We start from the raw sequence: 114,659 nt of genomic DNA on the forward strand, positions 1-114,659 counted from the left end.
CGGCGAGTTGTTTGATGATGGCGGTTTCGGCGGGCGTATCGCCGCGCGCCAGCGTGGACTGCCGGGCTTTTTCGTGCGGCAGCAAAACGGCGATAATATCGTCGGGACTAGTGACGGGCGTGGCGCCCTGGCGAATCAACGCATTGCAGCCGGCGCTCATCGGGCTGGTGATGTTGCCAGGGGCAACGAAAACCTCCCTACCTTGCGCGAGTGCATGTGCGGCGGTGTTGAGCGTGCCGCTGCGGGCGGCCGCTTCGGTGATGAGGATTGCGTCGGCGAGCCCGCTGACTAGACGGTTGCGCGTGAGAAAGCTCCATTTGCCGACGACGTACGGTTTAGGCTCGTCGATGCAGTGCTCGGACAAGATCGCGCCGCCTTGCGCGATGATTCTTTCGCCAAGCGCGCGGTTGGCGGCGGGGTAAATATCCGGCAGCTGATTTGCAATAACCGCGATTGTCGTGCCTTCAGCCTCCAAGCAAGCGCGGTGCGCGAGCGCATCGACGCCGAGTGCGAGTCCGCTCACAATAATAATTCCTTGCTGCGCTAAGTCGCCGGCAAATTTCGTCGTTACTTCAATGCCATAACGTGTTGGCTTGCGCGTACCAACGATTGCGAGGGTCGGCACGCGCTTTGTTGGTAATATTCCCATGCAATATAACACGTGCGGCGCGTCGTCAATATGACATAATCTCTGGAGATAGATATTATCATCTGGAGCAATTTTATTGATTTTCATACAAATTTCTTGTAAAAAGTATTGACACTTTGTCAACTGTGTGCTAATATTGGAGATGATTGATTGACTCAGAAGAGGAAAATCAAGCACCTTATACCCCCTATTCTATAACAGAATTCGCCGTCATGGCGAATCTCAAGTTAGGTAGCGCATAAAGTGCGGTCATTAGTAACCTACCCTCCACTATGATCGCCGCTACAGACAGCTTTGTGCGTTTACTAACCCCTTTGTCCAGCGGATCACCAGTATGTGTGAGGTGGATCACGTATACCCAAGACGGGTGGGACGAAGGGCAGTATGGCGCCAGGTGATGCCCACCCTTACCTGGCGCTTTTTTGTTGGTTTATTTTTTGATAATTGCAACGTAAATTGCAACAGATTTGCAGTATATATACACCCCGTTTTACAATACGAGGCTATGAGAATTGCATTTTTAGGAAAAGGCGGTAGCGGTAAAACGACGACATCATCGTTCGTGGCGCGCGTGGCTGCCGAAATGTATCGCGAATTATACGTGATTGACGCTGATATTAACGTACATATGCGTGAGGCGCTAGGATTGTCAAGTGGCGAAGCGCATGAATTTCGGCAAGTGTTTGAGTATGTTGAGACGAAAATTCGTCATGATCGTCCTGATGTCGCAGCGCTTAAAACCTTGCCGCGAACGCTGCCGCCGTGGCGGCTAGAAGATCGGTGTACGCTGAGTTTTGAAGCTGCGCCATGCAAAGATTTGCGTCGCCATGACAATATGTTGCTATTCGAGCTAGGCAGTTATACTGAAGATACGATGGGTTGGTCGTGTCATCACGGTGCGCTCGGGACGTTACAATTGGTGCTAGCACATGTGAATGATGGCGAAGATCAACTGATTATCGCCGATTTGACGGCGGGTGCGGACGTATTTGGCGTCGGTATGCTCGGATTATTTGATATAGTGTTCGTAGCGGTTGAGCCGACGATGAAAAGTACGAACATTTATAATCAGCTGACGGACTTGGCGGTAGCGGACGATGTTGCGCTGTGTCCGATTGCGAATAAAATTATCGACGAAAGCGACGTTCAGTTTATTGAAACGCGAATTGGACAGCCGGTGAAATTTGCAATCGGCATGTCGAACTTTGTCCGGCGGCTGGAACGCGGCGAGGCGGTAGGAGCAGCAGACATTGAGTCGCCAACACGCCAGGTGCTCGCCGAAATCGTTACGTATATACAAAGTGTGAAGCGCGATGAACAGAGAATGTTTCAATCGACGCTGGCGGCGCATCGGCGGGCGGCGAAGAAATGGCCGAAACAGAAATTCCCGATTGACCTTATGACATTAATTAATCCGGAGTATGAACGATGAAACCAGGTGAAATATTATTTCTGACGCGTGACGACGTGATAGCACTTGGTGGACGCGATATGGCGTTTGCGACTAACGTGATTGAAGCGATGTTTGCGGCATGGGTGCAGGGCGATGTATTGCAGCCGGTGAAAACATCGTTGAAGTTTACCGACTGCGCGGCGAATGAGTCAGTAGGCGGTGTGGTAAATGTGCTGCCAGCGGCGATTCGCGTTGGCGATGATGCGACGTATGGCGCGAAATTACTTGGTGCGATGCCGGCGAACGTGTCGCAGGGCGTGCCACGTGCTACGGGCGTGACAGTACTGTTTGACGAGGCGCACAAAATGCCCATTGCGATTATGGACGCGCAAGTTTTGAGCGCGATGCGGACGGGTGCGGTGAGCGCACTGGCGGCGCGAAAACTGTGCCGGCAAAATACAGCAGAGATCGGTTGTATCGGTGCGGGTGTTAACATGTATACGCAGTTGCTCGGTGTACTGAGCGTACTGCCGCAGGTAATGCGTGTTAAGATATATAGCCGTGGTGAAAGCAAACAGCGCTTAGTGGCGAAATTACAGCGCAAATTTCCACAGATTGAGTTTATGCCGGTTGAATCGGCGCGCGGTGCGGCGCAAACTGCTGATCTTATTGTCACTTGTGTGGCAAATACGAGCGAGCCAGTTGTGCAAATACGCGACGTACTACGACCAGGTGTGACAGTGTTCAATATCGGTTGTTTAGAGAATGATCCGGAGCTGTTAGTACATATGGATATAATCGTGTCGGATTTTTGGGAGCATACGAAACATCGCGGCGTACAAACGCATGCAGTTGCGTATGCACGCGGGCTGATTGCTGATGAAGATGTCGTGAACCTCGGCGCGATTTTACGCGGTGAACAGTGCGGACGCGTGAATGACGAACAGAAAATATTTTTCGGACCGACGGGTTTAGGTGCGGAGGATATTGCGCTTGGTCGAGCGATATACCAGCGAGCATTGAAACGCGGCGCTGGTACGAAGTTAACACTTTGGAGCGGCGAATCGTGGATCTAGCCAGACAACGCGCCTGGCGTGAGCGTTTAGAGCAGCTGACATTGTCGGAGCGATTGGATGCGCGGCATGCTATCCAGCCGATCGTGATGAATGGAGTTGAAGCGCCGCTGTTGGCCTCGCCAATTTTTTTGAAACCTGATGTAAAACGGACGCTGTGCGAGAATGCGTCGGCGTTAGTCGACGCAGCGGTTGCGCTTGAGTTTTCTCCTGATTTTCACCGCGGTATGGTGCTGTACGATCGGTTGTATGAATCGCTAAGCGAACGCGGACGGCAGCTGATCAGCCAAAATGTGCGCCCTATTTCGCGGGTCGAGGCGCAGCAGCGATTTCGCCGGCTTGATGGGTTTATCGGAACGGACGGCACGGTGCAATTTATCGAAATTAATCAATCGGCACCGTTGGCAATTAGTTTTTACGAACGGGCGCGGGCGTATTACAATCACTTGACAGGCAGCGATGCGGAGGCGAACCAGACGTCGTTATACCGGCAGTTGGCAGTGTGGTTACTTAATGCGTCGCCTGTGCCAAACCCGACAATTGCTGTCAGTGTGGAGCATGGTTATCCGGCAAAGTTCGTTGATTTGCCGGCAGCTGCGTGCGGGATTGAGGCGGCGGCACGTGCGATGGGCCGTACGCTCACGTGTATCGTTGCGGAGCCGACTGAGTTTCGCTATGGCAATGGCAACTGGACAGTGCACGGTCATCACATTGATATGCTGTGGCGTAATACAGTGTATCTTGATAACTATGACACACCAGATATCATTGACTATGCGGCGTTGCGTCGTTCTACGAATGTGCCGATGGTGAATGATTTACAGACGTGGCTGCTGCGTTCAAAGGAATTTTTGGCGATGATTTGGGATGATTCACTAATCGATGACTTTCGTCGCCTAGGTGTGAATACTATGAAGTTACGAGTATGTGTACCGTTTTCGTGTTTGCTTAGTAATATATCGCCAGCGTGCGACAAAAACCAGTATATTTTGAAGCGCTGCGACGACGGATTCGGCAAAGGTATTGTGTTTGGCGCTGACATTACTGACGCTGAATGGCGGCGCCGGTTGAGGGGTAGCTGCGGTTCGGATTGGATCGTGCAGAAATTGGTGCAGCCGATGAGTATGAAGCTGCCAGTCATTGACGACGCGGGCGCAATTATTGATACCGAAATGATCGTTGACATTAACCCGTATATGGTGTGCGGTGAAACGGGCGCGTTGCTCGTGCGGGCGCAGCCGACGACGAATAGCGGCACAATGAACATCGTGAACGGTGCATCAATTGGATTTGCGATGTAGGCGTGGCCCGCGTGGACGTGGATAATCTTAAACGGAAAGAAATCCTTTTTTTAGAGCGTATAATAAACGTATGGCAAGACGCGACAACGACTTGGAATTTAGTATCAATGCGGCGTTCGACGATGAGTGCGCGGTTAATGATACACTGCCTCTCTATTTAGTCAATGGTTCGCTGGGCGCGGGCAAGACGAGCGTCTTAGAGTTTTTGCTACGATTGGATGAGTTTGCAGGTTCGCGCGTAATTGAAAATGAGTTTGCGAACGAAAACGTCGATGGCTATCGGCTGGAAGGCTTAGCAGATGTTGTCACAACACTGGCGGGCGACTGCGTCTGTTGTTCGTCGGCGCATGCGCTTACGCGGATGCTGTATGATTTTAGCCGCTCCTCACCTGCTCCGGTCTTTATTGAGGCGACAGGTGTAGCGCGGACGATGAATCTAGTTGAGCGATTGGTGAGCGCTGGTGTGTTTAAGCGGTATGAGTTGGCGCATAGTTTTTATATTATTGACGCGCATGAGATCTTGCGTGGTATTAGCGCGGCGCAGGCGCTTGAGATGCAGGCTGCCGACACCGTACTAGTGACGAAGGAAGATTTACTGACAGAAGCGGAGGTACAAGATTATCGCAAAGAGCGTGCCACCCTGCCCTACGCGCGCGTTCTCAGTGCACCGCACGGACGATTTGACGCGAAAGGTTTATCGACGCCGTCTGGGCTACTGACGTTTTTTGATGAGTATGACGGCGAGCTGGCAATCCCAGACAACCCAACCTATAGCGTTATTGATACATCATGCCTACGAGCGGACGGTAAGACATACGAAACGTTGTGGCCTGAGCTGGTTCAAGCGTATGGACTGCGCCGGCTTAAAGGCGCGTTTGCCGACCACCGCGGTGCACATCGGCATATTGAGGCGACGCCAACCCATGTAGAGCTGCGCACGGCGCACGCTGATGAACCGTTAAAAATCGTACTCATCGGCGATCGCGCCGAAGAGATGACACACGACGTGTTTGCGTCGCAGTTGATGATGTTTGGCGAGTAATGGTAGATTTCTTCTTGTATTGTTTACGGTAGCCGGTAGCTTGTTGCGCTGATTGCGCCTGCGATAAACTGATCAATGATACGAGCGACAGTTGGCGCGGTCCACTCTGCTAGTATCTGCGCTTCGTCGCGGTTAAATTCACTCAAAACAAAATCGACGTCGCCGATTTGCCGCCGGCGCAGATTGTCGGCGCCGATACGAACGTGCCAAAACGTTTGCCCGATATGCCGATAGAGCGACTTTAATCCGTTATTGCCAGCGTCTTGCCCGCCCCGCCGAATGCGCACCTTGCCAAAATCAAGCACGATGTCATCGTGAATAACCAGCAAATCGTCGCGCGACAGCTTGTAGAAATCTATTAGTGCGCGTGCGGTGATACCGCAGTCATTGTAGTATGTCGTCGGTTTGGCAAATATGATTGTTTCACCGGCAATTGCTGTACGAGCGGCGACGGCGTGAAATTTTGCTTGTTCGCGCCATGTAATTTCTTGTGCTGCCGTGTACCGATCAAGCATCGCAAACCCAACATTATGACGCGTATTGTTATAGCGCGATCCGGGGTTACCTAAGCCGACAATTAGCTTCATAAGCCCTACTATAGCAGAATTGCGTAATTAGCGTAAGGTATATGGCTATAATATTGACTTTTAGTCACTAAAATAGTATAGTGTAAGCATGATGCAGCACGAAGATGAGTACGACCAGTTTCGCCGCCAAGAATGCAAAGAGATTACGACCGAAATGTTTCATGTTGATTTGCCGGTTGATGAGTTTTTGTGCGACGATGTCGAGACGGGCACTGGCTCGTATGCGACGCTTTTTCGCAGCGGTAAAGAGGTGTATGCGTTGCTTGTGGCGCAGCCGAGCGCGATGCAAACGATGGCTGACGTGCAACGTATTCTGAAAGGTATGGGCTTGACAGTTGATAAATATATGCCGCCGTATGCTGATCCGACGTATTTTTACCGCCAGGCGGCAGCGCTGATCAAGCGGCGTTATCCGGCTAGGCGATGTTGGACGGTTGAAGATCTGCGGTACTATAGCCGCCAAACGGCATACAGCCCGGCGCTCGTCCGCGTGGTTGCAATTGACGGTGCCGTTCGTCGTTACAATGCGGCTGGTAAATCATGGCAGGATGTGATGGAATGCTCATTCCGAAAGGTGCGGGTCGCGTATGCCTGAGTTTTGCGACGTGCACGCAGTACAACTGCGCGAGCTCGATAAGCGCGCCGAAACGCGTCCGCTTTTGTTTCGGGATGAGGCGCGACGCGCGTATGCGAATTATACGCGGCAGCAGCGTCGAATTGCTAAGCGGCTTAAGACGCCCGAAGTAACAGCGTTTGATTTTTACATGGCGTGGCGCGATCGATATATGGCGCGCATGCAGCGCATAATGTCAGCAGTCCAGGCGGGCAAGCTTGATAAGATGTTGGCGCGCGTGTTGCTTTTGCCGGATGACGCAAGCGTAAAGCAGCTTACGCAGGCGCTGATCGAAATCCGTACGGTGTGCGAGCGCCAAGCGCTGGTTGACACGGTATATAATATCCGCCGCAAGCGAGCGCGCCGCACAGCGCAAGCGTTGGTTGATATGGGCGATCAGGCGGTGGCGCATGATGTTGAGAGGTTTGTAAATTATCATTTGTACCGCACGGTGGCGCGGCAGCGGAATGTTGTCGTGGTAGATCGACACGCGAATTTGCTTGTCCGTATGATTCAGCGCGTGCGTGCGCGCCGGCAAACGCGTAAATTGGTGCGCGCGGCGCGGCGGCGGCTCGCGAGCATTGATACTGAATTGTTTGCAACCGAGCAGCTGCATAACGGCTTGGTGGCGCGCCTGTTTAGCCTCGGGATTGATTTGATTGAAGTGCTGGCGGCGCGGCATGAATACGAAAAAGCGCTTGAAAAGATGAGCGCAGCGGCGCGTAAGAGCCCGACAAAGAAACTAGAATTGTATGAGAAGAAAACGGCCAGCATCCGCAGCGCCTATCTTGATTCTGTGCCAGGATTGGCGGGGCTAAAAGATGTGCAGAAAGCGGCGAAAGAGATTGACGACGCGCTTCTGAAAGTATTTGACTTTGATATGCAGCAGTGCAATGATTTGATGCGCGCCCTGAAGCGCTACCGCACGCTGACGCGCGAGCGCAAAGAGCTAGAGTTGCGATTGTCGCGCGATTAAGTTACGGATAAGCTGAGTACAGGTGTAATAAGATTGGGCTCATGTCTTATGGTATCTATCTTTTGGTAATGAGCAAATAGTGATAGCGACGATATTCTCTACTCTATGAAAGAGTTTTTTGTGGTGTGGTATTGCGTTAGAAACCGTGTTACAATACGAGTGTTCTAAATCATTAAAACGCAGTCGCACTTCGGTCGGCAACGCATTTTATTATGCTTTTGCGCGATTAAACCTAAAAGTTAGGGCATCGCGCGAAACATCAGGGCTTAATCGCCCGAAGTGCGGACAAACGATTTAGAACACCGTCGCGGTGTCCTATTTTATTTTGGGACACTTGCAGAAGAGTGTTCTATGAATAGCAGTAACCTATCGATAAATAATTACATAAAACCGTATAACACCATTGCTATTGGTGATAACTTAAGTTATTTAAGATATTTATCGACCAATTTTGTGACCTTTGACGTAGTTTATATTGATCCACCGTACAATACAGGTAAAAACTTTTCTTATAATGATAAGCGTAGTTCGGGCGAATGGATTAGCTTCATGAAAAAACGGCTAGAATTAACAAAACAGATTCTGAAAGATGATGGAGTTATTTTTATTTCGATAGATGATAGTTCGCTCTGCGAGCTGAAGATGGTGTGTGATGATATATTTGGTAAAGATAATTTTATTGGTATTTTTATAACGAAACAAGCCGTACGAAGTAATTCTAAGCATATAAATACAATTCATGAGTATGTTGTGTCTTACGCTAGGAACAAGAAACATCTCGGCAAATTTCAAATTAAAAGAGCTGACAGTCCGAATGAAGCACCTATGATCGAGTATATTTCAAAAAGAGTTCGCAAAGAGTTTATGACTTCGGGGAAAAAGGCTGCCGAAAAATTACTTGCAAAGCTTAATTCTAATTATATGGCGAAGAAAGATATAACTTGGCTTCGTAACTATTCGCAAGTTGATGATAAGGGAGATATATTCTTTCCAAAAGACCTATCCGTGCCAGGCACACCTGCTGATCTGTTTATTGACGAGATAGATTTAAGGCTGCCGGCTTTAGAGACGAGAAAGTGGTCTTCTAAAAAGAAAATTATCCGGCTTCATGAAGAAAATAAACTTTATTTTAAAGGCGATCGTCCATACGAAATGCATTATTTAAAAGATGCTTGCGATAATGTGTTGTCCATTCTTGATTTTTACTCGCGACAAGGAACGAACGACCTGAAGAAACTTGGTTTATATAATCTATTTGATACGCCAAAACCTGTTGAGTTAATAAAATATCTTATTCGTATAGCCACCTATGAGAAAGATAATGCTTTGATTTTAGATTATTTTGCCGGTTCTGGCACTACAGGTCAGGCTGTCATGGAAATTAATACCGAGGACAAGAAAAACCATATATTTCACCTAGTTCAATTAGACGAGAAGGTTGCAAGAGGCACGGCTCAGTATAAGTTCGCTATCTCAAATAATATTACACCAAGTGTTGACCAACTTATGATACACCGCTTAAACACAGTGAAATACAGGTTGGGATATTCCTCGGACTTTAATGTTGAAAGAATCCACTAATATGAACATGCTATTGAACAGGGGAAACTTTCAGCCGATAGACGAAACATTCTTGACAAAAAGCTTAGATGTTTTTCAGAGAGTTAGTAATATTCAAGAAGAATACGACAGAGGTGACACGGATACTTTTATGAATGAAGTTCGTGATAGTATGGCTGCTAAGTACTTGCATTTTACACACATAAATGTTGATAAACACGGTTTTGATGCGCGACGAACGTTAGTGAATGGTTCTTTTGAATTTTTAGAGGTTAAGACCGCAAGTTTCGATGCAAGTACCTGGGGAGCTACTTTTAATGACACGAATCAAGAAAAAGCAAACGCTTTTAAGGAGCAGAACGTATACCTTTGTCTGTCTTTATGGCGATATGCGTCTGATCCGTTATTTTTTGCTTTTGGAAAAAATCCTGCTATTGGAAGTTTTCTTGAAGATAAAATGAAAAATCGTCCAGCAGGTTCAAGAAGTACCCAGTCGATTTCACTGCAGAATCTTATAAATCAATACGGCTTTACTATATACTCAGTAGGTAAGACGCCGTTACAATTATTTAATATCTTGCAAATGAAGAGGGGCTGTAAAAATATACCACTTTCAGCTATAAAGATGGTAAACGAGGTCTGACCATTAGATCCCTACTAAGGTTATTTTAGCAACTATGCCTTTTTGTTTCTTTCGTTCGCTTGTATGCCTTCGTGACCGGCTCTAAGCCTTTGGCGGCGCGTTCGCGGTTAGATTTGATTTGTTTTTCGTCGCGGAAGCTGAGCTTGATCGGCGTACCGGTGTAGTTGTAGGCGTCGCGCAGTTGTCGCTCTAGATAGCGTTTGTAGCTCCAGTGGACGAACTTCAGGTTACTGCCGTAAACGACAAACCACGGCGGATTGGTATCAGTATGAACAATGTAGCGTAGCTTCGGATGTGAATTTTTAAGCCCGGCGGGCGGGTGCGCTTGAATGGCGCGTTGCAGCATGTCGTTGAGAATGCGCGTTTTAGTGGATTGCTGGCGGCGCGCGTGAATGTCAAGCGCGAGGTCGAATAATTTTGTGACGTTCTGTCCTGTCGTGCTGCTTGTGAAAATCAATGGCGCCCATGGTACGAAGTCGAAAGTGTTGGCAATCTGCGGCGCAAGCGCGTCGCGCGTGTAAGCGTCCTTGCCGATAGCGGCGTCCCACTTGCTTACGACGAGCACCAAACCTTTGCCGGCATCGTTAATAAGCCCGGCAAGGCGTTGGTCAAGCTGAGTGTTGAGTTCGTTAACGTCCATTAATAGGAAGCAGATGTCGGCTTCTTCAATGGCTTGTAAACTGCGCAAAACGCTGAATTTTTCGATACCGACTGCTTGCTTACCCTGGCGGCGGATGCCTGCGGTGTCAATCAGCTCAATCTTGTGTCCGTGATAACCGAGCGTGATGCGCCCGAGGTCGCGCGTTGTGCCAGCGACATTAGCGACGATAGCCTGCTGTTTGCCGGCGAGCGTGTTGAACAAACTGGATTTGCCAACATTCGGGCGGCCGATGAGTGCAACTTTTACAATGTCGCTCGCGGGCTTGTCATGAATGATTGGAATTTCAGTACAGACGGCGTCAAGCAATTCGTGAATACCAGTATTATGCTCAGCGCTGGTGCGGATAATTGTTTTGATGCCGAGGCGGCGAAACTCGCCGTCCGGCAGGCTGCCGCGCAAGTCGGTTTTATTTAGCAATAATATGACGGGTTTGCGGCTTTTGAGGGCGGTTTTGGCGACGCGACGGTCTTCGTCGTTTGGATATTCAGTGCTGTCGGCGGCGACAAGAATGACATCGGCAGCATCGGCAGCTTCGGCGATTTGTTCTTGGATTGTGGCTTCGAACTCGTCTTCAGCGGGCTTAAGTCCGGCGGTATCAACCAGCCAAAATGTATGTTGTCCGTGGCGCGCTTTACCAATGACGTTATCGCGTGTTGTTCCCGCTTCGCGTGCAACAATTGCCTGCTGCGCGCGCATAATGCGGTTAAACAGCGAGCTTTTACCGGCATTCGCCCGCCCGATGATTGCAACTGTTGGAAGTTTCGTTGCCATAATACAGTATATTATAACAGAGGTAATGGGAATGTGCGAGCATGAATAAGTTCTCTAGAGTTGGTGGGCGAAGTTTTTTTTGAGCGGTGCCGCGAAAAAAAACAGTTCGGTGATTTGCCTGCCTATCTTGGAGATTAGTTTTTAGCTCGTTCAACTCGCGCTTGCTCCATTGTTTTGATAGACTCCCTTGCCGTTTCGCGTAAATCGTCCATATGATTCAAGAAAAATTCCCGCGTTAGTTCGTACACGTGCCACAGCTCCGCTTGTTTCTCCGGCGTGTCAGCGGCTGGCAGACAATATTTTGTGAGATGCTCGGCACTGAGCGATACGTCGTGTAATTGCTCGACCGTTAATATCGAATCATCATGCTCTAGGTAGTGTTTCATTTCATCAAGCATTGTTGGCATTACGTTGTCGTGCCACTCGGCGATCCAGTCGGTCATCGGCGGATCGTCAAGCATGAGGGCGAGGTATTCGCCGAGGTTTGTATTATATTCCGCCTCTTTTCGCGCATCATGATGCCATATACTTGTGGATGCAAACATCAATGGTCGACCACGATAGTCATATAATTCGCGCGGTTCGTCATAATAATATTTATCGGTTAAGTACTGTAGCGAGTCGACAAACGGTACGAGTTCGTGTGATTTGATCATAATACTAAATATAAATCATGTTAAATATGCTATTTATGATATATTTACCTCTCGCCATTCTCCTCGATTTATATCACTCAGCGCATAATTCCCGAAATTCGTGCGGTGTAGCCGAGTGACGGTGTAACCGAGCGCTGTAAATGTGCGGCGGATTTGCCGATTGCGTCCCTCACTCATAGTGATGTGCCATTCGCGGCGGTTGTCGTCGAGGCGCGTGAGTATGAGCTGGCTGCGCCCGTCGTCAAGATCTATGCCGAAGTCGCTGATCATTTGCTGGTGGAGCGGCTCAAGGTCGCGGTCAAGGCGGACGCGATATTGCTTTGTCTTAGCGAATTTTGGGTGCGTCATGCGGTACGCGAAGTCGCCGTCGTTGGTGAGAAGCAGTAATCCAGAACTATCTTTGTCAAGGCGTCCGACCGGTTTGAGTGCGTGAAATTCGGGCGGCAGCAGCGAATAAATTGTCGGCGTGCTGCCTTGCGCACGGCGCGAACAAACGTAGCCAACGGGTTTATTGAGTGCGATGTAGCGTAGCGCGGCAGGCTTATGGGAGACTGGCGCCCCTGCGACGTCAATGCTATCGCTCGGCGTAATACGCGCACCAAGCGTAGCGAGCGTATTATTGATTGTGACAGTTTCATTTTCGATCAAAACATCAGCCTCGCGGCGTGAGATGCCGAGCTGCCGCGCGAGGAACTTATTGAGCCGTTCCGATGACTTGTCGGTGTCGTGCGGAGTATTCATGCTGTATAATTTGCCTGCGGATTATAGCATAGTTTGCGATGCTGGCATATCTGCTCGGGCAGTTTCTTCAAATTCTAAGCCAGATCCGGATGTGTTACTGCTAGCGGTTGCGGGCGTAGGAATTGGCGGTGGCGGCGCAGAAGAAACTGGGAGTGGCGGCGTGGCGGCTAAAGGAGGCGTTGTCTGGTTTGCGGCAGGTTGCTCTGTGCTACCTCCTTGTGCGGGTGTGGCTGTCTGTGGTGTGATTGTCGCTGATTGTGCTGTGTATGATGGTGATGGTGCTGTTGGCACTGATGTCTGCTGCTGCGGAATGGGAGATTTTTGCACTTGAGGTACGGGTGACGTTAATGGCTGAGGCTGAGGCGTGCTTGGAACTGGCGATGTTATTGGCTGCGGCACATTAGCAGCTATCGCGCTTGGCAGTGCCGGCTCTTGTTTGAGCGAATCTGAGCCTAGGCGATTGGTAACAGTGGACAGATCAATAGGAGGAGTATCCGGTGCTGTGGGTGCTATAAATGTCGTTGGTATTGCTTCAGGTGTGGGACTGGCTGTGATGGTCGTTGATGGCGAAACGGGTGGTGTGATTGGTGCTGGCTGTGGAGTGGGCGTTGACACAGACACAGGTTGCGGTGCAGGAATAGCATCGATCGTCTGCGTACCGGCGAGTTCTTGGCTCATGCGTGCGGTGATGTCGACAATATCTTTTGAATTATCGTGCTCAAGCGGCTGAATAATATGTCCTGATGAACCCGGGCGCGGCGTCGAAAATGGCGCGACTGGCTGCGGTAATGTCGACGGTTGCGGTGCGGTTGTTGCGGACGCGATAGACATGGTTGAGCTAGCAGAACTCACCGGGACTGGTGCTGTGACGGGCGTTGGTGTAGCTGTAGTCGCTGGCGGAGACACGGGTGGTGTGATTGGTGCTGGTGTCGGCTGAGTAATGATGCGTGGTTGCGATGATTGCGGCGCGGCCGATGGATTTGGGCGCGCCGGCAACGTGATTGACGATGTTGTGCTAGGTCGCGGTGGCGTCATGGTGGCAGACGTTGATTCTGTCTGCTCAGGTGCACTTATATCATAGATATCGTCATCGGTGTCTTCTGAAGACACGAGTGGTGCTGGTCCGCTTGCGGTCGACGAATTATCCTCAAGCACTTCATGTACGGTACGGACGACATCTTCAATACCGACCTGTGATTTAACAAGGTAGCGGTCTGCGCCAAGTGCTAATCCGCGCCGGCGCTGCTCTTCGTTTGACAGCGCGGTCATCATGATTACTTTAACGTTTTTGGTCTCGGTAGTGCTGCGCAAAATGTCGAGCATATCAAAACCGCTAATCTTTGGCATCATCACATCGCTCACGATGAGGTCGGGGCGCTCTTTGATCGCCAGTGCAAGCGCTTCTTCGCCGTCGCCGGCAGACACGATGTCGTACCCCTCGGCGCCGAGCCGAACGTTATAGATTTCGCGCAAGCTCTTGTCGTCTTCTACTAATAATATTTTTGTCATCTTACCCCCTATTGTACCGATATTGTTGTGAAAAATCCATAGCGCTTACGGTTATTTTGGCGGATCGCGCGGCGGAACTGATAGTGAAACTTGCTGCCGCAGCTGTTTGATGTACTGTTCGGGATTAGCTTCGATTGATGATAGCGGCGTGTTGGTGTATGGAGTTTGTGCGTCCGGTGCGGCGGGCGGCGTGTCGATTGGCTGCGGCGTTGGCTCGGACGAGGATTGCGCCAGCGCCGCCTGCATTGTATCTTGGGCTGGCGGCTGGTTTTGCTGCTGTGCTCTTGTGGCGGCAATTGATGCTTTGAGCGCGGATTCTTTGATTAAACGCTGCGCGGTTGCATTATCAGCGCGCGGAATTGATACGAAGAACGTACTTCCCTTTTTATACTCGCTCTCAACCCATAAGCGCCCGCCGATCGTTTCGGCAAGCCGGCGGCATAAGTATAAACCGAGGCCGGTGCCATTGATTTCGCGCGTGTCGGTGTTGTCGACGCGGTAGAATTTTTGGAACAAGTGCGCTTGGTCTTCGCGCGGAATGCCGATGCCGGTGTCGGACACGCTGATAGTGACTTGTTTATCATTGCCAGTGATATCGACAGCGACCGAGCCGGCAGGCGTGTATTTAATAGCGTTTTCAATGAGATTTTGGACGATTTCACGCAGATGATCGTTATCGACATTAGCATAAAAGATCGGGCTGACTTGTTTGGCGCCATCCTCGTTTTGTGTCGGCCGGTAAATGAGGTCGAGTCCTTTTTCATCGGCGTGCGGCTTGAGTCCTTCGACGATGTCGCCGATGAACGGAATGACGTCAATGATGTGCGGGTCATTCTTCAGGCGGTGGTCGTCGGCTCTGCTAATATCAAGCAGGTCGGAGAATAGCCGCCCTAAATGTTGCGCCGACTCGTGTGCTTTTGTAATGTAGCCGCGCGCACGGTCGTCGACTGAAGCGGTTTGCGGGTTGAGTGCCAGCCCCAAATAGCCTTCAATGCTTGCGACGGGCGTGCGCATTTCGTGGCTGGCGGTGCTGACGAATTCAGCGCGTTGGCGCTCGTCGCGGCGTTCGGCGGTGATGTCGCGGAATACGACAATGACGCCGTCGTGCACGTCATCTGTGCCGATCGGGCTGACGGAAATGTACGCCAAAAATGATTTGCCAGACTGCGTTTGCACGCTTAATGTATCGTCTTTTGCCGGCTTGTTGTTGCTGAGCGCGATCATGACTGGATTGGTGCTGTCTGAAATGTCCGTGCCGGTTGACGTCTGTAATTTCAAAATGGTCTTGTAATTGAACCCGACGGCATCTTGCTCTCTCCAGCCGATCATTTGCTGTGCGGCGGGATTGATAAGCTTCACCGTTCCTTTGTCGTCGAGTGCGAGTACGCCGTCGCCGATTGCGTTAATGACAACCTCTGATGTACTCGCTGCCTTATCAAGTTTGGTGGCGAGCTCTTGATACGAGCGGTCTTTTGCGGCGTCGTGCGCAGCGGCGAATTGGCGCAGCCAAAACGGCAAGCCAGCGCAGAATGCGATCGCAAGCACGGCAATAACCGGCAACGACTGCGCAACGGGCGTGCTTTTCATAATAATTTGCTGCGCGGCAAATGCGACAACAAGTCCGCCGAAGAGTGCAACCATTTGCTTGCCAAGCACGCCGGCAATCGGCGCAAACATGACGAGTAAACTCATAAACGGCGAACGAACGCCGCCTGTCGTCATGACAAGCGCAACCGCCATCACGCAGCAGAGCGCATAATTCAGCCAGCACGACACGGTAAGTTTATGGTACGGTGCGGCGAAATACGACGCTACGGCGACGATGAGCACCATTGCCGCAAGAATGCCCGGTATAACCGGCACGAATAATCGTTCGCTCGCAGCATCTGATCCGGCGGCAAGAGACCACACGCATAGCCCGACGATAGCGCCGCTTATAATCATAATCGCTTCGCTCAGCCGACGATGCCAAAACCGGTTGATAAATTGAGCCGTAGCGCCCCCTAATTTCGTTAGTGCTTATGTCTGCTTAGTAGTATATCGGGTTGTCTCGGAGGATTCAAGCACTGGATGCTCGTTGGCTTTATGCGAATCCCTGCGGTATAGCATAGGCGAAATAATTTTTAGCTATTTTTAAGGTTGTCGGATATAATAAGAAATATGCGACAGATTTTCAAAACAACTCTTTTGATGACAGTGCTGACGGCGCTATTTATGGCGGTCGGCTATATGATTGGCGGGCGGTCCGGCATGCTGTTGGCGCTCGGGATTGCGGCGGTTTCAAACGTTGTGACGTATTTCTTCAGCGACTCAATTGTATTGAAGATGCAGGGTGCTCAGCCGCTTGGCGCTCGATATCCGCAGGTTGAACAGATTGTGCAGCGTCTCGCTGCTCTTGATAATTTGCCGATGCCGAAGCTGTATTATGTCGACACGCCGATTCCAAACGCTTTTGCGACGGGGCGTTCGCCGAAGCATGCGGCAGTGGCGGTGACGTCGGGCATTATGGAAATTCTAGAAGACGACGAGCTTGAGGCGGTATTAGCGCATGAGCTAGGACATGTGAAGAACCGCGATATGCTCGTGTCGACAGTTGTCGCAACGGTAGCAGGCGCAATTAGCTATTTAGCGCAATTTGCATTTTTCTTCGGCGGCTCAGACGACGAAGACGCAAACCCGCTTGCGATGGTTTTAATGGCGATACTGGCGCCGATTGCCGCGATGATGATTCAGATGGCGGTGTCGCGCAGCCGCGAGTATCTAGCGGATGAGCATAGCCACGATGTGCTTGGCACGGGCGAGCCGCTTGCACGAGCGCTCCGCAAGCTTGAAGATTGGAAATATTCGCAGCCGCCGATTGGCGCGTCGCCTGCACAGGAAGCGTCGGCGCACCTCATGTTTGCGAATATGTTCTCGATGCAAGGCCTGGCGGCACTCTTTTCGACGCATCCGCCGACCGAGGATCGCGTTGAGCGGCTGAAAGAACTTGACGAAGGCAACTAGTGGCGCGTAACGGCTGGCGGGATAGGATTGTTCACCGGTGGCTGCATATTCCCTATCGCCTATCAGTGCGGTACAAGCGGCTGCGGCGTCCGTTCGCGACGACGTACGTACTGATTCACGGGCTCGCGGATACGGGCGCGTTGTGGCAGCCGCTACTTGCGCAGTTGCCGAAGCAGAGTAACTATATCGTGGTGGATTTGCTCGGTCATGGTGAATCTCCGCAACCGCATGACGAATCAATCTATCGCGCATCGGAACAGGCGCGGCATGTGCTTACGACCTGTGTGGCAGCAGGATTATCTGGTCCTGTTGTACTGATTGGACATTCGTTCGGCGCGTTAGTGGCGACGGAGTTTTCGCATATGTACCGCGGGATTGTACGGCAGGAGGTGCTCGTGTCGCCGCCGATTTACCGCGATGAAACGGGCAGCCGGCGCGATTGGCTGCGTCAAGATAAATTACTGCGTAGCGTTTACCGCCAGGTATTGAAAACGCCCAACTTGGTAGTGGCGGGTTATGAGCTGGGCGATAAGTTGGGTGCGCTTGGATTTTCGCACATGCAGTTATCGAAAAACACGTTTGCGGGATTTGAGAATACGCTGCGAGCGGGTATTATAAGCCAGCGGACGGGGCGACTATTGCGGCACATAACGATTCCGACAACAATCATCTACGGGCGGCTTGATCCGCTGTTAGTGGCGCGCAACTTTACTGCTCTTGCGCGGGTGAATTCATGTATTACCGTGCGTCCACTCTCAACTGGACACGCGATTCGCGAGCGCACGCTGCGCGAAATTGTGGCGGTAATACAATCTCGCTAGCATACGTGCGTTTGAGAGCGATCCTCTTGGCTGAGTGGTGCTGCCGGCTTCTTCTAGCTGTTGCGGCTTACGGTAAGTAGAGCTATTGATCTCTTAATATCGCGGCGGCAATTCAATTGTGTAATCTGTAGTGATGTTGCCTGTCGTGTTGGAGATGTAGTTTGCCGCCCAGAGGTATGCGTCGGCGCGCATGTTGATAATTTCGGCAGGGTCGTTGTAACCATCAACATCTCCCGCTCCGCGCCTGTCGCTGCCGAATGTCCGTCGCAATTGAAGCTCGCGCGCAAGCACGGGACCATTAATGCGCAGCTGCTGGTTGCATGTATTGGCATTGAGCCCGTTTGCATAATTAACGCCGCGCGCACGAATCGCCGTGAGGTTTGGCGTTTCGTCGACTTCGCATGTCGAGACGATGCCATCTTGCGTGTTGTTTTTGTTTGGTGTCGCCGCAAGCCACGCATCCACCTGCGTGACATTATTCCGTATGATGATGTTGCTTGCGACTATGACGAGCTGCGTGATATCGCTTGATTTATGGTAACTTGACGGAGCGTAGGTGATATTGCCGTCAATAATAACGGTTCCTGCGCTTTTGATGATAATTGATTTGCCTGCTCCTACTTCGCCGCTGATTTTTACGACGCGCGCTGTGGCGTTATAAACGCCGGATGCCATACCGCCAAGTGAAACATTACCGGCGTGATTGCGTACATTTGAGGTAAATTGTCCGCCAATGTTTGGCTGCGCCGGAATCATTCCCCATTTTCCGTAGCCGCCGCCTGGTATGCCGGCGTTTGCAAACGATAAATTATTGCGGGTCGCTTCGGTTGAAGTGCTCGCGTTTGCTGCGCCCGCGCCGACGCCCGACAGTCCGCCAGCTGACGCCGACCGAATTACGCCGTTCTGCGGCGTCGTCATGCCGTATTCACCCCAGCTGCCGAAGAGCTGTCCGCTGTCGGCAAGAGAGCTCATTGCGGTGATGATTGATGATCGCGTGTATTGCGCGGCGGGTAGCCCGGTAACAACGCCGGAGTTTGATCCGACGCGAATACCATTACCCCAAACTTGTACGGATGGTTTTTTCGCAATACGGTAACACTTTGGATATGCGACTCGGCGGTGCGTATCGCCGCCTGCACGTGTGCCCCAATTGTAATGGCGGATAGTCATGGTTCGACACACGAGATCGCCGACTTGCGCGCCTGTCGTTTTCAGCTTTTCATTGTTCACTTGATTGCCGCCGCTACTTAATGCGGAGACAATAGCGCCTGCGAGCGTATTACAATCCGGCACATATGCGTGCAAGTCTGGATTGCCTTTCATCCATTCGCAGGCGTGAACAATTGAGCCAAAATCAACTTCGGCGTAGCGCAGCGATCCGGAGCTTGTTTTGTTAAATATTTGATTAAAAATAGCTGTTACGGCACTCTCTCCGCCGGCTGATTGGATAACCGAGTTCGGGATTTTGAAGTCGTATGTACCCCAATCTACGCCGATATTACGCAAGATGCCTCCTTCGTTTTGGATGATACTCGGCGCATCGATTTGCGTGTCTTGATTGGTGGCGCCAATTGATGTGCTGCCGTCGCCGATTTTTGGAATGAGGTCAAAGGTTGATTTGACAACGAAGCAGGCCGGAACGGAGTTGTCCCATACATGATCTATAGAAGTATTCCAATACCATGCAACTTTTTGACATACATACCAGCCTATTTTGCTGCCATCGCTTGGTATGCGCATGCCGAGGCAATCATCGTCATAGCTGTATAGACTGAGTGCATCTGGTTTAATAAAAATGGTATCCCAACTGCGGTATTTTTGCCCTGAGCACTGTGTCTTGGCGGGAGGATCTGCACCTCGCCACACAACTATTTTTGTGTCGCTGCCACAGCTGTTCCAGTTTTGGCGTTCACAATTTACAACCTCATGATAATTGCGGAAAAACGTGTTTTTGATATTTATTTTTAGCTCAAGCTCTTGTCTTCCGTATCCAGGTAATTCAACGTTGCGTAAGTTGCTCGAAAAGCGTGCGAGCTCACCTGAGCCTATTGTCGGCTGATCAGATGCATGGTTGATTGCACCCCATCCATCCGGCTGAGAATTCTTATAGTTTTTGTAAGATGTGTAACCAGAACCAGATTTGGCGACAGCATACGTTTGTCCGTTAACATCCCAGCCTTGCGGTTTGGCGCGCCGGCGCAGCCAGAAATTTGTGCCCTCAGTGTCGCAATTAATAGATTTTCCGCTATAGGTTTTTACGATATTTCCGAATTTTCGTGCCAAGCAGCTCGTCCCATTAAACCTCACTCTTTCTGCAGGACCGCCAGGTTTAGCAACGCCGTTAATATCAATTTCTAGCTCAAGCTGATCATTTGAATTAATCCACCACCATATACCGTGTCCGCTGCGGTGACCTCGATCAAAGAATATACTACCGTTAGAGTCTTTGTGTCCATTCAGATTGAGCACGCGCACATTGCGTCCGCCCCCACCGATGGAAAATAATGAGTAGATGTGGGTATCGCTTGAAAACTGCGTGTTCCACGATCCGCGGATATTTGCACGCAGCTTAGTGGCATTCCAATCTACCCAAATAGGATTATCTGGCGTTGACCCCGCCTCGCTTAAGTAGCTAGATCCTGGATTTGAGAGCCAGAACACGGCGCATGGATATGAAAGGAACCTACTGTCTCCACACGGATTGCCACCCCAGCCAGTTTCTTCTGCACGATTTCGACCTGAATTCTTTCCATTGCTGCCTCGCCATGCATTTGCTTGTTGATACATGCACGCCGTCAGTACGAATGCCACGCTTACCACCAACAAAATTGTCCGTGCAACATTTTTACCTAATGTCTGGCTAAAATATGTACGCATCACTGTGGCTTACCTTGGTTGTTTTGAGTGACACCTCCACGCAAAGCCTCCATTTGTTGTAAGCTTGTCATCGTTTGTAGCTTTGGACTTGGATAGATGCCTTTATCGGCAAGTGCGACTATTTTGTGGTATGTATTATTAAGCTCATCGGTTTGCGATCCGGTATTGATAAGTGCGAGGTAGTAATAGCGCATATACAGGCACGAGGCATCATTGTCACTGCCACTTTTTGATGTAATAGTTGAAACAAGGTCTTTTAACTTAGCGGTGTCAGATAGCGATTCATTATATTTCGCAACAAGATTATCGTTGCAGATATTTTTTGATACGACCACTCGTTCATCTAGTTGTTTTATACCGGCATATAACCACCCTATGGCGAGTGCGCCGCCGATACCGCCGATGATAATAATTACTATAGCGGCACGACTTTTTGTGCCCAGCGTAATCCCTACCTTTTTCTTGCTCATGCTTCCAGTATATCGCAAGACGAAGCTGCCGGCAATAATAAAACATCGCCGCAGTACGCGGCGTGTATTGATGAGGCTTGTCGTAATTTTCATGGTGATCGTACCGGGAATCGAACCCGGATTGCCAGGATGAGAACCTGATGTCCTAACCGTTAGACGATACGACCTAGCGTCATCTACTATATCAAAATTACTCGTTCGCGTCTACCGCTGAATTGCCGATCTGCTGTACGATTTCAAGCAGGCGCCGCGGCGTAATCTCCGCTTTCACGAAATATGCGTCGACATTACGTTCAATTTCTTGGCGCGTTTCTTCGTCTTGATCAAAATTCGTCATGACGGCAACATGCGAATGCTTTGCGACCGGATTCTTTTTGATCTCGCGCAAGATTTCTTGTCCGCGCAGTTCTGGCAGCATGATGTCAAGCAATACCAAGTCGTACGCTTTGTTGGTTGCCATCACCAGCCCGTCGCGCCCGTCGATCGCCCATTCGACGTCGTAACCTGCCTGGCGCAAACTGCGCACATACATTTCGCCGATGAACCGGTCGTCTTCAATCATTAAAATCGTTTTTATCGCCATAGTGTAGACTCCTTTACCCTGAATAGGTTGCGTGATTGGTAATTGATTCGCCATGCCGCGCGACGAGCGCCGTGTTAATATGTCCGTTTGCTTGCAAGGTTTCGGCGACGCTGGCGTAGACCGGCAGCGTGAATGAAAACGTTGAGCCGACGCCTTCGGTGCTTGATACGCTGATCGTGCCGCCGTGGCTTTCAACGATCGCTTTACAAATGTACAGCCCAATTCCTGTGCCGGCGACGGTTTCGCGCGAGCGGTGCGAGCGGTAGAATTTGTGAAATAGATTGCCGACGACGTTTGCCGGCATACCGATACCATTGTCAACAACCGAAACCTTCACGAACGCGCCCTCAACGGCGGCGTTAACGCGCACAATACCGCCGTTATTTGAATATTTGATGCCGTTGTCAATCAGGTTTGATAAAACTTCGCTAATGCTTGACGGGTCGGCGGCGACAGTCGGCAAATTATCGGGAATATCAACAACGAGTTGGCGGTGCTGTGACGAAGCGCGCAAGTTCATGTCGTCGCGGATTGTTTGGTAAATGTGCGCGAGCGACTCTTCGCTGAGATGGATTTTCAAGTGCCGCCGGTCGTATTTGCTTGTGTTCAAAATATTGTTGATATAGCCGGACAGGCGGTTGCCGCTGACGATGAGGCGCTGAAATAACTCTTTTTGCTCGGCGGTAAGTACGTCTTCAAGCTCAAGCGATAGTACATCTAAGTAGCCGCGAATGACTGTAATTGGACCGCGCAATTCGTGCGCCGCAAACGAGATGAAATCTAACCCGTCGTCTTCCGGTTGGTAAATGTCTGATTCGTCGTATGCGATTAGCACGACTTCGGCGGCGCTCCCCTGTTCAAAGCTGGCGGTTACGTTGAATATTCGCCGGTCTTCATCGCCGATGATTTTATTTGGTACGCGTAGCCAAGTTTGCTGGGCGTGTACCGTGTTGGTCTCGCAAGCGGCGAGCCAATTTGTAAAATCGTCTGGCTCATCGAATAATAACTCTAATTTGAGCGCACCCTCTTTTGTTTGCTTGACGGGCGCTGCGCGGTTGGCGAACGAAATCTCGCCGGCGGTATTCATGACGACGATGCCGGTGTTTGTTTGATTGAGCGCAGTGAGCAGTGTTTTATAGCGCTGTGAGGCATGTGAATTGTCTGCATCAGCATTGTCGGCGGAATTATTCTTGTAAATATACAGCAGCATATCGTGAAAACCGTCTTTAGCATAGCGCGGCAAATTTGGATTGCCGAGCGGCTGGTCGACAGTTTGTCCGGCGGCGCGCGCGATCGCAGTTGCTAAATCGCGCAAGGGAGCCAGCAAAAACAGTATTAAATAAATATTCAGCGCTACAGACGTTATAATTGTTGCGCCCATCGTGATGATAAACGGCAGCGCGTCGATGTGCGCGCCTGCCACGATTAACGCCCCGCCGACTACCAATACGACGAGCAGCTGCGTGAGGAGCGAAAGCAAGATCGCGTTCCGGCGGTAAATTCTCCAATAGTCGCGCATTTCGGCGACGCGCTTCGGCGCATGGCGCGTGTTTTTTCCTAATGCCACGCGACGCCTCCTCCGCTATTTGCCGCCGCGCCTATCCAGGTTTGCCCGCGATTGAGCGCGATTTCTTTGCCGTTGGCGTCGAAAAAGCGTAACGGCTCGGCGCGGCTGCCTTTGCGCCATGTTGCTTCAACGACCGTGCCGTTTTGGAAAACATGCGCCGTGCCGCTCCCGACTGTGACGATACTTTGCCGCCAGCCATCTTCGCGTACGGTGGTTTCGTCGACGCGCATGGCGATGACGACGCTCGGCGCGATGCGGCCTTCTTCGCGGTCGTTGCTGGCTGCGCCGCCAATGCTGCGCAGGTATGAGTTGCTTGCTTTATCGTAGTCGTAGTGCGTGTTGTAGAGTGGACCGCTAAAGTTGATATCAATACTCGTGGCGTTTGGCTGTTCGCTGGCTGTGCCGTCGGCGCGCGCTTGCCCGGAGAATTGCGAGTTTTTGTAGCCTTTCGCGGCGTTGAGCGCGTCGAGTTTTTCAAAGTTTGTGTAGACATTATGCGGCGCATAGCGGTCGCGAGCACGCCAATAGCTGCCGCTGTTGAAGAACTGGTCAATGTCGCGGTAGCTGCCGTTGCGGACTTCGGCGAGTGCTGCTGCGCTGCCGCCGACATGGGCAACGCTTGCTTGATACGGCGCGAGCCAATCAACGTAATACATACGCAGGCTGCGCACCGGTCCGACTAGACCCGGTTTATGTTGTTGGTATAAACACAAAAATCGCGTGATGCCTCCTTCGGCGATCGCCTCATAGACGACTTCCGCCTGTTTTAGCCCGGACTGCGGGCGCGAATCCGGCGAGTTCTCAATCATCACTGCAGTGACCGGTTTGGTGACAGCGGTTTCGTCGGCAACTTCTATTCCATTGAGCTGCGAGTAGAATTTTGTCGGTCCGGTTTTCTTCTTGCGTACAATTGGCGTGTGGTCGGTTTGCGCAACAGGCGGCTGATAGGTTAAATAAAACGCTGCCGCGCAGCCGATAAAAATGAGCAGCACGCCGCAAATCAATATCGTCGCTAAGCGGTGGCGCTCAATAAACGCGCGAAACCGTTTGATTTTGCCTGGCTGCTGTTTGGCAAGCAGCTTGCGGCTGAGCTCGGTTGATCTTTTTGTGTCCATGCTTATGGTTATTATAACAGATTGCGTACCGTACCGTGGCGTTTTGATGCGATACTTGCGGCTTAGTATCGTTATAGGTTGAAAAACAACAATACTATTGCTAATTTTATATAAATATTATATAATAAAAGGATAATGTCTACGAAAAATCATTTTGAGCATACGCTGCCTCCTCTGTCATTGGCTAATGGAACGCAGCTGAGCGCCGGGTTGTACAGTGTTGAAGGCGGAACGCGCTATCGAATGGTATTTGGCGATCATCCTGAGCGCCTGAGTTCGCCGCGCGTCACGTTTAACTCAGAGGCTGGCAGAATTGCGCATTTTGCTGGTATGCTATTTCGCGGTGCTCCGCGAGATTCCATGGCCGGCATGTCGATGATTGACTATTTTACCAAAGTGGCGCAGGGAGAATTGGGGCTGGCGATTGGCGAGACTTCAACGATGCGTAAGCCCATCATTGTTCGTTGCCTCGCAAAATACGGTTTTCTCGCGAGCCGGCTGGAGAGTACGAGCGTGCGCGCCGGGCTGCTGCCGCGCGGGATTGATGACGGCCATCATCCGAATGTTCACTTTATTTCGGGCAATCAAGCGGAATTTGAAGATTCGCGTTGGTGGCGGTTTTATCGCGTCGTGAACGAAAGAGAGCTCCCTTACCGCTACCCGCTTGAGCATCCGTCAACAGAGATAGATCTGCATACATCGTTTACACTAGAATGATGCTAGCCGCTTAAGCGTCGTCTCTTTGCCGAGTAGCGCGAGCGTGTCGTTGAGCTGCGGGCTGAATGGCGCCCACGTGATGGCGATACGGACAAGGCTGAATAAGATGCCGGGTTTTTGACTAGTTTTTTCGAGTAAATCGTTAAGGCGCTGCTGAATTGATTCCGGCGTCCAATCGGTGAGCGCGGCGAGTGAATCGTGTGCAGTGCGCATGAGGGCTTGGCGCTCACCGGGCGAAAGTTTTTTGAGCTGTTTGTTCGTCTCAATGAGCGAGTCGTCGCGCGTGGGTTCTTCAAAAAAGTAATTGGTGAGCTGGGGCAAGTCGGCAAGTGTTTTTAAGCGGTCTTGCGCCAGGGCGAGAACGCGTTTTTTGTAATCCTCGCTCGCCTGCGCTGCGGCGGGCGGCCAGTAAGTAGAAGCAGCCGCAGATTGCTTCGAAGATCTGTTGCCAGCAGGATTGCTCACCCGTGTATATAAATCGTCCAAACTCAGGCGCCGAATCCATTGCCCGCTCATCCAAAGCAGCCGCTTTTCGTCGAAGCGCGCGCCGGATTTTTGCACGCGGCTGAGGCTGAATTTCTCAATCAGCTCGTCGCGGCTGAAGATTTCTTGCTCGGTGCCGTCGTTCCAGCCCATGCTCGCGAGAAAATTCAGCATCGCTTCGGGCAAAATCCCATCGGTGCGGTAATCGGAGACGCTTTTTGCGCCGTCGCGTTTACCAAGCTTTTTCTTACCGTCGGGCGCCATGATGTGCGGCAGGCACGCTAAAACCGGCGGCGTCAACCCAAATGCTTCGTATAGGCTTAAATAGCGCGGAATCGACGAGATGTACTCCAGACCGCGGATGACATGCGTGATATGCATTTCAGCGTCGTCTACGATGTGTGCAAAATTATACGTCGGGTAGCCGTCGGCTTTGATAAGAATGAAATCATCAAGCGCTTCTGGTCCAGCAGATAACTCGCCCATTACCGGATCGTGCCAAGTGTAGCGTTTCGGATTAGCGACTTTGAATCGCAGCGGCTGCGTGCCGTCCCATGCCGGCGGATTTTCGGGGCGGTAATCGCGGTACAAAAATGCTTTTTTAGCGGCGCGCGCTTCGTCGCGGAAGGCTTGCACTTGCTCTGGGGTGTATGGATCGGCGTATGCCAGCCCCTTGTCGATTAACGTCTGCGCCCATGCGCGGTAGATTTCGAGCCGCTCGGATTGGTGATATGGACCGTACTCGCCGCCGCGCCGTGGTCCTTCGTCCCAGTCAAGTCCCAGCCATTCAAGCGTATCTAAAATTAAACCCTCTGCACCCGGCACAAAACGCGCGCGGTCGGTGTCTTCAATGCGCAAAATAAACGTGCCGCCCTGCTGCCGCGCTAAAAGCCACGGGAACAGCGCCGCGCGAACATTGCCGACATGAATATAACCCGTCGGACTCGGTGCAAATCGCGTGCGAATGGTTGTCATCATATAGTTAAATTATATAACATCAAATGGATATTTACATACTTAAATTTTGCTGAACGCCCCATTTTAACTTACTGAATTTGGCTATTCTATAATATAAACTACTGTGTTATCTCTTTGCCTTTTATATAAAGAGAAGAATTATGCATAATTACGATAATAATTATGAGCAAAATTAGCCGAGCTAAACATTATGCATTTCGGAATTATGCTAGAATGCTTATCTATGACGGCAAGATTGAACGCTATAACCACACCAGCCAAGAAGAATGCATCGACCCCAACCTGACTCTGCTATTTGAAGACGCCACCCGCTTTAACCATGAGCTAGCTAACTGGCTGTTTTATTACAATATTAAGCGCCCTCACTTTCAACCACCGAGACCCAAACTACCTAGATATCCAAACCCTACCACTTAAAGTCTACATAAACATGCTAAAATTAAGCCCAGGAGAGTCCAGAATGTGTTGGATCCCATACAAGGTATTGACATATTCTATTCTATTCTATTCTATTCTACATACTGCGACGTAGGCTGAAATACAGTCATCCTTGAGCAGCTAGGAGATGATCATGCCTAGTAGGCGCGATCTGAGTGACATTGCCAACCAGTTCGTTCCTGACGAAGGTGACGAGGCGTGGGCGGTTGATCCTAACCAGCCCGAACACATGCACCAAGGTCAGGAATCTGGCGAGCCCCACTCTGATGGGTGGTACATGTATAATGACGGCACTCCTCACTGGGAGAAGTATCACTCTGACGATGAGTGACACTCTCACCTCAGGGATTCCCCCCCTTTTTTTTCAAATTTGAAAAAGGGAAAGTTTCCATGTAATTTTAAATAAGCTAGCTAAACCGTGACCTATAAAAAATACCTTGCGCTTCAAACCAGGCTTGAATGGTTCTATGATTTTCACCCAGGTTTCTTTGATGATATTCCGGCGAGTCAAAAAGAATTGCTGCAGCGAACATTTTTGTACGACACGTCAGACGATGAATATCCTGAATCAATCCGAAAATTTTATAATGACACGATCGCAGAACGTCCGCAATTACAGCATGATATGCGTATAGCAGTCGACGCATTATATCGAGCAGCTGGCGCAGGTAAGCTGACCGACTATATTGATGATTAGAATTTATCCAGTCGCCTTGATTTATTGATTATTGTATGTGGTCGCTTTTGAGGTTTCAAATATTTCCACAAACTCATCAATGTCTTTTACGTTATCTCATGTATCTATGGTCGCTTTCTTTGGCATTAATAATGCTGCAGCGAATGCGTTCGCTTGAACTTCTTTTTGAGTTTTTGAACCTGATAATCTAGGATTAGCTTACGGTATTCAATAACCCCCAGCTTTCGTTGCGTCATCATGTAAAACACATACCCTATTCCATGTGCTAATGAAAATCTTTGTCTAAAGATAGGTTCGTTTTGCGAGATCTATATTCTATAGGGACTCTTTTCGTCGCTCTTAAACGCTCTTGTTGAAACGCTCGGTGAATTAAGTATTACCGACTAGCGTCTGTACTTAAAAACTCTACTATTTTTTATTAGCATTCTGATTGCAACACAAAACTAAGACCTTGTTTGTTGAAACTTTTGTTGCAAATCGGCAGCATTGTCTTTTATAGTGGGTGTTCTTAAGAATCTTCTATCAATCCCTAGCAAGGGCTATAGACTCGCCGCCAGCCGCTCTATTTGATCTGGTGCGAGCTGTGCGCTGCCTTGTACGGTGTATAATATGCCGCCGTTTACCCATGCAGCGTTGCTATTGTAGGTATAAATCGTTAAGCCGTTGATGGTGGCGGTGCTGTATTTGCGGCCAGCGGCCGGTTTGACGTAATTTTCGAGCACAGCGCTTGAGTCCCAGTTTGATTTAGTCTGCGCAAGCGTGAATGTCTCGCTGCTGCCGTTTGACGCGAACTTCATTGTGACGCTACCTTTATCGTACGCAACGGGTCCATTTAACGTATAGCCTGCCGGTTGATAGCCCGGGTATGTAGCATTGATTCCCGCTTGCACGGCGGCGACGCGCGTGCTGAGCGCCGGCATGTTCAAATACGTAAAATACGCGCCAAGCAGCATAACGGCGAGTGCGACGCTTGCCGTGCTGACGAATTGGCGGAATTTTGAATATTTTTTCGGCTGCTTAATTTCTTTGCGCTCGGAGCGCGGTTTCATCTGCTTGGTGGCAGACTCAATCGCTTGCTGTTTGATGACGTGGGACGGCAGTGCGACGCGCGCTTGTTCGGCGGCGTTCGCTTGGCGCTTTTGCTCAACTGCTTGTACCATCGCGTGCTGCATCGGTGCAATGTCGGGCGCTTGCTGCGCTGGCGCCCTGGTCTGTGCGCGTGCGGGTGTCGCTTTTGCAAAGTGCGCGACGCGCGGGTCTGTGATTGCTTGCGGCGTGCGTTTCACGGTGCGATGCTTCTGGATTGTCGGATGCGGCTGTATTTGCGGTTGTGTTGTTATGCGCGGTGCGACTCTGGGTGCTGTTGACGGTGTAGCGTGCGCAGCAGGTTTGGCGCACGCTTTTATGCCGTTGATTGATTTGGTTTTATTGACGTAGCGGCGCTGTAGTGTTTGCGAGCGTTGTGGGCGGGCATGAATATCAACCGCACGCCGCGACGTCGCATCCTGTACGTCCGCACTGCGTTCGGCGCGCAGGATTTTGCCGGTTTCGGCGTCGTAGATTGTTCCATTGATGCTTACTTTTTTGTTCATACCCTATCCTCTATCGCTACATGCTTATACTTATCATACCACGCGGTGCGCTATACACAAATGGCGAAATAATAATGGTATAATAAGTGAAAGCTATGTATGAGCATGATTCTAAACGCAAATTACGTCTGAGACTAACATTTACTTACGCAGTGATGATCTTGACGACGCTTGGGCTTGTCGTGGTGGCGTTGTTTATCGCGCTTGGCTATCGCTACAATCAGTTTGACGGACGATTTGAACAAGGCGGTATGATTCAGTTTAATTCGCGCCCGAGCGGCGCCGAAATCCAGCTGGATACAGTTAAACTGTCGAACCGTACGGCGACGCGGATCACCGCAACAGCTGGCAACCACGCTGTTATGGTGTCGCGCGATGGTTATAAGCCCTGGCAAAAGCAAGCTACGGTTAAGCCGGGCGCGGTGTTGTGGCTCAATTACGTACGGCTCGTGCCAACCGACCCGAAGATTGAGACTGCGGCGACATATGGTAGTATCGCGAGTGTCATGGCGAGTTTCGACCGCTCGCGTTTCGCAGTAATTGAGAACGACATGCAGCCGACCGTCACTTTCTCGCGCGTACATGATGCCAACGTTGAGCACAGCTCGGTAACAGTGCCGGCTGATAAAATCACTACGCCAAGCGCTGCCGGTTCAAGCCGCTTCTCGCTCGCCGGCTGGGATTATGCGAATAAACGCGTGCTTGTATTGCATACATACGATGATGGTAAAACTGAATATTTGCTTGTGCCAAAAGACAGCGGCGATCCTGCGCGCAATATTTCTACCGAATTTGGTATTTCGATCGCCGAATTTCAGTACGATCCGACCGACAGTAACATCGCTTACGTTCTCACGACGAATCACGATGTTCGCCGCTTGAACTTATCAACGTCCACGTTGTCTGGTCCGCTTGTAACAAATGCAAGCTCGCTCGTCGTAGCGTACAACGGCTGGATTGGCTATGCCACGCATCCTGACGCCAGCGGCATCCGCACCGTTGGCTATGTGTCGAAAGATAAGCTTACTGCCAAAACGGTGCAGACATTTACGAATATGTCCGGCCGCAGTCTTAGCTATACGATCGCGAATTATTATAATGAGCTTTACCAGCTGGTTGTGGCGGGCGACAGCGCGACCGTATATCGCGCCGAGCTGCCAGGCAGCGATTCCACAGACGCCATCAAAAGCAAGACGATTGCGAAATTATCGCTTGCAAAAGACGTCGCATTCGCTGGTTTCTCGCCGCGTGAGCAGCGGTTCGTTTACATCCAGAACGGGCGCGACATCGTGACGTATGACTTGGAGTTGTCATCGATTGCTACCGTAGCTCCGTCTGCGGCGCTCAATACTAAAATCGGCTGGCTTGACGATTTCCACCTGCTGAGTACAGCGGACGGCACGATTGAGTTTATGGATTACGACGGCACGAATATGCAAACACTTGCCCGCGGTGCAAGCCATGCCGCGACATTGCTTGCCGGCAATGATAAATTTTTCTACTATTTCACGCGCGATGAAACTGCCGGTACGGTGCGTCTAATGCGATTGTCGCTGACGACGGAATAGCAGAGACACGGAGAACAATTTGACCCCGCCTCCTTCTCTAAATGGGTAACGCTGCTAGCGCGCACCAACACCAAACAACCGTTCAATAAATGTCGGCGAGTTTGCAGGCATCTTCTTGGCAGAGTTGGTTTTAGCTGCCGGTTTGGTTGTCTCTGTGGATGCTGCCGCTTCGTCTGGACTCGGACTAATTTGCTCGCCAAACACCAGTAGCCGGTTGAGCGCCGTGCCGAGCGGTACGCACGTAATGAGCGTGATATACGGCTTGTCGCTGCCGATTTGGAGCGCGCTCACATCGGTCGGTTTGACGACCTGCGTGCGTGTGATTTTGTACGTGTAGCGTTTGCTGTTGTAATTGACATAGACGACATCGCCGGCTGCCATTCGTTCAAGCCGCGCGAAGACGAATTTATGATTGCCGCTATCAAGCCAATCGTTTGCAGAGTGCCCCGACACGACGAAATTGCCGCGCTCGCCTGGGCGGGCGTTTGCGCCTTGTATATTAAACCACACTACGCCGCGCGTCATAGCAGCATTGAGCGAGTCTTGGCTGGATGCATCAGCGTCCCAGACGATCGGTTCGTCTACAGCGATTTTTGGAATAATAAGCTTTGGGTCGGCGGATACGGGCGTCTCTGCGTTCGACGATACGATGATCGATTCTGGATCCATCGCGCCTGGCGCAACGTACGCCTCGACGTATGCAAATAAGACGCGGTTGTATTGCAAGAACAAAAATACGAGCAATACGCCGAGCGCCGCCATGATTGGCACGAAATGGCGGCTCTTGCGTACTTTTGCCGCGCGTTTTCTGATTTTTTGCCGCAGCGAACCGCGCAAGTCGTCGATTGCTTCATTCGGCGTGAGCGCCTCTGTGTTTTCGACCGCGCGGAGTTTTTCGGCGGCGGTACGGTGGACCTCTGCTTGGTCGTTGAGTGATTTTTTGGCAGCTGCTACCTGTGAAGTGTAATACCGCTCGTAGTATTGTTGATAGTACGATTGCCAAGCGGTGTGATACTTTTGCCACGAACTGTCTTGGGTTTTGAGCGGCGAATCGTGGCTGAGCGTGCGGCTGTATGGATTATCTTCGCGCGTATTGACTGCGCCTGGCCCCGGCGCGATGCGCTGCTGCGGTGTCGCCTGTGTTTGTGCGACGGTACCGGTTGACTGGGCATAACCGTAGTGTGCGGCTGTGGGCTGGTTTGCCGGCTTTGATGTCGCTGATGGTGTTGATGTACTTGGTGCGGCGCCAGTTGCGTGCGGATCATTCTGGTAGATTGTGTCAATCTGTCCGCGAACAATGTTTGCCGCCGCCTGCTTCTGTGCAGGATTGTCAGAAACACTAATATCGGCGTCCGCAGACTGCCGCGACGGCACCGATAACGAGGACCGATCATCGTTCATATATGTGTCATAGTATAGCGTATTTAAGGCGCGAACACAAAAATGCTTGTTGGTTCCTATGTGCTCTTGAATGCGCTGGGATAGGCTTTGTCTCGCCCGTTTTTAGGTAAAAATAAAAGTTTCGCTTTGAGCAAAACTTAATTTTATCACTATGCTTGTGGTACCGCGGGCCGGACTTGAACCGGCACGTCCATAAGGACATCAGATTTTGAGTCTAACGTGTCTACCAATTCCACCACCGCGGCGTAGAAATTGTTTACAATAAGTATAGCATATACTAAATTTTTTAGCGAATCTCGCCGAAAAATTTGCCGAAATGGTCTAAAAGCGCCAAAAATCCGCCGAATTCCGCTTATTTTTATATATTATTATTGACAATAAATAAAGATTGTGCTATTATGGACTCATAAGCCAATGTGAGGTACAGAGGCGTAAGAGGAGGAAGTAATGATAAATCTAAAGAAAGTTCTTATCGGAGCGGTTGCGAGCGTCGCGGTTGCTGCCGGTATCTGGTATGCGTTGCCGGCACATGCTGTCTGCGACGGATATATCAACGTTGTAAAGTGTGGTACGCCAACGCATCAGTCGTTGAAAGACACGTACTATGGTAGCAGCCACATGAAGACGCTTTACAACCGATACTATATTAATGACAGCATGATTAACGGTACTGGCATGAAAACAGGTACGGTTTATAAAGACGGTCGTGTTGTCGTTGACGGCAAGACAGTCGCAACAGGTGCGCGCACAATTCAGAGTAATACGCGTCATCCAGGTTCGTCGTATGGCACAGATACAGTTGATGGTCATACGTATTACAAATTTAATGTGCAAAATAGCTTCGTCTACGATCACTTTGAAGTGTTCGCGTGGTTTGACAGCTATGGTAAATTCATTGCTGCAGTGATTAAGGATTGTGGAAATCCAGTGTGGGCAGTAGCAGTCTTTGAATACAAGAACATCCAAGTCTGCGACCTGACGACGAACAAGATTGTTACGATTAAGGAAAACGAGTTTAATAGCAAACGCCATTCGAAAAACATCAACGACTGTAAGCAGATCCAAGTCTGCGACCTGGCGAGCTACAAAATCGTTACGATCAAAGAGAAGGAATTTAATAGCAAGAAGCACTCAAAGAACGTGAATGATTGTAAGAAAATTCAGGTCTGTGAGCTTAGCAGCAGCACGATTGTCACGATCCGCGAAAGCGAATTCGACAGTAAAAAGCATTCAAAGAACTTGTCGGACTGCGAAAAGATGCAAGTCTGTGAACTGAAAACTGGCAACATCATCACTATCAAACAAAGCGAGTTTAGCCAGGAGAAGCACTCAAAAGATTTGTCAGACTGCGAGAATGTGAAGGTTTGCCGCATCAAAGACAAATCAATCGTGACAGTCAAGAAGAGCGATTTGAACGACGAATATACGACTGATATGTCAAAGTGCGAGACGCCGACAACTCCGCCGACTACACCGAACGAATTGCCGCACACTGGTTTGGGCAGCATGGTCGCTCCGCTGGTTGGACTGGGCAGCCTAGCCGCCGTCGCTACCGCGTACGTCATGAGCCGTCGCCAACTGCAATAAACAAATCTGTACCAAACGAGATACCCGGGAGACGCTCCCCGGGTATTTTTGTTGGAATGATGTAGGCAGCAAGTGTATTTCACTTCCTTCCCTTTTATATTCGGTATATTGTTTTTAACTTGTTCTGCGGGGTGTTGCATTACGGATTATGGGCGGCGACACTTGTTGCAACAGCCTCAAGCGGCTGGCTCGGTGTCCATAGTAGATATGCGGCGGCGCGCGCTGCGGTTTTGCCCCGCCATATGCGCATCGGGTCGCGCCAATCAGTCGTCACAACTTCGCCGCCGTGCGCAATGATGAGCGTATCGCGGTGCAGTGTCGCGATCGTTAGCGGGTATGTGATGGTAAATTTATGCAGCGCTTCAACCAGCTGCATCAAGGGAACGTTAAATGTCAGAATCTTGGGATAATACAATTCGCGGAATAATTTTTGCAGCTGCGCAAAACTCAGTACGAGCACTGTGCGCGGACGTGTGGCGATTGCTTCAGCGTCGTTGCGCACGAGGTCGACTGCGTCGCGCGTGACAACGAGCGGACCGTCGTATGTGCTAAGGAGATCGCTGTAGACAATAGCAGTTTCGCTATTGCGCCCCGCATCGCCTGCGAGTAGCAGTCCTGTGCTCCAGCTGCTGAGCGCGCGCAGTTCGTTAATAGCGCCGCGGGCTAAACTGCCGCTTGGATTGCTTGGCGCAAAGATGACATCGGTCATGGCGGGCGGAATTGAGCGTTTCAGCGCGTCTGGTAGTACGACGCGAACTTCCCCTGCTCCGGTGCTTAGCGCGGTTTGGTATGCTTCGGCAATGCCCGCGAAGCCGAGTTTATTGCCGCCAACAATTCCTAGGCGCCCGCGCTGCGCTCGCTGCTCTGGTTTTGCCCATTCAATGTCGGGAAACAGCGGCTTCGCTGGGTTTTGTTTGCGCCAATAATCGTATCCCATTCATGTCTCTTTTCGTTATTAATTCTTCCTGGCTCAAGCATGTCTTTGTGTACCTATCATACCATTACTTCCTGTTTTCGTTTAGGCAGCGTATAGTGGAATTATGACGAATGATATGAAGCAGCATGAAGCAATGATAAAACAAAGACTAGAACAAACGCTATCGTCCGGTGAGCTTGTGCAGCTCGCGGCATTCCATGCGCGGCGAATCGCGGAGTTTCAGCATGAGCGGCTGGTCCATCTGTTAGTGACGATGTTCTTCGCGTGCCTGCTGTTTGCGGCGGTTGGGCTGTTTTTCGCGGTAGTTCCCGCTGGTTTGTTGCTCTCGGTGCTCATGGGTGTGCTTACGCTGATTCTATTTGTGCTAGAATTGTTTTACATCCGCCATTACTACTATCTGGAAAATGGTACACAGCGGCTATATCGGCTGACGGTGGCGATTGAAAAGCGGCGTGCAGGCGATAGGAATGATACTGTAGCTATATGAAAAAGCCCGCCCCCGAGAGTGTCCGCGCCAGCCGCTCTGGAGCGGGGGCGAGCTTTTTCGAGAAGGCGGGCACCCTACTTGTCGCGTTTCATGCGATCACGTTCAAAAATAAAGAACATGACCGCACTCACTATGAGCGCGATTGCGATGTGCCATAGACGCTGTACTGCTGCAAAAACAGCAGCACCTAGCATCCATGTCAGTATAAAAGCCATAACAAGCTCACGAACATGACGGCTCATGCGTCACCTCCTTTCATAGCGTCGACCAGGTCTCTGATAGACCTGAAGCGCGGGTGGATAGGTGCTTGTAGCTGCTTCAAACGTGCAGGGGCGACTAATCGCCCGTAAACACGAGCGAAAAGCTGTTATAATAGTAACAGATATTAGACATATAGTCAATAGTATAAGGATTTATATACCTGCGTTTGCCTAGCGGCGCCTGTATAACGCGTGCTACCCGGATAGCGTTTATATGCCGCATTTATGTTAGATAGTGCATGCCCGAAGCGGTCTATGCAAATTCAACACTCACCGGGCAGTGGTCGCTGCCCATTTGTTCGGCGTGAATTGTTGGGTTTTGCACGCGCGGCGCAATTGCGGCAGATGCCAGCCAGTAGTCAATTCGCCAGCCGACGTTGCGCGCCCGGGCGTTCGCCCAATGTGTCCACCAAGTGTAAGCGTTCGCTTCATGCGGGTGGGCGGCGCGGAAGACGTCAATAAACCTAGCGTCAAGATACGCTTGAAAACCGGCGCGCTCTTCGTTGGTGAAACCATGCTTGCCGGCGTTTGATTTTGAATTTGCAAGGTCAATATCGGCGTATGCTACATTCATATCGCCGCAGTACAAGATCGGTTTAGTGGTGCCATATTGCCCCGTCTCCAATTCTTGCAGATATGCGAGACATGCAGCGTCCCAGCGCTGGCGCAGGTTCAGCCGGCTCAAATCGCCTTTGGAATTTGGCGTATAGCACGTTACAAGCCAAAAATCGTCAAATTCTGCGGCGATAATGCGCCCTTCGTCGTTCGGATCGCCGTAGCGGTCGCCTGTTAGCTGAAATCGCTGGACGATGCCGTTCGGAAAGCCGTCGCGGTAGCAGCGCGCCGGCGTTTTTGAGAAAATCGCTGTGCCTGAATAGCCTTTTTTTGCCGCCGAGTAGAAGTGCTCAGTGTACTCAGGCAGGTCAATTTCTACTTGGCTGCGCGATGCTTTCGTCTCTTGCAAGCAGACGATGTCGGGGTCGTACGTGCTAATGAACCGTGCAAACTCGCCTTTGTTGATGACGGCGCGGATACCATTGACGTTCCAAGAGAAGAGTTTCAGCTTCATGGACCTAGTATAGCGTATGGGTATGCTATTCATACAATTTGTTCGCCGAGTATTTTTAATCAAACCGTGCGGTTTTTGCGCAAATTCATGCTATCATAGAATCTAATGGCCAATCCACTCCCCAAGCTGGTAACGTTCGACGGCGATGCGCGCAGCGGCAAAGGTACGATTGTGAGTTTGGTAAAAGATTACGTGCGCGATGAGTTATTTTTGCCTGTTATGCTGATTGATGCGGGGCAAGTCTTTCGCGTGCTCGTAGTGATGATGCAGGAATACGGCGTAGATTTGGACGATCCGGCAGCAATTGATGCATTTCTTGCCGATAAGCGTAACGAAGACGCTTGCGTGCGCCGCGTGAAATTCGTGTATCATCTGCCGCGAGCAGACCGCGATGCGTTGCTCTACACGCCGGAAATCAGCGCGAACAGCGTAAAAATTGGTGCTCGTCCGCGCAGCCAAGCGTTCAAAGATGCGCTGTTGCGCAAATGGCTGCGCGATGCGCGCGAGGAGGGCGTGGAGATCGTGCTGCTGGACGGGCGCGCGCTTGGCGAAGTCGGCGAAGAGCTTGCCCGCGCCGGATTGTGCGAGCATGTGCTTGATTTGTTTTTCGTGTGTGACCCAGTAGTAAGCGCCCAACGTACGCTTGGTATGATGCCGCGTCCGTACGCCGAGTTAAATGCCGATGATCGCGCCCGCGTTGATGACCAGGCGGCGCAAATCACCGCCCGCAACCGCGCCGATCGTACGCGCTCAGTACAGCCGGTCGTGCCGCCTGCTGGCGCACTCACCTACCCTGTGGGCGAGCTGCCAACGGTGCTCCCGCCGCGTGACCCTTGTCCTGCTGCTATTATTGATCGCAGTATAGAATTACCGCGCGAAACTATGGCGCTGCCGGTTATTAGGTTAGTAGAGACATACTGCCTGCCACCTGCGTCCTGATTCGAATAAAGATATGAAGTAGTTGAGCACTCTGTTTGGTTAACGTGTTCTCTTTCTGCACGCTTGTTTCTAAGCACTATATGCTCTGACGGCGAGCTAGGATCGCTAAAAGTTTCTCTTCTTACTTGAGAGCAGCTGTTGATATAGTTTGGTATACGCGCGCGCGGTTGCCTCTGGTGACAACTCGCGGAAGACGGACTTCGTGCCAATACTTAGGCGATGGCGGGTTGATTTATCGGCTAATTGGCGCATACCGGCGGCAAGTGTTTCGCAGGACGACTCAACGAGCAGGCTGTTGTTTGAGTGTAGCCCGACGTCAAGCCGGTCGTCGCAGTACAATACGGGTAATCCGGCAGCAAGTGCTTCTGTAATGACGATGGGCTGGTTGTCGAAGCGGTATGACGCGAGAATGAATATATCGGCATCGCGCAGATGCTGTACGATCTCTTGCTGGCTGCCAACGTGCCCGGTGAACGTAATGCGCGTATCGCCCCGGGCGTGGGCGCGCAGAGCGGCAAGCTCTGCGCCGTCCCCGATAATGACGAGTTCGCTGTCTGGAATATCTGCTTGGCGGAATGCGTCAATAACGACTGCGAGGCGCTTTTCCTTGACGATGCGGCTGACGCTTACGAACCGCAATGCATGTGATGTCCGCTTGCGCCTTGTCTTCGCGATAATCGCCTCAAACGAGCGGCTATAGCCGGTAGGAATGCTAGCATTTGGAATATGCATACTAGCGCCGGCAGCCTGAATGTAGCGCAGCATGTAGCGTGATGGTGTAGTGATGGCGTCAACACTCGTCGCCATGAGTGCTTGCGATCGCCAGTCAAACAACCCGAGCGGTGACTCTTCGTGCAGTATAGTACGATTGATTGCAGCTAGGGCTTGCGTACTGCCACGAATGCGCCGTAGTTTGTATGCGCCTAGCCGGTAACCGATGCTGCCGAGGAATGCGATAACCGGTGCTGTACTATGTGCGCCCGCCATGTTGGTATGAAAGGTGTGCACGTGCGGAATGTGTTGTATGCGTGCAATATGTGCCGCTAGCTGCACGGCACCAGTGTCGGTTTGGCTGTGAATAATATCGAATTTGTGCTCGCGTGAAATCTGCTTAGCGAGCGCACGAGTACTGACAGTAATTCGCGTGTGCTTTGGCAGCCCTGGGAAGCGATATGACGGCAGGCGAATCGTTTCAGCGTTTGCAGGTGGCACTAGCTGTACGGCAGGCGCGAGCAGCGTGACGCGGTGCCCTAAACGCACCAGCTCTTCAATTTGCATTTGTACGGAACGACTAACGCCGCTGGAATCAGGAAACATGTCTTCAAGCACGAGCGCAATATGAAGCGTTTGCATACTTGCATTATACAATATGCAGTAGCTTTTTTGCCGCATGCGCTCTATAATACGATGGCATGAAACGATCAACACGACCGCCAAGCTTAAGGCAGATCGCTGCAGCGCTCGGCTGCGAGGAGCGCCAGCGAAACGGAATCTGCTGGTTGGAGTGCAACACGAGTGCCAATAAAGTTGCGGTTGTAGTCCACGGCGTGACAGGTGGTAAAATTGACATGATGCCGCTTGCTAGGCAATATGTGCGTGCCGGTTATGCTGTGTATGCCGTTGATTTGCCGGGGCATGGCGGCTCGGAGCTGCCGGAACTGCGGTCGTACGATGATTTAGCGGCGTGGTTGGCGCGCGTGATTGATGCGATTGGACGGACGCCGGATTTGCTGAGTAGTAATTCATATGGTTCGTCTGTCGTGTATCGTTATATGGTTAACGGTTTGTTGCCGCAAAAAACGCGTGTTGTGCTTGCTTGCCCGACGCCTCATACGTCGCAGGTTTCAAATGCATTGCAGGTTGTTTCGACACACATGCCAAAAAAAGCGTTTTGGGCTGTGTATAATATCTACCTTGGACAATTGATTCGCGGTGTGGTCGGTATGAATACGTATGATCGCGACACGTGGTCGTGGTTTCTTGAGTCTGAAAAATACAAAAAAGCAACAACGACACTGCGGACATCGACTATATTATCAACGCTACTTTATAACGATAACCCATTTACAGCGTCCCCTTCCCTAGAAGTTCAGCGGCGTATTACGGTCGTGATGGGAGCAAGAGATAGGGTCGTCTCCGAGAAGGCGCGCAATGCGATGCGCCAGCTTTTACCTGAGGCGAAGATCCGTATCGTACCAAGTGCCGGTCATATTCTGCACTTTGAAGCTTGGCGCGATTTGCTGCCTGACGAGCCGGGTGCGCGCAATATGATATACTAAGGGGTAGTTATGAGAATTGGACTGTTTATCGACGATTATTTACCGTCGGTGCACGGCGTGGCAACGTCGACAGCAACATACAAGCAAGCGCTGGAGGATTTAGGGCACGAGGTGTTTGTTGTTGCTCCGAAAGTCGAAGATTATGACGATTATGACGACCACGTAATTCGTATGCCGTCGTCAAAGAATTATGTGTTTGAAAAGCGCGAAATGGCGTATATTTACCCGGGGCTTGCAAAACGCCTTGACGAATATGACTTTGATGTCGTACATAGCCAGACGCAGTTTTATTTAGGTGTGTTAGCGCACAGTGTTGCGAAGCGCCAGAATATTCCGCATGTCACGACAATCCACACGCTCTACACCGAGCTCATTGACGATTATCCGTTTATGGTGACGGCAGGGCTGATCGCAGCAACGGTAGCGTTTCCCGTGGTGCTGAGAACGAAGCCGATTATGCCGAAAATGTCGCGCGAGCAGATCCGCGAGCTTGATCGCAGTAAGATCAAAGATATGCTATCGCGTCAAGGCTGGCGGCTGACGGCAGCGTTTGCGAATAAGTGCGATGCGTGTTTATCGCCGTCGAAACATTTAGCGAAGATTCTGGTCGACGAAGGCGGCTTGACGACGCCGTATTATATTTTCCCGAATAGTATTGATACGAAAAAATATCGTCATGCGCGTGCTATAGATTCGCCAATTGCAAAAAAGCGCGGTGAAAAATTTATCATTTGCGTGGCGCGGCTCAGCCCCGAGAAACGGCAAATGGCGCTTGTCGAGGCGATGCCGCATATCGCCGATGAGACGATCAAGCTCGTGCTCGTCGGCGGCGGCCCGTACGAACGCGAACTGCGTGATCGCGTGGCGGAATTAGGGTTAGAAGACCGCGTGATATTTACGGGGATGTGCTCAAGCGCGCAGGTAGCGTCGCTGCTGAAACAGGCGGATGTGTTCGCGCTTGCGTCGTATCATTTCGATAATCAGCCGATGACGTTTCTGGAAGCAGCAGCAGCAGGTTTGCCGATTGTGTACTGCGACGAGCGCTTGACTGAGGCGCTTACGCCGAAGAACTCAATTTTGACCGGCGGTATTGAAGGTGAAGATTTTGCGCGCGTCTTGACTGATATACTCAGCGACCGCGAGAAACTTAAGCGCTTATCGGCAGGCGCATTGCGCGTCGCGAAAGCGTTCGACTCAGAAACGATGGCGAAAAAACTTGTTGGATTGTATCAGCGCCTGATTGATGCGCGGCGGGAACTTGAGGAATAACTTAAAGTTTCATAAAACCTGAACGCTTGAGTCTTAAGCGTGTTTTGTTGCCTGCTGCGCTCTTGCCATGTGAATATGGTGAATATGGTGTATCTGATCGCGATAACTTATTGACGCATTCTTAGCGCATCAGCCGCTTTGCCTCGCGGTCTTGGTCGCGGCGTTTGATAGTTTCGCGTTTATCGTAGCGCTTTTTGCCTTTACCGAGCGCGATAACGAGCTTGATAAATCGTCCCTGCGTCAGTAATTTTGTCGGCACGATTGTCATGCCTTGCGTACGGCTTGCGGTGAGCTGGTCGATTTGTTTGCGGTTTGCAAGCAGCTTGCGCGGGCTTGTATCAACCGTGCGCGCTTCGGGCTTGCCGCGCTCGTTATGGCGTAGGCTGAAACTAGCGTTATTTAGCCATAATTCTCCATTTTTTACTGTAACGAACGCACCTTTTAGCTGTACATGCCCGTCACGGGCGGCGCGAACCTCTAGGCTGGTGAGCGCTAGCCCTGCTACAATTTCGTCGTCCAGTGTATAATCAAACCGTGCCCGGCGGTTAATGATCGCGGACGAACTAGCGTGTTTTTTGCTGTGCGGGCGCTTCTTGCTCATATTACATCATTATACCATTGCAGTATAATGATATTACACACTACATATAGTGGATAACGATGTATTTTACACATTATATATAGCGTCATAATGACATGTGCGCTATACTAGAACTCATGAATTATGAGGGTAGCCAGGCGCTGCGAGTGTCTAAATGTAGTGCTGAATTTAATGAATGCGATATGTCGCAGCTACCGTTTCGCGTCAATGAGCTGCCGCAGATTCGCACAACGTACGATCCGGCGGCGCTACAAGAGCTAGCAGTCTCGCTTGATGGCGGCGCTGAACCGCCGCACTTGCGCCAGGTTAATCCGATTCAAGTTAACGAATTTGATGATGCAAGTAAATTACAGGCATACCTAGATGAATATCGCGTATTTTATAACGGTGATGGACATACGGTTGTGATTCCGGATAGTAGTGAGCTTGAGCGCCGCCCCGACGGTACGTGGCGGGTTTTGATCGCTGGGCATCGCCGCTGCCGCGCTATGCGTATAGTCGCCGATAAATATGGGTATGCGCTTCGCGAGAGCGATGTGCGCATTGACGTGTATCATAATCTGCCATTTGCCGACGCGGTGAGTTTGCAGGGGCGCGAAAACGAGCATCGTGAAGTTGATCCGGTCGAAGCGGCGAACGATATTGCGCGGCATTATTATTACTTTCAGTATAAGAATGGCGGGCGCGTGCCGACGCAAAAAGAGTTAGTATTGCTAACTGGCTACTCTGCCGACCGTGTGAGCAAAGCGTTACGTTATCATTCTCTGCCCGATGAACTAAAAGATTATTATACGAGCGGACAATTGCCGTTTAATATTGTGGCGCGATTACGTTCGCTGTACGATGCCGAATACTCGTATCGCACGCAGAAATATCCGCAGCAAGCTGCCGGATGCTCTGATGAATTGACACGCGACGCATTGCACCAAACCGCAGGCTTTGCGAATGAGCTAGCGGCGCTTAAGTCGAAAGGTTTCGGCGCTGATACGCTGCGCGAAAAGTTAAGTGCTAAGCTGAAATCACTTGAAGTCGTGCAAGATGAACTATTTATGCTAGAGGAAACGCCGGTTGAATACCGCACGCGTACGCGTCGCCGTTATGTTGATGTAATGGCGCAGCAACTTGGTGCAGAGATTGATACACCGCCCGAAACATGGTCGCCTGCATTGCGGAAATTTATCGCGAAAGCTGCTGTCCGTGCAGCAGAGATTGATCAGGCGGTAATTCAGCGCGCCGAAGATGATGCCCGCGTTGCTGCAGGTAGTATGGCGCAAGTAATGTTTGCATAAGAGTGCATTAAGATACAAAAAGAAAAGCCGCCCCAGACAGGAGCACGAACGGACAACGTATGTCCGGGGCGGCTCAACTGTGGGGCGCTGCAGGGGCGCACACGCTAGTCGCTCTCGTTAGCTATGATGATAGCGTAGCGCCGCGCCAGTGTAAAGCTGGCGACACTAGCGATAGCGAGGCTCCCCGCGCCGATGACGCCACTCACGGTGCGGCGGGTTCTAGTGATCTGCCGACTGGTGAAGCCGAGCGCGAGGGCCTGACCAGATACAAGCTCAACGAGCCCCATGAGTCCGACGGCACCAAATAACGCTGTACTCGCAAACAGCTCAGCATCTGTCAGCGTGAGCCTCACTACCGGCGTGCCGGCGAACTCGTATGTCTCCGAGCGCCGGAACGGCGCACGGTAACGGGTATCTGTCACATTAATCTTCTCGCCCTCCTGCGAGAAGTTGCTCGGTTCGGCGATAGTTGGCTGAGTCATGACCCACCCCTTTCTCTATACGAGACTCCGAGAATTATGCGTGGCTGCGCGTGGAGTCTATGTGTGATTATGCCAAATTTATATGCATAAGTCAAGAGACACCTTAGGCAATTATCCCATTGAAGCAAGTGACTAATAAATAACTTATGCTATACTAATATTAATAGCCAATTTCGAAATCCGGTAAACTTACGCGTACGGCGCGGCGAAATGGATAAGTCCATTAACATCGCCGCGTTTTTGTTTTAACAAACAATACGCCAGCGTAACTCAAAGGATAGAGCGCGTGATTGGCTTTCGCGTCGATGTCGGTTCGAGTCCGACCGCTGGCACCACTACTAACTAGTGGCATTGCTATAAAAACGTAAGAGACCCTCTAGGGTCTCCGCGTGATTGGCTGTCTGTATTTTAGCACAGTCAGTTTTGTGATGTCTATAAAGTACTTGCAAAATATAATGTTTAATTATATAATACAATTCTATAAGCTGTCTAGACTTATGAAATATACTGTAAAACAATTACAGGCGGATTTTCCTGATGATGACACATGTCTTGAATGGCTAGTTGCGTACTTATACCCAAACGGAATAATCTGCCCCAAGTGCGATACAATTACCAAGCACTACCGAGTATCTGGTAGGCGTTCGTATTGTTGCTCGAAATGCGGCAACCATCTATATCCGCTTGCTAATACGATATTTCATAGGTCACGCACGCCTCTTACTGACTGGTTTCACGCTATTTACATAATGAGTACAAATAAGGCTGGTACGAGTGCAAGGCAAATTGAGCGTGAGATTGGTGTCACCTATAAAACAGCATGGCGGATGATGCACCAAATTCGCTCAATGATGGGTAATAAAGACACTGAACTAGCCAATGACGTAGAAGTAGATGAAACATATATACACCCTAATGTATTTAAGCGTTCATCTGCTCAAAAACGGTATGGTCGTGATGCGCGGCGCACGGGCGAAATTCTATTCGGTGCCGTTGAGCGCAACGGTGAGGTGAAGATATGGCATGTTAAATCATCTGGCGTTCGTGTATTACAACCTTTGATACTTACAAACGTTAAAGATGGAGCTACAGTACATAGCGACGGTCACAAATCATATACGTCATTACCTAAATATGGATATGATCATCGTACTACTAATCACGGAATCGGTGAGTATTATACGGAGTATTCTTATACGCAAAACATTGAAAACGTATGGTCACATATTAAACGTGGCATTAAAGGTGTATATCGACATGTCGGGGCTAGGTATGTTCAGTTATACGCAAACGAGTATGCATGGCGATATAACCACCGCCAGCACAAGGTGTTGTTTTGGTACTTGCTGGCAGATATTATTTATCCGCAGTCTTGCGCTTTTTCGCGGCAGCAGCAGGTTGCTTCTTACGCGCTACCTGCTTCAGGATATCGAAAAACTGTTTCTTAGTTGGTTCTTTTTTCTTTACGTTAGCCATTATCTTTATTATACCCTATGCATGCCAATAGTGATTTGGGCTAAGTGAGTAATACGGAATAGTAAACAAACCTACGCCGACAAAACAAAGAAAAATATGTTTGATTATGCTGTGACCTTTTTGTTGTCGAGTATAAAGCGCCTTATCTTTGCCTCGTAGGTTGTCGTTATTTTGCTTTTGATTGTCCATAAGAGCCTCCATTCTTTCTATTAAAAGGACAGCCATCGCTGGCTGTCTAGACCCACAACAAGGGTTTATCCCTATTGCTTTTAGCAAATGGCTGCCCATTTTCGGGATAAAAAATGAGCCTCGCTGTGAGTCTAGACAATGTAATTATAACATATAACAAATGCACATGGTTAGACTGTCGATGTGCTGTATAATGAATATATGAAAGCAACAAAACAAACAAAGTCATTAATAAAATATTTAGTATTTAGTATGAATCTACCTACAATTACGAGCATTACAAAGATGCTTTATCTTATTGATCTGGCGTCAGTAGCTTCTACTGGAGAACAGACCACAGATTTTAAATTTATTCGATATTACTACGGTCCATACGACAAAGATATACGTATAATAATAGACGATATGACAGCAAAAAAAGAATTAGATGCTGACGTTAGGTACTTATCTAATGGGGAGCCGTTTTTAGTCTATAAAATGCCTAATGGAACTGCTAGTTTCGCTTACGAAGGTGCTAATGAACAGATTGTGAGAGACTTAGTAGATAGCTTAGGTAATTTATCCCCGAAAAGTCTTACTGAACTTGCATATAAAACAAAACCAATGACCAGATTGGGCGCTACCCTTGGCGGTAACGAACATCTAAATGAGCAGCTTGTATTAACGGAGGTGTAATGGATATACCATCTGGTATATATAGTTCTTTTAGTGATAAGTTCTTAGTGGAGAGCCTTGTTAAAAAGAAAAATATATACAACGACATCCATTCAGTAAATACTAATAATACATCTCAGCAAAAATCAAAATTTAAATTGTGTATTAGTTTATCAGAAACAGCCGACCGGATTATTGATGGAAAAATTTTTGGAATCTCTTGTTCATATTCAGACTGGCACGATAAAGTTAATCATATCAAAGTCTGCCAAAATGATTACAAAATTTGCCATTCTCCAGTATTAAAATCTGGGCAGAGTGTATATCTTCCACAGGATATGGAGGTGCTGTCATATAAAGAAATAAGAGCAAAGATAGAGGATCGGTCAAATAGATTTAAGCATAAAGCAATATTGTCGAGTAATAAATATGAGAAAATTAGAAAAATGTTTACAAATCATTTACGTTTTTGTGAGAACACGAGCGATAGCGTAAATGCAATTAAGTCCCTGATTAGTGAAACGCCAGATCTTAAGCCATTAAAATCTTACGGCGTCGAGATTAAAGAATAGCGTTGGAAATACTTGCTTAGATGGGATAATTGCCACACCTTACAACTCAGGGGCTTTTATATATTATAAAATAAAGTACACCGAAAATCAATACTGAGCTATGGTATACTATTCCGTATGATTGCCGATGTTCGCATTACTGATAAATCGTTTGGTCCTACGGTGTTGATGACCGGAGTGAAGTTTAGCGTGGATGATGGCGAGAAGGTTGGGCTCATCGGACGCAATGGCGCGGGAAAAACGACGCTATTTGGTATATTGACAGGCGCGGATAAAGATTTCACGGGTAGCGTGATTTTTCGTCGTGGTAGTGTGGTTGTGGTAACGGCGCAGGAACATCACGATGTCGGCGATATAACAGTGCTGGAGTATATCTTGAGCGGGCTGCCGGAGTATGCGCGATTGCGGCATATTCTGCATACTTATCCTGAGACGATGGGTAATGACATGGCGAAGATCGAAGAATATACGCAGGCGCTTGATCGGTTTGGGCAAAAAGGATTCTATCAAATTGAGGAGCTTGTGACCGAAGAGTTGAGGAATTTTCAGATGGATGGTATGGCGGAACGTCCCCTCGCCTCGCTGAGCGGCGGGCAGAAGCGGCTGGTCGAGGTGGTGAAAATTATGCACGCGCAGGCGGATTTAGCACTGATAGACGAGCCGACGAACCACATGGATTACGTGGCAAAGAAGCAGTTTATTGATTGGATGAAAGCGTCAAAACAAGCGATGCTGGTTATTACGCATGACCGCGACGTGCTGAAAGAAGTTGATCGAATTGTTGAACTGAAGGACGGCGTGACGGTAAATTACGAGGGCAACTACGATGCATATTTGAAGCATAATGCGTTTGCAACGAGCAATGCGATGAATGAATATGAGACGGTGGCGCGGCGGATCGCGAATCTAAAAGATAAAGTATTGCAGTTTCGGCGCATGAAAGAACGGACGCGCGACCCCGATACGATTAAACAATTCAAGCGACGCGAGAATCAAGCAGCGATAGAGCTAGCGGAGTTAGAAAAAATCGAAAAGCCAACCTTTTGGATTGACCGTGAGCATGTAGCGCAATTGGATTACAAGGTGGCGGATCGTTACCAAAAATTCAAGGCGCGTAACATCCATTTGCGTATGAAGGATGGTGCGATGCGCTCGCGGCGCAAACTCGTTGAGGCGCGCGATGTGGCACTTGGATATGGCGATGTACTGTTGTTTGAGGGCGTGAATATTGATTTGCGCGAAGGCGAAGCGGTAGAGCTGCGCGGGCGCAACGGCGCGGGTAAGACGACGTTGATTCGGGCGCTGCTAGCGGGTTCTACTCAGGATTCAAAAGCAGCCCCCGTACTTTACGGCGGTACGCTTACCCTTGACCCGCATGTACGCGTGGGCGTGTACGAGCAAGAGATTGCGCCGACGTATCTGAATATGCCGTTACACGATGCGATTGAGCAAATGTATATTGACCGCAAGCTGGCGATTGGCGAGACAAAAATCCGCCAGCTAATGGGCGATTATCTGTTTACTGATACTGATGGTATGACGCCGCTTGTTCGGTTGAGCGGCGGGCAGAAGGCGCGGTTTCAGATTATTAGCATGCTGGCAAATGATCCGCAGCTGCTAATTCTAGATGAACCAACGAATCATTTGGATTTGCCGAGTATTGAAGAGCTAGAAACGGCGCTTGAGCGCTACGCGGGTGCAATACTTTACGTTAGCCACGACGATTATTTCCGCCGAAAGATCGGCGGTGTGGTCGTACAGATTGGCGCAGTGTAGACTGATAGTTCCCCTGTCTTCTTAATCCTATAACTGGCGGCGATTGAGCCGCATACTGTTTTATCATGAGTAGCATAAGAAAATAGCCCCCGAAACGGCTCAAGCTGAGCTTTCGGACAAAAACCTGAGAGCGTTTCAAGAAAACGCTCAATCAGACTTGATGCCGAATCGGCGAGCTATTTCCAGGGGTGCTAGTCGCAGTCGCTGGTGGCGAAGCGCAGCAACCCTGCCACGGTCATAAGCAGCGCGACAACCAAGCAGGATTGGAAGAACGACAACGCTGGCACTCCATCCAGCCCGGACGCGTGAAGCGCGCCCAAGAGGATCATAATGATCCATGCCGGAATGACGATAACAATTGCCATGCAGGCGACAAATGCAACAATGAACAAAGCAACAATGAGAGCAGTCTCCATCGCCTTATCCTCTCCAAAGAGCGACCTCTCCGCGCGGGATTGCGCGAAAAGCTATTCTATATATACCATGTATGGTGTGATTGGTCAAGCGAAAAACTAAGTAAGCAGTCCTTTATTGCGCAGCGCTGCATCAATTTTAGCACGGTCAAAGCCGCGGACGATAACGCCGGCAATGTCGGTAACAGGGACACTGCTGGCGCCTCCGCCAACTTTGGCGAGCAACTCGTCCATTGCACCCTCGTCGGTTTCAATATCGCGTACGGTAAATGGTACGCCGAGGTGTTCTAGATATTGCTTTTCGGTTTTGCAAAATGCACACCAGGCGGCGCTATAAATAATGACGTGTGATTGTGCAGCTTTTGACATTATGATCCCTTTCCTCGTTAACCATAATCATTATACGCACAACATGTAGCGTGCACAAGAGCTTATTGAACGCTAGATGTGTCGCTTGTCAAGTACCAGCCGCCGTCAACAGGCGACTGATAGCAAGTAAGTTTCAAGTCTAAATGGTACTTTTGTAGTTCGCGAATAGCACGCAGAGCGTCGCTGCGGCTGGCGAAGCGCTTTTTCTCGGGCGCTCGGGCGGAATTATTACGGTAGCGCTGGTGCTTGGGGGTGCGATTACGGCGCGGCATGTTTGTAGTATACGAGGTTCGGGCTTTACAGACAATCTGGTTGCCTGATACAATTAACTGCGTATGAGTAAACTCTCTGGCGATAGCGACAGCCGTGCGGCGGGCGCCACATCCTCTGCGAGCGTGCCGGCGTCGGCGATTATGGCGACAATGGCAGATACGACGTGGCGCATGTTTACGCCGAGCGTTGGTCTGACGCTGGCTGGTGTATGGCTAGATGCGCAGTTCGGTACGAAACCGTGGCTGATGTTTGGTGGTATTGTATTAGGGTTTGTTGGCGCGTTTGTGCTTGTGAAGCGGCAAATCGCGGGCGGTACGCGGCGAAAGGCGGCACAGCGATGATAGCGGCTGGATTCGGGCTAGGCGCAGCAATAAGCGGCGCAGGTACGATGATTTCTGATGGCGCGGCGTTGGCATTTGGCGCGGCGGCTAGTGGTGCTGTGGCAACGTTTGCGGCGGCTGGTCCGCATATCTCAGTGAAAGCCGATACAGTCGCGACGATCGGCGGATTTGCGGTAACGAATTCGCAGGTGCTCGGCGCGTTTGGGCTGATCGTGCTCGTGTGGCTGATGTTTCGGATGCGCTTGGCAGTGCTGGGGCGCAGAAAACATACATTCGCGACGCGTTTGATGCAGTGGACATTTGAAGGATTGTACAACACGGTTAAACAGGTAGTCCAAGATGAGGCGTGGGCGCGGCGAGTTGCACCGCTAACGATCACGATATTCTTTTTTGTAGTGGCGCAGTATTGGCTGGGGCTATTACCTGTCGTTGGTCCGATCACGGTTGGCGAGCACGGTACTCCCCTGTTGCGTGGTGGCGTAGCGGACTTAAACATGACATTTGGATTGGCGATTGTGACCATTGTCGCGGCGCAGGTGTATGCGTTTAAGTATATGGGTTTCCGCGGCAATATGGGGCGCTACTTTGTAAACCCGCTGCGCGATCCGATTATGTCATTTGTCGGTATCTTAGAGCTGGTGGCGGAGTTCTCGCGCATGCTGGGCCTGAGTTTCCGCTTGTTTGGCAACGTGCTAGCAGGTGAGGTACTGTTAATCATGATTGCGTATTTGACGCAGGTGATTTCGCCGATGGCGCTTCAACCGTTTTACTTTTTTGAGCTGTTTATTGGTGGCATTCAAGCGTACATTTTCTTTATGTTGTCAACCGTATTTATTTCCCTAGGTCTCGTGCCGCATGGCGACCATGGCGAGCCGTACGCTTCAGTTGATCATTCCCCTGTTGATAGTCCGAAACTAGCGGCGGAGAATGAGTCATAAATCGATAACAATAATATAAGGAGAATTATCAAATTATGGAAGCATTATCATTTGCTCTCACTTATGCAATTCCGGCAGCGTTTGCCGCGATCGGGTGCGGTATGGTCGGTACGGCTGCGATGAATGCGGCTGGGCGTAATCCAGAAAAAATTAACGATTTGCGCACGATGATGATTCTTGGGATTTCATTTATCGACGCCTTGGCAATTATTGGTTTCGTGGCGGCAATCGTCGGAAAGGTTATGTAAGTAGCAGGGGTCATCGTGATAGAAAGTGTGACACAATTTGCGGCGGCGCACGCGGAAAAGGCGGATATGTTTACGTCGCTCGGTCTCGACTGGAAAGCGCTTGGTTTGCAAACGGTTGCGTTTTTAGTGCTGCTTGTCTTGCTTCGCAAGTTTGTGTATCCGCCGCTTGTTGAAACGCTGGATAAACGCGATGCTGAAGTTAGAGCGGGCGCTAAAGCAGCGCGCCAGGCGCAGAAAGCGGCCGACGAAAGCGAAGCGCGCACGGCAGCGATGCTCAAAAATGCGCAGCGCGAGTCGCGGGCGATTGTGTCGTCGGCAAAGCAAGAAGCGGCAGATATGATAGCCGATGCTGAGGCGAAAGCGTCGTTGCAAGCGAAACGGATTATCGAGAATGGGCGGCGCGACGTGGCGGCAGAATTAGTAGCAGCAAAGAAAAATTTGCGCAGCGAAATGATTGACTTAGTAGTCGAAGCGACTGCCGGCGTGACGCGCCACACCGTTGATGCGAGTAAAGATACGCAGCTGATTGAAAAAAACCTTGGGGAGCTGCAATAAATGGCGCAGGTAATTTCGCGGCGACGAATTGCGAGCTACGCGGCTGACGTATTGGCGGCGGGTGGCGACCGTGGTTTATTGTTGCGCGAAATCGCGGCATATTTGATCGAAATGAAAGCGACGCGTACGGCGAATTTGGTCGTTGCAGCGATTGAAGAGGAGTTGCAAGCACGCGGCATCGTCATCGTTGAGACGCTTTCGGCGCACCGGCTAAGCAATGAGCTGCGCGTGCGTATACGTACACTCGTTGGCGGGCGCGAGACGCATTTTCGCGAGCGCATCAATCCGGATGTTATTGGCGGCGTGAAAATTACCTTGCCCGATAGCGAGTTTGACGACACGATTCAACGTAAATTAATCGCCCTCAAGGGCGCGAAGTAAAGGAGCAATATGGCTGATAACGCAGTGGCGGAATTGTCTGAGAGCCTGCGGCGGGCGATCGCGGGACTTGAGGCGAAAGAAGGATTGGAAAAAGTTGGTATCGTGACGCGCGTCGGCGACGGCGTAGTTTGGGTACATGGGTTGCGCCAAGCGGGCTATTCGGAAGTGCTGGAAGTGCAAACAGCTGACGGTATTGTTGAAGCATTCGTGCTGAATTTGATGGAAGACGAAATCGGCGCAGTGCTGCTAGGCAGCGACCAGGGTGTAGCGGCTGGCGATAGAGTCAAGCTGAAGGGCGAAGTGCTTAGCGTGCCGGTTGGCGAAGAGTTGCTTGGACGAGTGGTTAATCCGCTTGGCCAACCGCTTGATGGCGGTTCGGAGATCAAGGCGAAGCATCGTTTACCAGTGGAGCGCGAAGCGATTGGTGTGATGGGGCGCAAAAGCGTGCACGAGCCGCTGATGACCGGTATTATGTCAATTGATGCTATGTTCCCGATCGGGCGCGGACAGCGCGAGCTAATTATCGGCGATCGCCAGACGGGCAAGACCGCCATCGCGCTTGATACGATGATTAACCAGGCGCGCCAAAAGACCGGTGTTGTTAACGTGTATGTAGCGATTGGTCAGAAATTATCGAAAATTGCCCGGCTTGTTGAACGCCTGAAATCTGAAGGCGTAATGGATCAAACGATTGTTGTGGCGACGAGTCCGAGCGACCCAGCTTCCCTGCTCTATTTGGCGCCATACGCCGGTACGTCGATGGGCGAATACTTCCGCGATAGCGGTAAGCATGCGCTAATGATTTACGACGACTTAACGAAGCATGCTGTGGCATACCGCCAGATGTCGCTGCTATTGCGCCGTCCGCCGGGTCGCGAAGCATTTCCGGGCGACGTATTTTACCTGCACTCGCGCTTGTTGGAGCGCTCGGCAAAATTATCAGATGAATTAGGTGCTGGGTCGTTAACTGCCCTTCCAATTATCGAAACGCAGGCAGGCGACATTTCCGCGTATATTCCAACCAATGTGATTTCTATTACCGACGGCCAGATTTTCATGGAGACAGATCTGTTTTATCAAGGCATCCGCCCGGCAATCTCAGCGGGCTTAAGCGTGTCGCGTGTCGGCGGCGCTGCCCAGACGAAAGCAGTGAAATCGGTCAGCGGCAACCTGAAGCTTGGTCTCAGTCAATTTCGCGAGCTTGCGAGTTTTGCGCAGTTTGGCTCGGATTTGGACGACGCGACAAAATCGCAAATTGAGCGCGGTCAGCGCTTAACAGAACTGCTCAAACAGCCGCAGTATCAGCCGATGAGCGTTTGGGAGCAAGTTGCATCAATCGCGGCAGTGAGCGAAGGGCTATTTGATGATGTGCCGGCAGCAAAGATTAAAGAGGCGCAGCAAGCACTATTGGAACGCTTGTGGGCTGAGCACAAAGATGATATGCGCGCGCTTACAAAAGGCGATAAGAAATTCGGCGAAGATGAAAAAATTGCAAAAATCGTGAGAAATACTGCTAAAGCGATCGCGAAAGGATACGAGGAATAAATGGCGTCAACTCAGCAACTAAAATCGCGCATTCGCTCGGTGAAAAGCACGAAGCAGATCACGAAAGCGATGCAGATGGTGGCGGCGAGCAAAATGCGCCGAGCGCAAGAGGCGACAAAGAGCTCGCAGGCGTATACGATGGCGGCGCGCGAACTGCTTACGTATCTAGCGGCGCAAGGTGCGACGAATGGGCATAAATGGTTCACGGTGCGTCCAGTGAAGTCCCGCTTGCTTATCGTCATTGCGAGCGATAAGGGTTTGGCGGGCGCGTATAATGCAAATATTCTGAAGTCTTACGTGCACGAGCTGAAGTCCGACGATGCGGCAAATATTGCAAATAAAACGATTGCAGTAGGGCGTAAAATTGCTCAGGCGACAACGCGCATCAAAGACACGGAAATAGTCGGTACCTATGAGGATCTGCCGGATCATTTTTCGGGTGCCGAGTTTCATGCGATTCTGAACACTGCGAAAGACATGTTTGAAGCCAATCAGGTTGATGCGGTGGACGTCATTTTTACGCGGTTTGTTAGTAGTCTAACGCAGCGGGCAGACGTAGTACGCCTGTTCCCTGCCGGTTTTACGCCAACCGATGATGTGCAGTCTGATATTGCCGAAGCAAAATTTGAACCGAGCCCGAAGCAGATTATCGACGATATCGCCTACCGGCTAATTAGCGCACGCTTATTTCAAGCGCTGACGGATTCGCGCGCCAGCGAACATAGCATGCGCATGCTCGCTATGAAAAATGCTACCGATAACGCGACTGATCTTGTTGATGCGTTGACACTTGAAATGAACAAGGCGCGCCAAGCGGCGATTACGCAAGAGCTGACGGAGATTAGCGCTGGCGTGGAGGCGATGCAATGATGAGAATCGCACAGCTGGTGAATCAGTACAATCCGGATTTGGTTGATGTTACGATCTGCGGGTCAATGGCGCATCAAGAGAAATTCACGGCAGCCGCCCGAACGCTTGAGGCGGCTGGACTGCGTGTTCGCGTTCCTGCTGCTGAGGATAATGTTGACTGGTCGTCGCTCGCTAAGGAACAGGTGCTTGCAAAGAAAAAAGATTATATGGACCGGCATTTTGCGAATATTGCGCGCTCTCGTGCGGTACTGGTGTGTAATTATGAGAAAAATAACGAACCTGGTTATATCGGCGCAAATACGCTGATGGAGATGGCGGTGGCGTATGTAAGCGGCGTGCCAATATATTTGCTCGAGAAGCCTGATGGCGGCATAAATTCGAAAGCGCTTGAAGTTGCGGCGCTTGGCGGAATTGTACTGCCCGATGGTGATGTCGCAGGATTGATTGACGTATTGAAACAAGGAGAAGGTCATGAGTAAAAAAGTAGGAAAAATTATCCAAATCATGGGCGTAGTAGTTGACGTCGAGTTTAACGACACAGAGTTGCCGGCGATTTACGACGCGCTAACGGTTACCCGTGGCGAGCAAATAGTCACGTTAGAGGTGGCACAGCATCTAGACAGGCATACGGTGCGGACAATTAGCTTACAAAGCACTGACGGCTTGCGGCGCGGGCAGGACGTAACGGCAACGGGTGCGCCGATTAGCGTACCGGTTGGTGAAGCGACTCAGGGGCGAATGTTCAATGTGGTTGGTGAACCGATTGACGGTGAAAAAATCGCAAAGGATGTACGTCGCGCGCCGATTCACCGCCAACCGCCTAAGCTGACTGAACAATCAAACAAGACGGAGATTTTAGAAACAGGCATCAAGGTGATTGATCTTATTGCGCCGCTTACCAAGGGCGGTAAGGCTGGTTTGTTTGCGGGTGCAGGTGTCGGCAAGACGGTGCTGATTCAGGAGCTGATTAATAATATTGCAAAGTTCCATGACGGCAATTCAGTATTTGCCGGTGTCGGCGAGCGTACGCGCGAGGGTAACGATCTCTATTACGAGATGAAAGACGCCGGCGTGCTCGACAAAACATCGCTTGTCTTTGGGCAGATGAATGAACCGCCAGGAGCGCGTCTACGCGTGGCGTTGAGCGGACTGGCGATTGCTGAAGCGTTTCGTGATGAAGGTAAGGACGTGCTATTGTTTGTTGACAACATTTTTCGCTTTACGCAGGCGGGAGCCGAAGTGTCTGCCCTGCTTGGTCGTTTGCCGAGTGCTGTGGGTTATCAGCCGAACTTGCAGCAAGAAATGGGCGCGCTGCAGGAGCGTATTACCAGCACGAAAAAAGGCTCGATTACTTCAGTGCAAGCAGTGTATGTGCCGGCCGACGACCTAACCGACCCGGCGCCGGCGACGACATTCGCCCACCTGGACGCGACGATCGTGATGAACCGCGCGCTGACGGAAATTGGTATTTATCCGGCGGTAGACGTGCTTGATTCCAGCTCAAATTCGCTTGATCCGGAAATTGTTGGCGACGAGCATTATGCCGTGGCGCGCGAAGTGCAGCGCGTGTTGCAGCAATACAAAGAGTTGCAGGATATTATTGCAATTCTCGGTATGGAAGAGCTGTCGGACGATCAAAAACAGACTGTGGCGCGCGCCCGCCGCTTGCAGCGCTTCTTAGCGCAGCCATTCCATGTCGCCGAGCAGTTTACCGGCAATCCGGGCAGCTACTTCAAGCTTGAGGACACAATTCGCGACGCTAAAGATATCTTGTCTGGCAAATATGACGACAAGCCAGAGAACTGGTTCTACATGTCGCCTGTACCGTTAAGCGAGAAAAAGGACTAGCCAATGCAGTTTCAGCTGGTGACATTGGCTGGCGTCAAGCTTGACGAAGCAGTTTACGAAGTGATTTTGCCGACTACCGAAGGCGTGATTTCGGTTTTTCCAAGCCACGAGGCGCTCGTAACAGTGGCGGTGCCGGGCGTGGTAACAGTGCGCCGCCGCAAAGAAGATAGCGATGATGAGCTGGAATATTTTGCGATTTCGGGCGGCGTAGTTGAGATCAATCAAGAGCGCGTGCGTATTTTGGTTGACGAAGCAGAACACGGCGACGACATTATTGAAGCGGAAAGCCAAGCTGCGCTAGAGCGCGCGCTGAAGCTGCAAGAAGAATCAAACGACCAGGTTGAGCTCGAAAAAGCCCACCAGCTGGTTGACCGCCATGCGGTACGGTTGAAAGTTGCCGAGCTGCATCGGCGCCGGCGACGACATTAGCGGCCAGATATCTTTTCGTTTTCTTATAGCCTTTAGTAGTGCGCGTGTACTTTCGGGGCGTTATAATAGCTTTGATGACGACTCGCAAGAACCAAACCGTACCACTGTTCGGCAATATACAAACATTCTCGGATGCAAAGAGATTTTTATTTGACGATTTGCCGTCACTTGGCGGTGCGGTGTTTCGTGGCGCAGCGGGACTTGAGCGAGCGCGAGCGTGGTTTGCGCTGCTAAATGATCCGCAAGAATCGTTCCCGATTATTCACGTTGCCGGTACGAGCGGCAAAGGTTCGACAAGCTATTTTATTGCCAATCTTTTGAAAGCGCATGGCAAAACGAATGGATTGCATGTTTCGCCGCATGTCTTTGACGTTCGCGAGCGCGCGCAGATAAATATGGAGCTGCCGAGCGAAGCCGAGTTTACCAAAGCTACTGCCGACCTCATTCCCTACGTGCGGTCAATGCAATATATGCCAGATGGCCGCCCGACATATTTTGAAGTAACAAATGCGCTTGCGCTGAGATTATTCGAGACTCATCGTGTTGACTACGGCGTGATTGAGACGGGACTAGGCGGCCGTTATGACTCTACAAATACAGTGCGCCGATCGGATAAATTAGCGGTTATTACGCGTCTCGGACTTGATCATACCGAGATTTTAGGTGACACGCTTGAGGAAATCGCCTGGCAAAAAGCCGGTATTATTCCCTATGGCGGCACGGTTGTTGCATTGAGGCCGGAGCAAGATTCAGTGCGCGCAGTGCTTGAAGAAGTTGCGCACGGACGCCAGTCGCAAATCATTTGGAGCGAGCCGTTGAAATATGCATCGTTGCAATCTCGAACAGAGACGGGCGTTGAATTTTCGTATAATGGCGAGCCGCTAGCGACGCATACACCGGGTGATTACCAGATGGAAAATGCAGCGGTTGCGCTGGACGCGGTGCGTTTTTTGGCGGCGCGCGACGGCTGGGATTTTTCGTTTGACGTGGCACGCCAAGCGCTCGCAGAGACGGAGCTGCCAGGCCGTGCAAACGTGTGGCATGTTGACGGGCGCGACGTGATGGTAGACGGCGCGCATAATCCGCAGAAGATTGCGGCGTTTTTGGGCGAGCTTGCGTATCGTCCAGAGGCGCCGTCCGTCGGTCATTTTTGCAGCAAAGCGCGGCAAAGACTGGATGGGGTCGCTTGAGGCAATTAGCCGTTTAGCAGGCAAGGTGTATATTACACAGTTCTTTCGCGGCACGGCATCGCCTCATTTGCAAAATTATAGCGTGAAGCCGGAAGAGTTTGCGGCAGTTATTGATGCATGCGGTATGAGAAACGCCAAGCAATTCGGCGCGCCGATCGACGCGTTTAACGCCGCGCTCCAATATAACCATCCTATCGTCGTTGTCGGGTCAATGTATATGCTCGGCGAGCTGCATGAGCAGCTGTGCGCAAGGGGACGGTTATGAGAAAATCATCCATAGCGATTTTTACGCAGAATACCATCCAAAGTGAATACTGTCCGCACGAGGAATTCTTGCACGCCAGATTGCATAGAGTGTGAAAATATGTCTTTAATAGCGTCGTTATATGGTGCTAAAAAATATTCGTAAATCTGCTCATTTGCGGGATGAAGTCCTTGTTGGTCAATTTTGTTGAGCGAAGTAAGATAGCACGAGGTATCGCGGCTGAAGCTTGCAATTGATTCGGGTTTCAGCGATGGTACCTGACGGTTGTTATATCAATAACTCTCGGAGACAGTGCTGCGTCATACGCAGTTATTTTTGACTTGAAGATCGCCGTGGGTGCAGTGATTATTGTAAAGGAAAATTACGCTATACGTCGCACAGACTGTCGTCGCGTCCATCCGCTAAATCGGGGCGGGGTGTGAAGTGCCCGTTACTTCAAGTTGACTGTCGCTTTCGCTGGTAAGAATAATTTCGTCTGGCGATAGAGATTGTACTGTGCGGGTAAAACCAGTGCCTTTTTTAGTTTCTTCGGAGTGAACGGTATGGAGCTGCCGACATTCAGGCATGCTGCTATTTTAGCATAAACTATATGCTTTTGCAAGTATACTCTGCGCCTGCTGTCGTCTAGCGATGTATGCGGAGCTAAAAAACAACAACAAACGCTACATGATAATCCTGCGCACCTCATCGGTTGACGCTGCGTGCATCAGTTGGTCGCGCAGTTCTTTTGCGCCGTCGAAGCCTTTAACGTAGATTTTGAAGAAGCGTTTGAGTGTTTCGAACGGGCGTCCGGTTTGCGGCTGGTAGCGATCAAAGAGGTCAAGGTGGTAGTTGAGAAGGTCAAATAATTCTGTGTATCGAGCTGTTACGCTATCGTCATCTATTGAAATAGCTTTGTTCTGCTCCAGATTGTTCTGAGAGTGTAGATATCCGGTGTCGCCTGCGGCGAAACAAAACGGGTTCGCAAACACGCCCCGTCCGATCATAATACCGTTGACGCCAGGGTGCGCGGCTGCGAGCGCTAATCCATGCTCTCGGTCGCGTATGTCGCCGTTAATCGTTAGCAGCGTATGCGGCGCTACTGTGTCGCGCAGCATGACGATATCGCCAATCAGTTCATAATGCGCCGGCGCTTTGCTCATTTCCTTTTTCGTTCGCAGGTGAATGGTTAAATTAGCAATGTCTTGCTCTAGTAGTGTTCGTAGCCACTCGCGCCATTCGTCAACATACGTATAGCCGAGTCGCGTTTTGACGCTGACGGGCAATCCGGCGGTCTTAGCGGCGTGAATAGCAGCAATCGCGACGTCTGGGCGGCGAATCAGCGCTGCTCCGCCGGATTTTATGGCGCTCTTCGCCGGGCAGCCCATGTTAATGTCAATACCGTCAAAGCCAAGCCGCGCGCAATGTGCCGCGAATTGCTCCATATCGCCTGGCTCACCACCCCAGATTTGTGCCACTAGCGGGTGCTCGTCGTCGGTTTTGAGCAGTCGTCCGGCAATCGCTTTATCGCCGGCGTGCACCCAGCCTGTTGCATTGGCAAACTCGGTGAAAAATATGTCTGGCGCGCCTGCCCGCTGCACGACATGACGAAACACAACGTCCGTCACTGCTTCCATCGGTGCGAGCGCAAAAAACGGTTGCGGCAGGTTATTCCAAAATGATTTCATCTTTGCCATTGTACCATGGAAATAAATAAGCCCCTACCTCGTTCTTGAGGTAGGGGGAGGCTCGACGGCAATGGTGCCGGAGCTATAGAGAGGGGGCGGAGTGGAGAGGTAGGGGGAGAACAACCCTTCTCCACTCCGGGCGGGAGCATATGCTCGGGAGTACGGTGCTATTTGCCGCGCTCCAGCTGACCGCCACCATTCGTCACGCCCGAAGAGACGAACGGCCCCAGTGGGCGCGGCGGGAATTGAACCCGCCACAGCTTGCATACAGGGATTTGCCTCCATGCAAGCTGGTTGCCATACGCGCCCGGCGATTCCTTTTGCTGTTCCGCGCATTAACTGCGCAGACAGCCGGGGAGAAATCGCAAACCCGACCCGTTTTACGTCCGGGTAGGACGAGCGGACGAAGCTCGGGGCGAACTCCGTGTTCTCGGGCGCTGTACGGGACGCCCGACCGCTGTTCAGCGAGACAGTAGCCTACCAGCGGCTACTGTCTCGCTCGCTCTTCAGCCGCCCCTGCTCGGCAGCACGAGCCTTGTTACCCATGCTGCCGGCCGTCTTGGCGGCCTTGGCGTTCATCTCGCGCTGTTCGCGAGACGCGGTGCCGTTCTGCACGGCGTGTGCAGCACGGTCGTAGGCGTCCTTCGACCGGTCCTCAAAAAAACCCATGAGGCATACACCTCCTTTCCGCCGAAGTATCGGCAGAAATTGTCGGCGAACCCCGCACGAAACGCTCCCGTACCAGAGCGTTTCGGGTGTGCTCATCGGGAACACTGCCAGGACCCGCTCGGTTGGAACATTTGTATCGTACCATGCTATGCAATGTTAGTCAAGTACATTCTATTCGTTTGCTTTGTTTATGTAATCACCTGTTTGACCTATGTGGTGATATTAGTGCGATGTAAATTATTATCTGACTCGTGCATGAAAAAAGCCCGCCCCGATAAAGCGTCGCGCCAGCCGCTTGAATTGCGGAGGCGGGCTTTTCAAAGGGACGGGTTAGCGCCTAGAGATGAAGCGGTCAACGACCGTATTCAGCAAATAGTCGATCCGGACGACATAGTAGCGTCGCTGCAACGATGCGAACCAGCTGTTGCCTCTGACCTCAATGAGCTTCGCACCAAGCTCATTAAACTTTCGACGCTCGTCGGTGTCCATAATAGTGACAATTTTTGCAGCCTCTTTGAAAGAGAACATAGTGCTCCTCCTTCTGTCGTTGGCGCGGTGGATAGTGCCTACTTTTCATCTCGCTATAGGGCGGCTCCTCGCCCTAAATACGAGCGAAAAGCTAATTATATATATATCGATTATTGGGCAAAAAGTCAAGTTTATTGCTATAATTTGGGTTGATTAGGATATTTTTAATGATTGCTGCGCGCTGGGTCGGGGCGTGTCTTAGGCTCGTTTCGTGCGGGTGGATCAGCGTAATTCGTGCGGGCAGCTAGTTCTGTGCACCTACTTCGTTTCCTGCAATCAAATCTTTCTCAAATTGCAATATACCCTTATAGTCGGCAGAGTAACTGCTCGCGTTCGGTAGTTCAAGCGTGATGATACAGCGCCAGACTGCGGCGATGAGCGTAGTGAATTGTGCGAGCTCTTCAGTGCTGAATGCTTGGTCAAGGCTGTGAATATCGCCACGCGAATCCGGCTCAACGAACTGCAGGATCGCGCCGTCAAACTCATAGCTGGCGTAATCGCGCGAGTGCTGGCAGAGCAATTGGTAAAACATAAGCTGTTGGCGGTATTTGTGCAGCTTGATTTTTTCGTAATCGCCCCGCCCTGTCCAGCTTGTGCTTGGCTTGCCGGTTTTGTAGTCTGTCACGAAGATATGGTTGCCGTTGATATCGACGAGGTCAAGCGAGCCGGTCAAGCGGGCGCCGCCCAGCGTGACCCCTTGCGATGCGAAGCTAAGCTCAGCTTTTTGCGTAGGCGTGAAGCTGTCGTATTCGGCGTGCAAGAATTTACTAAGCGCATCGGTGCCGCGCTTAGCGTAGTGGTTGAACTCGTCTATACTGAGGCGCTGGTCGTGCAGTTCGCGGACAAAATCACCGATGACGTCTTCGGCCGGGCGACGTTCGCCGGTGGCGCTCAAGTGAGTGTGGGCGCGCTGCAATGCGGCGTGAATAGCAGTACCGAAACTGGCGTCCGCGCTTTTCGCTTGTGGAAAGTGCAGTAAATTATTCATCAGGAATCCTTGCGGTCCGCCGCGCGAAACGTCGATGAAATTGTTGAGGTGCGTAGCAGAAAGCTTGTACTGTTCCAACATTGGCGCGAGCAATGCTTTCATGCTAGCGGTCGGCTTACGGATAATGCGGTCATGCCACGCGGTTTGCGCTTGTGCGGTTAACTGCGCGACTGTTTCTGGCGTGCGGTGTACGATTGGCTGCAAATTCACGCCAGTCAGGAAACCGGCGACGAGCGTATCTTTGCTGTTTAGATCGGCGCGCGAGTACGTTAAAAACAGTTGGCGTTTCGCGCGCGTCATAGCAACGAAATAGAGGCGCAGGCGCTCATCGTAGGTGTCGGCGTTCGGCGCAATGGTGATATTTTCCGGGTAGCTGATGTTGCGGCTGCGCCCGCGGACGCGCTCGCCCCATTGCGCGTCGATGGAATTAATGACGTAAACAGTGTCGAACTCAAGCCCTTTAGACTTGTGGGCGGTCATCAGGTTGATAGCGTCGTCAATTGTATCGCTGCGGCGGCGGACGCTAGTGATCGGCGTATCAAGCTGGCGGTAGTCGTCAATGAAGTCGACAAAATCGGCGATGGTGAGATGATCGCCGCGATAGTCGCGCAGTTTGCTGCGGATTGTGCGCAGGGCTTCAAGCGCTTCAAGGTACGCTTCGGGATTTTTTGCGAGTATGTCTGCGCTGAAGTAATGTTCATAGAGCGGCGATGTAAATTGCCGCTTTTTACCATTTGGTACGCCGATGAGCTCGTCGATAAACTCTTCGACCGATTCGTGCGCGGCTGCCCTTGCCCGCTCCAGCAACCATGCTGCAAATGGCGCAAGCGCAGGCGTTGCAAGCATGGTATTAATCCATGATGTGTGGTTGCGGTAGGCGTTAACGCTTAGTTTCCAGATTGTTTCAGGCGAGAAATCGTACATTGGATGCGACACAAGTTCGGGCAGTAAGCTGTCGGCTTCGCTGTGCTGCCCGCTGGCGATGGCAGTGACGGTGCGCGCGAGCAGCTCAATTGCCGCGATGCGTTCGTCGTCCAGCACATTGTCGCGCCGTTCGTAGTTGACCGCAATGCCGCGCTCATGGAGATATGGCAGTAGCTCGACCAAATCGCGGTGCCATCGGCTAATTACAGCGATGTCGCTTGGGCGAGTGCCACGCGCAATCTGTTCGGCGATATGTTTTGCGATCCAGGCACGTTCGTCTGCGGGCGTAGTATGTTCGTGCAACTCAACCATCTTGCTTTCTGCTGTATGCGACGTCAATTGCTTGTTAATCTCCATCGTTGTCTCTAAGCGTCCGTTTGCTTGCGTGATAACGGCGCGTGCGTCATCAAGGATCGTTTGCGCTGAGCGGTAGTTTTCGGTGAGTACGACATGGCGGTAATTTGGATAGCGTTCGCGGAACCGGTGAATATTGCCAACGTCCGCACCTTGAAAGCTGTAAATTGCCTGGTCGTCGTCGCCAACCGCCATAATATTCGGCGCGTCGCCTGCCGGGTTATCGGTGAGATTAAACAGAATACGCAATTGTGCTAGATTCGTGTCCTGAAATTCGTCGACGAGAATATAATGATAGCGTTCTTGCAGATTGAATTTGAGTTCGGGCGATTGCTCAATTGCTTGCACAACATTTAGAATCATGTCGTCGTAATCGTATAACGCTGCTTTTTGCATCAGCTCGCGGTAGCGGTTGTATACTGGCGCCATAGCGCGCAATTTAGCGTGGCGTTTACGATCCTTAAACACAAATGCGCCGGTTGAGTCTTTCTCCATCCAGGCGTTGCGCCAGGCAGTGATTGGCGTGGTTTTGCCGGATTCAACCGCAGCGTCGAAGGCATGCGCCAGGCTAAGCGCCAGATTGTTTGCAAGCGGCGTAATTGCGGGCGGTAATTTCGGCAGCGGCAGCTCGGCGGCTGTTTTTGCGATGGGCGCGATGAGCGTGATTGTTGTTTTGCTGATTCTGTTTGCAAAAATTGACGCTAAATTCGCTTCGACTGCGTTAAGCGTCTCGTCGTTATTATCAATAATTTGCAGCAGCTCCCCGCTCGTTAGGCCTGCCTGCTTCAGCTCGCTGATCACTTGCATCGCGTCGCGCAAATGCGTGTATTCGCCATTCATTTTGCTTGCGAGCGGATTGTCGTGCTGCAGCTCGTCGAAAATTTGCATCATAAATGCGTGCATCGTTAAATCGTCGGCTGGTTTGAATGCTGCGCCATGGTAAAAATATTCGCTGTTGTGATTGATCGTTTCCGTGCCAAAACTGTGGAATGTTTGAATCGCTACTTTGTAGGCATCAGGCCCGATAATACTTGCGAGGCGCGCCCGCATCGCTGTCGCGCCGCTGTCGGTAAACGTGAGGCATAAAATGTTTTCGGGCAGCGTGTCGGTTTTATGTAAAATGTTTGCGACGCGCATGCTCAGCAGCTCGGTCTTGCCGGTGCCTGGCCCCGCCACTACGAGCAGCGGTCCGTCGATCGTATCAACCGCCTTGCGCTGGGCGGCGTTAAGTTTATTGTAGCGCGTGTGAAAAGTCGTCATTGCATTTATTGTACCGCATATCAAGTATCGCAGGCTACTTGTTGGTGAGAGTTTTGCGGCGTCTCGTACTTCTCGCTCTTGAAGCGCGTAAACGCTCTGAGTTTACGCCTCGGCGATTATGCTATAATTATCCTATGGAATCCGACCAGTTGGTTGATAGTTTGGCGCTGGAGCGGGCGGCAAACGAGTTGTTTGGCATGCCGATTGAAGTCGACGCGATAGTCGCGCAGCGCCTTGATTGCGGGCAGAACGCGCAGGCGACGTTTTTTCTGTCGAAAAAACGCCAATTGTATTGCTATATTGAAGGTCCGGCGCATTTAACGCTCGGCGATATCAAAAAAATGGCGACGCGCATGGGCGTACGCGTGGAAATGTTTGTGCCGCCGCGAGGCCGCCCGATGTACTTTGACGATGTTGCGCGGCGCAAATTCGTCGCTATCTATCCAGGTCGCCGCGATATTCAGCCGGATGACTTGCGGTATTACCGTACGCTTGCGCCGTATTGCCCGGCGCTTCTCATCATCAACGAGGTGAAAGACGATATGATTTATTGCGCCGATCATGACGCGCGTACTGGTTGGCGTCCGGCGGTGAAGCTAGCATACCGGAGGATCCTGACCAGCTGATGCGTGATTACGCAGAAATCATAAAGCGGAATGTGCTTTCGCCCGTCGTACTGGCGGTTTTTGTATTGGCGGGCGCGTTGCTCTACGTGCGCGAGTATCGCGATGCATGGTTTATGTCGGTGGTGATTTCTATTAACACGGTAATTGGTGTCGTGCAGGAAATCCGCGCCAAACGCGTACTGAAAAAGCTGGAACTAATGAATGCGCCGGTTGCGCGCGTGGAGCGTAAGGGCAAAATCGTTGAGATCTCGTATGATAAATTGCGGCTCGGCGACATACTACACATTCGTGCGGGCGATGAACTGCCGGCAGACGGCGACGTAACACGGTCGCACGGGCTAGAACTAGATGAGAGCATGCTGACCGGTGAATCGGCGGCCGTTGAGAAATCAGCGCATGACCGCGTATACGCTGCAACTGTTGTGACGGCGGGCGACGGCGTGGTCGCTGTGCGGGCGCTTGGGGCAGATACGCGCGCTGGTGCGATTAGCGCGGTGCTGAAGCGCTACACGCCGGCGCTTACGCCGCTGCAGCGCGCGATCCAGACGGCGATTACTTTTTTGACATACGGTGCAATTGTACTATCGCTGCTAATTTTCGTGAGCTATTATTTTTCTGGATTTGATTCGATACAGATTTTGAAAACAATTACCGTTGCGTCGGTGACAGTGATCCCTGAGGGTCTATTGCTCGCAAGTTCCCTGCTGCTAGCGTTTGGGTCGCTGCATTTGGCGCAGGCAAAAGTGCTGCCGCAAAAGTTATCGGCGATTGAGGCGATGGCGCTCCTTGGCGTGCTCTGCGTAGATAAAACTGGTACGCTAACGAGCGATGAAGTAACGCTAGAATCGTGCGAATCGTTTGACGCGCGCACTGATGTTGCTCGCCTAGCAGCACTGGTGGCGCGTGAAACAGGCGGCGGTAATATTACGGCGGCAGCAATTCTGGCGGCGGCTAATCCGCCGCTTGATGCGAATATTACCGGCGTACTCGCCTTCTCGTCGGCGCGCAAACTAGCAGGTGTCCGCGCGGTAATAAGCGGCAAGACGCGTACGTTCGTTATGGGGGCGCCGGAATTTGTAGCGAAACTTGCGCCATTGAACGATGTGCAGTCTAAACAAATTGACTCGTGGGTGTCGCGCGGTATGCGCGTGCTACTGCTTGCTGGGTTCTCTGACGCAAAAACGCCGCTTAAAAACCTTGCGTGCGGTTCGGGCAGACCGCTTGGAATCGTTATACTGCGCAATAGCTTACGCGATGGCGTACAGGATACGGTGCGTTTTTTGCAAGGGCATGGCGTGTCGATCCGTGTGATCAGCGGTGATAATCCGCGCACAGTGCAGTATATTGCGCGGGCAGCGGGCATTCATAACCCCGAAAAGTCAATTACGGGCGCCGAGCTGGCAAAATTAAGCGACGAAGCCTTTATGCGTGCTGCCGACGAGCACACGATCTTTGCGCGTGTCTTACCGGAGCAGAAAGAGCGCCTGATTGCCCATTTTCGCAATCAAGGTAAATTCACTGGTATGGTTGGCGATGGCGTGAATGATGCGCTTGCGCTTAAGCAAGCCGATCTTGGCGTCGCTATGCGTGCTGGTGCGCCTGCTAGCCGCCGCGTTGCCGACCTGATTTTACTGAACAACTCGTTCACGTCGCTGCCGGCTGGTATGCAGCTCGGCAATCGGATTATTCAGGCGATTGAAATTATCGCGATTCTTTTCTTCCATAAGATTATCTACGGCGTTGTGCTATTATTTTCGACGATTATGCTTGGCGTTGTCTATCCATATGCGCCGCGCCACGTGACGTTTTTGAATATCTTTCTCGTGACGATGCCGACAATTATGTGGACGCTGTTTCCGCCTTCGCCCGAGCACCGTGTGGATCCGCGTGGTTTTTGGCGCGATACGCTGCGGGCGGTTGCGCCGATCGCGATCCTCACAGGCTTGACGATTGCAGCTGTATATTGGATTATGTTGAAAACGCCTGGCGTCCAGCCGCCGCAGGCCGCCACGATGACGGTGCTCATCGCGACGTTTTTTGGCGTGTATCTCGTGTTTTTGGCGGGAATTATGCTCGGTGTTACGCTTGATAATCGCGCAAAGTTGGCGCGAGCGCTGTACCTGGCGGCAGTTGCGGTGGTGGCAATTGCCGGTTTCGCAATTGTTCCGCTGCGCCGCTTTTTTGACTTCACTGCGCCAAATGTGGCGTTACTGTGGCCTGGCGCGGCGATTGTAGCGGCTGTAGCGGTTGTGCAGTATATCATCGCTGGGCGCGCCGGCTTGAGGATTGAGCGCGGTATGGACGGGGTATCGCGCACGTCAGATACTACATCCAATCCAGATCTCAAAAAGAAATAACCCCACACGAGTAACCCGTGCGGGGACGCCTGGACTTCAGACGGTTTTACTGGTTAATTTATTTTGCACCCACCAGTTGGGTGCGAAGGGCATCTAGTTCTCTTCCTCCTCTCCTATACCCTGAAAGGTAATTAGGTTGAAAGCTAGTGTGGTACCGGCAATCAGCAGCGCTGCTACTGAGCGTGTGTGTTCGATGACGCACACTTGTATCGACAACGCGACAGCGAATGCTGCCGTTGCCGCTCATTCGCGAGCCATTTTGTTATACTTAGATGAAGCAGTCGCTTCGTTTACGGTATACATCACTAGCCCGGGGAGAGGTAGGGAGAAAACGAACAAAAAGACAACAAGAACGGTAAACATTACCGATCTCCTTTCTATTATCTCTATGAGGTGCCGTGATAGCTGGTGCTATCAAAAAGGCTAATATATATATCATATAAAGACGACAAAGTCAATACTTTTTACAAAAATTATGTCATAATATCAAAAAATCAGCTTCCGGAAGCTGATTTCCCTAGCCTCGCGGCGAAATGTGCGCTACAGTGGGCAGTGAAATGGCGAAAATAGAGAAAGCAATAGCGCGCGGAGCAGGACTCCACCCGGCGCAGACCAAGATTTTGCGGGAGCTGTTATTTATGCCGGCAGCACGCTTCGCCGAGCTGCAAAAAGCCAGCGGATTAGAAAGCGATCATGTGAAATTTCATATCAAACGGCTGGTCGAGCTGGGTTATGTCGACAAAATCGGCAGCGTGTACCAGCTCAGTGTTGCGGGCAAGGAGTACGCTAATAAGCTCGACACCGACGCCGGTGTGATTGAACGGCAGCCGAAAGTCGCTGTGCTGCTCGTCGTTGAACGGTATAATTCCAAAACGCATATGATGGAATATTTACTGCAGAAACGGCTGAAACACCCCTACTTCGGCTTTTGGGGCGCACCGACCGGCAAGGTTCGTTGGGGCGAAACGCTGCGAGACGCTGCCGTACGCGAGCTAAAAGAAGAAACCGGACTAACCGGTGTATTTGAATATCGCGGCATATACCATGAGCGCGTGCGGCGCCAAGCGGCGGGCGAAATCATTGAGGACAAATTGTTCCAACTGATGTTTTGCGATCGGTTTAGCGGCGAACTGCAAGTGGAATTTGACGGCGGGCGTAATACATGGCGTACGCTTGAAGATATGGCGTTAGAGTCGAAAAAGTATAAAGGTTTTGAAACCGAAATAGCGGCGTGTTTAGACAGCGTGCCGCTTACCGAGCGGATGTGTGATTACGGCGACGAATTTTGATACCGTAAAAAAGCTTGCCAACAGATAAATTAGTGAACCAACTCTGTTTGCGTGGGGGTTGGCACACTTTTTCGGCGGTGGACAAAGACTACCCGCCCTCTGTCACCATTCACTACCGCTTAGACTAAGAAATAGGAAGAGTTGCTGTAATTTATATATTCCAGCACCATCGCGCGGAACGATGCACCACGATGGGCACGGATCTCGTAGTCCTTCCTCCTGTCCCTGGTGGCTTCATGGCTGTACGGGATGTTTGCCTGCGGACATAGCCGAACCTCCTTGCCTGACGGGGTGGGCCGTCTTGTCCGTAGGGCCGCTCGGTGGACGATGAGACGGCCTACAGGACAGACAACGCTAGGAGAAGCGAACAGTCCAGGGATGAGTGAGGGGAACGCTGAGGGCAGAAAACTATTCTATTTTGTGTGGCAACAATCTAAGCATTACTCAGAGACCGAGTTGTAAACTTCCTGCTTCCTGCTTCCTGATCGTACGATCTCTCAATTTTTCATCCAACAGCATATCTGCTATAAAACTCCCATAGTTCCTAAGTATATTCGACACCTCTATCAGTTCGGCAGTGTTAGATCTCCAAATCCATGAACTTTTCTTCCCAGTTGCGATGACGGCATTTTTGAATCGAAAAAACGTCTCTTAGACTTGGGCGGTGGAGTAGGCGTAGATGCTACCGTAATGACACCGACATACGGAAAGGCTGCCCATATTGTTGAGTTGGCGAGAAAGGTACTGCTAAGTAACTTTTCCATCGTGATCCGCCCATGTCGAACCCTAGTTTTTCAAGATCGCACGCAATTGGGTGACCTTCACAAAAAGCTCGTACCGAGGAAACATTAGCAGGTGCGTTAGAGCGATAAATCAATTCTCTCCGCGAGGAAGCAAAGTCTACAATAGGTCCTAATGTATTAGCGCGAAGAACAAGATTCGGATCTGGCTCCTCTCCTTCGCCATTGCGTTCATTGTATAACCAGCACTCAACTTTAATAACCTCTTTTGCTTTGTATATTTCATCAAAAACAGGACGAAGTACCTCTTCCCGACACTGCGCCAGCAGAGTATAGGTTACTTCAGCCATGCGTTGATTCCAGAATTGGGCATTATTGCGCCAAAGGGCGTACGATTCTCTGCAGTATACAGGTATCGAGGATCGGCACCTTCGATCCGCCTGGAATTTACTAGAATATCTCCAACTACCTGCGCGCAATGTGCACGATTCCTGTGAGTAAGCGCTTAAAGTCCAAGCTGAGTAATCCTAGCAAGTTTAGTACTGAGTTGTAATACGCCCTCTTTCTTAAATTCATCACCTTGCGTAAGCACATATTTTTCCGCTTGGCTTTCATCTCGAACATCCAATGGATACGCTACTAAAGGAGCATCGGACAAACTTGAACCACAAATCAAGGTGGAGCCTGTAGCCAGAGAGCATTCAATGGTTTTTCGCGTTCTTGATTCTGAGCCAACATAGGATGACTCAGACAATACAATTAACCCTTCTGTTTTACCATCATGACTGATTTTCTCGTATATATACATTAAACATTAAAGTGATGTACCTATACGCGGTAAAACGTTTTTCACCGGGAAGTATATACTCTGTTCGCTGGCGCGATCCATCATAATACTGACATCGTAGTCCAACCAAGTATTTTTACTTACTTTGGAAACAGCATCTTCATAGCTTCGTCTAATTCTTTTTGTGAGTGCTGTTTCTATATAATCATCGTAATTTGTGGTGAGAATATTGACAGATTTTCCAGAACTTGCCAGATAACAGCACAACTCGACAATACTGTCAAGGAACCTCCCGCGGCTCCATCCAGAACCGCGATAAAGCACCTTGGAAATCATACTATTGAAAGTGTTCTCTTCATCTTCGCTGTTCGTAACAGCCGTAGAGCTAATTAACGTTCGAGTGACCGAGGCTTTTACCTCATTCTCTCACTTTATCGGAAAGATAAAATTCTTCAAGAATATCTTCCCATTTTTGAAATAACTCGTCGTCACATTTGGCATTCAAAATAGATTCTATGTATTTACGGGCTCTATCTTTTGACTCAATTGCGAGTTCTTGATTAAGGACGCTCCAACTCAATCCTGTTCTATCTTGAGTTACACCTGCTCCGCAAATATACTCACGCACTGAGCAGACCTGAAGGCTTCCGCTACTGTTCGAATTTCTCGCATGGAGGATCGATCAACTAACTGACGCGGGCTATTTTGGCATCCTGCTCCCTCTGCGCTTCTTGTGAGCGTAAGCGAATCTCTCGGTAGATTGATGACTTTTTCATGACATGCTCAATTATTGCTCGCGCCTCCTCTTCAGGTGAAATATCAGATTCTGAAACTCGTACAATTGCAAGTCGGTCTAAACTAGTCTTGGCCCTACTTGTATCGGGACTTGTGACAGTCATTGTAAATCCATTTCTATGATGACAGTGCGGGCAAACCGCTCCAACAGCCCGATCCCCCATCTCCCTCGCAACAACCTCTGGAATGCTCTCGTGCCCAGTCTCGGCTTCAGGATTTGGTGTCGGTGGTATTGCTTCGGTCATAACTAAATTACTCCATTTAACTATGCCGACCATTATAAACAATGGGATCATTTATAGCAATACGCATGCCGTGCGGCTAGAACTTCACCGCCTCCAGGTGCATCTATCTTTACTATGTCTTATCACGATCCGCTTGACCGCAACCGAACCGTGAACTCTCAGCAGACCGGAGCGCAACCCCCGCGCAAACTATGCGGGGACGCTCCCAGCAGGGTCTAGCCTCCGTCGCTCTGGTCGAGAATAGGTAGCGGCGGAGACGCAGGCAGAGCCACTGTCCGCTCCCGGTACCCAGCAGGCAGCCACCCCTCTGAGACAGTTCTCCTACGGTCGTCCGAGTGCGTTCCGCATGCTCGCGCCCGGTGAACACCATGTCGCGCCTCTCTCCTCCCTGAGAAGATGTCTCGTCCAGCACCATTGATGATCCCGAGGCCTACGCGCCAGCTATAAACGGAATGATCTGCCCGCTCGACAAACAGGTTATTGATAGAAGCGATACTTTTTATTTTCTATCTAACACAACCAGATGTTCAATATGCGGCGTGCGCGGGAAAAAGTTGTAGCCGCGGTGGGCGCGGATGTTGTACTCCTCGGTGAGGAGAGCGGTGTCGCGGGCTTGGGTAACGGGGTTGCAGCTGAGGTAGATAATGCGCGGCGGCGCAGTTTCGAGTAATTTGGCGATGACGTCGGCGTGCAAGCCGGCGCGCGGCGGGTCAACGATAACAACGTGGTTGGGGGTGATGAAGTCGAGAGCTTTTTCACTGGGAGCGAGGACAGCGCGGGCATTGGCGCGCCCGAGGGCGGTAATATTGCGCTGCATTTCAGCGACGGCGGACTCATTGATTTCGATGAGCGTGGCGTTATCACCGCCGATAGTCAACCCGATCGTACCGACGCCAGCGTAAAGGTCAATTACTGGGAGGTTCTCTCCGCCGGTGTCATTATTAGCAAGCGTTGTACATTTTGGATAGGAAACCCACTCTTGCATATCACGCAAAGCTTGCTCGTACACAGGTATATTTACCTGAAAGAATCCTTCGCAGGCGTAGCGGAATGGCGTGCCAAGAACCGTATCGGTGAGTGTAGTGTCGCCAAATTTTGCGAGGCGTGCGGTGATGCGGCTAGCTGGACTGCGTGGGTCAGAATAGATGATTTCCCCGCCCTGCGCGGGCAACATTTCTGTTTCTTCGCGTGTGATGATATTTGGCAGCCTATCTTTTATATACAGCTGCCAAACGCAGCTCCCTTGCTGGTTACTGCGAATGAGTAATGTTTTTAATTGGCGCGCGGAGATGTGCTTGCGGTGTAGCAAGTCGCGGATACTATGCGCGAGCGTAATGATTCCAGACGGCAACAAACTGCATTCATTGACGATAATTTTGCCCTTGCTGCCGCGGCGGAAGAACGCGAGGTCAAGCGTATCGGGGTACGATTCGCCTGCTCTCTCGCTAAACCAGCTAAATTCTACCTTATTGCGATACTGAAATTTGCGCCTATCGGTGTACACGTCTATTTTGTGCGGCAGTACAACGTTGTGCAGCTCAAAGGCTTCCTTGATCAACGCTGCCTTGTAATTTTGTTCAGCGCTAAACGTCATAATTTGCCACGGGCTTGTACTCAGGTAGCTGCTGGCGTCGCGCGGCGCAATACGCTCGGGCGAGGCGTGTAGGACTTCGGTGACGATGCCTTCAATAAAGTGCGCTTTCTTTTTTGTTACGCGAAATGTCACGGTTTCGTCTGGCAATCCACCCCACACGAAACATTTGCGTCCATCGCTTAGTGTTCCGAGCGCTTGCCCGCCACCGACAATCTTTTCGAGCGTTACTGTTTCGTATCGTGGTTGTTTCACCACCCTATCTTACCGGTTTTGTAGATGCTTGAAAAGTCTGAGCGCTAGAGTTTATGCTACAATGGAAAAAATAATGATTTGGGGTGAAAGGCGGGCGTTGTGCGGAAAATGAGGCAGCGAATTTTGATATATGGCGATTCAAATGTATGGGGCGCGCGTTTTGGAGGAAGCCGCATACCACATAATCGCCGCTGGGCGAATCAAGTGCGTCGCATGTTGCGCGGGAGGGCGGATATTAATACTAATGGCGTATGCGGACGCGTTGCGGGCAATTTTCGTACCGACAAGCCGCATAAGAATGGGCATGATTCTTTTGTTGAGTGTTTGCATGCGGCGCTTCCTGTTGGCTTGGTGGTCATTGCGCTTGGTACGAATGATTTGCAGCAACGATTTCACCGAACGGCCGATGATATCATAGCTAATCTAACATGGTATGCTGAATGCGCTAGTGGTGTGCGCGTCGTATATATTTTGCCACCACCGTTTGCGGTTGACGATACATCTGGGCCGGAATTTACATCGGAGTCGCTTGCGGTACAGCAGCAGCTAATAACGCGTCGTGCCGAGCTGGGCGATACGATTGTGCTGGGTAGGCTTCCACTGTCTGACGGATTACATTTTTCACCGCGCGGGCACGACAGAGTTGCAAAAATAGTCAGAAATTACATTCGAAAAAAGCTGTAACGGAAACAACGCCTTAGTTTGTTTGCCCGTGCCACGCTTCTTCGGCGGTTTGCGCTTCGCCGCGCGCTGCTGGCCATACCCAGGCGTCAATCTCTGGTAAATCAACGCCGTTTGCTTTGATGTAGGCGGTGTTTTCGTCGATTTTCGCTTGGTAGATTGCGGCGCGGTGCTCAGCTTCTTCAAATGGCATGACGCCGCGCCGTCCGAGCTGTCGCAGTGCAGCGATCGCGAGATCGTAGCGGCTGGTCTCGTTGCGTACGTGCATGTCAAACGGCGTCGTCGTGCTGCCGATTTCCTTGTAGCCGCGAATGTCAAAGCGGTGCGAATGCACGTCATAGTTGAATAGAATCGACTTAAGTGTTTGCGGATAGCCGTGGAAATTGAAGATAACCGGTTTGTCGTGGGTGAAAATCTCGTCGAATTTCTTCTGCGTCGCAACATTGCGCAGCGTACCAAGTCCCATGGTTGTTAGGCTGGACACATTGACGCAGCGGATTCTTGCAGCTGGACATTCGGTTTTGATGATATCAATTGCTGCCATCGTTTCCTTTGTCGGGTAGTCGCCGCAAGCCGCCATTACGATATCTGGGTTTTCATCGCTAGCGAAATCCCAAATCATCAAACCTTCGCTGACCTGCTGGCGTGCTAATTCGGTTGATAACCAGCGTGGCTCAAGCGTTTTACCGGCAACGAGCGCGTTGATTTGGCGTACGCTTGATAACATTTCTTCAAGGCATACGAGCGTGACATTGCCGTCTGATGGAAAGTAAACGTTCGAGAAGTTGCTTTGGCGGCGCAGAATGTCGTCAATAAAGCCGGGGTTCTGATGGCTGAAGCCGTTGTGATCTTGCCGCCAGCCGCTTGAGGTAAGAATGTAATTTAGGCTCGGAATCGTGCCGCGCCAAGCGACGCTACGGCTTTGTGTGAGGAATTTAGCATATTGATCAACCATGCTTGAGACAACTTGCAGGAACGCCTCGTAGCTCGCGAACATCGCGTGGCGGCCGGTCAAGACGTAGCCTTGCATCAAGCCCTGCATGTTGTGCTCGCTGAGCATTTCCATGACGCGCCCGTCTTGTGAGAGATCTTTGTCCCAGCTCATGATCGGCCACTGCCAGCTGCGGCTGGTGGCTTGGAAAATTTCGTCAAGCTTGTTCGAGTACGTTTCGTCCGGACTCATGAAGCGGAAGTTTTTGCTCTCAGCATTTCGGCGGAAGACTTCTGCCAGATATGCGCCGGCGCGGCGCATGCTGCTTGAGCCGATTGTGCCGGGTGTTTCGGCATCTTCGGCGAAGTCGTCTACATTCGGTAATATGAGCGGTTTATAAACACTATCGCCGCCGTGCGCATGCTTGCTCATGCCGAGGCGTTTTTCGGGCGTGCCTGGCAAAATATCGCCTACGAAATCTCCAAATCCGGTGAGCTCGCTAAACAGCTCGTTAAACTTATAGCTCTTTAGCCAGTGGTTTAAGATCTTCAGTTGTTCAGGGTCGGACTTTGCCTCGCTGAGCACAGTCTGATGTGCTAGGCAGTTCCCCTCAATTTTATTACCTTCAACCTCTTTTGGACCCGTCCATCCTTTGAGCGTGCGCATAACAATCATCGGCATACGCGGCGCAATTTTGTCGCTGCTAGCGCGAATTTCCGCGACGAGCGCATGCGCCCATTCAAGCGCCGCTGCCATTTCGTCGTGCGGGTCAACGCCTTCTTTCGTCGCGTCGACAATACGAGGTTCGTAGCCGTAGCCGCTGAATAGCGTCATTAGCTCGTAATTGCTCATACGCCCGAATACGGTTGGCGCAGAAATTTTGTAACCGTTGAGATGAAGAATCGGCAATACGACGCCGTCTTTGCGCGGATTGAGCAGTTTGTTCAAATGCCATGCGCCAGCGGTTGGACCGGTTTCTGCTTCACCGTCTCCTATTAAGCATGCTACTAGTAGGTTGGGATTATCCATCGCGGCACCATAGCTCGTGCTAAGTGCATAGCCAAGCTCCCCCCCCTCTAAAATGACGCCGGGCGTTTCGGGGTTTGAATGGCTAGGAAACCCGTACGGCCAGCTAAATTCACGGCATAGTTTGCGGATACCGGCGAGATTCGGCTGCATGCTTTGATCAAAATGCCCAAGTGTGCCTTCAAGGAACAAGTTGGCTTGCAATGCCGGAAAGCCATGCCCCGGACCAAGCACGAACATCGTATCTTGATCGTGTTGTTTTGCGAAGTAGCTGAGGTGCGCGTATGCGAAATTAATCCCCGGTCCACTGCCCCAGTGTCCTAAAATGCGCGACTTTACGTCGTCAAATGTAACGTCGCGGCTGAGTAGATGGTTTTCTGCTAGAAAGATTTGCGCCACAGTCAGGTAATCAACTGCACGCAAGTATTGTTTGATAGATTGTTTATCGTGCGTCTTCATATTAACTGTATTATAAAGCTTATGGTTATGTTTTGCTAGAGCATTGTGCTGGATTGGGTTGTTGCGGTATACTGTAAATGGTAGTAAATATTATCAGGAGGCGATTATGAGCAAGCTGACGGATATTATTTCATTAACTCATCAAGACGCAGAGCGTCTAGCACGGGCGGGTGTGTACACGATAAAACATCTACTCTTAGCTGGATCAACATCGGCCGGTCGAATGTGGCTCGCCGATCGGTCGGGGCTAGACGATCATGTAGTAAAGCGCTGGGTGCACCAAGCTGACTTGCTGCGTATCGCAGGAATGACACCGCTGTGCGCCGAATGCTTATGTAAAAATGGCGTGCTTACCGTGCCAAAGCTTGCGTATCGCGCTGCCGCTGCGGTATATGAATTATGCGCGTGCGAAACGAATCTGCGGATAACGTACAGCGAGATAGCGGCATTTATCGCTGAAGCGAAAAAATTGCCAAAAATCGTACACCATTAGATTATACTAAAGGGTATGAAACGGCGTGTAGCAACTCATGGGCAGCATTTCTTGCGCGGTTCGCGGCTGATCGGCGAGCTAGTCGGCTATAGCAATATCCGCCGGCGCGACACGGTGATTGACATTGGCGCGGGCAGCGGTGCGATTTCGGCAGTGCTGGCGCGGCGGGCGGCGCGTGTGGTAGCGTACGAAAATGAGCCGCAGGCGCTTATACTTTTGCGGCGGAATATGGCGCACTATAGCAACGTGGAAATCGTAGCGCAGGATTTTTTGCGCGCTAAGCTGCCGCGCCAGCCGTACAAGGTGTTTGCGAATATTCCCTTTTCGCTGAGTTCAAAGATTATCACCAAGTTGGCGCTCGCCGATAATCCGCCGCGCGCGATGTATTTGATTGTGCAAAAGCAGTTCGCGCAAAAATTGGTGCTTGATTCGCCGCATTTTCATAGCGCGCTCGGACAAGCATTGGCGCCATGGTGGGCGGTGCGGATTCGCCGTCCGCTGCGTCGCAGCGATTTCACGCCGCCGCCAGCGGTTGATACGGTGTTATTAGAGCTAAAATTGCGTTCTAAGCCCCTTCTCGACCCCACCAAGGCGCGCGATTTTCATAGCTTCGTCTATGCCTGCTACCACGACCCGCGGGCATTTCGGCGGGTTTATCGCGGCGATTTAAAGCCCTCGCAGCTAAATACTCAGCAATGGCTGGCGTGTTTTTGGGCACACCAGGACTATCGCAAAAAATGAATGCACAACAGTGGTAAATAATCGTAATGAAATGTGTGCTGAAATGAATATTGTCTTGATAGCGTGTGGTTTTAATGCAGTGTTCTGATGTGGTATAATAGTTGCCGTGCCTTGAGCAAGTTATATTGGGTCTACTCTCTAAAATGGCTCACTTTACAAGTTTGCTCGAACCTATTTCCGGCGTAATACTGGCTAAGCCGCGCAGGCTCAGCCCTAACGCCTTCGTGAGCAAGACGTGTTGCGCCCCGCCAAAACCCCTTTACCTTATTTTTTGAGATTTTCCCCGCCGAATTTCTTTTTTAGTTGTAAAGGGTGTTTTCTGGTGGCTCGGCTGCCACTCCATGGCAGGGGTGTTGACATTTTGAGAGTTCAGAGAGTTGCTTAACAGTAAAAATAATCTATAATATGTTAGCATGATTAACCTCAATCGCGTCAACTACACTACCGGTAGCAAAGAAATACTTCACGATGTGTCGTTCTCTATTAACACTGGTGATAAGGTCGACCTTGTCGGTTCAAACGGCGCAGGCAAGACAACCCTCTTAAGACTTATTAATGGTGACCTAACTCCAACCTCTGGAGAAATCATTAAAACCAACGAAGAAATCGGGATATTGCCACAGGACATGCGTGATTGGCTAGATCATAGTGTGTATGAATTTATTGAGGAAGTGACCGGTGTCAAGGATGCGCGCGAGCAGTTTGATGAGCAATGTGCGAATCTTGAGCATGACTCGAGTGAACGAACTCTCCTGCTATATGCTGATGCGCTCGAGAAATATGACAAGTTTGAGGTGGCGTCATTTGATGCGAATCTAGAAAAAGCACTTAAACGCGCCGATATATCCTCTATCGATACAGGTAAAGAAATTGGTAATTTTTCTGGTGGTCAACGAACACGCATTGCACTTGCAGCGGTATTTGCTTCACGCTACGATGTTGTCTTATTAGACGAGCCGACGAACAATTTGGACGATAAAGGCGTCGTTGTATTGGAAAAATTTATTGAGGGTTCAAATGCGGCTTTCTTGATGGTATCGCATGACCGTCGTTTCTTACGAAATGCAACAAGCCGTATTATTGAGCTTATGGGCGGTGATCAAGGTATACAGCAATATGGACTCGGTTATGATGAATATGTTGAAGCCCGCGAAAAAGCAAAGCGAGCAACGTTTAATCGCTACGAACAGTATGAAAAAGAAAAGAAGCGACTTGATCGTGCCGCGAAGGCAGTACGGGTTAAAGCAAATTCCGCTGGGTCAAACCACTCAAATTCTGACAACGATAAGCTCACTGCTAATTTTCGTAAAGAAAAAGCTGCAAGCGGACTGGCGAGCGCAGCCAGCGGCATGGATAGTCGGCTCGGACAACTCGAAGTGCCAGAGCGACCAGAAGAAGATGTGTCGCTAAAGTTCCTTTTCAAGGAAGAAGTGGGCAAGAAACTAAATCTGCTTTCCGTATCTAATCTGGAAATTGACTATGGTAATGGGCACGCGATCGGCCCCATGTCATTCTCTATTCGTACTGGCGATAAGATTTTATTAAAGGGTAAGAATGGCTCAGGAAAGACCTCTGTGATACGTGGGGTCATGGGTGACGCTCCTGTTTCGTCTGGCGATGTTCATACCAACAAGCAAGCAAATGTTATCTACGTCGATCAAAATCAAACATTGCCGTTACCTGACGACTCTGCGCTCAATAACATTCGTCACCTTGCGCCATCACTTGAGTTGCATGACGCAATTAATTTACTTATTCGGTTCAATCTCAAGAAAGATATTATTCAAGTAACACCAGGCAGCGAGTTGAGCGGAGGTGAACGCGCCAAGGTGCTCTTGGCGGGAATAGCCGCCAATAATGCTGGTTTACTGATTCTTGATGAGCCGACCAATAATCTTGATATACCGACAATAGAAGCGCTAGAGCACGCGTTAAAAAACTATAATGGAGGCGTCTTGATTGTGTCCCACGACCGAGATTTTGTGCAGAATATCGGTATAACAAATACCATAAGCACACCCCCTAGATAAAATATATTTAACAAGTGTGTTTTCTCGTGCTATGATGCGGCTAGATTTGGGAGACTTTCCCTTATCGTACCTACTATCCCGCCCAAGGAGGTGATTACCATGGGAGGAATCAACTGCGGAGGCGGCGGCGGCAACGTCAGCCCCGAATTCTCCGCCGAGTACATTGAGCAGCTGGCAAGCTACTGCAAGTCGCTGTTCAATGGGTCTGCCAAGTTCTTCGAGGCGAACGTTGCCATTGAAGATGCGGTCATGACTGGCGGTGACCTTGTTGTTGCCACGCAGCTGCTGAGCAGCAGCGAGGACGCTTTGACGAGTGCCCGGGCAACGCTCGGCACGGTCGCGGCGCTCTGGTCGTCCGTTCGCACGCCTGAGGTCGATTTCGGCGAACAGCAGAAGCTGATCTCCGATGCGGTCAACAAGATTGCGGTGGCGCGTCTGGAGCTCCAAACGCTCGCCGTCAACGACTCGTTGCAGCAGTCGCTGTGGCAGGATCCGGTTCTGACGAGCAACTTCGTCGCAGCGCTGGAGAGCCTGAGTCGGACGACCAGCTGGCAGGGTGAGTTCGCACAGGTGTTCGCACCTGCGAACCTCGTGGTCGCATAGCGATCACAAAACTTGGGCTGGGCGGAGGAAACTTCGCCCAGCCCAAGCATAAAACACATGGATATTTATGTTTGAAATTATAGATACGCCGTTTTCACCGATAAAAACGGTACGGTTAGATGACAGGGGCGATTTTCGCCCCTGTTCAACAGGTCTGGACATTGATAACTTAAAAGTGCGCACGATGATGGAGAGAATAGAGGCTGATCATGCAAATGATCAAGAAATTGTAGCCTCAGCCGCACATACAGATAAAGAGATTGCTCTTGAAAATGCATGGCAAGAAGCGATTGAGAGAATTTCACTTGCCGCATGGTGGGCACTCGACAGGCCTTTTCTGGCGAAGTTCTCAGATGATACAGTCGAAAAGATTGTGCGCAATCACAAGATAGAAATACCCGAGAGTTTCTCTGTGCGTGTTGGGCTAGTTGAGTCAGTTAACCCAGATTACAAGATTGCCTGTAGTATTATATCAAATGAAAGAGATTATCCATTTGCTGTTCTTGGAGGTGGCTGCTCGAAAAATGCAATGCAAGCCGCAGAAAAAGCAATTTATGAGTCGATGCAGTCGTGGACTGCGACAAACTGGATAGATTCTCATCAAAATACAGAGAGTAAAGTATATTGGGATACGAGAGAACTCATGAGTCGTATTGCAGATTTATCCAGCTTAACCGTAGATGAATCGCATGTTCCGACGCCTCATAAAGCCGATTGCCTTAGCGGCCTAGGCGCCCGTGTTACTTTTTGTGACGGCGTTTATGTGGCTAAAATCATTGAATCGCATGGAATTTCTCATGTAACGTCTGAGCTGGCAAGAATCGCAATGAGAGACGATGAACATATCTCAGTACTCACACCGCATAATCTGTAAGGCAATACTTTCAATTTACGTGCAACTCTCTGAACTCTCAAAATGTCAACACCCCTGCCATGGAGTGGCAGCCGAGCCACCAGAAAACACCCTTTACAACTAAAAAAGAAATTCGGCGGGGAAATAAAAAATAAGGCAAAGGGTTTTTCCGGAATCGTCGCCTAGAACGGTGACATTTCTATTTATCTTTTTAATTCTTACCAAAGACAAAAATTAAAAAATCTCAACCAAAAAATCGCCCATTCGGGCGACAATTTGGATCTACTCTCTAAAATGGCTGGGTCGGCAGGATTCGAACCTGCGAATGCTGGGACCAAAACCCAGTGCCTTACCACTTGGCGACGACCCAATATCACCGGCTACGGACAGGAATGATTATATCATATACTATTTCTAATTGAAAATGACCGCCCAGCTACATTGTAATTGCGCAACTTAAGATGATCAACCCTTCCTGGCGCATTTGATGTCCAGCTCGTTCCAGCGCGACTGGAACTCAAGTGCTCTATCTAGCGAATCTTGGCCATAAATCCTTTAACAAAGAAAAGATCTCTCCTCTTCGGTCAGCTCTTTTCGTTTGAAATATTTCCTTGCTCATCTTTTATCAAACAGAATGCCTAGGCGAGGAGGATGAATATAATCGGAAAAACGACTAAATGCAAAGCGTAAAATAATCCAATTAGCAAACCTATAAGTAGAACTACCAAAACAGGTATGCATAAATGATTTCATGTTCGTCTTGCGGTTATCAACAGCAGTCCTCCTAACAAAGCCAATTTTGTACATTGGATTGATATGGATGATTTAAAGTTGCTTGTGGGATCGGGACATGGTAGTAGTACGCTCAACATCGTATGGGGAGCGGCGCGAGATACTGTTGCGGAGGTGATTGACGATGCAAACAACAACATGTCGTCTTCGTCTACTCCGCATAAACGACTCAATCCATCAACATGGGGCTACATTTTGGCGGCGAAAGATTGCGACCAATTTGCATTGTACCGTGATTTTATCCTGAAAAAGTTGCTTGAGATACAATGTCCTCACAAGACGAAAGGCTTGTTGCAGGGCGAAAAATATCAGTTCCTAAATGATCGGCGTATTATTTGGGCGAGCTCATGCAGGCAGAGAAAGGTAATGAAGGTGAATATCAGTATACTGCATTGAATGGGCAGGACTTTTTATGGATGACGCTGGGCGACGATTACTAATAATCTGCTCTTGAAATTAAAGAGTGCGCCAGCAAGAGCGGCGCACCCGTATCTACTATGCTTTTGGCAACTACCTTTTCTCTCCATAGCCTTTCGTCAACTTTTTGTTGCGCAACTTCAATACTACGTCTGCCGCTTTTGCTAGTTGTTTACTATGAGTGACGACGATGACGCATTTGCCGTTATCGTGAGCGGCTGAGTGTAGAGTAGCGATAATATCGCTGGCGGTGGTCTCGTCTAGGTTGCCGGTCGGTTCGTCAGCGAGGATAATTGGCGCGTCGGAAACAAGGGCGCGCGCGATCGCGACGCGCTGCTGCTGTCCGCCGGATAGTTTGAGAACGCTGCGGCGGATGTGGTCGTCGTCCAAGCCCATGCTGCGCAAGGTTTCCGCGGTGGCTTTTGGATTGACGAGCTTCAGGTTTTCTAATGGTGTTAGGTAGTCGATCAGATTGTAATTTTGGAAAACCAGCGAGATAGTATGCTTGCGGTGGTATGAATAACCCTGCTCGGCGATATTTTGGTCGTTGAAGAGGATTTGCCCGCCGGTCGGTTCGTCTAGTCCGGCGAGTAATCCGAGCAGCGTTGACTTGCCGGCGCCGGATTGCCCGACGATAGCGTAGAATTTCCCTGGCTGGAAATCGTAGCTAATGCCATTGAGTACATTGCTCGTACCGTCGGCGTATGAGTAGATAATATTGTCGAGAGTTAGTGTTGACATGAAATTCTCCTATCGTAATGTGGTTAAAATTTGTTTCGGGGTGCGGCGCAGAATAGGCGCGAGAGCGACTATACCGGAGGTGACGACTACAGCAAGACCAAGGATGGCTGCGAGAAGGTAGCTAACGAACGGCGCAGCTTGCGGCTGAACGGTCAGCGTGCCGGCAACATGGCTGGAGTTATTCAATAGATTGGATGTGAGATGGTGTGATAGTGCCTGGCTACTAAGCATAGCGCCTAGCAACGCGACGATGGCGATAAGCAATAACTCAATCATTATTTGCTCGGCGATTTGCCGTTTGCTTGTGCCGATGGCAAGGAGCGTACCGATCTCGTGGATGCGGCTGCGCACCCAGAAAACCAGCACGAGCGACAGCGTTGCTAGTCCGGCGAGGCTAATGCCGAGCGTGCCGATGGCTAAAATGCGTTCAATACTTGCGATGCTATTGATGACGCTGGCGAACGAGGCGGCATTGTCGGTTAACTCCAATTTGCTCCAATCAAGCGGCAAGGTTTTGGCGCGCCGGACGAGGTCTGGCAAGGCTCGCGGGTTGGAGGCAAAGTACGTGGCGCGGGTAAGCTGCTCAGAGCCAGATAGTTGCTGCGCCACCGCTAAAGAAGTAATGATTTGGTTCTCTGCCTGATCGGACGGTAGCGGACCAGGTTTGTCAGTCTTGCCGCTGAATATGCCGGTGATAGTAAGATCAACCTGACGGTCACCTTGCTGTAGCTGTATGCGGTCGCCTAGTTTTAACCCGTTCTTTTGTGCAAAGGCTGTGTGGATCAACGCCGACTGCTGGCTATCCTTGCTGAGGTGCTTGCCTTGCTCCAACTGATACAGCCGCCCGGTAAATTGGCTGAGCGATTGGCTGTCGGTTGTGCCAGTTACGCCGGCTGCGGCATCGGCTTCGTCGCTGAGCTGAATACCGCCGTCGATTAACGCTAGTCCGTTTGGTCGAGCAGCTGTTTGTGTTTGATAGTTGTACGCTCCTATTCCAGCGAGGTGCCGCACTGCCTCAGCGTCTTTTATCAGCAAGTCTTCGCCTTTAGCGCCGCTCAGGCTAAAACCGGCGCGGATGTTGCGTTCAACATTCAGGCGCAAGTTTGCCATTGTTTGCCGCACCGCCACCGTGCTTATGAGTAATGTAAAGATGAGCGCCATCACTGCCAGGATGATGAGGCTGCGCGTGAGCCGGCGCGTTACCGCCGTCCACGCGCGTGTTAGCACAGTCATCGCCTACTCCACCTCCGTCAGTAGCTCTTTCGGCGTCGATTGGGTGACCGGCCGGCTCGCGAGCAGTACCGAAGCAATGATAATGATTAATCCGACGCCCCACACCGCGGCGAGATCGCTTGGCGCTACCCGCACAGAAACTTTTTCGAGCGTGCGCGACGAGACAACCGAGTCGGCGTTAGCGCCAAGCGACGCGCCTTTAAGCTGCGACTCGCCTGCCTGCTTGGCGTTACGCGCCGCTTGATTGACGATATGGTCGCCTACGTGTTGTGCTACCAGTCCAGCTGTAAAGAACGAAGCGCCAAACGCGATGACTGCGATCATGGCTACCTCTGCGATATATTGCAGAATGATGTTTGATTTTGAGACGCCAGTTGCAAGTAATACGCCGGCTTCGCGCTTCCGTTCGTTCATCCAGAGGAATAACACGAGACTGATAATAACGATGCTGAAGAAACCGGTTGCGATCAACATGCCGTCGATGAGGCTGTACACGCCCTTGACTGCGCCCGTTACGCCTGCTAATTCCTGGCTATTTTTAGTTAACTGATACATGCGCCAGTTAACCGGCAATTTTTCCGCCTGCTTCAATAGTTCGTCAAGCTGCGTGCTGCCTTTGGTGAAGAACGTGGCGTCCTGGTAAATCTCTGTTTGTTCGGTATCTTTGCTGAGCGCGCGCGTGGTAGCGATGTCAGTGAAGAATAAGTTTTCGAACAACTCGACTTGGTAGGTAGCCTGGCGCGGGTTGGTACCGCTGAATATCCCGACGATTTGTACGGTGGTTTCCTCTGTTGAGTTGTGCCGGTTGTCGGTGTCGTGCGGGTTAGCTTTGAGCGTGAAGGTATCGCCGAGCTTGCGCCCATTTTTCTGCGCCCATTTCTCGTGTACGAGGATTTTATGCGTGTCGTCTGGCTTGATGTGCCGCCCAGAGGTTAGTTTAATTGAACCGGCGCGGAATTTATTTTCTAGCTCTGAAGTATTAACGCCTAATACATCGGCAGCGTTGCCGAATTGTGCTGCTTTGCTCGTATCGTAGCCGCTCGTGCCGTCTGGCAGCGATACTAATTTGGTATCGGGAAAGTCGCTCAAGACTTGCTGGCGTACTACGTAATTTGTTACGCTCGGCAGGCGTTTGACTGCGTTAATATCTTTACCGGACACAGTACCAGACCCGCGGTTCGTCCCGGGGTTTGTCCGCCGATTATTGCCCAAGGTAGCGCCGGTCATGAGCGTTTTGTCTAACTCTTTGGCTGCGTGGTCGGTTGAATGCTTGATAGCAAACCCGCTCAGCATGATAGTCGCCATCACGAGCAAAATTGCCAGCACAATGAGGCTTTTTAGTTTTTTCCTGGCGGCATACAGCCAGGCGCGGTGTATAAATGACATAAATCTCCTTTCATTACTTTCACATCGGAGTGTAGCACGCCAATATGAAAGTAATGTGAAATGGAGATTACGATTTGTTGGTGCGGGTAGCGCGGCGTTCGGCGGCATCTTGATATTCAAGGCTAAAGTCAATTGTAAAACGCATGCCATCTTTGACTGGCGTAAATTGATACGACCAGCCGCGGGCGTCGAGGAGTAATTTAACGGTATAAAGGCCAATGCCGCTGCCAACCTCATTCGCCTCTCCTCTGCCTTGCCGCAAGCGGTAGAATGGTTCAAATGCGCGGGCGCACTCGTGCGTACTGAGCGGCTTGCACTGGTTTGTAATGGAAAGCGCGTCGTGCTGAATGCGTATGCTAATTGCGCTGCCGCGGTCGCTGTAACGCACGGCGTTCGAGATTACGTTTGATAAAACGCGCCGAAGCATGTCGGGATTAGCGCGGACTTTAAGTGGTGCAAGGTCTACTGCAAAGGCGAGTCTTCGCGCCGACGCTAACAATCGGTAATCGTCAATGACGCGTTCTACGAGCTGGTCAACCCGCAACGTTTTTTGGCGCGCGACTGCTTGCTCGGCGGTTTGGCTGGCGCGCAGCGTATCCTGTACCATAGCAGCCAGCCGGTCGACTGTCGCGAGCGATTCAGCTAGCTGCCGCTCTCGTTCTGCTGCCGGCGTGACGCCAAGCTGCATATTTTCGAGCATAATTCGCAAGCTCGCCAGCGGCGTTTTGAGCTCGTGCGAGGCGGCGTGCAAAAAAGCTAATTTTTCTTTTTCGAGGCGCGTAATATGCGCGTTTTCGCGCTCCAGCGATTGAATAGTGCGGCGCAAATTATCATAGAGCCGGTTGACGTTGTTCCCTAGCACAGCGATTTCGTCTCGGCCTTTACCTATGTAGTGCGCGCCGGGCTGCAGCTGCTGCATCGCCGTGGTAACCTTTGCCATGCGGCGGATCGGGCGCGTGATGAACCGGCTATAGCAATAAGAAAAGACGAGCGCCACAAGCAGCGACGCTGTCATTGTATATGGCAAAATCCGCAGCGTTGCCGCCTTCGCCTGATTAACGGACTCGACGTCGGTGAGGAGCTTGGCACCCACCATGCCCGCCGACCCGCGCACCGTCGTCGTTTTAATGATAATTGACGCTGGATCAATCTGTTCGCCGGCGATTGTCACGAGGCTTGCGTCAATTGGTTGTTCGGCGATGATATTAACTGCCTGAAAACCCTGAAACGTTTCGTCTCGTCCGTCAATCGTCAGCGTGATAGTAACGTTATGACGTAGCGCAAAGCTACGGGCAGTTTGTCGCATAGTATCAGCTGATTGTCCGCGCAGTTGGCGGCTTAAATCGGCTACCTGGGCTTCGGCTGTCTGCTGTTTTTGCTGCAAGTAGACTGCTGGCATTAGTAAATAAATCAACCCGTGCGCTATGACAATCATTGCTGCGAGCATGCTGATTGACGCCAGGAATGTTTTAGGAAACAACGTCAGGCGCTTCATAGCGGTAGCCGACTCCTTTTACGGTGACGATGCAGTCAAGGTGCAGTTGCTTGCGTAGATTTTTAACGTATACGTCAATGACGCGGTCAAATGGCAACTCGTCGTTTGCCCATAGCGTATCTAGTATCGCTTGCCGGCTCCAGACGCGCCCAGGGTGGCTAACGAATAATTTTAGTAATTGGATCTCTTTTGGTGTTAAGGCAGCGCCCTGCCCCGCATATTGGCTAGTGTAAGCTGCGAAATCAACCTCTGCTTTGCCATAATGCCAGCGTTTCGGCAGCGGCGGATGGCGGCGTAATAGCGCTTGCAGGCGTTTGTCTAAAACAGTGAGCGAAAACGGTTTGGTCACATAATCGTCCGCTAATCGATTAAAACTGCTGATTTGGGTGGCTTCGTCGCCAAGTGCGGTTACGATAAGGACTGGTACGTTGCTTGTTTGGCGTAATTGCTCAAGCACTTCTAATCCCGTCATGTCTGGCAGCATAATATCAAGTACGATGGCGTCGGCTTGCTGGATTTGGGCGAGCGCTGATTGTCCGTCGTCTGCTGTTAACACTCGGTAGCCGCGTGTACGCAAAAATCGCCCTGTGCCTTCGCGCAATGCCGGTTCATCTTCAACCAGTAGAATCGTGGGGTGTGCTACCTCTGGATTATCATGCGTCATATTGGCAATTATAGCATGAGCTCGGAGGCGGTTTACCTGCTGCTCTATTATTGGCTAATAGCGCGGGATATTCCGCTCTTTTGATTGACAACCGTTATCTTTGGTCGGTATCATAAAACCATATGCGTAACAGATTGCCGAGCGTGTTCCGGTATAAGCTGCAGTATTTGCCGTACGATATAGTTGCGGCAATCGTAGTGACAGCAGTGACTGTGCCGAGTGCGTTAGCGCTTGCTGCGATTGTCGGCGTGCCGCCGGTAATGGGTTTGTATGCAGCGATGATCGCGCCGATTGTGTTTGGATTGTTGGCGCATACGCGGCGGCTGGTGGTTGGTCCGAACTCGCCGACGGCGATTTTAGTGGCATCTGGTGCGGCCTTGGTCGCGGCGGCGGGTACGGCTGAGTATGTGAACGCAGTGTTTGTGCTTGGGCTGATCGCCGGCGCGATACTGATGCTGCTTGGTGCGGCGCGGTTCGGGTTTTTGTCGGATTTGATTTCGCGCCCGGTAATGATTGGTTTTTTGGCGGGCGTAGGCGTGCAAATCGTTGTGACGCAATTAGCGGCGTTATTAGGCGTGAAAGTTGCGGGGCACGGCGAAGTATGGCATTATATCGGCTCAATTATGTCGCAAGCGTCGTCAATCAACGGCATGACGGTGACAGTATCAATCCTTGTCATTGGCACGATGATAGTGTTTCACCGCACGCGCGTGCCCGGCGAACTGGTTGGATTAGTCGTAGCGGCGTTATTTGCGATGATATTCCACGTACAGGATTTCGGCGTAGCGTTTGCGGGAGAATTACCGCGCGGACTGCCGCGATTTGCCCTGCCGCATGTTGATTTTGATTTGGTAACGGTATTGCTGCCGACAGCGCTGTCGATCGTTGTGGTATCGCTGGTGCAAGCCACAACGATGATTCGTAATCTAGCGAGCGATCACGATGAAGAGGTGGCGCTGAACCGCGATTTTGTGGCGCTTGGCGTGTCGTCGATTGCGACGTCATTGTTTCAGGGATTTTTGGCGAACGCGACGCCATCGCGCACGCAGGCGGCGAGCAACGCGGGTATGCGCTCGCAAATGACAAATATTCTGTCCGGCATTATGGTTGGCGGGCTGCTGCTGTGGGGCGGGTCGTTGTTCCGCTACGTGCCGCAGGCGGCGTTAGCCGCGATCGTGTGCGTCATTGGATTCCAGCTGATTCGATTTCGTGAACTGCATAATTTGTGGATGGTGCGCTACGAGGAATTTGTAGTTGCGATGATCGCGCTGGCGTGCACGGTGCTGTTCGGCGTGCAGCTCGGCGTACTGATCGCAGTAACGGTGTCGCTAATGGAGCGCTTGCGCCGGCAGTATCGTCCGCACGATACGATTTTGCTGCGCGACGGTGTACTATCGGATTGGGCGAAAGAGCGTCTTGGCCGCGAGCAAAAAATACCGCGCGACGTGTTGGTGTACGGATTCGACGAGTCGCTATTTTTCGAGAATGTGAATTATTTTGTAGCGCGGCTTAAGCGAGCGATTATGCGGGCACGCCACACGGTGCGCTACGTGGTGATTGATGCCGGTGCGATTGACGACATTGATTATACGGCGATTGAAGAGCTGAAACGGTTGTACCGCGAGCTGAGCGAAGATGGTGTTGCTATTGCTTTTGCGCATATGTCGCCGAGTCTGCGCGCGCAGTTCGACATTTATGGCATGACAGATATTATCGGCGAGCGGAATTTGTATGCGACGCTAACGAAAGCATTGGCTCATCCGGCGAGCCCGCCGGCGCGCGAAATGGTTTTAGATCTGAATCTTGATCCAACGCAGTATATAGTGGTCGGCGGCGCGGTGCTTGATATGCTGCATTTGCGCGATACGCATGACGTTGATATTGTCGTATCAAACGAGATTTACGAACAATTCCGCGCGCAAAAAACCTGGCACGAAGCCGTCTGGACAAGCGGCAAGCGCGTGCTCGTGCGCGGGCAGTATACGCTTATGAAGACGTGGATGGGCTGGTCATTGCGGCAATTGCAGCGCGATGCTGAGCGCATTGAGCAAATTCCTTGCGTCTCCACCGAGCGGCTTATTGACGCCAAGCGGCGGATTGGGCGGCGCAAAGATATTTCGGATATAACGCTATTGCGCTCGCGGCGATCAAAGCGGCGTTTGCAATAGATAACTGTCTGCGTCACAATAGTGCATGCGTCCACAAGCGCAACGTCACCTTCGAGTGTCTATCGGCAAAACAATAAGAGCCTTTACCCTTTACCATATTCACTGCTATCATTTCTCTAAAGAGCGACCTCTCCGCGCGGGATTGCGCGAAGAGCTAATATATTCACGCTTGTCGCCTAAAGCCGATCGTGCCACTCCGCTTCCCTAATACTCAATTTAACTCCGGGCGCTTGCCGAGGAACGTGCGTCCGAACCACTTATGTAGCTCTAATACGATAATCGGCAGGACGAATGCAACCGTTGTTACGATTGCGAAGTCGGTAGCAGTAACCGGTGCAACGTGCAGGTAGGGAGCGAATGGGCTTGCGATCGCGATGAGCTGCAGCCCGACCGCGACGAGCAACCCGACGAGGAACGGCGTATTGCGCTTTTTAATGCGCCGGAAGAGCGACTCGTAATCGCTGCGAGCCTCAAACGCGCCTGCCCACTGCACTGTTGCAAGCGCGCAAAATGCGACTGTGCGCGCATAGTCGGCGCCATGCCAATGGTCAAACAGCGCGTAGAGTGTCAGCACAAGCACTGCCATCAGGAGCGCCATGATGATAATCCGCGAAATCATAAACGTACTGAGCAGTGGCGCGTTGGCGGGTTTAGGCGGTTGCTTCATGTTGCGTGCTTCGCCTGGTTCCATACCGATCGGAATAACCATGGCGCTATCAGTGACAATGTTTATCCACAAGATCTGTACTGGCGTGAGCGGCAGCGGCAACCCAACGATGAGCGATCCGAGCGACACGAGCACCTCGCCTAGATTTGTCGACAATAAGTACGTTACCATGCGTTTGATATTGGCATATACGGTGCGCCCTTCATGGATCGCCGATACGATCGACTGGAAGTTATTATTGAGCAGAATGATGTCGCCGGCGTCTTTGGCGATTTGCGCGCCCGAGCCCATTGCGACGCCGACATGCGCGTTCGTGAGCGCGGGGATATCGTTGACGCCGTCGCCCGTCATGGCGGTAATGTCGCGCTGCTTGAGGATTTCTAAGATACGGTGCTTATATTCCGGCAGGACGCGCGCGCAGACACGGATGGTTTTGAGACGTTCAGCAAGGTCGTCGTCGGACATCATACTCATTTGGCGGCTGTCAAACACCTCGCTGCGATGATGTACGAGCCCTAGCTCCCTGCCAATATGATATGCCGTTTCGAAATGGTCGCCGGTAATCATGCGTACAGTAATGCCGGCAGCTTGCGCGGTGGCAATAGCACTTTTTGCTTCGGTGCGGAGCGTGTCGGCGATCGCGACGAATCCGTCAAACGTGATATGTTGACGCGGCGATAGTGCTTCAAGTGATTCCAGCGGCTTCTTAAGCGTTGCGTGCCCGAGCGCAATGACGCGGAATCCGAGTCCCGTCAGATGGTGCAGCTCGACAGTGGCGCGTTCGCGCTCGCCCTCTGCTAAATCGCAGCGTTCAACCATCTGCTCGGGCGCGCCTTTAAGTGTCAGAATGTATTGCGTGCCGTTGTGATACAGCGCGCCGCTCAGCGCTAAAGCGTGTTCAAATTGGTAAGCTTTTATTGGTTTGCGAACGTTTGCCGGCGGATTTTTCGCGATAAACGAGCGAAATGCCGTATCAAGCGGATCGGCGACGCTGTGTCGCGTGTGCGGTACGATTGCATCTGCTAGCGTTTGCAGCGTGTATTTGCGCTGGTTGCGCGGATGCCATAATTCTTGTACTGATAGTTTATTGTGCGTAAGCGTACCAGTTTTATCGGTAGCAATGGTTGTGATTGCGCCGATTGATTCAATTGATCCCATCGTGCGCACTAATGCTTTGCGCCGTGCCATTCGCTGCATGGCGAGAACCAAGATAATTGAAATTGCGATCGGCAAGTTTTCGGGCACAGCGCTCACGCTCAGTGCGATCACAAATCGCAGCGCTTCGTCCCACGCGATCCCGCGCCACAGCGCTAGCCCCATTGTGACAAGCGCAATGAGGCTAATGACGATAACGATCTGCGTGATAAGCGCGTCGATTTTCCTTTCGACTGGATTAACTTCTTCGCTCGTCGCCGATAAGTCGCTCAGCCGCCCAAATTCAGTGTTGTTGCCCGTCGCTACAACGACGGCGCGCGCTTCGCCGCCGATGACGAACGAACCTTGGAAAACCATGTTTGATTGTTCGTAAATTTGCCGGTCGGCGCCGAGCGTTTCGACCTGCTTCGAAATTGGCAGCGATTCGCCTGTTAGTTGGGATTCGTCGACGCGAAACGACCGCGCTTCAATAATGCGCGCGTCGGCAGGGATTTTGTCGCCTTCGTCTAGCACGATGACGTCGCCCGGCACGATATTAACGGCGTCGACCGTAACGCTCTTGCCCTTGCGCAGCACCTCAACCTTTACTGTGGACCGCTTTTGCAGCGAGCGTAAGATCCGCTCGGTTGAAAACCGCTGTACGTAATAAATCAGCGCATTCAACAAGATGATCGCGCCGATAATTGCCGCGTCGAAATACGACCGATGCCATAGGCTAATACCAATCGCTACAACAAGTACCGCCATAAAAACCGACAAAAATGGTTCAAGCAGCTTGCGCCAGAGCGGCTCGGTGCGTAATTTAATTGAATTTGGCCCGTATTGCCGTAGCCGCTGTTTTGATTCGATTGCCGATAGTCCGCTGCTTGTTGTTTGGAGATCGTCAAGCGTCTGTTTCACTGATTTTGTGTAAAAAGCCATAAGCATAGTATACTAGATCGGGTGCGCAATCTGAACGATTGCGCTATACTAATAAGTATGAAGGTAAAAATTGAAATTGACACAAAAACGTTTATTCGCTTTTGGCTTGTAGTAATTGGTTTTGGTCTAGCGGGGCTAACAATTTATTTAGCGCAGACAGCGCTGGTTATTTTGGGCACGGCGCTGTTTTTGGCGCTTGCGCTCAATCGTCCGGTGGCGCGGCTGGCGAAGCTCATCCCCGGCAAGAGCCGGCTGGGCGGCACGGCGCTCGCATTCACATTGCTCATCGTGTTTTTATTTTGCGTCGTGTGGTTTGTGGTGCCGCCAATCGTGCAGCAGACGGCGAAATTTGCCGAGTCGGTGCCTGGGATTATTGATCAGGCGAGCACGCAGTGGCACGGCGTCAACCGGTTCATTGATGAACATAGCATGCGCGAGCAAGTAAATTCAGTTTTGGAATCAATCAGAACGCAAGCATCCCACTGGGCGACTGATCTGAGCGGCAGTATTATCGGCAGCGTCGGCTCGCTGGCGTCGTTCGTGACATCGCTGTTTTTGGTCATTGTCTTGTCGTTTTTGATGCTGCTTGAGGGGCCGGAGTGGATGCGGCGCGTTTGGGGTTTGTATGATAACCAAGCGCGCATGGAACACCACAAACGGCTCGTTGGGCGCATTTATAATGTTATTACCGGCTATGTTGCCGGGCAGTTGACAGTTTCTGGTATTGGTTCATTGGTGGCAGGCGCATTTGTATTTGGTATTAGCCTATTTGTGCCGGCGATTGACGCAAATTTGGTTATGCCGGCGATTTTAATCGTGTTCGTACTGTCGCTGATTCCGATGTTCGGGGCGACGATTGCCGGCGTGCTCGTCACGTTGCTCTTGGCGTTTAATAATGTGCCGGCGGGAATTGCTTACGCGGTATTTTTCGTTGTATACCAGCAGATCGAGAACAACTTCATCTCGCCGGCGATTCAATCGAAGAAAGTCGAGTTATCGGCCTTGATGGTGCTGACGGCGGTGACGGTTGGCTTGTATGTTGCGGGTGTCGCCGGCGGTTTCATCGCTATTCCGATTGCCGGCACGATCAAAGTGTTCCTTGACGATTATCTTGAGCGCGCCAAAGCTAAGCGCGAAGAAAGCAAGCACGACAAGCCAGTGCTCGGCAAGCTGGCGAGCAAGCTTAAAAAAGCTGCGCCATCAGAATAATATTGTTTATGCGTATGTCCAAATCGTGTCGTGCGCTGTGTCACGTACGATGATTCCCATTGCTTTGAGCTGGTCGCGCAACTCGTCGGAGCGCGCCCAGTTTTTATCGTCGCGGGCGCGGCGGCGCTCCACTAGCAGCTGCTTGGCGTCGTCGCTGATATCCGGCGTTGAATCAAGTAGCTGGAGCCCGAGCATATCGTCAATTGCTTGTAATAATTCCACTAGCCCTGCGCGGTAAATTGCGCCAAGCGGCCGTTGGCTGATACTCGAAAACGATTCGTCGATAATACTAAGCGCTTCTGGTGTGTTCAGGTTATTGTTGAGCGCTTCGCGCATTGCACCAATTGCAGCCTGCGGCGATAAATACTGCGGCGCGTCATTGCGTTTCGTGTCGTCGTCTAAACGGTCGTGAACTTGATGGCGCAGGCAAGCGGTGTCGCGCCAATTTTTCAAACGGTTGCGTGCTGCTGTTAGAATATCAAATGAGAAGTTTCCTTCGCTTTGATAGTGGCTTTGCAAAATAAACATACGTAAATCCATCGCCGTGAAGCCGCGCTCTTTTAGGTGAGTCATTGTATAGCCGTTGCCGAGCGACTTGCTGATTTTGCCGCCGTCAATTTTCAGGTGATTGCAGTGCAGCCAATACCGCGCAAATTGTACGCCGCTCGCTGCTTCGCTTTGGGCAATCTCGTTGGTGTGGTGCACGGGAATGTGGTCAATACCGCCGGTGTGGATATCAATCGTTTGTCCAAGCAGCTCCATCGCCATGGTGCTGCACTCCAAATGCCAACCTGGGAAGCCCATAATTGCGCTTGCCACTCCACTCGCCGCCCCGGGCGTTTCGCGCCCGTGCGAATCAAGCAAGTCTTCTGGTGTTTCCCACTCCATATCGCGGCGCTTGCCTGGCTCGGTAAATTTCCACAGCGCAAAATCCCATGGCTGGCGTTTTTCGCTATTAGCCTCAACGCGCGCGCCGGCTTTTTGTGCCGCTAAATCTAATTGTGCGAAATCTGCGTAGCGCGGGAACTTGCTCGTGTCAAAATAAATCCCGTCGCTGGTTTGATACGTGTAGCCTTTCTCTTTCAGCGTGCGGACGAGCGCTAATTGCTGCGGAATGAAATCCGTTGCGCGTACCATATGCTCTGGCGGAACTAGCCCAAACTCGTGCATGCCACGCACGAATGCCTCGGTGTAGTGCTCAGCAATTTCCCAAGCGGTTTTGCCGTCGCGCCGCGCCCCCTTCTCTAGTTTGTCTTCGCCGTCATCGGCGTCGCTTACTAAATGCCCGACGTCGGTGATATTCATCACGCGCTCAACCTCGTATCCGTTAAATTTCAGTACGCGCACCAGCGTATCCCAATAAACGTAGGCTGCCCAGTTACCGACGTGAAGATAGTCGTATACCGTTGGTCCGCAGGTGTAGAGCGTCACTCGGTCGTGCGACATCGGCGTAAATTCGTCGAGGCGGCGCGTGAGGGTATTATACAGTTTCAGCATAGTGATGCTCCTTTAGCGCTTTATCCGCCGCGTCAACGAGTTCGCGCACCGTTGCTTCATACGCCTCGTAAATGCGAAATCCTGCGGCGTATGGGTGGCCGCCGCCGCCGAAGTAGCCGGCGATCTGCTCGCCAACGGGCGTATTGCAGCGCAATTTTCCAGTAAGCTTACCGTCCGGGTAGGTTTTGATCGCGCACGCAACTTCGACGCCTTCTACGAGCCGCATCTCGTCGAGAACAAGCATGCTCGGGTTATACTGGTCGCTGTACGCTTGGATTTCTTCCCACGGAATATGCACGAGCGCTAGTTTTCCGTCCAGCAGATATTCGATCCGCTCAATTAGCCGTCCCTTATACGCCAAAATTTCCGGCGACTTTTTCATAAAATCTCGCCGGCGTTCTTCAATTGCCGCGTTGCTTGCGCCAAGCCGCGTCAGCTCGCCTGCAACCGTGAATGAATCGGCGTGCGTACTCTGCGTGGTCAGTCCCAGGCTATCGCTCATAATAGCGATCAGTAAATCCTCGGCAGCTTGCGGGTTGATTGCCCAACCAGCGTCCTGCGCCAAATTGTAGATTAGCTCGCCTGTTGCGACAACATCTTGGCTGATTATCGTGTGATCAAAGCTGAGCGTACTGCCAGTCGTATGATGATCAAGTACGAGCACGGGGTGCGTCTCTAAAAAATGCCGCGCGCCTGGAGTCTCAAGTACTTTGCTAAGCAAAATATCGGCGCTCGTATCGACGATGATCGCCGCGTCAGCTTTCGTATCAAACTCTGCGCAGACACGATCCCAGCCGCGAATATAACGCAGATATTTTGGGATAGCGACTGGGCAATATAGGCTGGCATTCTTGCCGAGGCCGCCAAGAATCTCCTCCAGTGCTAACGCCGAGCCAACGCTATCGCCATCAGGATTTTCCGCTTGAATGACGACGATGTTCGTTGCGTTGTCGATTATTTTTTTTGCTTCAGTGAACATTATTACCTGTCTCCGTTTGGTGTATATACTTCAAAAATATAAAAAAGTTTTTGGACGTATCTAGAGCACTTCTTCATTATACCATTGAGTGCGCTATTATTCGTCCCGCATATCTTTCATTGGGTTGCGGCGCGTGTTGCGCGCAAGCGGTAGTATACTACCAATGAGCGCCGCCGCAACGATACTTGCAGCGGCGAGCACGATAATACGCGGGTCGAATGCGAACAGCTGGAACGTCGTATTCAAATCGCGCGGCATAATGATATAGCGCGCCGCGGTCGAAAAGTCGGCTGAATAGAGCGCGTCGATAACGCCTGCACCGATCAGTCCGGCGGTGATTGCGAATAGTGCAATTAGTCCAGCGAGCAGCAGCGTGTACATTATGTAAATCTGCGCGATGTCTAGCCGCGTTGCGCCAAGCGCGCGAAATATAGCAGATTCTTTGCGGCTGTCGGCGACTGTGCGTGAAATTGTTAACATTAAAATGAACGCCGCCACGCCGATAACGCCGAGCAAGCTGTACCACAATATTGGCGTGAGTTGCTGCCGCAGCTCTTCAATAACAAGCGAGTTGCTTCCGAACGGCCGTGTAAAGTTTGATACGCCATCCACGCATAAATCCTTGTTCTTCGGCTGGTTATTGCACATGGAGGCATGATAAAATGCGCGGGCGTGTTCGGCGTCTGTAAATTCGTAGATAGTCGTATCTGATAGCCCGCCCGAAAGTTCTCGACGCTCCGTGGTGAGAATATTCGGTACATATGTTTTCGCGGCGCCTGCCTCAAACGTCTGTTTCGGTATAATCCAGCGCGATGGCATGTTGGCGTTGAGCGCGCCAGCCAGCTTGCCTTTTAGGTCGTCGCCGTACGCCGCATCCGGCAGCAGTCCGACAACGCGGTAGGTTAGTTTCGCTTGCTGCGGCGTTACGTTTTCTGTTGAAAATTGCTGGTTGAATTTCTGCATTTTTTCGTCCATCGCTTTTTCGTCGGTGCTGCGATTATCTTTTTTCACGATAGCGCCGCCACAACTATCTGCCGCCGGCAAGGCATATTCAATGCTTGGCTTGGCATCGGGTTCGTTTTTAGTCTTATTGGCGGCTGTGCGCTGCTGGTCAAGCGCTTGCTGGATTAAATGAGACGACGCATTATTACGATAGCACACCTGAATTGTTATGTTACCCGTCTCGTTTCTCAGCTCCCGAATACGTTCAATATGCTGCTGCGGCGATGCGGTCGTCGGTAGAGGCTTTTTGCCGAGCAGCGCCGCCGCGTCATTGTAGCTGATAAAGACAGGAATTTCATTATTGGCGGCACGCGCGCGGTGCGGTAAGAAATAATACTTGAGCAGCGACTCGTCAAGAATCGTTTGATAATCCGCCGCACTTACAAATTCGCTTAGCTGCTCTGGTACGGCTTCTTTATCGCGCTGAAAATCCTCGCGTCCGCCGATCATTACATCAAGCGACCCGTCGTCGCGCCCGCCAACATTCTGCACGCGGTATGTCGCGCTTGAGCCAAATCGCTTGGCGGCTGTGTCAATGCGCTCCGGTTTGAGTGGATTCTTCTCGGCGGTGTATTGTTTCAGAAACGTCTTTACCGCCCAACTATTGCGGTTGAGCGAACCTGAATCGTCCTGATTTATTTTTGTAATTGGTTCTTCCTCGGATTTTTCGTCGTATTCGACGCCGAGCGCTTTCGCCGCCGCTTTTTTGTCGGCGATATGCTGTTTATGCAATGCGAGTATGCGGTCTTTGGCGTCTTGCGGCGGGTTGTAGAATAGGTCAGATTGATTTTCATTGTGATTGCTATACGCCAACAAATATTGCGTCGACATCGTATCGCGGCCGAACCGTTCAATACTCGCCATGCTGGCGCGTAGTACCGTCAAACCAAACACTACAATGCCAAACAGCAGCCCGGCTACGATAATTGTTGCCGCAAGCCGAATTTTGCGCGTGCGCAGTTTTGTCAGTGCAAGTTTGCTGGCATCAAGCGTCCGCAACATCTAGAGTACCCTCCCGTCGTGCAGCGTAATCTCGCGGTCGGTCTGCCGAGCGATCTCGTGGTCGTGCGTAACAATCAGAATCGTTGTGCCGAGCTGGCGGCGGATTTGCTCGAAAATGTTAATGACACGCTGCGAATTAACACTATCGAGATTACCCGTCGGTTCGTCGGCAAGCAGGACTTTCGGCTGATTTAGTAATGCCCGCGCAATGGCGGCGCGCTGCATCTGCCCGCCAGACAATTCCTTCGGCAAATGCTTCATGCGCTCTGCGACGTTAACCATATCAGCGAGTTCAGTGGCGCGCTGTTTACGCTCGCGCGGATTGGTGCGCGCGAACATACCGGGGATTTCTAGATTAGTCGCTAGATTCAAAAATGGCTGCAAATAAAATGACTGAAACACGAATCCAATTGTCCGCCCGCGGAATTGCGATAATTTTCGGTCTGATAGCGCGCTAAGGGCTTGTCCGTTGACGGTAATGAGTCCGCTTGTTGGTTTGTCGAGTCCGCCGATTAGCTGTAGCAACGTTGACTTCCCTGAGCCGCTTGCGCCGGTGAGCGCTACAAATTCCCGCTGGCGCACGCTCAAACTGACGCCGCGCAGCACCTTAATCTTTTGCCGCCCGACTTTGTATGTTTTTACGACATCTTTGACTGAGATAATTTCACTGCCGAGCGGTACAGTAGTTTTTGTCTGCGCAGTGGCATCGCGCGCCGTGTATTGCCGAACCGCTGCAACCGCCCGTTCCGGATCGCCGTCAAAATACCGCAGAAACGCAGCAATTACCCTCCCCTTTTCGTCGTCCATGGAATCATTGTAGCAATTGAAATATGTAAATGCTAGCAATTCCGTATAATACAATTGTGACCTATAAAAAATACCTTGCGCTTCAAACCAGGCTTGAATGGTTCTATGATTTTCACCCAGGTTTCTTTGATGATATTCCGGCGAGTCAAAAAGAATTGCTGCAGCGAACATTTTTGTACGACACGTCAGACGATGAATATCCTGAATCAATCCGAAAATTTTATAATGACACGATCGCAGAACGTCCGCAATTACAGCATGATATGCGTATAGCAGTCGACGCATTATATCGAGCAGCTGGCGCAGGTAAGCTGACCGACTATATTGATGATTAGAATCTGTCCAGCGTGCTATACCCTACCATCTAAATGGAGTTGCTTGACAAAATAAATATTTTGGTGTAGAATAAAACTAGTATTATTACTACACACCCATTGACCGCTCGCTTTTAGTAAAACTGCAATCCACTAGCTATAGAACCCGCCGCCCCTCAAGCGCATGACTGAGGGTGATTTGATCGGCATATTCTAGATCAACGCCCACGGGAATGCCGCGCGCCAGGCGCGACACCTTGACATTGAGGCGTGCTTCTTGAATGTGGCGCTGAATAAATAACGCTGTCGATTCACCTTCAACGCTCGCGTTTGTTGCAATAATAATTTCTTCGGCGGCATCATTGCGGATACGCTTTAGTAATTCTGGAATGTGCAGCTGTTCTGGTCCTATGCCGTCTATCGGTGAAATCGTACCGCCAAGCACATGGTATGTTCCCTTGAACTGTCCGGTACGCTCTAACGCAACGATATCAAGCGGCTCCTCAACCACTGCGATCATACGCTTGTCGCGTGCGGCGTCGCTATAAAGCGGTGAGATATCTTCGTCGGCATTGATGAGTGCGAATGTAACAGGGCACGTCTTAACGTCGCTATGCAATGCTATCAAAGCACGCGCCATAGACTGCGCAGTACGTTCGTCGGCACGCAACAAAAAATATGCATATCTCTCAGCGGTACGCGGACCGACGCCTGGCAATCGCCCGAGTTCATTAATTGCACGCTCTAGCGCGTTTGGCAACAGCTGTGCCATTATGCCTTACAATCCTAAATTGCCCAAGCCACCCATGAGCGGTTTCATCTTTTCGGCGGCAATTTCCTGAGTCTTTGCCATACCGTCGCGAATAGCAATCTCAATCCAGTGCTCCAGCTGATGGATATCATCCAAATCAACGTACGCCGGATCAATTTTAATTGATTTAATTTTTAACTCGCCAGTGATTTGCACGATCACTGCGCCATCACCTGCCTCAACCTCAACAATTTCTTTTGCGAGCGCCTTCTGCGCCTTGCGTAAATCATTCAACATCTTCATTTGGTTCAACGCCATGTGGTCAGTCCCTCCATATAACAACTAATCGGTAATGGTGATATTATACCGCATTATTGTAGGATTTTGTAGACATATAATCGGTCGCTCTGCTCGGCGCGCCCATTCGTGATAATGCGCTCAAGCTGCCATGATTCTGGCGCGGCGGGCATAGCGCGGCGGGCGTTTCGTGTGAGCACGACGATACCGGGCGACTGGTCGGCTTGATCGCGCAGCGTGATTTTAGGCGAGCGCTCTGCTACGATATGGTAGAATTCGCGTTCTTGCTCGGTTGCGACGAGTGTCATCTGTTCGTGCTTGCTAGCGTAAGCATGTATAAGGTTTAAGTCGCTTGAATAATGCGCGAGCGCACTTGGCGCGTAACGGTAACCATCCATATAATGCGTGACATTTGTAGCAATAATGCCGATTACCAGCACGGCAAGCGGCAACAGCCCTGCCAGCCGCGCGTACGGATTGCGCGGAAATAACCGGTACCAGTAACGTATCAAGAAATCAAATCCAGTCGCGATGAGAATCGTCATGACGAAGAAAAGAGCGCTTATATGTGCCGGCGTAAGTAGAATAAGCGGTACGAGCAAGACGCTCAAAATAATTGTTACATAGCTACGCGCCGTATAGCGCGTCATAACGAGACGATACAGCCCGATAAGCGCTACGAGCGCAAGCGTTAATGAATACGCCGGTCGCAGTAACGCGCCCGAGCTGTCTGCACTGAATCCAACTAAATCAAGAACCGCTTGTAGCGCTGTAGTGCGGATACGAGTAAACGATATATTGCTTGGCAACCCAGCAAGCTCAAGCGCAGTCGACGGCTGGATGATAATTGCGTAGACGAGCGGCACCGTACTCGCTAGCCCTAATATTGCCGCCATCAGCAACTTTGTTTTGCCAAGGCGTTTCATGATATAGCGAATGTGCGGATGCAGCACCGAGGTAATAAGCAGCGACACGACGACGTAAATTCCAAGCGGCACATACAATGCCACCGCCATCAGAACGCCGCCTAAAATCTTCCAAAAAGTATGAAAATATTTACCGCGGGTCACGCGTAATCCTGCTACGAGTAGCCAGACGGCGATTGCGTTAAATGTAATCGCTGGCGTACCGTCTTGCGCCATGAACAAAAATTGCGTTGTTGTAGCGAGCGCCATCGTCGTGATCATCGCGACGTTACGCTTTAGCCACGATTGCGTTAATACAAGTATACCAAGAATGGTAAATGTCGCTAGCACAAGAGATGGCAGCTTAATTGCAAATGTCGTCGCGCCGAACGCATAAATACTTAGCCGCTGCAGCAAATGATACGGGAAATTAACGATCATCGCTGGGTCAAGCGAGTTCTTCGAAAGCGAGCTGCTTGTTAATACGGATTTAATTTCCTCGGGGCGCAGTTCGCCTGGCGTTTGCAGCGCTCCGCCCCACACGATTACACCGATAATTACTGCGATTATCAACAATCCCAGTCCAAAACGCCAACGATAAAGAACGTAATCTGTGACGTGCGATTTCATACCTCTTGATTATACCAGATATTTACTCATGGCGGCGGTCAAGCGACATGAAACGCAAGCGTTCCGGGTGGAAGTATAATTGCACTTTGCCCGTCGGGCCATTGCGGTGCTTGGCAATAATCAAATCAGTGATATTTTGCACTTCGGGATTATCCGGCTCGTAGTAGCCAGGGCGGTAAATAAATGATACAAGATCGGCGTCCTGCTCAATGCTTCCCGACTCGCGTAAATCGGCGAGCTGCGGAATCGGCGGCGTGCGGCTTTCGACCGAGCGGCTCAGCTGGCTGAGCGCGATAAGCGGCACGTTGAGCTCGCGCGCTATAAGTTTAAGCCCCCGCGAAATTTCGCTCACCTCCTGAACGCGATTGCCATTGTGATTGTTTGCTGCTTGCATGAGCTGGAGGTAGTCCACAACAATTAGTCCGAGTGGCTGGTCATGCATAGCGCGGCGAGCTTTGGTGCGCATCTCCAACACACTGAGTCCTGGCGTATCATCAATGAAGATTGGCGCTTCTGCCATTTCCCCCATCGCTTCACTGATTTTACTGAAATCGTCGTCGCTCAAATTACCGGTGCGGATATTCCAGCTGTCAACACCAGAGGCATCAGCAAGCATGCGGTCGATCAGTTGCTCTTTACTCATCTCTAGACTGAAAAATAGAACGGGCAATTTCGCGATTGTCGCAATATTATAGGCGAGGTTTGTCACGAGCGTCGTTTTACCCATCGCTGGACGTGCTGCGAGAATGATTAAGTCGCTGCGCTGTAATCCAGCTGTCATATTATCAAGGTCTTGATAGCCAGTACGAATGCCGCGCAATTGTCCTTTGTTGCGGTGCAATTCTTCAATACGGCTGAAACTTTCGTCGAGAATATTTTCAATACTCACCAAGTCCTGTTTAAGCGACTGATCAGACACATTAAATAATTCCGCTTCGGCTTTTTCGAGCAGCTCGGCAGTAGATGTTTCCTCGTTAAATCCCATTTCGCCAATATCAGCACTTGCTTTAATGAGACGGCGGCGAACAGCTTTTTGTGCAACAATGTCGGCATAGCTACTAGCATGCGCGGCGGTTGGTACGTAATTTGTCAGCTCAGTGAGGTAGCTGCTGCCGCCAACAAGCTCCAGTTTATCTTTCTTTTTTAGTTCATCAGTTAACGTTAGCAAATCCACCGGCTTGTGGCGTTCGTACAAACGCATCATGGCAGCAAAAACAGTTTGATGGCGCTGATCGTAAAAATCCGCCGGTTTGACAATTTCCGACGCGTCAGCGAGTACGTCGTCGTCAATGAGAATCGCACCGAGCAAGCTCATCTCGGCATCAATATTTTGCGGCGGAATCTTAGCGTCAACTTGTTTCGCGGGCATTATAAACTCACTTCCTCTCCACCGCCCATCATAGCAATAATCGCAGCAGTTTGACTATCTTCTGGCGGTTTCGGCGTAGCAAGTACGGTGATTTCGATGTCGGGCAAACCGATCGTTTGCAACGATTCGGCGAGTGCCGGTAACGCTTTATCGATTTGGTTTTTGGCGAATTTTTTACCAGCGTAGATAGTAAGCGCCGCGCCGTCATAGTGATATTTGCATTTAGCAAGAATACTGTGCGCGCCTGCAGCAGATTCTTTAAGCGGCGCGAGAAAATCATCCCAAGCAAAGGATTTTTCTTCCTTATTTTTCTTATTGTGCGCCGGCGCTGCGGTTGATGCGGACGATGCAGCATTGCTCTTGTCGTCTTTTATTGATACTGAAGGCTTTTGTGTAGAGGTTACACCTGAGTTTGCTGCCGCACTCGTATGTGCCCGCGGAGACGCGGCAGGTGTTTCTGGCGATTTTTTGGATACCTGCGGTGTTTCGTGTAACGCAGGCTCTTTTGCCTGCGCCGGAGAATTGGCTGGCTTTACCGCGCTATTTCCACTAAGTGCAGCAGCCGTAGCAACTGGCTGCGCTGCTATATTCGCCTGCGATGTTAGCGCAACCAATAACGATGTATACGGCCACGGGCTGCGTGTTACTTTCGCGAGCGGACCAAGCAACGCTAAGCGCTCTGGGTGCGAAATTGCACTGCGTTGAATATTCCGCGCGATTTGCTCGGCGGCGATTGGCGCCGGCACGCCATTGTGTTCCATTGCGCCAAGCTGTTGTACGATTGCAGCTATATCGCCTGCTGCCGCCGCTGCGAGTAACGCATCAACGTCCTGCGCGCTTGCGAGTCCGAGCGATTCTTCTATTAGCTGCGCGGTAATTGCGCCATCTGCGACATGCTGCAATTGGTCAAGGAGGCTGATGCTATCGCGAAAACTCCCCTGCCCCTGCTCGGCAATAAGCCGCAAAGCATCATCGTCAATCGCAATATGTTCAGCTTCGGCAATTGCGCGCAAGTGCGCTACTACATCCGCTTCGCCGATTAGTCGAAAGTTAAATCGCTGTACGCGGCTCAAAATCGTTGCCGGCAGCTTATCGGCATCGGTGGTTGCGAGAATAAAAACAACATGTTCCGGCGGCTCTTCAAGCGTTTTGAGAAGCGCGTTGAACGCCGACTTGCTGAGCATATGCACCTCATCAATGATGTACACTTTTTTCGGGGCGCTAACTGGCGCGATCTGTACTTTATCGCGTAAATCGCGAATATCCTCAACGGAGTTGTTGCTTGCTGCATCAATTTCGATAATATCCAGGTGCGTCGATTCGTCGGTATACGGTAAATTGTTAATTTCGTGCGCCAAGATACGCGCAATCGACGTCTTACCGACACCGCGCGGTCCAGTCAGCAGATACGCATGTGCTACTGCGCCGCGCTTTAGCGCGCGCTCCAACAGCCGCGTAATGTGCGCCTGCCCAACAATCTCGCTCAATTTTTTCGAGCGGTATTTCCGGTATAATGCCTGGCTCATATAGCTCTATTATACGCTATGGATAACGTTTGCACGAGCGTTGATTTGTGAAGATATATGATGAGCGTAATAATTTGTTTGGTGTGGCTGTTCGTATTGGATGAAGAATTTAAGGTCCTATTTACAGACTGTTATGTAAATCGAGGCAAGATACTAAGTGTCGTCGAAACAGTACGCCGCTGAACTATGTAAGTATTCTGAACTAGTACTAAAATAAACTCGCCTGTACCGGCGTGAGATCAAGCGGCGCAACATCGCCTGTAATCGTGACATAATTACCAAGATACTGTTTCATCGGCGTTACAAGTAGCCGGCTTTGCTGTTCCATAATAAGCAACTGTCCAAGTAGTCCTACGAACGTGCCAGAAAGGTGCGGCTGATTCCATAGTTCTATAGCGGCGCACGACGAAAGTGCCGCGCCGTTGATCATTATGCTTGATAATTCGGCAAATTGCGGGTTGGAAAATTGTATATTTAGTGCACGCTGGATTACCGCAATCACCTGCTCTAATTTTTGCCGCGCCACTACCTCGTCGTACGAGTTTTCGACTAAAATTTGCGCTTTTTTGCGTAACTGGACACTTTCACACAATCCAGGCAGCCAAGCAATCTGCGCTTCATACTGCCGCGCAACGTTGGCACTCGGGAATGTTTCGAGGATTACAGCACTTCGCGCGCCTTGCTCGAGCAGCCGCGCCAACCCGCGCTCGGCGTTTGAGATACCAACTTTAACAGTCTCTGATGAAAAATACGCAAGATACAACAAATGCGGTTTTTTGTTGAGCTCGGCTTGTTGCACGCTCAATTCTGTCGTGTTGTAGAACGCTGGATTAAAGCCGGTCTTCCGTTGGCATTCAGGACACTGTTCATATTTTTCAGAGACAGAGCGCTTACCTGGACACTCATAGCACTCGCCAGTTCGTATATCATACCAACCAGTACAGCGTTTGTAGCTTAAATCAAATGTCAGCGTAAAGTCGCCAGCGGGACGAGCATACACAAAAACACCGCCGGCGTCCATTAGCCGAAAATATGGAACGTTGCGTTTACTATCAAAGCTAACTCTCGTGAATAGAAACTTTCCAAACGGCAAATCAACTAATTCACGAGCCATTTTATCGGCTACAACGCAGCTTCTACCGCCGCCCAACTGGCGTCCGGATTATCTTCCGGCACGATGATAGTAACCTGGTCGCCAACATTGATACGGAAGTAAGTGACGCTCGCGAGCAAGATACGATACTCTTTACCCTGCGCTTCAACGTAATATGCGCCGTCATGCTGAACAAGCGTACCAATGATTTGCTTGCGCGAAACCGGTCCGATTTGTTTGTAGATGAAGCCGCCGTCGCTCGCAATGGTTAGCTTGAGAATGTCGCCTTCAACCAGTTTCGATTTGCTAGCATAGTTAGCTGGCACTGGATAATTCTTGCCGTCCGGACCGACCATGGTTTGTCCGTCAAACACGCCCTCAATAATTTTGCCGGTAACGTCGTCGCGGCTGTTAACCGGCGTCACAATTTGCCCGTCATCGCCCAAGATACTCATGAGCAATTCCTTAGCGGCGGCTAAATTTGTTTCCGCTTCTTGAATCAGCGACTTAAGCCGTTTGACTTGTTTTTCTGGTAATTCTGACATACTGGTTCTCGCATTCCTTTGTATGTTTCTTGATGATATCAATTTCATTATACGCTTTCATCGTTTGCTGTCAAGGATTGCATCATTTATCCACACGAATAACAGTAGTTTCTGAAAAGTCGTTGTATTTTTTGTGCAGCATCGTGGCTGCTATTTTGTAGGCGGTAATGGCTGTATAGAGATACGGGCAGATTTTGCGATGTCATGAAAAGCCTGCGGCGTTATCGATTGCGCGAGTTCATCGCGAGTCGTCCGCGTGAGGGTCTTTTCATAAAAATACATTGGGACAGCAGTGTAGGCTGGATGCGTTTTGAATACACGAACGAGCAGCTCAAGCATTTCATTAGTGACGCGCGCTTCGTGAAAATGGTGCGCGATTCGTTTTTCCGCCGCGCGGCAGTCAAACGGTTTTTTGACCGTAAATCGCTGCAGCACTACATTGCCATCCTGATATGCAGTGAAAACGCCGTTCTGCTGCGGATATGCAGCGGTCGCGTCAAACGCACTATCGCGCGCAATATCTAGTAGCGCCGGATAAAAACAGAAAAATGATCTCGTTGCCTCGTCGCTTGCATCGCTTGTCTCTATCGCGAGTACGGCGGTATCAAAAAGTTTAGGACTCTCGGCGATAATAAGCGGGTCGTCAGCGGAGACGTGTGCGCCGGTTGCACCACCGACAATGCGCTGACATGCTGCGAGCTGGCTCATCAATAAAGCATCGCTCTGGACATTGACGACAGTCATCAATTCAGCTTCAATGTGCGCGAGCGATTCTGCAACAATGCGCTGGTTAATGCTGGATTGTTCCGCGTAAAGCGACTGCTCAAAAAGTGCGATATCTTCAGCCGAGTATAATTCAGCGTGAAAGAATATTGTTGATTCAACCGTATTGCCATCAACGTTGCCGATAAACGCACGCGACCGGCCAGCTGCTCTCAACGATAGCAAAAACCGGCGAATGACGATATGCTCAAATAAGTGGCACACGTCGTGCGAAAACGGTAAATCGTAGAACGTGTAAAGTTTAGCAGCAATCATACGGCCAGTATAACAAAATTTACCTGGAGCACATATTATTTATCGGCAACAAGAAAGATTCCGCGAGAGAGCATCATCACTAAAATTACCCCGCCCTATTTTAGAGCGGAGTAATTTAGTAATAACAATGCGATCTCCGTAGATATGTAGAAGTAAGCTTACGCCAGTTCGACGGCCGCGCCAGCGTCTTCCAGAGCTTTTTTAGCAGCCTCGGCTTCGTCTTTTGAGACTTTCTCTTTGATCGGGCTTGGTGCATTGTCGACAAGCGCCTTAGCTTCGCCGAGACCCAGTCCAGTCAGCTCCTTCACCGCTTTGATAACGGCAACTTTTTGCGAACCAGCGTCTTTTAGCGTGACGGTAAATTCGGTTTTTTCGTCGGCAGCAGCAGCTCCTGCGTCAGCGGCTGGACCAGCGACTGCAACCGCAGCAGCAGCCGGCTCAATGCCGTATTCTTCTTTCAAAATGGTTTTTAATTCATTCACCTCTAGAACTGTCAATTTAGTCAGTTCTTCGGCAAGTTTCTTTACATCTGCCATAGAATTTCTCCTTTGGTATTTTCAACATTAATACTAAACTTTGGTTCTTACGCAACAGCCTTATCGGCGACACCGTCAAGCAGCGCATGAATATTGCCAGAAAGCGCATTCGTAACATCGTGAACCGGCGAGAGCAATTGCGCCACCGTTTCAGCAATAAGCTGGTTCTTGCTTGGCAAGCCAGCAAGCGCCGTTACTTCCGCAGTACTTTGCGCTACTCCTTCGCCACTGAAGCCAGCGACGAGCTCAAGTGCTGGATGAGTTTTGGCAAAATCATTCAGCACCTTAGCAGGCATAACTTCATCGTCCTGCGATACAGCATAAAGCAACTGTCCTGTGAGCGCCGTTGTATCGGTGCTTTCATAGGTGCCACTTTTACTCATCGCAACGCGCACCAGGCGGTTCTTCACCACTTTGATGACAACGCCAGCCTCGCGTGCGTTTTTACGCAATTCCTGCAATTCAGCCACGCTGATCCCCTGGTATTTTGCGACAGCCGTGCTTTTTGCGTTCGCGAACAGCTCGCTCATTTCTGCGACCAAAGCTTGTTTCTTGTCTTTGCTAATCGCCATAGACAAAATCCTTTCGTTTGCTTTGATAAATGAGACCGCATTGTTAAGGTGCGACACTGACAAAAAACGCCCCTGCATGCGCAAAGACGAAAAGCGGAGTAATTCCCTCGGTAGCATTCTTATCGGCGCTTCGCTTTTTGCGACTCGCCCGCTACGGTCTTTGGCAATGTCTTAGCTAGCATTGTAGCAGAAACACGCCAAGATTACAAGAATAGTATTGACAGATAGTAATTTTTCTAGTAAAATACACATTTGGTATGATAAAATCTCGTTGTTTAGCGCCGCCGCGTGAGGAGCGTCAGCCGCCGCCGCGCGATATATTGCTAGCGCACTGGCTGGATTACAGTGCGACGCCGCTACGTATTAAATCAGAGAACTGCGATTTATGGCGCGATGTTCAAAATACGCTGGCAGAGCGCGTACTTGCTTGTTTGGACCCCGATACATCGCCAGCCGTCCGCGATTTCGTGCAGCTGCACCTGCTGTCGCGCGGCGCTCGGCATACGACGAAGAATCAGCAGAATTACGAGAGCCGCTTGAACGAATGTATTGAGGGCGAAGTGCCGCTTGCCGGCATAGAGCTTGAACAGGTCGAAGCTAAAGCGCTTGATGGTTTAGCGACACCAGCTGAACTGTTACGCTTGCGGCGGTCAATCGGCATGGGATCGGTGGAGCTAGCGCGCGTAACAGGAAACGACGAGCATTTGCTTGAACGCATGCACGCGGCGATAGCTGAAACCTTTGCTGAGGTTGGCGCGGATGAACAGTGCGAGCGAAGCGAACGCATTAAATTCCGGGCATTCAATGTAGATATAACAGACGCGAAAAAGGCGCCGGAAGCAGTTTTGGTGACGCGCCGCACGAACGCAGCGACGTGCGAGGTTGATACGCGAATTATGCTGCGCGAATCGTATGTATTGCCGCTTGCGAATTTATCAAAAGATGTTCGAGCGGAGATTTTATCGGCGGACAGGTCGCACGGCACTGAGGCGTGGGCTGAGATGCTCGCAAACGTTGATGATTTAGATACGCGTATATCGGCAGCAATTGATAGCGACGCAGCAATTCCAATTTCAACGACATTCTACGCAGTGAGCCAAACCGTTCGACAAGAGCAGCAGCGCCGGCATGAAGCGGAGCGGGCGGCGTATAATGAAGAGTTTTGTCAAAAATACCCAGAAATTGTAGAAGCACGCAGGATCGCGTCTGGCAGCAGTGCAAGCAGCGCCGACTAATTAAACCTTACTATGAAATAATCCGTAAAATCTCCGCCTGAATCTCTGCTGGCGTCTTGCGGTGATCCGGCGCGACACACTCAACGACAGGCAGCGCCATATCACGGGCGAGCGCAGCGTAACCGTTATTTACTCTATGTTGAAAATCATCAGCGCGCGATTCAAACGCGTCAAGACGCACTGAGCTGCTACGTTTGGCGAGGCGGCGTTTGCGCTCGGCGTCGTCGTTCATAGCCAGAATAACTACATGGTCCGGCGCCATATAACGCGCATCAGTGAAAAGCGCGGTCGTTTTGCGAATATGGTCAAGGTCAAGCCCTTCACCGTAACCTTGGTATGCAAGCGTTGAAAGATAATTGCGCGCCGCCAGTACGACCGCGCCCCGCTCAAGCGCCGGCGCAATGCTGTGCTGCCATAGTTCCCGCCGCGCCGCGCTGAACAATGCCAGATTAATTTCTGGATCGCGCTGCAACTGTCCATTCTTGATAATCGTGCGCAGATAACGAGCGGCAGGCGTCGTAGGCGCTGAGCCGCCGCCTGGCTCCTCAATAGTTACCACGCTATACCCCTGCTTATGAAAATATGTTTGCAAAAGGCGGACTTGCGTTGATTTTCCCGTGCCATCATTCCCCTCAATGACGATATAGCGCCCGCGCGTGATCATTATAGTAATCCTTCAGCGAGCCCCTCAACTACCCGCGGCAACTTAACGGGCGATGCGTAAGCGCGCGGCAGCAACATATCAGGGCGCCAAGCAGCTTTGATGACAGCAAGGTCGGCGCTTGGCGCAGATTGATAGTTGCCCGAAGCGCGCGAATATTCTGTCTCAACCGGACCAGTAGCGCTGAAGACAATTTGCGCAATACGATAGCCAACGGGCAATACAATATGCTCGCGCTCATTCAAATTGTGGATTTCCATCGTCCAACGGTTGATATAGCCTGGATCGCCCCACCCTGCGCAATAGCACGCCGATATGCCAATGCGCCCTGTAGTGCTGCGCGCCTGCATACTGGTTGTGCCAGGCGGCAAAATACCGATAAATTCATGCGTATGCGCGAGAATCCGTTCATTCGGCCGCAAAACGATAACGGGGTGGTTGGCGGAAATGTTAGTAATCTCTGCGATGTTCGCAATTGAGCTCGTCAAACGTTTCCGCGCGTCGCGCCATGGTTTCGCGATGTTGTACGCGCCAAAATACCGCTTAACGTCCGCCTGGTCGAACGGGTTGAACAGCGCATCGCCGTTTTTGGCGCCGCCAGCGTAGTAAAAATAATAGCCAAGCGTCACGTCAATACTTGAGCCATTGATTCGCGCGGGTGCCGGATCGCACACAATATGCCCGCTCGCAAGCGCTTTTTTTATCTCAATGTCGCTATAAATAGCCGTTGATTCCTGCACAATTTCCCCTAACGTTACCAATATTGTATCATGAACGTATGGAAAAATGTATTGTCGTGGCGTACGATAGAAACCGTGGTATCGGCGCACGCGGTGATTTGCCGTGGGGGCGTGCACTACCGGCTGATTTGAAACATTTTCGCGCACTGACAATAGGCAAATCAGTCATCATGGGGCGCGCAACGTTTGAGTCGATTGGACAAGCGCTGCCGCAGCGTGAAAATATCGTAGTAACACACCGAACGCTTGACGCAGCAGGCATTACAGCAGTCGACAGCCTAGCGCGAGCATACAGAATCGCGCAGCATCAGCCGTGTGTAATCGGCGGCGCGAGTATCTATGAGCAAGCACTGGCGGACTGTGACGTTATTTATGCAACTGAAGTTGATCATTCGTTTACTGGCATCGACCGTTACTTTCCGCCGCTTGACGACAGCTGGTATGAGTACGAACGCCAATCGTTTCCGGCAGACGATGCGAATCGGTACGCGTATAGTTTCGTGACGTATAAGCGTGCGTAGTATATGCAGTAGTCCTGCGGGTCTAGCCTGATTTACACTGCTACTGGCGCTTTGATGCTCGGATAATGCTGATAGTCGACAAGCTTAATGTCGTCCGGCGCAAACTCAAAGATATTATTGACCTCTGGATTCAACCATAGCCCCGGCAGCGGCAGCGGTTCGCGGCTAAGTTGTTCATCAACCTGCGTAATGTGATTATTATAGATATGCGCGTCGCCGAATGTATGGATGAACTCGCCCGGTTTGAGTTCGGTGACATGCGCCATCATGCAGAGCAATAGCGCATAGCTAGCGATGTTGAACGGCACGCCCAAAAACATGTCGGCGCTGCGCTGGTACAATTGGCAATCTAGGCGATCGCCGCGCACGTTAAACTGGAACATCGTATGGCATGGCGGCAGCCCCGCTACTGCCATCTCGTCAATATCGGCGGCATTCCACGCGCTCACAATGTTGCGCCGGCTAGCCGGGTTCGTTTTGATCGTGTCGACAGCGCGCTGGATTTGGTCAATTTCGCCGCCCTTTCCATCTGGCCAATGCCGCCATTGATAGCCGTAAACCGGACCTAAATCGCCCCATTGCTCAGCAAAAGCGTGGTCTGTCGCAATGCGTCCGACAAACGCTTTCATACCGTTACGCCACTCCGGTGTAGACGTTTCTTCTGGAGACACCTGGCGCCCCTCTGTCGCCTCTACGTAATGCCGGTACGGCCAGCTGTCCCAAATGTGTACATTCTGCCGTGCGAGCGCTTCTAGATTGCGGTCGCCGCTTAAAAACCATAACAACTCGCGCTTGCAAGTGTCAAAATAGAGCCGTTTCGTTGTGAGTGCGGGAAACTCGCCGCTCGACAGATCGAACCGTATCTGCCGCCCAAACACGCTGCGCGTACCTGTACCGGTGCGGTCATCCTTACTCTCGCCGTTATCACGCACATCGCGCAGCAAATCAAGATATGCATGTTCTTGCGTTCTCATTCGTTCCCTCATGAAATTACCGTCAATTCCAGTGTACGACGAATATAAAACGAGTGCAAATCCTATTCCAAAAGAAAAGCCGCCCCAGACAGGAGCGTGAACAGACAGCTTATGTCTGGGGCGACTCAACTGTCATGGGGCGATGACGGGAGTATCGGACTCCGTTCTCCGCTCGCACTCGCGCACAATGGCGAGTCCGAGTTGTCCGAGTGCATGGTGTATCTCTTCAGAGATAATCCCTGAGCGCACGATGCGCTCGCGCAAAGCGTCACTGGGAGTAAAGGTAATACTCCCAAAAAAAGGAGAATGTACCGAGTACATACTCCTGCGAGGAGACTTGCTTTCCAATTTAGTCCCGTGGTTTAATGGATTTTTGGAAAGTCAATAGGTTAAAGAATGGTGAATCATACACTGCCATTGCCAAGTCGCTTGGACGCTCAACCAGTACTATCTCTCAGTGAGGTTAATAGCTTTATTGAGGAGCAAATACAAAGACTGCCGGGTCGAAAACGGGATAAGAATAGACAGCGTGTTAATATACCGGCCATTGCCAGCCTAGATAGCCGCAAGTACCGCGGCCAAGTTATGGTTAGTACCATTCGTAAGGCTAAAGAGGGTGTTAAAAGGCGCCAGAGGCTACATAGCAAGCTATATAGCTACAGTGCTAAACTAGCCCCGAGAATATGCTACTAAACGCCATTCGGGCGTCTGCAGGGCTAGCAAGAAACTGACTGAACCAATATATGCCCGGACACTGGCATATATCAAGGCTAAACTCAAGTTACGATGGTCACCGGAACAAATCTCCCTGCGAATAGATGCCCTACTGGCAGATCAAACTCTTAAAGATAACGATGGCTGGACAGGAAATATGGGGCTTCGCCCCGTATCCCACATGGCCATCTACCGTTATAAGTCCGGATTAGGCTCTATTAGTTTAGTTATTGGCTACAATGCCGCCAGTATTACCAAACAAACCAAGGTGGATATTGAAAGAGTCTTTGGCAAAAGTAATGTTGCCACCATTACTTACGACAATGGGGCTGAGTTTAGCAGCTGGCGTGCCACTGAGAAAACACTGGCTGTAGATATTTACTTTGCTGACCCGTATAAATCCAGTCAGCGCGGCAGGAATGAAAACTTTAATGGGCTAATTAGAGATTTTTATCCTAAAGGCACTGACTTCAAAAAGCTTACGGCTCAATGTATATTAGACCTAGAAAATCTATTGAACAACAGGCCCAGAAAGCGTCTAGGCGGCTTAACCCCGCTTGAAGTCTTTAAGGCAAATTGTTGTGGTTAGGGTGTTAAGTTAAGCTGTGCCATATGTCCGCTCTACTTGTACAGAGAATGCAATCAGTGCGCATTATTACATCATAAAACGCCGCTTACGTAAGTACACGTAAGCGGCGCGCACAGGCTTAACTTTATGCCACATGTTTAATTTACTTGGTTTTCGGTCGCAATTCCCGGCCCCATCGTCGTGGCAATAGCGGTCGACTTAACGTAGCCGCCTTTCAGGCTAGACGGCTTTTGGCTCTGTAAACTAGCGAAGAACGTTTTGGCATTCTCTTCAAGCTTGTCGACGCCGAAGCTAACTTTGCCAATACCCAGATGAATGATCGCTTGTTTGTCAACACGATATTCAACCTTGCCGGCTTTAGCCTCGGAAACTGCCTTAACGACGTCAGCAGCGACGGTGCCGCTCTTTGGGTTCGGCATTAAACCTTTCGGACCAAGCTGACGGGCGTACTTGCCAAGTTTTGGCATGTAAGCGGGCGTTGCGATCAGTACGTCAAAGTCAAGCGCGCCTTTATCAAGTAGCTTCACAATAGCTTCTTCACCTGCAACGTCGGCGCCGGCCTCCTTTGCTTTAGCGGCGTCAGCTTCTGGCGCAAAGACAGCAACG

General features: G+C 50.9%; 110 protein-coding genes and 5 tRNA genes (2 of these 115 only partly in view). 54 read left to right on the forward strand and 61 right to left on the reverse strand.

The window, feature by feature from the left end; all coding sequences use genetic code 11:
- Positions 1–736 carry the 5' portion of a DNA-processing protein DprA gene (gene dprA / locus SEML1_RS01485; RefSeq protein WP_376754292.1) on the reverse strand. 134 nt of this gene lie to the left of the window's left edge, so 736 of the gene's 870 nt are visible here — the first part of the coding sequence; its start codon is at positions 734–736; its stop codon lies beyond the left edge, outside the window.
- 418 nt (positions 737–1,154) lie between these two features.
- Between dprA and SEML1_RS01490 the strand changes: the two genes are divergently transcribed.
- The 4 genes from SEML1_RS01490 (at position 1,155) to SEML1_RS01505 (ending at position 5,458) form a co-directional block, all read left to right on the forward strand.
- Positions 1,155–2,081, forward strand: coding sequence for an ATP-binding protein (locus tag SEML1_RS01490; RefSeq protein WP_376754293.1), 927 nt, complete (start codon positions 1,155–1,157; stop codon positions 2,079–2,081).
- Positions 2,078–3,118, forward strand: coding sequence for an ornithine cyclodeaminase family protein (locus SEML1_RS01495; RefSeq protein WP_376754294.1), 1,041 nt, complete (start codon positions 2,078–2,080; stop codon positions 3,116–3,118). Before SEML1_RS01490 ends, SEML1_RS01495 begins: the two co-directional genes overlap by 4 nt.
- Positions 3,109–4,416: a hypothetical protein gene (locus SEML1_RS01500; RefSeq protein ID WP_376754295.1), complete on the forward strand. Its 1,308-nt coding sequence runs from the start codon at positions 3,109–3,111 to the stop codon at positions 4,414–4,416. The genes SEML1_RS01495 and SEML1_RS01500 overlap by 10 nt, the downstream gene beginning before the upstream one ends.
- A gap of 70 nt (positions 4,417–4,486) precedes the next feature.
- Positions 4,487–5,458 (forward strand): GTP-binding protein, encoded by a 972-nt coding sequence (locus SEML1_RS01505; RefSeq protein ID WP_376754296.1) that lies wholly within the window; start codon positions 4,487–4,489, stop codon positions 5,456–5,458.
- Between the two features lie 23 nt (positions 5,459–5,481).
- Here the strand turns inward: SEML1_RS01505 and pth are convergent, their stop codons facing one another.
- The gene (gene pth / locus SEML1_RS01510; RefSeq protein ID WP_376754297.1) at positions 5,482–6,045 is read right to left on the reverse strand and encodes an aminoacyl-tRNA hydrolase; all 564 of its coding nucleotides are present in this window, start codon (positions 6,043–6,045) and stop codon (positions 5,482–5,484) included.
- Positions 6,046–6,133: 88 nt separating this feature from the next.
- Here pth and SEML1_RS01515 point away from each other — a divergent pair, with 88 nt between their 5' ends.
- The 4 genes from SEML1_RS01515 (at position 6,134) to SEML1_RS01530 (ending at position 9,837) form a co-directional block, all read left to right on the forward strand.
- Positions 6,134–6,640 (forward strand): hypothetical protein, encoded by a 507-nt coding sequence (locus SEML1_RS01515; protein WP_376754298.1) that lies wholly within the window; start codon positions 6,134–6,136, stop codon positions 6,638–6,640.
- Positions 6,633–7,634, forward strand: a complete 1,002-nt coding sequence (locus SEML1_RS01520) for a hypothetical protein (protein WP_376754299.1) — start codon at positions 6,633–6,635, stop codon at positions 7,632–7,634. The genes SEML1_RS01515 and SEML1_RS01520 overlap by 8 nt, the downstream gene beginning before the upstream one ends.
- A gap of 351 nt (positions 7,635–7,985) precedes the next feature.
- Positions 7,986–9,215: a site-specific DNA-methyltransferase gene (locus tag SEML1_RS01525; protein WP_376754300.1), complete on the forward strand. Its 1,230-nt coding sequence runs from the start codon at positions 7,986–7,988 to the stop codon at positions 9,213–9,215.
- A 130-nt stretch (positions 9,216–9,345) separates the two neighbouring features.
- Entirely contained in the window at positions 9,346–9,837 is a 492-nt protein-coding gene (locus SEML1_RS01530; RefSeq protein WP_376754301.1) for a hypothetical protein, read from the forward strand.
- Positions 9,838–9,862: 25 nt separating this feature from the next.
- On the opposite strand, the gene der is transcribed toward SEML1_RS01530, so the two are convergent.
- The 5 genes from der to SEML1_RS01555 all read right to left on the reverse strand — a co-directional run bounded on the left by der (position 9,863) and on the right by SEML1_RS01555 (position 16,119).
- On the reverse strand, positions 9,863–11,269 hold the full coding sequence (der, locus tag SEML1_RS01535) for a ribosome biogenesis GTPase Der (protein WP_376754302.1): 1,407 nt from the start codon (positions 11,267–11,269) through the stop codon (positions 9,863–9,865).
- Between the two features lie 134 nt (positions 11,270–11,403).
- On the reverse strand, positions 11,404–11,925 hold the full coding sequence (locus SEML1_RS01540; RefSeq protein WP_376754303.1) for a hypothetical protein: 522 nt from the start codon (positions 11,923–11,925) through the stop codon (positions 11,404–11,406).
- Between the two features lie 33 nt (positions 11,926–11,958).
- Positions 11,959–12,666, reverse strand: coding sequence for a pseudouridine synthase (locus SEML1_RS01545; protein ID WP_376754304.1), 708 nt, complete (start codon positions 12,664–12,666; stop codon positions 11,959–11,961).
- Positions 12,667–12,687: 21 nt separating this feature from the next.
- Entirely contained in the window at positions 12,688–14,175 is a 1,488-nt protein-coding gene (locus tag SEML1_RS01550) for a response regulator transcription factor (protein WP_376754305.1), read from the reverse strand.
- Between the two features lie 51 nt (positions 14,176–14,226).
- Positions 14,227–16,119, reverse strand: a complete 1,893-nt coding sequence (locus SEML1_RS01555) for a sensor histidine kinase (protein WP_376754306.1) — start codon at positions 16,117–16,119, stop codon at positions 14,227–14,229.
- Positions 16,120–16,335: 216 nt separating this feature from the next.
- Here SEML1_RS01555 and SEML1_RS01560 point away from each other — a divergent pair, with 216 nt between their 5' ends.
- Together SEML1_RS01560 and SEML1_RS01565 are read left to right on the forward strand one after the other, a co-directional pair.
- Positions 16,336–17,178 carry a zinc metalloprotease HtpX gene (locus SEML1_RS01560; RefSeq protein WP_376754307.1) on the forward strand — a complete coding sequence of 281 codons (843 nt, stop codon included), beginning with the start codon at positions 16,336–16,338 and terminating at the stop codon, positions 17,176–17,178.
- Entirely contained in the window at positions 17,178–17,999 is an 822-nt protein-coding gene (locus SEML1_RS01565; protein WP_376754308.1) for an alpha/beta fold hydrolase, read from the forward strand. The genes SEML1_RS01560 and SEML1_RS01565 overlap by 1 nt, the downstream gene beginning before the upstream one ends.
- 93 nt (positions 18,000–18,092) lie before the next feature.
- On the opposite strand, the gene SEML1_RS01570 is transcribed toward SEML1_RS01565, so the two are convergent.
- The 6 genes from SEML1_RS01570 to SEML1_RS01595 form a co-directional block, all read right to left on the reverse strand.
- Positions 18,093–20,879 carry a hypothetical protein gene (locus SEML1_RS01570; protein WP_376754309.1) on the reverse strand — a complete coding sequence of 929 codons (2,787 nt, stop codon included), beginning with the start codon at positions 20,877–20,879 and terminating at the stop codon, positions 18,093–18,095.
- Positions 20,876–21,346: a hypothetical protein gene (locus SEML1_RS01575; protein ID WP_376754310.1), complete on the reverse strand. Its 471-nt coding sequence runs from the start codon at positions 21,344–21,346 to the stop codon at positions 20,876–20,878. Before SEML1_RS01575 ends, SEML1_RS01570 begins: the two co-directional genes overlap by 4 nt.
- Positions 21,347–21,438: 92 nt before the next feature.
- Positions 21,439–21,513 (reverse strand) — tRNA-Glu (locus tag SEML1_RS01580).
- A gap of 23 nt (positions 21,514–21,536) precedes the next feature.
- Positions 21,537–21,929 (reverse strand): response regulator transcription factor, encoded by a 393-nt coding sequence (locus tag SEML1_RS01585; protein ID WP_376754311.1) that lies wholly within the window; start codon positions 21,927–21,929, stop codon positions 21,537–21,539.
- Positions 21,930–21,942: 13 nt separating this feature from the next.
- The gene (locus SEML1_RS01590) at positions 21,943–23,496 is read right to left on the reverse strand and encodes a sensor histidine kinase (protein WP_376754312.1); all 1,554 of its coding nucleotides are present in this window, start codon (positions 23,494–23,496) and stop codon (positions 21,943–21,945) included.
- Positions 23,487–24,611: a DUF3048 domain-containing protein gene (locus SEML1_RS01595; protein WP_376754313.1), complete on the reverse strand. Its 1,125-nt coding sequence runs from the start codon at positions 24,609–24,611 to the stop codon at positions 23,487–23,489. The genes SEML1_RS01590 and SEML1_RS01595 overlap by 10 nt, the downstream gene beginning before the upstream one ends.
- A 135-nt stretch (positions 24,612–24,746) precedes the next feature.
- Here SEML1_RS01595 and SEML1_RS01600 point away from each other — a divergent pair, with 135 nt between their 5' ends.
- Positions 24,747–25,328 (forward strand): hypothetical protein, encoded by a 582-nt coding sequence (locus SEML1_RS01600; RefSeq protein ID WP_376754314.1) that lies wholly within the window; start codon positions 24,747–24,749, stop codon positions 25,326–25,328.
- On the opposite strand, the gene gltX is transcribed toward SEML1_RS01600, so the two are convergent.
- Positions 25,320–26,789, reverse strand: coding sequence for a glutamate--tRNA ligase (gene gltX, locus SEML1_RS01605; protein WP_376754315.1), 1,470 nt, complete (start codon positions 26,787–26,789; stop codon positions 25,320–25,322). The genes SEML1_RS01600 and gltX overlap by 9 nt on opposite strands.
- Positions 26,790–26,951: 162 nt before the next feature.
- On the opposite strand from gltX, the gene SEML1_RS01610 reads away from it, so the two are divergent.
- Together SEML1_RS01610 and SEML1_RS01615 are read left to right on the forward strand one after the other, a co-directional pair.
- Positions 26,952–27,206, forward strand: a complete 255-nt coding sequence (locus SEML1_RS01610; RefSeq protein ID WP_376754316.1) for an integrase core domain-containing protein — start codon at positions 26,952–26,954, stop codon at positions 27,204–27,206.
- Positions 27,207–27,645: 439 nt separating this feature from the next.
- The gene (locus SEML1_RS01615) at positions 27,646–27,924 is read left to right on the forward strand and encodes a hypothetical protein (protein WP_376754317.1); all 279 of its coding nucleotides are present in this window, start codon (positions 27,646–27,648) and stop codon (positions 27,922–27,924) included.
- 539 nt (positions 27,925–28,463) lie between these two features.
- On the opposite strand, the gene SEML1_RS01620 is transcribed toward SEML1_RS01615, so the two are convergent.
- Positions 28,464–29,516 (reverse strand): hypothetical protein, encoded by a 1,053-nt coding sequence (locus tag SEML1_RS01620; protein ID WP_376754318.1) that lies wholly within the window; start codon positions 29,514–29,516, stop codon positions 28,464–28,466.
- Positions 29,517–29,611: 95 nt separating this feature from the next.
- On the opposite strand from SEML1_RS01620, the gene SEML1_RS01625 reads away from it, so the two are divergent.
- Positions 29,612–31,084 carry a PEGA domain-containing protein gene (locus SEML1_RS01625; RefSeq protein ID WP_376754319.1) on the forward strand — a complete coding sequence of 491 codons (1,473 nt, stop codon included), beginning with the start codon at positions 29,612–29,614 and terminating at the stop codon, positions 31,082–31,084.
- 54 nt (positions 31,085–31,138) lie between these two features.
- Here SEML1_RS01625 and SEML1_RS01630 read toward each other — a convergent pair whose 3' ends face one another.
- Positions 31,139–32,485: a sortase gene (locus tag SEML1_RS01630; RefSeq protein ID WP_376754320.1), complete on the reverse strand. Its 1,347-nt coding sequence runs from the start codon at positions 32,483–32,485 to the stop codon at positions 31,139–31,141.
- Between the two features lie 158 nt (positions 32,486–32,643).
- A tRNA-Leu gene (locus SEML1_RS01635) sits at positions 32,644–32,730 on the reverse strand.
- A 202-nt stretch (positions 32,731–32,932) separates the two neighbouring features.
- Here SEML1_RS01635 and SEML1_RS01640 point away from each other — a divergent pair.
- On the forward strand, positions 32,933–34,072 hold the full coding sequence (locus SEML1_RS01640; RefSeq protein WP_376754321.1) for a hypothetical protein: 1,140 nt from the start codon (positions 32,933–32,935) through the stop codon (positions 34,070–34,072).
- Between the two features lie 139 nt (positions 34,073–34,211).
- Here the strand turns inward: SEML1_RS01640 and SEML1_RS01645 are convergent, their stop codons facing one another.
- Positions 34,212–35,009 (reverse strand): carbohydrate kinase family protein, encoded by a 798-nt coding sequence (locus SEML1_RS01645; protein WP_376754322.1) that lies wholly within the window; start codon positions 35,007–35,009, stop codon positions 34,212–34,214.
- Between the two features lie 103 nt (positions 35,010–35,112).
- Between SEML1_RS01645 and SEML1_RS01650 the strand changes: the two genes are divergently transcribed.
- Entirely contained in the window at positions 35,113–35,496 is a 384-nt protein-coding gene (locus tag SEML1_RS01650) for a hypothetical protein (protein ID WP_376754323.1), read from the forward strand.
- Positions 35,497–35,570: 74 nt separating this feature from the next.
- On the opposite strand, the gene SEML1_RS01655 is transcribed toward SEML1_RS01650, so the two are convergent.
- Positions 35,571–35,738: a hypothetical protein gene (locus tag SEML1_RS01655; RefSeq protein ID WP_376754324.1), complete on the reverse strand. Its 168-nt coding sequence runs from the start codon at positions 35,736–35,738 to the stop codon at positions 35,571–35,573.
- 271 nt (positions 35,739–36,009) lie between these two features.
- A complete protein-coding gene (locus tag SEML1_RS01660; protein ID WP_376754428.1) occupies positions 36,010–36,819 on the reverse strand; it encodes an exodeoxyribonuclease III in 810 nt (269 codons plus the stop codon).
- A gap of 111 nt (positions 36,820–36,930) precedes the next feature.
- Here SEML1_RS01660 and SEML1_RS01665 point away from each other — a divergent pair, with 111 nt between their 5' ends.
- Positions 36,931–37,764: a (d)CMP kinase gene (locus SEML1_RS01665; protein WP_376754325.1), complete on the forward strand. Its 834-nt coding sequence runs from the start codon at positions 36,931–36,933 to the stop codon at positions 37,762–37,764.
- 105 nt (positions 37,765–37,869) lie between these two features.
- On the opposite strand, the gene SEML1_RS01670 is transcribed toward SEML1_RS01665, so the two are convergent.
- Positions 37,870–39,117, reverse strand: a complete 1,248-nt coding sequence (locus tag SEML1_RS01670; protein ID WP_376754326.1) for a glycosyltransferase — start codon at positions 39,115–39,117, stop codon at positions 37,870–37,872.
- 59 nt (positions 39,118–39,176) lie between these two features.
- Here SEML1_RS01670 and SEML1_RS01675 point away from each other — a divergent pair, with 59 nt between their 5' ends.
- Both SEML1_RS01675 and SEML1_RS01680 read left to right on the forward strand, forming a co-directional pair.
- Positions 39,177–40,043, forward strand: a complete 867-nt coding sequence (locus SEML1_RS01675) for an alpha/beta fold hydrolase (RefSeq protein ID WP_376754327.1) — start codon at positions 39,177–39,179, stop codon at positions 40,041–40,043.
- 9 nt (positions 40,044–40,052) lie between these two features.
- On the forward strand, positions 40,053–41,312 hold the full coding sequence (locus tag SEML1_RS01680) for a glycosyltransferase (RefSeq protein ID WP_376754328.1): 1,260 nt from the start codon (positions 40,053–40,055) through the stop codon (positions 41,310–41,312).
- Positions 41,313–41,433: 121 nt separating this feature from the next.
- On the opposite strand, the gene smpB is transcribed toward SEML1_RS01680, so the two are convergent.
- The gene (gene smpB / locus SEML1_RS01685; protein WP_376754329.1) at positions 41,434–41,913 is read right to left on the reverse strand and encodes an SsrA-binding protein SmpB; all 480 of its coding nucleotides are present in this window, start codon (positions 41,911–41,913) and stop codon (positions 41,434–41,436) included.
- 116 nt (positions 41,914–42,029) lie between these two features.
- On the opposite strand from smpB, the gene SEML1_RS01690 reads away from it, so the two are divergent.
- Positions 42,030–43,202 carry a hypothetical protein gene (locus SEML1_RS01690; protein ID WP_376754330.1) on the forward strand — a complete coding sequence of 391 codons (1,173 nt, stop codon included), beginning with the start codon at positions 42,030–42,032 and terminating at the stop codon, positions 43,200–43,202.
- A gap of 104 nt (positions 43,203–43,306) precedes the next feature.
- Here SEML1_RS01690 and SEML1_RS01695 read toward each other — a convergent pair whose 3' ends face one another.
- Positions 43,307–43,684: a hypothetical protein gene (locus SEML1_RS01695; protein WP_376754331.1), complete on the reverse strand. Its 378-nt coding sequence runs from the start codon at positions 43,682–43,684 to the stop codon at positions 43,307–43,309.
- Between the two features lie 259 nt (positions 43,685–43,943).
- Between SEML1_RS01695 and SEML1_RS01700 the strand changes: the two genes are divergently transcribed.
- From SEML1_RS01700 to SEML1_RS01720, 5 genes are all read left to right on the forward strand, one after another.
- Positions 43,944–44,019, forward strand: a tRNA-Ala gene (locus tag SEML1_RS01700).
- Positions 44,020–44,181: 162 nt separating this feature from the next.
- A complete protein-coding gene (locus SEML1_RS01705) occupies positions 44,182–45,132 on the forward strand; it encodes an IS1595 family transposase (protein ID WP_376754332.1) in 951 nt (316 codons plus the stop codon).
- Between the two features lie 418 nt (positions 45,133–45,550).
- On the forward strand, positions 45,551–46,024 hold the full coding sequence (locus tag SEML1_RS01710) for a type II toxin-antitoxin system antitoxin SocA domain-containing protein (RefSeq protein ID WP_376754333.1): 474 nt from the start codon (positions 45,551–45,553) through the stop codon (positions 46,022–46,024).
- On the forward strand, positions 46,024–46,575 hold the full coding sequence (locus SEML1_RS01715) for a hypothetical protein (RefSeq protein ID WP_376754334.1): 552 nt from the start codon (positions 46,024–46,026) through the stop codon (positions 46,573–46,575). The genes SEML1_RS01710 and SEML1_RS01715 overlap by 1 nt, the downstream gene beginning before the upstream one ends.
- A 117-nt stretch (positions 46,576–46,692) precedes the next feature.
- Positions 46,693–48,351 carry an ABC-F family ATP-binding cassette domain-containing protein gene (locus SEML1_RS01720; protein ID WP_376754335.1) on the forward strand — a complete coding sequence of 553 codons (1,659 nt, stop codon included), beginning with the start codon at positions 46,693–46,695 and terminating at the stop codon, positions 48,349–48,351.
- Between the two features lie 191 nt (positions 48,352–48,542).
- Here the strand turns inward: SEML1_RS01720 and SEML1_RS01725 are convergent, their stop codons facing one another.
- From SEML1_RS01725 to SEML1_RS01735, 3 genes are all read right to left on the reverse strand, one after another.
- Positions 48,543–48,767, reverse strand: coding sequence for a hypothetical protein (locus SEML1_RS01725; protein WP_376754336.1), 225 nt, complete (start codon positions 48,765–48,767; stop codon positions 48,543–48,545).
- 96 nt (positions 48,768–48,863) lie between these two features.
- Complete coding sequence (locus SEML1_RS01730) at positions 48,864–49,133, reverse strand: glutaredoxin family protein (protein ID WP_376754337.1); 270 nt, start codon at positions 49,131–49,133, stop codon at positions 48,864–48,866.
- A 62-nt stretch (positions 49,134–49,195) separates the two neighbouring features.
- Positions 49,196–49,405: a hypothetical protein gene (locus SEML1_RS01735; protein WP_376754338.1), complete on the reverse strand. Its 210-nt coding sequence runs from the start codon at positions 49,403–49,405 to the stop codon at positions 49,196–49,198.
- 63 nt (positions 49,406–49,468) lie between these two features.
- Here SEML1_RS01735 and SEML1_RS01740 point away from each other — a divergent pair, with 63 nt between their 5' ends.
- The 12 genes from SEML1_RS01740 (at position 49,469) to SEML1_RS01795 (ending at position 58,016) form a co-directional block, all read left to right on the forward strand.
- Entirely contained in the window at positions 49,469–49,747 is a 279-nt protein-coding gene (locus SEML1_RS01740; RefSeq protein WP_376754339.1) for an AtpZ/AtpI family protein, read from the forward strand.
- Complete coding sequence (locus SEML1_RS01745) at positions 49,744–50,685, forward strand: F0F1 ATP synthase subunit A (protein WP_376754340.1); 942 nt, start codon at positions 49,744–49,746, stop codon at positions 50,683–50,685. Before SEML1_RS01740 ends, SEML1_RS01745 begins: the two co-directional genes overlap by 4 nt.
- A gap of 35 nt (positions 50,686–50,720) precedes the next feature.
- Positions 50,721–50,933: an ATP synthase F0 subunit C gene (locus SEML1_RS01750; protein ID WP_376754341.1), complete on the forward strand. Its 213-nt coding sequence runs from the start codon at positions 50,721–50,723 to the stop codon at positions 50,931–50,933.
- Between the two features lie 15 nt (positions 50,934–50,948).
- The gene (gene atpF, locus SEML1_RS01755) at positions 50,949–51,488 is read left to right on the forward strand and encodes a F0F1 ATP synthase subunit B (protein WP_376754342.1); all 540 of its coding nucleotides are present in this window, start codon (positions 50,949–50,951) and stop codon (positions 51,486–51,488) included.
- Positions 51,489–51,869, forward strand: coding sequence for a F0F1 ATP synthase subunit delta (locus SEML1_RS01760; protein ID WP_376754343.1), 381 nt, complete (start codon positions 51,489–51,491; stop codon positions 51,867–51,869). It begins immediately after the preceding gene.
- Positions 51,870–51,878: 9 nt separating this feature from the next.
- Positions 51,879–53,414, forward strand: coding sequence for a F0F1 ATP synthase subunit alpha (gene atpA, locus SEML1_RS01765; RefSeq protein ID WP_376754344.1), 1,536 nt, complete (start codon positions 51,879–51,881; stop codon positions 53,412–53,414).
- Positions 53,415–54,284, forward strand: coding sequence for an ATP synthase F1 subunit gamma (gene atpG, locus SEML1_RS01770; RefSeq protein WP_376754345.1), 870 nt, complete (start codon positions 53,415–53,417; stop codon positions 54,282–54,284).
- Positions 54,281–54,763: a hypothetical protein gene (locus SEML1_RS01775; RefSeq protein ID WP_376754346.1), complete on the forward strand. Its 483-nt coding sequence runs from the start codon at positions 54,281–54,283 to the stop codon at positions 54,761–54,763. Before atpG ends, SEML1_RS01775 begins: the two co-directional genes overlap by 4 nt.
- Positions 54,756–56,132 (forward strand): F0F1 ATP synthase subunit beta, encoded by a 1,377-nt coding sequence (gene atpD / locus SEML1_RS01780; protein WP_376754347.1) that lies wholly within the window; start codon positions 54,756–54,758, stop codon positions 56,130–56,132. The genes SEML1_RS01775 and atpD overlap by 8 nt, the downstream gene beginning before the upstream one ends.
- Before the next feature lie 3 nt (positions 56,133–56,135).
- Entirely contained in the window at positions 56,136–56,561 is a 426-nt protein-coding gene (gene atpC, locus SEML1_RS01785) for an ATP synthase F1 subunit epsilon (RefSeq protein WP_376754348.1), read from the forward strand.
- A gap of 74 nt (positions 56,562–56,635) precedes the next feature.
- On the forward strand, positions 56,636–57,751 hold the full coding sequence (locus tag SEML1_RS01790) for a bifunctional folylpolyglutamate synthase/dihydrofolate synthase (RefSeq protein ID WP_376754349.1): 1,116 nt from the start codon (positions 56,636–56,638) through the stop codon (positions 57,749–57,751).
- Entirely contained in the window at positions 57,738–58,016 is a 279-nt protein-coding gene (locus tag SEML1_RS01795) for a hypothetical protein (protein WP_376754350.1), read from the forward strand. Before SEML1_RS01790 ends, SEML1_RS01795 begins: the two co-directional genes overlap by 14 nt.
- Positions 58,017–58,678: 662 nt before the next feature.
- On the opposite strand, the gene SEML1_RS01800 is transcribed toward SEML1_RS01795, so the two are convergent.
- The 5 genes from SEML1_RS01800 to SEML1_RS01820 all read right to left on the reverse strand — a co-directional run bounded on the left by SEML1_RS01800 (position 58,679) and on the right by SEML1_RS01820 (position 64,406).
- Complete coding sequence (locus tag SEML1_RS01800; protein ID WP_404979384.1) at positions 58,679–59,692, reverse strand: tRNA dihydrouridine synthase; 1,014 nt, start codon at positions 59,690–59,692, stop codon at positions 58,679–58,681.
- Positions 59,693–59,913: 221 nt separating this feature from the next.
- Positions 59,914–59,992 (reverse strand) — tRNA-OTHER (locus tag SEML1_RS01805).
- 168 nt (positions 59,993–60,160) lie between these two features.
- Positions 60,161–60,352, reverse strand: coding sequence for a hypothetical protein (locus SEML1_RS01810; protein WP_376754352.1), 192 nt, complete (start codon positions 60,350–60,352; stop codon positions 60,161–60,163).
- Positions 60,353–60,682: 330 nt separating this feature from the next.
- The gene (locus SEML1_RS01815; protein WP_376754353.1) at positions 60,683–60,880 is read right to left on the reverse strand and encodes a hypothetical protein; all 198 of its coding nucleotides are present in this window, start codon (positions 60,878–60,880) and stop codon (positions 60,683–60,685) included.
- A 244-nt stretch (positions 60,881–61,124) separates the two neighbouring features.
- Positions 61,125–64,406 carry an ATP-dependent DNA helicase gene (locus SEML1_RS01820; RefSeq protein WP_376754354.1) on the reverse strand — a complete coding sequence of 1,094 codons (3,282 nt, stop codon included), beginning with the start codon at positions 64,404–64,406 and terminating at the stop codon, positions 61,125–61,127.
- A gap of 134 nt (positions 64,407–64,540) precedes the next feature.
- Between SEML1_RS01820 and SEML1_RS01825 the strand changes: the two genes are divergently transcribed.
- The 3 genes from SEML1_RS01825 to SEML1_RS01835 all read left to right on the forward strand — a co-directional run bounded on the left by SEML1_RS01825 (position 64,541) and on the right by SEML1_RS01835 (position 68,678).
- On the forward strand, positions 64,541–65,032 hold the full coding sequence (locus SEML1_RS01825) for a hypothetical protein (protein WP_376754355.1): 492 nt from the start codon (positions 64,541–64,543) through the stop codon (positions 65,030–65,032).
- Positions 65,032–67,389, forward strand: coding sequence for an HAD-IC family P-type ATPase (locus SEML1_RS01830; RefSeq protein ID WP_376754356.1), 2,358 nt, complete (start codon positions 65,032–65,034; stop codon positions 67,387–67,389). Before SEML1_RS01825 ends, SEML1_RS01830 begins: the two co-directional genes overlap by 1 nt.
- Before the next feature lie 557 nt (positions 67,390–67,946).
- Positions 67,947–68,678, forward strand: a complete 732-nt coding sequence (locus tag SEML1_RS01835; protein WP_376754357.1) for an NUDIX hydrolase — start codon at positions 67,947–67,949, stop codon at positions 68,676–68,678.
- Between the two features lie 682 nt (positions 68,679–69,360).
- On the opposite strand, the gene SEML1_RS01840 is transcribed toward SEML1_RS01835, so the two are convergent.
- The 4 genes from SEML1_RS01840 to SEML1_RS01855 form a co-directional block, all read right to left on the reverse strand.
- Positions 69,361–69,768: a hypothetical protein gene (locus SEML1_RS01840; protein WP_376754358.1), complete on the reverse strand. Its 408-nt coding sequence runs from the start codon at positions 69,766–69,768 to the stop codon at positions 69,361–69,363.
- Between the two features lie 155 nt (positions 69,769–69,923).
- Complete coding sequence (locus SEML1_RS01845; RefSeq protein WP_376754359.1) at positions 69,924–70,226, reverse strand: hypothetical protein; 303 nt, start codon at positions 70,224–70,226, stop codon at positions 69,924–69,926.
- A 6-nt stretch (positions 70,227–70,232) separates the two neighbouring features.
- Positions 70,233–70,541 carry a hypothetical protein gene (locus SEML1_RS01850; protein WP_376754360.1) on the reverse strand — a complete coding sequence of 103 codons (309 nt, stop codon included), beginning with the start codon at positions 70,539–70,541 and terminating at the stop codon, positions 70,233–70,235.
- Positions 70,542–71,744: 1,203 nt separating this feature from the next.
- On the reverse strand, positions 71,745–73,091 hold the full coding sequence (locus SEML1_RS01855; protein ID WP_376754361.1) for a class I SAM-dependent RNA methyltransferase: 1,347 nt from the start codon (positions 73,089–73,091) through the stop codon (positions 71,745–71,747).
- Between the two features lie 108 nt (positions 73,092–73,199).
- Here SEML1_RS01855 and SEML1_RS01860 point away from each other — a divergent pair, with 108 nt between their 5' ends.
- The gene (locus SEML1_RS01860; protein ID WP_376754362.1) at positions 73,200–73,775 is read left to right on the forward strand and encodes a GDSL-type esterase/lipase family protein; all 576 of its coding nucleotides are present in this window, start codon (positions 73,200–73,202) and stop codon (positions 73,773–73,775) included.
- Between the two features lie 13 nt (positions 73,776–73,788).
- Here SEML1_RS01860 and SEML1_RS01865 read toward each other — a convergent pair whose 3' ends face one another.
- Positions 73,789–76,188 carry a phosphoketolase family protein gene (locus SEML1_RS01865; RefSeq protein WP_376754363.1) on the reverse strand — a complete coding sequence of 800 codons (2,400 nt, stop codon included), beginning with the start codon at positions 76,186–76,188 and terminating at the stop codon, positions 73,789–73,791.
- 106 nt (positions 76,189–76,294) lie between these two features.
- On the opposite strand from SEML1_RS01865, the gene SEML1_RS01870 reads away from it, so the two are divergent.
- The 5 genes from SEML1_RS01870 (at position 76,295) to SEML1_RS01890 (ending at position 80,929) form a co-directional block, all read left to right on the forward strand.
- Positions 76,295–76,681 carry a DUF4332 domain-containing protein gene (locus SEML1_RS01870; protein ID WP_376754364.1) on the forward strand — a complete coding sequence of 129 codons (387 nt, stop codon included), beginning with the start codon at positions 76,295–76,297 and terminating at the stop codon, positions 76,679–76,681.
- 15 nt (positions 76,682–76,696) lie between these two features.
- Complete coding sequence (locus SEML1_RS01875) at positions 76,697–77,422, forward strand: ribosomal RNA small subunit methyltransferase A (RefSeq protein ID WP_376754365.1); 726 nt, start codon at positions 76,697–76,699, stop codon at positions 77,420–77,422.
- A gap of 413 nt (positions 77,423–77,835) precedes the next feature.
- Entirely contained in the window at positions 77,836–79,452 is a 1,617-nt protein-coding gene (gene abc-f, locus SEML1_RS01880; RefSeq protein WP_376754366.1) for a ribosomal protection-like ABC-F family protein, read from the forward strand.
- A gap of 99 nt (positions 79,453–79,551) precedes the next feature.
- Positions 79,552–80,055 carry a hypothetical protein gene (locus SEML1_RS01885; RefSeq protein WP_376754367.1) on the forward strand — a complete coding sequence of 168 codons (504 nt, stop codon included), beginning with the start codon at positions 79,552–79,554 and terminating at the stop codon, positions 80,053–80,055.
- Between the two features lie 67 nt (positions 80,056–80,122).
- Positions 80,123–80,929 (forward strand): hypothetical protein, encoded by an 807-nt coding sequence (locus tag SEML1_RS01890; RefSeq protein WP_376754368.1) that lies wholly within the window; start codon positions 80,123–80,125, stop codon positions 80,927–80,929.
- Between the two features lie 274 nt (positions 80,930–81,203).
- On the opposite strand, the gene SEML1_RS01895 is transcribed toward SEML1_RS01890, so the two are convergent.
- Positions 81,204–81,278 (reverse strand) — tRNA-Gln (locus SEML1_RS01895).
- A gap of 446 nt (positions 81,279–81,724) precedes the next feature.
- Between SEML1_RS01895 and SEML1_RS01900 the strand changes: the two genes are divergently transcribed.
- Positions 81,725–82,096 carry a hypothetical protein gene (locus SEML1_RS01900; protein ID WP_376754369.1) on the forward strand — a complete coding sequence of 124 codons (372 nt, stop codon included), beginning with the start codon at positions 81,725–81,727 and terminating at the stop codon, positions 82,094–82,096.
- Positions 82,097–82,210: 114 nt separating this feature from the next.
- On the opposite strand, the gene SEML1_RS01905 is transcribed toward SEML1_RS01900, so the two are convergent.
- The 5 genes from SEML1_RS01905 to SEML1_RS01925 form a co-directional block, all read right to left on the reverse strand.
- Positions 82,211–82,858, reverse strand: a complete 648-nt coding sequence (locus SEML1_RS01905; RefSeq protein ID WP_376754370.1) for an ABC transporter ATP-binding protein — start codon at positions 82,856–82,858, stop codon at positions 82,211–82,213.
- Between the two features lie 9 nt (positions 82,859–82,867).
- Positions 82,868–84,091, reverse strand: coding sequence for an ABC transporter permease (locus SEML1_RS01910; protein WP_376754371.1), 1,224 nt, complete (start codon positions 84,089–84,091; stop codon positions 82,868–82,870).
- A gap of 3 nt (positions 84,092–84,094) precedes the next feature.
- Positions 84,095–85,477, reverse strand: a complete 1,383-nt coding sequence (locus SEML1_RS01915) for an ABC transporter permease (protein ID WP_376754372.1) — start codon at positions 85,475–85,477, stop codon at positions 84,095–84,097.
- Between the two features lie 67 nt (positions 85,478–85,544).
- On the reverse strand, positions 85,545–86,972 hold the full coding sequence (locus SEML1_RS01920; RefSeq protein WP_376754373.1) for a sensor histidine kinase: 1,428 nt from the start codon (positions 86,970–86,972) through the stop codon (positions 85,545–85,547).
- Positions 86,947–87,636, reverse strand: a complete 690-nt coding sequence (locus SEML1_RS01925; RefSeq protein WP_376754374.1) for a response regulator transcription factor — start codon at positions 87,634–87,636, stop codon at positions 86,947–86,949. The genes SEML1_RS01920 and SEML1_RS01925 overlap by 26 nt, the downstream gene beginning before the upstream one ends.
- Before the next feature lie 122 nt (positions 87,637–87,758).
- Between SEML1_RS01925 and SEML1_RS01930 the strand changes: the two genes are divergently transcribed.
- Positions 87,759–89,804, forward strand: coding sequence for a SulP family inorganic anion transporter (locus SEML1_RS01930; protein ID WP_376754375.1), 2,046 nt, complete (start codon positions 87,759–87,761; stop codon positions 89,802–89,804).
- Positions 89,805–90,015: 211 nt separating this feature from the next.
- Here the strand turns inward: SEML1_RS01930 and SEML1_RS01935 are convergent, their stop codons facing one another.
- Positions 90,016–92,547, reverse strand: a complete 2,532-nt coding sequence (locus tag SEML1_RS01935; protein ID WP_376754376.1) for a cation-translocating P-type ATPase — start codon at positions 92,545–92,547, stop codon at positions 90,016–90,018.
- Positions 92,548–92,604: 57 nt separating this feature from the next.
- On the opposite strand from SEML1_RS01935, the gene SEML1_RS01940 reads away from it, so the two are divergent.
- Positions 92,605–93,756, forward strand: a complete 1,152-nt coding sequence (locus tag SEML1_RS01940) for an AI-2E family transporter (protein WP_376754377.1) — start codon at positions 92,605–92,607, stop codon at positions 93,754–93,756.
- A gap of 6 nt (positions 93,757–93,762) precedes the next feature.
- On the opposite strand, the gene SEML1_RS01945 is transcribed toward SEML1_RS01940, so the two are convergent.
- From SEML1_RS01945 to SEML1_RS01960, 4 genes are all read right to left on the reverse strand, one after another.
- Positions 93,763–95,253 (reverse strand): cysteine--tRNA ligase, encoded by a 1,491-nt coding sequence (locus SEML1_RS01945; protein WP_376754378.1) that lies wholly within the window; start codon positions 95,251–95,253, stop codon positions 93,763–93,765.
- Positions 95,237–96,232: a DHH family phosphoesterase gene (locus SEML1_RS01950; protein WP_376754379.1), complete on the reverse strand. Its 996-nt coding sequence runs from the start codon at positions 96,230–96,232 to the stop codon at positions 95,237–95,239. Before SEML1_RS01950 ends, SEML1_RS01945 begins: the two co-directional genes overlap by 17 nt.
- Positions 96,233–96,328: 96 nt before the next feature.
- Entirely contained in the window at positions 96,329–98,236 is a 1,908-nt protein-coding gene (locus SEML1_RS01955; protein WP_376754380.1) for an FtsX-like permease family protein, read from the reverse strand.
- Positions 98,237–99,043 carry an ABC transporter ATP-binding protein gene (locus tag SEML1_RS01960; protein WP_376754381.1) on the reverse strand — a complete coding sequence of 269 codons (807 nt, stop codon included), beginning with the start codon at positions 99,041–99,043 and terminating at the stop codon, positions 98,237–98,239.
- 56 nt (positions 99,044–99,099) lie between these two features.
- Between SEML1_RS01960 and SEML1_RS01965 the strand changes: the two genes are divergently transcribed.
- Positions 99,100–99,378 carry a hypothetical protein gene (locus tag SEML1_RS01965; RefSeq protein WP_376754317.1) on the forward strand — a complete coding sequence of 93 codons (279 nt, stop codon included), beginning with the start codon at positions 99,100–99,102 and terminating at the stop codon, positions 99,376–99,378.
- 136 nt (positions 99,379–99,514) lie between these two features.
- Here the strand turns inward: SEML1_RS01965 and recR are convergent, their stop codons facing one another.
- The 10 genes from recR to rplJ form a co-directional block, all read right to left on the reverse strand.
- The gene (gene recR, locus SEML1_RS01970) at positions 99,515–100,129 is read right to left on the reverse strand and encodes a recombination mediator RecR (protein ID WP_376754382.1); all 615 of its coding nucleotides are present in this window, start codon (positions 100,127–100,129) and stop codon (positions 99,515–99,517) included.
- 6 nt (positions 100,130–100,135) lie between these two features.
- Entirely contained in the window at positions 100,136–100,426 is a 291-nt protein-coding gene (locus SEML1_RS01975; RefSeq protein ID WP_376754383.1) for a YbaB/EbfC family nucleoid-associated protein, read from the reverse strand.
- Between the two features lie 53 nt (positions 100,427–100,479).
- Positions 100,480–101,940, reverse strand: a complete 1,461-nt coding sequence (locus tag SEML1_RS01980) for an ArnT family glycosyltransferase (protein WP_376754384.1) — start codon at positions 101,938–101,940, stop codon at positions 100,480–100,482.
- Positions 101,941–101,962: 22 nt separating this feature from the next.
- Positions 101,963–103,309, reverse strand: a complete 1,347-nt coding sequence (dnaB, locus tag SEML1_RS01985; RefSeq protein WP_376754385.1) for a replicative DNA helicase — start codon at positions 103,307–103,309, stop codon at positions 101,963–101,965.
- Positions 103,309–104,835 (reverse strand): DNA polymerase III subunit gamma/tau, encoded by a 1,527-nt coding sequence (dnaX, locus tag SEML1_RS01990; RefSeq protein ID WP_376754386.1) that lies wholly within the window; start codon positions 104,833–104,835, stop codon positions 103,309–103,311. Before dnaX ends, dnaB begins: the two co-directional genes overlap by 1 nt.
- A 208-nt stretch (positions 104,836–105,043) precedes the next feature.
- Positions 105,044–105,949, reverse strand: a complete 906-nt coding sequence (locus tag SEML1_RS01995; protein ID WP_376754387.1) for a DUF2797 domain-containing protein — start codon at positions 105,947–105,949, stop codon at positions 105,044–105,046.
- An 8-nt stretch (positions 105,950–105,957) separates the two neighbouring features.
- Positions 105,958–106,473 (reverse strand): hypothetical protein, encoded by a 516-nt coding sequence (locus tag SEML1_RS02000; RefSeq protein WP_376754388.1) that lies wholly within the window; start codon positions 106,471–106,473, stop codon positions 105,958–105,960.
- 150 nt (positions 106,474–106,623) lie between these two features.
- A complete protein-coding gene (locus SEML1_RS02005; protein WP_376754389.1) occupies positions 106,624–107,511 on the reverse strand; it encodes a hypothetical protein in 888 nt (295 codons plus the stop codon).
- 158 nt (positions 107,512–107,669) lie between these two features.
- On the reverse strand, positions 107,670–108,047 hold the full coding sequence (gene rplL / locus SEML1_RS02010; protein WP_376754390.1) for a 50S ribosomal protein L7/L12: 378 nt from the start codon (positions 108,045–108,047) through the stop codon (positions 107,670–107,672).
- Positions 108,048–108,094: 47 nt separating this feature from the next.
- The gene (gene rplJ, locus SEML1_RS02015) at positions 108,095–108,619 is read right to left on the reverse strand and encodes a 50S ribosomal protein L10 (protein ID WP_376754391.1); all 525 of its coding nucleotides are present in this window, start codon (positions 108,617–108,619) and stop codon (positions 108,095–108,097) included.
- Positions 108,620–108,876: 257 nt separating this feature from the next.
- Between rplJ and SEML1_RS02020 the strand changes: the two genes are divergently transcribed.
- Entirely contained in the window at positions 108,877–109,854 is a 978-nt protein-coding gene (locus SEML1_RS02020) for a hypothetical protein (protein ID WP_376754392.1), read from the forward strand.
- Between the two features lie 10 nt (positions 109,855–109,864).
- Here SEML1_RS02020 and tmk read toward each other — a convergent pair whose 3' ends face one another.
- Both tmk and SEML1_RS02030 read right to left on the reverse strand, forming a co-directional pair.
- On the reverse strand, positions 109,865–110,518 hold the full coding sequence (gene tmk / locus SEML1_RS02025) for a dTMP kinase (protein WP_376754393.1): 654 nt from the start codon (positions 110,516–110,518) through the stop codon (positions 109,865–109,867).
- The gene (locus tag SEML1_RS02030) at positions 110,518–111,255 is read right to left on the reverse strand and encodes a dCTP deaminase (RefSeq protein WP_376754394.1); all 738 of its coding nucleotides are present in this window, start codon (positions 111,253–111,255) and stop codon (positions 110,518–110,520) included. The genes tmk and SEML1_RS02030 overlap by 1 nt, the downstream gene beginning before the upstream one ends.
- 38 nt (positions 111,256–111,293) lie before the next feature.
- Here SEML1_RS02030 and SEML1_RS02035 point away from each other — a divergent pair, with 38 nt between their 5' ends.
- Positions 111,294–111,776: a dihydrofolate reductase gene (locus tag SEML1_RS02035; protein WP_376754395.1), complete on the forward strand. Its 483-nt coding sequence runs from the start codon at positions 111,294–111,296 to the stop codon at positions 111,774–111,776.
- A gap of 32 nt (positions 111,777–111,808) precedes the next feature.
- Here SEML1_RS02035 and SEML1_RS02040 read toward each other — a convergent pair whose 3' ends face one another.
- A complete protein-coding gene (locus tag SEML1_RS02040; RefSeq protein WP_376754396.1) occupies positions 111,809–112,750 on the reverse strand; it encodes a thymidylate synthase in 942 nt (313 codons plus the stop codon).
- A 365-nt stretch (positions 112,751–113,115) separates the two neighbouring features.
- Here SEML1_RS02040 and SEML1_RS02045 point away from each other — a divergent pair, with 365 nt between their 5' ends.
- Both SEML1_RS02045 and SEML1_RS02050 read left to right on the forward strand, forming a co-directional pair.
- Positions 113,116–113,211 (forward strand): helix-turn-helix domain-containing protein, encoded by a 96-nt coding sequence (locus SEML1_RS02045; protein ID WP_376754196.1) that lies wholly within the window; start codon positions 113,116–113,118, stop codon positions 113,209–113,211.
- A 434-nt stretch (positions 113,212–113,645) separates the two neighbouring features.
- Positions 113,646–114,053, forward strand: coding sequence for an IS30 family transposase (locus tag SEML1_RS02050; protein WP_376754195.1), 408 nt, complete (start codon positions 113,646–113,648; stop codon positions 114,051–114,053).
- Between the two features lie 137 nt (positions 114,054–114,190).
- Here the strand turns inward: SEML1_RS02050 and rplA are convergent, their stop codons facing one another.
- Positions 114,191–114,659: the 3' portion of a 50S ribosomal protein L1 gene (rplA, locus tag SEML1_RS02055; RefSeq protein WP_376754429.1), read on the reverse strand. The gene runs 221 nt beyond the window's last position; the window shows 469 of its 690 coding nt (coding positions 222–690); its start codon lies beyond the right edge, outside the window — the gene reads right to left on this strand; its stop codon occupies positions 114,191–114,193.

It is taken from the genome of Candidatus Saccharimonadaceae bacterium ML1 (genome assembly GCA_030253535.1).
Lineage (GTDB): Bacteria > Patescibacteriota > Saccharimonadia > Saccharimonadales > Saccharimonadaceae > Saccharimonas > Saccharimonas epibionticum.

Bases quoted from the DNA above. Each gene is read 5' to 3' on its own strand.
- SEML1_RS01505 (WP_376754296.1), top strand. From the start codon at position 4,487: ATGGCAAGACGCGACAACGACTTGGAATTTAGTATCAATGCGGCGTTC.
- dnaB (WP_376754385.1), bottom strand. From the start codon at position 103,309: ATGCCCGCGAAACAAGTTGACGCTAAGATTCCGCCGCAAAATATTGAT.
- SEML1_RS02040 (WP_376754396.1), bottom strand. From the start codon at position 112,750: ATGAGAACGCAAGAACATGCATATCTTGATTTGCTGCGCGATGTGCGT.
- SEML1_RS01960 (WP_376754381.1), bottom strand. From the start codon at position 99,043: ATGGACGACGAAAAGGGGAGGGTAATTGCTGCGTTTCTGCGGTATTTT.
- SEML1_RS01720 (WP_376754335.1), top strand. From the start codon at position 46,693: ATGATTGCCGATGTTCGCATTACTGATAAATCGTTTGGTCCTACGGTG.
- SEML1_RS02050 (WP_376754195.1), top strand. From the start codon at position 113,646: ATGGCCATCTACCGTTATAAGTCCGGATTAGGCTCTATTAGTTTAGTT.
- SEML1_RS01530 (WP_376754301.1), top strand. From the start codon at position 9,346: ATGAATGAAGTTCGTGATAGTATGGCTGCTAAGTACTTGCATTTTACA.
- atpD (WP_376754347.1), top strand. From the start codon at position 54,756: ATGAGTAAAAAAGTAGGAAAAATTATCCAAATCATGGGCGTAGTAGTT.
- SEML1_RS01735 (WP_376754338.1), bottom strand. From the start codon at position 49,405: ATGCCGCGCCGTAATCGCACCCCCAAGCACCAGCGCTACCGTAATAAT.
- SEML1_RS01740 (WP_376754339.1), top strand. From the start codon at position 49,469: ATGAGTAAACTCTCTGGCGATAGCGACAGCCGTGCGGCGGGCGCCACA.
- SEML1_RS01575 (WP_376754310.1), bottom strand. From the start codon at position 21,346: ATGAGCAAGAAAAAGGTAGGGATTACGCTGGGCACAAAAAGTCGTGCC.
- tmk (WP_376754393.1), bottom strand. From the start codon at position 110,518: ATGATCACGCGCGGGCGCTATATCGTCATTGAGGGGAATGATGGCACG.
- SEML1_RS01550 (WP_376754305.1), bottom strand. From the start codon at position 14,175: ATGACAAAAATATTATTAGTAGAAGACGACAAGAGCTTGCGCGAAATC.
- smpB (WP_376754329.1), bottom strand. From the start codon at position 41,913: ATGAGCAAGAAGCGCCCGCACAGCAAAAAACACGCTAGTTCGTCCGCG.
- SEML1_RS01585 (WP_376754311.1), bottom strand. From the start codon at position 21,929: ATGGCGATAAAAACGATTTTAATGATTGAAGACGACCGGTTCATCGGC.
- abc-f (WP_376754366.1), top strand. From the start codon at position 77,836: ATGATTAACCTCAATCGCGTCAACTACACTACCGGTAGCAAAGAAATA.
- SEML1_RS01710 (WP_376754333.1), top strand. From the start codon at position 45,551: ATGAAAGCAACAAAACAAACAAAGTCATTAATAAAATATTTAGTATTT.
- SEML1_RS01730 (WP_376754337.1), bottom strand. From the start codon at position 49,133: ATGTCAAAAGCTGCACAATCACACGTCATTATTTATAGCGCCGCCTGG.
- dnaX (WP_376754386.1), bottom strand. From the start codon at position 104,835: ATGAGCCAGGCATTATACCGGAAATACCGCTCGAAAAAATTGAGCGAG.
- SEML1_RS01775 (WP_376754346.1), top strand. From the start codon at position 54,281: ATGATGAGAATCGCACAGCTGGTGAATCAGTACAATCCGGATTTGGTT.
- SEML1_RS01930 (WP_376754375.1), top strand. From the start codon at position 87,759: ATGCGTAACAGATTGCCGAGCGTGTTCCGGTATAAGCTGCAGTATTTG.
- SEML1_RS01540 (WP_376754303.1), bottom strand. From the start codon at position 11,925: ATGATCAAATCACACGAACTCGTACCGTTTGTCGACTCGCTACAGTAC.
- SEML1_RS01945 (WP_376754378.1), bottom strand. From the start codon at position 95,253: ATGCTGAAACTGTATAATACCCTCACGCGCCGCCTCGACGAATTTACG.
- SEML1_RS01745 (WP_376754340.1), top strand. From the start codon at position 49,744: ATGATAGCGGCTGGATTCGGGCTAGGCGCAGCAATAAGCGGCGCAGGT.
- SEML1_RS01595 (WP_376754313.1), bottom strand. From the start codon at position 24,611: ATGGACACAAAAAGATCAACCGAGCTCAGCCGCAAGCTGCTTGCCAAA.
- SEML1_RS02045 (WP_376754196.1), top strand. From the start codon at position 113,116: ATGGATTTTTGGAAAGTCAATAGGTTAAAGAATGGTGAATCATACACT.
- SEML1_RS01555 (WP_376754306.1), bottom strand. From the start codon at position 16,119: ATGATTATAAGCGGCGCTATCGTCGGGCTATGCGTGTGGTCTCTTGCC.
- SEML1_RS01910 (WP_376754371.1), bottom strand. From the start codon at position 84,091: ATGACTGTGCTAACACGCGCGTGGACGGCGGTAACGCGCCGGCTCACG.
- SEML1_RS01680 (WP_376754328.1), top strand. From the start codon at position 40,053: ATGAGAATTGGACTGTTTATCGACGATTATTTACCGTCGGTGCACGGC.
- SEML1_RS01665 (WP_376754325.1), top strand. From the start codon at position 36,931: ATGGCCAATCCACTCCCCAAGCTGGTAACGTTCGACGGCGATGCGCGC.
- SEML1_RS01620 (WP_376754318.1), bottom strand. From the start codon at position 29,516: ATGAACAAAAAAGTAAGCATCAATGGAACAATCTACGACGCCGAAACC.
- pth (WP_376754297.1), bottom strand. From the start codon at position 6,045: ATGAAGCTAATTGTCGGCTTAGGTAACCCCGGATCGCGCTATAACAAT.
- SEML1_RS01860 (WP_376754362.1), top strand. From the start codon at position 73,200: ATGAGGCAGCGAATTTTGATATATGGCGATTCAAATGTATGGGGCGCG.
- SEML1_RS01975 (WP_376754383.1), bottom strand. From the start codon at position 100,426: ATGGCGTTGAACCAAATGAAGATGTTGAATGATTTACGCAAGGCGCAG.
- SEML1_RS01810 (WP_376754352.1), bottom strand. From the start codon at position 60,352: ATGGGTTTTTTTGAGGACCGGTCGAAGGACGCCTACGACCGTGCTGCA.
- SEML1_RS02020 (WP_376754392.1), top strand. From the start codon at position 108,877: ATGATAAAATCTCGTTGTTTAGCGCCGCCGCGTGAGGAGCGTCAGCCG.
- atpC (WP_376754348.1), top strand. From the start codon at position 56,136: ATGCAGTTTCAGCTGGTGACATTGGCTGGCGTCAAGCTTGACGAAGCA.
- rplJ (WP_376754391.1), bottom strand. From the start codon at position 108,619: ATGGCGATTAGCAAAGACAAGAAACAAGCTTTGGTCGCAGAAATGAGC.
- SEML1_RS01675 (WP_376754327.1), top strand. From the start codon at position 39,177: ATGAAACGATCAACACGACCGCCAAGCTTAAGGCAGATCGCTGCAGCG.
- SEML1_RS01890 (WP_376754368.1), top strand. From the start codon at position 80,123: ATGTTTGAAATTATAGATACGCCGTTTTCACCGATAAAAACGGTACGG.
- SEML1_RS01905 (WP_376754370.1), bottom strand. From the start codon at position 82,858: ATGTCAACACTAACTCTCGACAATATTATCTACTCATACGCCGACGGT.
- SEML1_RS01525 (WP_376754300.1), top strand. From the start codon at position 7,986: ATGAATAGCAGTAACCTATCGATAAATAATTACATAAAACCGTATAAC.
- SEML1_RS01625 (WP_376754319.1), top strand. From the start codon at position 29,612: ATGTATGAGCATGATTCTAAACGCAAATTACGTCTGAGACTAACATTT.
- SEML1_RS01920 (WP_376754373.1), bottom strand. From the start codon at position 86,972: ATGAAGCGCCTGACGTTGTTTCCTAAAACATTCCTGGCGTCAATCAGC.
- SEML1_RS01955 (WP_376754380.1), bottom strand. From the start codon at position 98,236: ATGTTGCGGACGCTTGATGCCAGCAAACTTGCACTGACAAAACTGCGC.
- SEML1_RS01935 (WP_376754376.1), bottom strand. From the start codon at position 92,547: ATGGCTTTTTACACAAAATCAGTGAAACAGACGCTTGACGATCTCCAA.
- SEML1_RS01825 (WP_376754355.1), top strand. From the start codon at position 64,541: ATGGAATCCGACCAGTTGGTTGATAGTTTGGCGCTGGAGCGGGCGGCA.
- SEML1_RS02035 (WP_376754395.1), top strand. From the start codon at position 111,294: ATGGAAAAATGTATTGTCGTGGCGTACGATAGAAACCGTGGTATCGGC.
- SEML1_RS01545 (WP_376754304.1), bottom strand. From the start codon at position 12,666: ATGAATACTCCGCACGACACCGACAAGTCATCGGAACGGCTCAATAAG.
- SEML1_RS01940 (WP_376754377.1), top strand. From the start codon at position 92,605: ATGAAGGTAAAAATTGAAATTGACACAAAAACGTTTATTCGCTTTTGG.
- SEML1_RS01840 (WP_376754358.1), bottom strand. From the start codon at position 69,768: ATGGCTGAAGTAACCTATACTCTGCTGGCGCAGTGTCGGGAAGAGGTA.
- SEML1_RS01865 (WP_376754363.1), bottom strand. From the start codon at position 76,188: ATGAAGACGCACGATAAACAATCTATCAAACAATACTTGCGTGCAGTT.
- SEML1_RS01815 (WP_376754353.1), bottom strand. From the start codon at position 60,880: ATGTTCTCTTTCAAAGAGGCTGCAAAAATTGTCACTATTATGGACACC.
- SEML1_RS01655 (WP_376754324.1), bottom strand. From the start codon at position 35,738: ATGAGCCGTCATGTTCGTGAGCTTGTTATGGCTTTTATACTGACATGG.
- SEML1_RS01695 (WP_376754331.1), bottom strand. From the start codon at position 43,684: ATGACTCAGCCAACTATCGCCGAACCGAGCAACTTCTCGCAGGAGGGC.
- recR (WP_376754382.1), bottom strand. From the start codon at position 100,129: ATGGCACAGCTGTTGCCAAACGCGCTAGAGCGTGCAATTAATGAACTC.
- atpA (WP_376754344.1), top strand. From the start codon at position 51,879: ATGGCTGATAACGCAGTGGCGGAATTGTCTGAGAGCCTGCGGCGGGCG.
- SEML1_RS01640 (WP_376754321.1), top strand. From the start codon at position 32,933: ATGATAAATCTAAAGAAAGTTCTTATCGGAGCGGTTGCGAGCGTCGCG.
- SEML1_RS01875 (WP_376754365.1), top strand. From the start codon at position 76,697: ATGAAACGGCGTGTAGCAACTCATGGGCAGCATTTCTTGCGCGGTTCG.
- SEML1_RS01885 (WP_376754367.1), top strand. From the start codon at position 79,552: ATGGGAGGAATCAACTGCGGAGGCGGCGGCGGCAACGTCAGCCCCGAA.
- SEML1_RS01560 (WP_376754307.1), top strand. From the start codon at position 16,336: ATGCGACAGATTTTCAAAACAACTCTTTTGATGACAGTGCTGACGGCG.
- SEML1_RS01870 (WP_376754364.1), top strand. From the start codon at position 76,295: ATGAGCAAGCTGACGGATATTATTTCATTAACTCATCAAGACGCAGAG.
- SEML1_RS01925 (WP_376754374.1), bottom strand. From the start codon at position 87,636: ATGACGCATGATAATCCAGAGGTAGCACACCCCACGATTCTACTGGTT.
- SEML1_RS01830 (WP_376754356.1), top strand. From the start codon at position 65,032: ATGCGTGATTACGCAGAAATCATAAAGCGGAATGTGCTTTCGCCCGTC.
- SEML1_RS01980 (WP_376754384.1), bottom strand. From the start codon at position 101,940: ATGAAATCGCACGTCACAGATTACGTTCTTTATCGTTGGCGTTTTGGA.
- SEML1_RS01715 (WP_376754334.1), top strand. From the start codon at position 46,024: ATGGATATACCATCTGGTATATATAGTTCTTTTAGTGATAAGTTCTTA.
- SEML1_RS01790 (WP_376754349.1), top strand. From the start codon at position 56,636: ATGACGACTCGCAAGAACCAAACCGTACCACTGTTCGGCAATATACAA.
- SEML1_RS01915 (WP_376754372.1), bottom strand. From the start codon at position 85,477: ATGTCATTTATACACCGCGCCTGGCTGTATGCCGCCAGGAAAAAACTA.
- SEML1_RS01800 (WP_404979384.1), bottom strand. From the start codon at position 59,692: ATGGCAAAGATGAAATCATTTTGGAATAACCTGCCGCAACCGTTTTTT.
- SEML1_RS01650 (WP_376754323.1), top strand. From the start codon at position 35,113: ATGACGAATGATATGAAGCAGCATGAAGCAATGATAAAACAAAGACTA.
- SEML1_RS01520 (WP_376754299.1), top strand. From the start codon at position 6,633: ATGCCTGAGTTTTGCGACGTGCACGCAGTACAACTGCGCGAGCTCGAT.
- SEML1_RS01515 (WP_376754298.1), top strand. From the start codon at position 6,134: ATGATGCAGCACGAAGATGAGTACGACCAGTTTCGCCGCCAAGAATGC.
- SEML1_RS01705 (WP_376754332.1), top strand. From the start codon at position 44,182: ATGAAATATACTGTAAAACAATTACAGGCGGATTTTCCTGATGATGAC.
- SEML1_RS01850 (WP_376754360.1), bottom strand. From the start codon at position 70,541: ATGATTTCCAAGGTGCTTTATCGCGGTTCTGGATGGAGCCGCGGGAGG.
- rplL (WP_376754390.1), bottom strand. From the start codon at position 108,047: ATGGCAGATGTAAAGAAACTTGCCGAAGAACTGACTAAATTGACAGTT.
- SEML1_RS01995 (WP_376754387.1), bottom strand. From the start codon at position 105,949: ATGGCTCGTGAATTAGTTGATTTGCCGTTTGGAAAGTTTCTATTCACG.
- SEML1_RS01760 (WP_376754343.1), top strand. From the start codon at position 51,489: ATGGCGCAGGTAATTTCGCGGCGACGAATTGCGAGCTACGCGGCTGAC.
- SEML1_RS01750 (WP_376754341.1), top strand. From the start codon at position 50,721: ATGGAAGCATTATCATTTGCTCTCACTTATGCAATTCCGGCAGCGTTT.
- SEML1_RS02000 (WP_376754388.1), bottom strand. From the start codon at position 106,473: ATGTCAGAATTACCAGAAAAACAAGTCAAACGGCTTAAGTCGCTGATT.
- SEML1_RS01835 (WP_376754357.1), top strand. From the start codon at position 67,947: ATGGCGAAAATAGAGAAAGCAATAGCGCGCGGAGCAGGACTCCACCCG.
- der (WP_376754302.1), bottom strand. From the start codon at position 11,269: ATGGCAACGAAACTTCCAACAGTTGCAATCATCGGGCGGGCGAATGCC.
- SEML1_RS01795 (WP_376754350.1), top strand. From the start codon at position 57,738: ATGGGGTCGCTTGAGGCAATTAGCCGTTTAGCAGGCAAGGTGTATATT.
- SEML1_RS01610 (WP_376754316.1), top strand. From the start codon at position 26,952: ATGAGCAAAATTAGCCGAGCTAAACATTATGCATTTCGGAATTATGCT.
- SEML1_RS01495 (WP_376754294.1), top strand. From the start codon at position 2,078: ATGAAACCAGGTGAAATATTATTTCTGACGCGTGACGACGTGATAGCA.
- SEML1_RS01845 (WP_376754359.1), bottom strand. From the start codon at position 70,226: ATGTATATATACGAGAAAATCAGTCATGATGGTAAAACAGAAGGGTTA.
- SEML1_RS01950 (WP_376754379.1), bottom strand. From the start codon at position 96,232: ATGTTCACTGAAGCAAAAAAAATAATCGACAACGCAACGAACATCGTC.
- SEML1_RS01670 (WP_376754326.1), bottom strand. From the start codon at position 39,117: ATGCAAACGCTTCATATTGCGCTCGTGCTTGAAGACATGTTTCCTGAT.
- SEML1_RS01630 (WP_376754320.1), bottom strand. From the start codon at position 32,485: ATGAACGATGATCGGTCCTCGTTATCGGTGCCGTCGCGGCAGTCTGCG.
- SEML1_RS02005 (WP_376754389.1), bottom strand. From the start codon at position 107,511: ATGATTGCTGCTAAACTTTACACGTTCTACGATTTACCGTTTTCGCAC.
- atpG (WP_376754345.1), top strand. From the start codon at position 53,415: ATGGCGTCAACTCAGCAACTAAAATCGCGCATTCGCTCGGTGAAAAGC.
- SEML1_RS01690 (WP_376754330.1), top strand. From the start codon at position 42,030: ATGAATTATGAGGGTAGCCAGGCGCTGCGAGTGTCTAAATGTAGTGCT.
- SEML1_RS01600 (WP_376754314.1), top strand. From the start codon at position 24,747: ATGTCTACGAAAAATCATTTTGAGCATACGCTGCCTCCTCTGTCATTG.
- SEML1_RS01645 (WP_376754322.1), bottom strand. From the start codon at position 35,009: ATGGGATACGATTATTGGCGCAAACAAAACCCAGCGAAGCCGCTGTTT.
- SEML1_RS01900 (WP_376754369.1), top strand. From the start codon at position 81,725: ATGGATGATTTAAAGTTGCTTGTGGGATCGGGACATGGTAGTAGTACG.
- SEML1_RS01820 (WP_376754354.1), bottom strand. From the start codon at position 64,406: ATGACGACTTTTCACACGCGCTACAATAAACTTAACGCCGCCCAGCGC.
- gltX (WP_376754315.1), bottom strand. From the start codon at position 26,789: ATGATGACAACCATTCGCACGCGATTTGCACCGAGTCCGACGGGTTAT.
- SEML1_RS01490 (WP_376754293.1), top strand. From the start codon at position 1,155: ATGAGAATTGCATTTTTAGGAAAAGGCGGTAGCGGTAAAACGACGACA.
- SEML1_RS01725 (WP_376754336.1), bottom strand. From the start codon at position 48,767: ATGGAGACTGCTCTCATTGTTGCTTTGTTCATTGTTGCATTTGTCGCC.